General features: G+C 73.5%; 98 protein-coding genes and 1 pseudogene (2 of these 99 cut by a window edge). 48 read left to right on the forward strand and 51 right to left on the reverse strand.

Going from position 1 to position 113,979, the window contains the following annotated elements:
- From SCK26_RS08165 to SCK26_RS08190, 6 genes are all read right to left on the reverse strand, one after another.
- A protein-coding gene (locus tag SCK26_RS08165; protein ID WP_318200596.1) for a nucleobase:cation symporter-2 family protein crosses the window boundary here: on the reverse strand, positions 1-168 show its 5' end (the start). Its footprint begins 1,245 nt before the window's first position; only the first 168 of its 1,413 coding nucleotides appear in the window; the start codon lies at positions 166-168; its stop codon lies beyond the left edge, outside the window.
- Positions 169-232: 64 nt separating this feature from the next.
- Positions 233-1,156: a factor-independent urate hydroxylase gene (gene pucL / locus SCK26_RS08170; RefSeq protein ID WP_318200597.1), complete on the reverse strand. Its 924-nt coding sequence runs from the start codon at positions 1,154-1,156 to the stop codon at positions 233-235.
- A gap of 4 nt (positions 1,157-1,160) precedes the next feature.
- A complete protein-coding gene (uraH, locus tag SCK26_RS08175) occupies positions 1,161-1,562 on the reverse strand; it encodes a hydroxyisourate hydrolase (protein WP_318200598.1) in 402 nt (133 codons plus the stop codon).
- 4 nt (positions 1,563-1,566) lie between these two features.
- Positions 1,567-2,079 (reverse strand): 2-oxo-4-hydroxy-4-carboxy-5-ureidoimidazoline decarboxylase, encoded by a 513-nt coding sequence (uraD, locus tag SCK26_RS08180; RefSeq protein ID WP_318200599.1) that lies wholly within the window; start codon positions 2,077-2,079, stop codon positions 1,567-1,569.
- A 152-nt stretch (positions 2,080-2,231) separates the two neighbouring features.
- On the reverse strand, positions 2,232-2,543 hold the full coding sequence (locus SCK26_RS08185; protein WP_397951998.1) for a helix-turn-helix domain-containing protein: 312 nt from the start codon (positions 2,541-2,543) through the stop codon (positions 2,232-2,234).
- Between the two features lie 47 nt (positions 2,544-2,590).
- Complete coding sequence (locus tag SCK26_RS08190) at positions 2,591-2,854, reverse strand: hypothetical protein (protein WP_318200601.1); 264 nt, start codon at positions 2,852-2,854, stop codon at positions 2,591-2,593.
- A gap of 148 nt (positions 2,855-3,002) precedes the next feature.
- On the opposite strand from SCK26_RS08190, the gene SCK26_RS08195 reads away from it, so the two are divergent.
- The 5 genes from SCK26_RS08195 (at position 3,003) to SCK26_RS08215 (ending at position 8,011) form a co-directional block, all read left to right on the forward strand.
- Entirely contained in the window at positions 3,003-3,860 is an 858-nt protein-coding gene (locus tag SCK26_RS08195) for a TIM barrel protein (RefSeq protein ID WP_318200602.1), read from the forward strand.
- A gap of 68 nt (positions 3,861-3,928) precedes the next feature.
- Complete coding sequence (locus tag SCK26_RS08200; protein WP_318200603.1) at positions 3,929-4,843, forward strand: 2-hydroxy-3-oxopropionate reductase; 915 nt, start codon at positions 3,929-3,931, stop codon at positions 4,841-4,843.
- A 171-nt stretch (positions 4,844-5,014) separates the two neighbouring features.
- Positions 5,015-6,478: a catalase gene (locus SCK26_RS08205; RefSeq protein WP_318200604.1), complete on the forward strand. Its 1,464-nt coding sequence runs from the start codon at positions 5,015-5,017 to the stop codon at positions 6,476-6,478.
- A 420-nt stretch (positions 6,479-6,898) separates the two neighbouring features.
- On the forward strand, positions 6,899-7,132 hold the full coding sequence (locus SCK26_RS08210; protein ID WP_318200605.1) for a hypothetical protein: 234 nt from the start codon (positions 6,899-6,901) through the stop codon (positions 7,130-7,132).
- 159 nt (positions 7,133-7,291) lie between these two features.
- Complete coding sequence (locus tag SCK26_RS08215) at positions 7,292-8,011, forward strand: TIGR04222 domain-containing membrane protein (protein ID WP_318200606.1); 720 nt, start codon at positions 7,292-7,294, stop codon at positions 8,009-8,011.
- Between the two features lie 60 nt (positions 8,012-8,071).
- On the opposite strand, the gene gcl is transcribed toward SCK26_RS08215, so the two are convergent.
- The 3 genes from gcl to SCK26_RS08230 form a co-directional block, all read right to left on the reverse strand.
- The gene (gene gcl / locus SCK26_RS08220) at positions 8,072-9,859 is read right to left on the reverse strand and encodes a glyoxylate carboligase (protein WP_318200607.1); all 1,788 of its coding nucleotides are present in this window, start codon (positions 9,857-9,859) and stop codon (positions 8,072-8,074) included.
- A 232-nt stretch (positions 9,860-10,091) separates the two neighbouring features.
- On the reverse strand, positions 10,092-11,738 hold the full coding sequence (locus SCK26_RS08225) for an AMP-binding protein (protein ID WP_318200608.1): 1,647 nt from the start codon (positions 11,736-11,738) through the stop codon (positions 10,092-10,094).
- Positions 11,735-13,405, reverse strand: coding sequence for an AMP-binding protein (locus SCK26_RS08230; RefSeq protein WP_318200609.1), 1,671 nt, complete (start codon positions 13,403-13,405; stop codon positions 11,735-11,737). The genes SCK26_RS08225 and SCK26_RS08230 overlap by 4 nt, the downstream gene beginning before the upstream one ends.
- Positions 13,406-13,518: 113 nt before the next feature.
- Between SCK26_RS08230 and SCK26_RS08235 the strand changes: the two genes are divergently transcribed.
- From SCK26_RS08235 to SCK26_RS08245, 3 genes are all read left to right on the forward strand, one after another.
- A complete protein-coding gene (locus tag SCK26_RS08235; RefSeq protein ID WP_318200610.1) occupies positions 13,519-14,349 on the forward strand; it encodes a helix-turn-helix transcriptional regulator in 831 nt (276 codons plus the stop codon).
- 153 nt (positions 14,350-14,502) lie between these two features.
- Positions 14,503-17,322, forward strand: a complete 2,820-nt coding sequence (locus SCK26_RS08240; protein WP_318200611.1) for an ATP-binding protein — start codon at positions 14,503-14,505, stop codon at positions 17,320-17,322.
- Between the two features lie 212 nt (positions 17,323-17,534).
- Positions 17,535-18,326: a serine protease gene (locus SCK26_RS08245; protein ID WP_318200612.1), complete on the forward strand. Its 792-nt coding sequence runs from the start codon at positions 17,535-17,537 to the stop codon at positions 18,324-18,326.
- A 108-nt stretch (positions 18,327-18,434) separates the two neighbouring features.
- On the opposite strand, the gene SCK26_RS08250 is transcribed toward SCK26_RS08245, so the two are convergent.
- The 5 genes from SCK26_RS08250 to SCK26_RS08270 are packed head-to-tail and all read right to left on the reverse strand — an operon-like array spanning position 18,435 to position 26,755.
- Positions 18,435-19,751 carry an extracellular solute-binding protein gene (locus SCK26_RS08250; protein WP_318200613.1) on the reverse strand — a complete coding sequence of 439 codons (1,317 nt, stop codon included), beginning with the start codon at positions 19,749-19,751 and terminating at the stop codon, positions 18,435-18,437.
- Positions 19,748-20,977: a hypothetical protein gene (locus SCK26_RS08255; RefSeq protein WP_318200614.1), complete on the reverse strand. Its 1,230-nt coding sequence runs from the start codon at positions 20,975-20,977 to the stop codon at positions 19,748-19,750. The genes SCK26_RS08250 and SCK26_RS08255 overlap by 4 nt, the downstream gene beginning before the upstream one ends.
- Entirely contained in the window at positions 20,974-22,764 is a 1,791-nt protein-coding gene (locus tag SCK26_RS08260) for a vWA domain-containing protein (protein WP_318200615.1), read from the reverse strand. Before SCK26_RS08260 ends, SCK26_RS08255 begins: the two co-directional genes overlap by 4 nt.
- Before the next feature lie 29 nt (positions 22,765-22,793).
- Positions 22,794-25,070, reverse strand: a complete 2,277-nt coding sequence (locus SCK26_RS08265; protein WP_318200616.1) for a tetratricopeptide repeat protein — start codon at positions 25,068-25,070, stop codon at positions 22,794-22,796.
- Positions 25,067-26,755, reverse strand: coding sequence for a trypsin-like peptidase domain-containing protein (locus tag SCK26_RS08270; protein WP_318200617.1), 1,689 nt, complete (start codon positions 26,753-26,755; stop codon positions 25,067-25,069). Before SCK26_RS08270 ends, SCK26_RS08265 begins: the two co-directional genes overlap by 4 nt.
- A 176-nt stretch (positions 26,756-26,931) precedes the next feature.
- Between SCK26_RS08270 and SCK26_RS08275 the strand changes: the two genes are divergently transcribed.
- Positions 26,932-27,696 (forward strand): polysaccharide deacetylase family protein, encoded by a 765-nt coding sequence (locus tag SCK26_RS08275; RefSeq protein ID WP_412080843.1) that lies wholly within the window; start codon positions 26,932-26,934, stop codon positions 27,694-27,696.
- Between the two features lie 55 nt (positions 27,697-27,751).
- Positions 27,752-28,192 (forward strand): SRPBCC family protein, encoded by a 441-nt coding sequence (locus tag SCK26_RS08280; RefSeq protein WP_318200618.1) that lies wholly within the window; start codon positions 27,752-27,754, stop codon positions 28,190-28,192.
- Between the two features lie 102 nt (positions 28,193-28,294).
- Here SCK26_RS08280 and SCK26_RS08285 read toward each other — a convergent pair whose 3' ends face one another.
- The 5 genes from SCK26_RS08285 to SCK26_RS08305 all read right to left on the reverse strand — a co-directional run bounded on the left by SCK26_RS08285 (position 28,295) and on the right by SCK26_RS08305 (position 34,966).
- The gene (locus tag SCK26_RS08285) at positions 28,295-29,446 is read right to left on the reverse strand and encodes an XdhC/CoxI family protein (protein WP_318200619.1); all 1,152 of its coding nucleotides are present in this window, start codon (positions 29,444-29,446) and stop codon (positions 28,295-28,297) included.
- A gap of 48 nt (positions 29,447-29,494) precedes the next feature.
- Positions 29,495-30,952 (reverse strand): NCS2 family permease, encoded by a 1,458-nt coding sequence (locus SCK26_RS08290; RefSeq protein WP_318200620.1) that lies wholly within the window; start codon positions 30,950-30,952, stop codon positions 29,495-29,497.
- A gap of 149 nt (positions 30,953-31,101) precedes the next feature.
- Positions 31,102-33,486 carry a xanthine dehydrogenase subunit D gene (gene pucD, locus SCK26_RS08295; protein ID WP_318200621.1) on the reverse strand — a complete coding sequence of 795 codons (2,385 nt, stop codon included), beginning with the start codon at positions 33,484-33,486 and terminating at the stop codon, positions 31,102-31,104.
- 2 nt (positions 33,487-33,488) lie between these two features.
- Positions 33,489-34,073 carry a (2Fe-2S)-binding protein gene (locus SCK26_RS08300; RefSeq protein ID WP_318200622.1) on the reverse strand — a complete coding sequence of 195 codons (585 nt, stop codon included), beginning with the start codon at positions 34,071-34,073 and terminating at the stop codon, positions 33,489-33,491.
- Positions 34,073-34,966 (reverse strand): xanthine dehydrogenase family protein subunit M, encoded by an 894-nt coding sequence (locus SCK26_RS08305; protein WP_318200623.1) that lies wholly within the window; start codon positions 34,964-34,966, stop codon positions 34,073-34,075. Before SCK26_RS08305 ends, SCK26_RS08300 begins: the two co-directional genes overlap by 1 nt.
- Positions 34,967-35,319: 353 nt before the next feature.
- On the opposite strand from SCK26_RS08305, the gene SCK26_RS08310 reads away from it, so the two are divergent.
- Both SCK26_RS08310 and SCK26_RS08315 read left to right on the forward strand, forming a co-directional pair.
- On the forward strand, positions 35,320-36,993 hold the full coding sequence (locus tag SCK26_RS08310; protein ID WP_318200624.1) for a PucR family transcriptional regulator: 1,674 nt from the start codon (positions 35,320-35,322) through the stop codon (positions 36,991-36,993).
- Between the two features lie 167 nt (positions 36,994-37,160).
- Positions 37,161-37,925 (forward strand): hypothetical protein, encoded by a 765-nt coding sequence (locus SCK26_RS08315; protein ID WP_318200625.1) that lies wholly within the window; start codon positions 37,161-37,163, stop codon positions 37,923-37,925.
- A gap of 165 nt (positions 37,926-38,090) precedes the next feature.
- Here SCK26_RS08315 and SCK26_RS08320 read toward each other — a convergent pair whose 3' ends face one another.
- A complete protein-coding gene (locus tag SCK26_RS08320) occupies positions 38,091-38,795 on the reverse strand; it encodes a GntR family transcriptional regulator (RefSeq protein ID WP_318200626.1) in 705 nt (234 codons plus the stop codon).
- Between the two features lie 178 nt (positions 38,796-38,973).
- On the opposite strand from SCK26_RS08320, the gene SCK26_RS08325 reads away from it, so the two are divergent.
- Together SCK26_RS08325 and SCK26_RS08330 are read left to right on the forward strand one after the other, a co-directional pair.
- Positions 38,974-39,816: a (2Fe-2S)-binding protein gene (locus SCK26_RS08325; protein WP_318200627.1), complete on the forward strand. Its 843-nt coding sequence runs from the start codon at positions 38,974-38,976 to the stop codon at positions 39,814-39,816.
- A gap of 241 nt (positions 39,817-40,057) precedes the next feature.
- Positions 40,058-41,104: a DUF2637 domain-containing protein gene (locus SCK26_RS08330; RefSeq protein ID WP_318200628.1), complete on the forward strand. Its 1,047-nt coding sequence runs from the start codon at positions 40,058-40,060 to the stop codon at positions 41,102-41,104.
- A 67-nt stretch (positions 41,105-41,171) separates the two neighbouring features.
- Here SCK26_RS08330 and SCK26_RS08335 read toward each other — a convergent pair whose 3' ends face one another.
- The 3 genes from SCK26_RS08335 to SCK26_RS08345 form a co-directional block, all read right to left on the reverse strand.
- Positions 41,172-41,645, reverse strand: a complete 474-nt coding sequence (locus SCK26_RS08335) for an ATP-binding protein (RefSeq protein ID WP_318205958.1) — start codon at positions 41,643-41,645, stop codon at positions 41,172-41,174.
- A 300-nt stretch (positions 41,646-41,945) separates the two neighbouring features.
- Positions 41,946-43,688, reverse strand: a complete 1,743-nt coding sequence (locus SCK26_RS08340; RefSeq protein WP_318200629.1) for a pyruvate dehydrogenase — start codon at positions 43,686-43,688, stop codon at positions 41,946-41,948.
- 68 nt (positions 43,689-43,756) lie between these two features.
- Positions 43,757-44,932, reverse strand: a complete 1,176-nt coding sequence (locus SCK26_RS08345) for a protein phosphatase 2C domain-containing protein (protein WP_318200630.1) — start codon at positions 44,930-44,932, stop codon at positions 43,757-43,759.
- A 404-nt stretch (positions 44,933-45,336) separates the two neighbouring features.
- On the opposite strand from SCK26_RS08345, the gene SCK26_RS08350 reads away from it, so the two are divergent.
- Positions 45,337-46,329 (forward strand): helix-turn-helix domain-containing protein, encoded by a 993-nt coding sequence (locus tag SCK26_RS08350; RefSeq protein WP_318200631.1) that lies wholly within the window; start codon positions 45,337-45,339, stop codon positions 46,327-46,329.
- A 503-nt stretch (positions 46,330-46,832) separates the two neighbouring features.
- Here the strand turns inward: SCK26_RS08350 and SCK26_RS08355 are convergent.
- Complete coding sequence (locus SCK26_RS08355; RefSeq protein WP_318200632.1) at positions 46,833-48,095, reverse strand: GDSL-type esterase/lipase family protein; 1,263 nt, start codon at positions 48,093-48,095, stop codon at positions 46,833-46,835.
- A gap of 225 nt (positions 48,096-48,320) precedes the next feature.
- On the opposite strand from SCK26_RS08355, the gene SCK26_RS08360 reads away from it, so the two are divergent.
- Positions 48,321-48,593 carry a hypothetical protein gene (locus SCK26_RS08360; RefSeq protein ID WP_318200633.1) on the forward strand — a complete coding sequence of 91 codons (273 nt, stop codon included), beginning with the start codon at positions 48,321-48,323 and terminating at the stop codon, positions 48,591-48,593.
- 18 nt (positions 48,594-48,611) lie between these two features.
- On the opposite strand, the gene SCK26_RS08365 is transcribed toward SCK26_RS08360, so the two are convergent.
- From SCK26_RS08365 to SCK26_RS08390, 6 genes are all read right to left on the reverse strand, one after another.
- On the reverse strand, positions 48,612-49,100 hold the full coding sequence (locus SCK26_RS08365; protein ID WP_318200634.1) for a methylated-DNA--[protein]-cysteine S-methyltransferase: 489 nt from the start codon (positions 49,098-49,100) through the stop codon (positions 48,612-48,614).
- A 60-nt stretch (positions 49,101-49,160) separates the two neighbouring features.
- Positions 49,161-50,558, reverse strand: coding sequence for a bifunctional transcriptional activator/DNA repair enzyme AdaA (locus tag SCK26_RS08370; protein WP_318200635.1), 1,398 nt, complete (start codon positions 50,556-50,558; stop codon positions 49,161-49,163).
- A gap of 52 nt (positions 50,559-50,610) precedes the next feature.
- Positions 50,611-51,711 carry a ribosome small subunit-dependent GTPase A gene (rsgA, locus tag SCK26_RS08375; RefSeq protein ID WP_318200636.1) on the reverse strand — a complete coding sequence of 367 codons (1,101 nt, stop codon included), beginning with the start codon at positions 51,709-51,711 and terminating at the stop codon, positions 50,611-50,613.
- Between the two features lie 237 nt (positions 51,712-51,948).
- A complete protein-coding gene (locus tag SCK26_RS08380) occupies positions 51,949-52,239 on the reverse strand; it encodes a cellulose binding domain-containing protein (RefSeq protein WP_318205959.1) in 291 nt (96 codons plus the stop codon).
- A gap of 1,414 nt (positions 52,240-53,653) precedes the next feature.
- A complete protein-coding gene (locus tag SCK26_RS08385; RefSeq protein ID WP_318200637.1) occupies positions 53,654-55,012 on the reverse strand; it encodes a radical SAM protein in 1,359 nt (452 codons plus the stop codon).
- A gap of 171 nt (positions 55,013-55,183) precedes the next feature.
- A complete protein-coding gene (locus SCK26_RS08390) occupies positions 55,184-56,191 on the reverse strand; it encodes a hydroxyacid dehydrogenase (protein ID WP_318200638.1) in 1,008 nt (335 codons plus the stop codon).
- 102 nt (positions 56,192-56,293) lie between these two features.
- On the opposite strand from SCK26_RS08390, the gene SCK26_RS08395 reads away from it, so the two are divergent.
- From SCK26_RS08395 to SCK26_RS08435, 9 genes are all read left to right on the forward strand, one after another.
- On the forward strand, positions 56,294-57,547 hold the full coding sequence (locus SCK26_RS08395; RefSeq protein ID WP_318200639.1) for an FAD-binding protein: 1,254 nt from the start codon (positions 56,294-56,296) through the stop codon (positions 57,545-57,547).
- A 137-nt stretch (positions 57,548-57,684) separates the two neighbouring features.
- Entirely contained in the window at positions 57,685-58,926 is a 1,242-nt protein-coding gene (locus SCK26_RS08400) for an ROK family transcriptional regulator (protein ID WP_318200640.1), read from the forward strand.
- 272 nt (positions 58,927-59,198) lie between these two features.
- The gene (locus SCK26_RS08405; protein WP_318200641.1) at positions 59,199-60,461 is read left to right on the forward strand and encodes a sugar ABC transporter substrate-binding protein; all 1,263 of its coding nucleotides are present in this window, start codon (positions 59,199-59,201) and stop codon (positions 60,459-60,461) included.
- 20 nt (positions 60,462-60,481) lie between these two features.
- Complete coding sequence (locus SCK26_RS08410) at positions 60,482-61,435, forward strand: sugar ABC transporter permease (RefSeq protein ID WP_318200642.1); 954 nt, start codon at positions 60,482-60,484, stop codon at positions 61,433-61,435.
- Positions 61,432-62,298 carry a carbohydrate ABC transporter permease gene (locus SCK26_RS08415; protein ID WP_318200643.1) on the forward strand — a complete coding sequence of 289 codons (867 nt, stop codon included), beginning with the start codon at positions 61,432-61,434 and terminating at the stop codon, positions 62,296-62,298. The genes SCK26_RS08410 and SCK26_RS08415 overlap by 4 nt, the downstream gene beginning before the upstream one ends.
- Before the next feature lie 12 nt (positions 62,299-62,310).
- Entirely contained in the window at positions 62,311-65,187 is a 2,877-nt protein-coding gene (locus SCK26_RS08420; RefSeq protein WP_318200644.1) for a glycoside hydrolase family 2 TIM barrel-domain containing protein, read from the forward strand.
- Positions 65,188-65,227: 40 nt separating this feature from the next.
- Positions 65,228-66,544: a jacalin-like lectin gene (locus tag SCK26_RS08425; RefSeq protein WP_318205960.1), complete on the forward strand. Its 1,317-nt coding sequence runs from the start codon at positions 65,228-65,230 to the stop codon at positions 66,542-66,544.
- Between the two features lie 55 nt (positions 66,545-66,599).
- Complete coding sequence (locus SCK26_RS08430) at positions 66,600-67,184, forward strand: TetR/AcrR family transcriptional regulator (RefSeq protein ID WP_318200645.1); 585 nt, start codon at positions 66,600-66,602, stop codon at positions 67,182-67,184.
- A complete protein-coding gene (locus SCK26_RS08435; protein ID WP_318200646.1) occupies positions 67,177-67,890 on the forward strand; it encodes an alpha/beta hydrolase in 714 nt (237 codons plus the stop codon). The genes SCK26_RS08430 and SCK26_RS08435 overlap by 8 nt, the downstream gene beginning before the upstream one ends.
- On the opposite strand, the gene SCK26_RS08440 is transcribed toward SCK26_RS08435, so the two are convergent.
- From SCK26_RS08440 to SCK26_RS08450, 3 genes are all read right to left on the reverse strand, one after another.
- Positions 67,824-68,633 (reverse strand): isocitrate lyase/phosphoenolpyruvate mutase family protein, encoded by an 810-nt coding sequence (locus tag SCK26_RS08440; protein ID WP_318200647.1) that lies wholly within the window; start codon positions 68,631-68,633, stop codon positions 67,824-67,826. The two genes, SCK26_RS08435 and SCK26_RS08440, sit on opposite strands and share 67 nt — an antisense overlap.
- A gap of 55 nt (positions 68,634-68,688) precedes the next feature.
- Complete coding sequence (locus SCK26_RS08445) at positions 68,689-70,392, reverse strand: DUF2264 domain-containing protein (RefSeq protein WP_318205961.1); 1,704 nt, start codon at positions 70,390-70,392, stop codon at positions 68,689-68,691.
- Between the two features lie 70 nt (positions 70,393-70,462).
- Positions 70,463-71,512 (reverse strand): rhamnogalacturonan acetylesterase, encoded by a 1,050-nt coding sequence (locus SCK26_RS08450; RefSeq protein ID WP_318200648.1) that lies wholly within the window; start codon positions 71,510-71,512, stop codon positions 70,463-70,465.
- A 191-nt stretch (positions 71,513-71,703) separates the two neighbouring features.
- Between SCK26_RS08450 and SCK26_RS08455 the strand changes: the two genes are divergently transcribed.
- Positions 71,704-73,383 (forward strand): rhamnogalacturonan lyase B N-terminal domain-containing protein, encoded by a 1,680-nt coding sequence (locus SCK26_RS08455; RefSeq protein WP_318200649.1) that lies wholly within the window; start codon positions 71,704-71,706, stop codon positions 73,381-73,383.
- A gap of 7 nt (positions 73,384-73,390) precedes the next feature.
- Here the strand turns inward: SCK26_RS08455 and SCK26_RS08460 are convergent, their stop codons facing one another.
- Positions 73,391-74,800: an RICIN domain-containing protein gene (locus tag SCK26_RS08460; protein ID WP_318200650.1), complete on the reverse strand. Its 1,410-nt coding sequence runs from the start codon at positions 74,798-74,800 to the stop codon at positions 73,391-73,393.
- Between the two features lies 1 nt (position 74,801).
- Positions 74,802-75,896, reverse strand: coding sequence for a glycoside hydrolase family 43 protein (locus SCK26_RS08465; RefSeq protein WP_318200651.1), 1,095 nt, complete (start codon positions 75,894-75,896; stop codon positions 74,802-74,804).
- A 195-nt stretch (positions 75,897-76,091) separates the two neighbouring features.
- Here SCK26_RS08465 and mmuM point away from each other — a divergent pair, with 195 nt between their 5' ends.
- Positions 76,092-77,018 carry a homocysteine S-methyltransferase gene (gene mmuM / locus SCK26_RS08470; RefSeq protein WP_318200652.1) on the forward strand — a complete coding sequence of 309 codons (927 nt, stop codon included), beginning with the start codon at positions 76,092-76,094 and terminating at the stop codon, positions 77,016-77,018.
- 275 nt (positions 77,019-77,293) lie between these two features.
- Here the strand turns inward: mmuM and SCK26_RS08475 are convergent, their stop codons facing one another.
- Positions 77,294-78,862: a carboxylesterase/lipase family protein gene (locus tag SCK26_RS08475; RefSeq protein ID WP_318200653.1), complete on the reverse strand. Its 1,569-nt coding sequence runs from the start codon at positions 78,860-78,862 to the stop codon at positions 77,294-77,296.
- Between the two features lie 401 nt (positions 78,863-79,263).
- Here SCK26_RS08475 and SCK26_RS08480 point away from each other — a divergent pair, with 401 nt between their 5' ends.
- Positions 79,264-80,355 (forward strand): LacI family DNA-binding transcriptional regulator, encoded by a 1,092-nt coding sequence (locus SCK26_RS08480; protein WP_318200654.1) that lies wholly within the window; start codon positions 79,264-79,266, stop codon positions 80,353-80,355.
- A gap of 62 nt (positions 80,356-80,417) precedes the next feature.
- On the forward strand, positions 80,418-80,705 hold the full coding sequence (locus SCK26_RS08485) for a hypothetical protein (RefSeq protein WP_318200655.1): 288 nt from the start codon (positions 80,418-80,420) through the stop codon (positions 80,703-80,705).
- A 72-nt stretch (positions 80,706-80,777) separates the two neighbouring features.
- On the opposite strand, the gene SCK26_RS08490 is transcribed toward SCK26_RS08485, so the two are convergent.
- From SCK26_RS08490 to SCK26_RS08505, 4 genes are all read right to left on the reverse strand, one after another.
- On the reverse strand, positions 80,778-81,035 hold the full coding sequence (locus tag SCK26_RS08490) for a hypothetical protein (RefSeq protein WP_318200656.1): 258 nt from the start codon (positions 81,033-81,035) through the stop codon (positions 80,778-80,780).
- Positions 81,032-81,895: an isocitrate lyase/PEP mutase family protein gene (locus SCK26_RS08495; protein ID WP_318200657.1), complete on the reverse strand. Its 864-nt coding sequence runs from the start codon at positions 81,893-81,895 to the stop codon at positions 81,032-81,034. The genes SCK26_RS08490 and SCK26_RS08495 overlap by 4 nt, the downstream gene beginning before the upstream one ends.
- 156 nt (positions 81,896-82,051) lie before the next feature.
- On the reverse strand, positions 82,052-82,708 hold the full coding sequence (locus tag SCK26_RS08500) for a ThuA domain-containing protein (protein WP_318200658.1): 657 nt from the start codon (positions 82,706-82,708) through the stop codon (positions 82,052-82,054).
- A gap of 166 nt (positions 82,709-82,874) precedes the next feature.
- Complete coding sequence (locus tag SCK26_RS08505) at positions 82,875-83,465, reverse strand: membrane lipoprotein (RefSeq protein WP_318200659.1); 591 nt, start codon at positions 83,463-83,465, stop codon at positions 82,875-82,877.
- A gap of 62 nt (positions 83,466-83,527) precedes the next feature.
- Between SCK26_RS08505 and SCK26_RS08510 the strand changes: the two genes are divergently transcribed.
- Entirely contained in the window at positions 83,528-84,160 is a 633-nt protein-coding gene (locus SCK26_RS08510; protein ID WP_318200660.1) for a VOC family protein, read from the forward strand.
- Between the two features lie 191 nt (positions 84,161-84,351).
- On the opposite strand, the gene SCK26_RS08515 is transcribed toward SCK26_RS08510, so the two are convergent.
- Positions 84,352-85,809, reverse strand: a complete 1,458-nt coding sequence (locus SCK26_RS08515) for an amidase (RefSeq protein WP_318200661.1) — start codon at positions 85,807-85,809, stop codon at positions 84,352-84,354.
- 127 nt (positions 85,810-85,936) lie between these two features.
- Here SCK26_RS08515 and SCK26_RS08520 point away from each other — a divergent pair, with 127 nt between their 5' ends.
- Both SCK26_RS08520 and SCK26_RS08525 read left to right on the forward strand, forming a co-directional pair.
- The gene (locus SCK26_RS08520) at positions 85,937-86,572 is read left to right on the forward strand and encodes a TetR/AcrR family transcriptional regulator (RefSeq protein WP_318200662.1); all 636 of its coding nucleotides are present in this window, start codon (positions 85,937-85,939) and stop codon (positions 86,570-86,572) included.
- A 334-nt stretch (positions 86,573-86,906) separates the two neighbouring features.
- Entirely contained in the window at positions 86,907-87,311 is a 405-nt protein-coding gene (locus SCK26_RS08525) for a VOC family protein (RefSeq protein ID WP_318200663.1), read from the forward strand.
- On the opposite strand, the gene SCK26_RS08530 is transcribed toward SCK26_RS08525, so the two are convergent.
- The 3 genes and pseudogenes from SCK26_RS08530 to SCK26_RS08540 all read right to left on the reverse strand — a co-directional run.
- On the reverse strand, positions 87,291-87,980 hold the full coding sequence (locus tag SCK26_RS08530; protein ID WP_318200664.1) for a helix-turn-helix domain-containing protein: 690 nt from the start codon (positions 87,978-87,980) through the stop codon (positions 87,291-87,293). The genes SCK26_RS08525 and SCK26_RS08530 overlap by 21 nt on opposite strands.
- Before the next feature lie 10 nt (positions 87,981-87,990).
- On the reverse strand, positions 87,991-88,914 hold the full coding sequence (locus SCK26_RS08535) for a VC0807 family protein (protein WP_318200665.1): 924 nt from the start codon (positions 88,912-88,914) through the stop codon (positions 87,991-87,993).
- Between the two features lie 607 nt (positions 88,915-89,521).
- Positions 89,522-90,652, reverse strand: a pseudogene (locus SCK26_RS08540) (YihY/virulence factor BrkB family protein); the annotation flags it as partial.
- 318 nt (positions 90,653-90,970) lie between these two features.
- Here SCK26_RS08540 and SCK26_RS08545 point away from each other — a divergent pair.
- The 15 genes from SCK26_RS08545 (at position 90,971) to SCK26_RS08615 (ending at position 106,342) form a co-directional block, all read left to right on the forward strand.
- Positions 90,971-92,605, forward strand: a complete 1,635-nt coding sequence (locus SCK26_RS08545) for an acyl-CoA dehydrogenase family protein (RefSeq protein WP_318200666.1) — start codon at positions 90,971-90,973, stop codon at positions 92,603-92,605.
- Positions 92,606-92,942: 337 nt separating this feature from the next.
- Positions 92,943-94,232 (forward strand): GAF domain-containing protein, encoded by a 1,290-nt coding sequence (locus tag SCK26_RS08550; protein ID WP_318200667.1) that lies wholly within the window; start codon positions 92,943-92,945, stop codon positions 94,230-94,232.
- Positions 94,233-94,390: 158 nt separating this feature from the next.
- Entirely contained in the window at positions 94,391-95,722 is a 1,332-nt protein-coding gene (locus SCK26_RS08555; RefSeq protein WP_318200668.1) for a hypothetical protein, read from the forward strand.
- A 429-nt stretch (positions 95,723-96,151) separates the two neighbouring features.
- The gene (locus tag SCK26_RS08560; RefSeq protein ID WP_318200669.1) at positions 96,152-96,724 is read left to right on the forward strand and encodes a GNAT family N-acetyltransferase; all 573 of its coding nucleotides are present in this window, start codon (positions 96,152-96,154) and stop codon (positions 96,722-96,724) included.
- A gap of 127 nt (positions 96,725-96,851) precedes the next feature.
- Positions 96,852-96,935, forward strand: coding sequence for a putative leader peptide (locus SCK26_RS08565; RefSeq protein ID WP_309486338.1), 84 nt, complete (start codon positions 96,852-96,854; stop codon positions 96,933-96,935).
- 124 nt (positions 96,936-97,059) lie between these two features.
- Positions 97,060-98,757, forward strand: coding sequence for a nitrite/sulfite reductase (locus SCK26_RS08570; protein WP_318200670.1), 1,698 nt, complete (start codon positions 97,060-97,062; stop codon positions 98,755-98,757).
- A complete protein-coding gene (locus SCK26_RS08575; RefSeq protein WP_318200671.1) occupies positions 98,754-98,993 on the forward strand; it encodes a hypothetical protein in 240 nt (79 codons plus the stop codon). The genes SCK26_RS08570 and SCK26_RS08575 overlap by 4 nt, the downstream gene beginning before the upstream one ends.
- Complete coding sequence (locus SCK26_RS08580) at positions 98,990-99,700, forward strand: phosphoadenylyl-sulfate reductase (RefSeq protein WP_318200672.1); 711 nt, start codon at positions 98,990-98,992, stop codon at positions 99,698-99,700. The genes SCK26_RS08575 and SCK26_RS08580 overlap by 4 nt, the downstream gene beginning before the upstream one ends.
- Before the next feature lie 26 nt (positions 99,701-99,726).
- Positions 99,727-100,263: an adenylyl-sulfate kinase gene (gene cysC, locus SCK26_RS08585; protein WP_318200673.1), complete on the forward strand. Its 537-nt coding sequence runs from the start codon at positions 99,727-99,729 to the stop codon at positions 100,261-100,263.
- Positions 100,260-101,195, forward strand: a complete 936-nt coding sequence (cysD, locus tag SCK26_RS08590) for a sulfate adenylyltransferase subunit CysD (RefSeq protein ID WP_318200674.1) — start codon at positions 100,260-100,262, stop codon at positions 101,193-101,195. Before cysC ends, cysD begins: the two co-directional genes overlap by 4 nt.
- Positions 101,196-101,197: 2 nt before the next feature.
- Positions 101,198-102,532 carry a sulfate adenylyltransferase subunit 1 gene (locus SCK26_RS08595; protein ID WP_318200675.1) on the forward strand — a complete coding sequence of 445 codons (1,335 nt, stop codon included), beginning with the start codon at positions 101,198-101,200 and terminating at the stop codon, positions 102,530-102,532.
- A 272-nt stretch (positions 102,533-102,804) separates the two neighbouring features.
- Positions 102,805-103,914, forward strand: coding sequence for an aliphatic sulfonate ABC transporter substrate-binding protein (locus SCK26_RS08600; protein WP_318200676.1), 1,110 nt, complete (start codon positions 102,805-102,807; stop codon positions 103,912-103,914).
- Between the two features lie 36 nt (positions 103,915-103,950).
- On the forward strand, positions 103,951-104,730 hold the full coding sequence (locus SCK26_RS08605) for an ABC transporter ATP-binding protein (RefSeq protein WP_318200677.1): 780 nt from the start codon (positions 103,951-103,953) through the stop codon (positions 104,728-104,730).
- Positions 104,717-105,595, forward strand: a complete 879-nt coding sequence (locus SCK26_RS08610) for an ABC transporter permease (RefSeq protein WP_318200678.1) — start codon at positions 104,717-104,719, stop codon at positions 105,593-105,595. The genes SCK26_RS08605 and SCK26_RS08610 overlap by 14 nt, the downstream gene beginning before the upstream one ends.
- Positions 105,596-105,601: 6 nt before the next feature.
- Positions 105,602-106,342, forward strand: a complete 741-nt coding sequence (locus tag SCK26_RS08615) for a sirohydrochlorin chelatase (RefSeq protein WP_318200679.1) — start codon at positions 105,602-105,604, stop codon at positions 106,340-106,342.
- A gap of 93 nt (positions 106,343-106,435) precedes the next feature.
- Here SCK26_RS08615 and SCK26_RS08620 read toward each other — a convergent pair whose 3' ends face one another.
- The 5 genes from SCK26_RS08620 to SCK26_RS08640 form a co-directional block, all read right to left on the reverse strand.
- A complete protein-coding gene (locus SCK26_RS08620) occupies positions 106,436-106,738 on the reverse strand; it encodes a hypothetical protein (protein ID WP_318200680.1) in 303 nt (100 codons plus the stop codon).
- 898 nt (positions 106,739-107,636) lie between these two features.
- Positions 107,637-108,851 (reverse strand): macrolide-inactivating glycosyltransferase, encoded by a 1,215-nt coding sequence (mgt, locus tag SCK26_RS08625; RefSeq protein WP_412080720.1) that lies wholly within the window; start codon positions 108,849-108,851, stop codon positions 107,637-107,639.
- 87 nt (positions 108,852-108,938) lie between these two features.
- Positions 108,939-110,219, reverse strand: coding sequence for an ABC transporter substrate-binding protein (locus tag SCK26_RS08630; protein WP_318200681.1), 1,281 nt, complete (start codon positions 110,217-110,219; stop codon positions 108,939-108,941).
- Positions 110,219-111,070: a carbohydrate ABC transporter permease gene (locus SCK26_RS08635; RefSeq protein WP_318200682.1), complete on the reverse strand. Its 852-nt coding sequence runs from the start codon at positions 111,068-111,070 to the stop codon at positions 110,219-110,221. The genes SCK26_RS08630 and SCK26_RS08635 overlap by 1 nt, the downstream gene beginning before the upstream one ends.
- A complete protein-coding gene (locus SCK26_RS08640) occupies positions 111,067-111,978 on the reverse strand; it encodes a sugar ABC transporter permease (RefSeq protein ID WP_318200683.1) in 912 nt (303 codons plus the stop codon). Before SCK26_RS08640 ends, SCK26_RS08635 begins: the two co-directional genes overlap by 4 nt.
- Before the next feature lie 157 nt (positions 111,979-112,135).
- On the opposite strand from SCK26_RS08640, the gene SCK26_RS08645 reads away from it, so the two are divergent.
- Positions 112,136-112,999, forward strand: a complete 864-nt coding sequence (locus SCK26_RS08645; protein WP_318200684.1) for an aminoglycoside phosphotransferase family protein — start codon at positions 112,136-112,138, stop codon at positions 112,997-112,999.
- 58 nt (positions 113,000-113,057) lie between these two features.
- Here SCK26_RS08645 and SCK26_RS08650 read toward each other — a convergent pair whose 3' ends face one another.
- Together SCK26_RS08650 and SCK26_RS08655 are read right to left on the reverse strand one after the other, a co-directional pair.
- Complete coding sequence (locus SCK26_RS08650) at positions 113,058-113,783, reverse strand: 3'-5' exonuclease (protein ID WP_318200685.1); 726 nt, start codon at positions 113,781-113,783, stop codon at positions 113,058-113,060.
- 102 nt (positions 113,784-113,885) lie between these two features.
- A protein-coding gene (locus SCK26_RS08655; RefSeq protein WP_318200686.1) for an SAV2148 family HEPN domain-containing protein crosses the window boundary here: on the reverse strand, positions 113,886-113,979 show its 3' end. 1,145 nt of this gene lie beyond the right edge of the window; the window shows 94 of its 1,239 coding nt (coding positions 1,146-1,239); its start codon lies beyond the right edge, outside the window; it ends in the stop codon at positions 113,886-113,888.

Raw genomic sequence — 113,979 nt, forward strand, 5'->3', positions numbered from 1 at the left:
AGTGACAACGCCTGCGTACATCGCGGCGATGTGCTGGAGCGCGGCGGGGACGAGCCGCGAGGGGTGGAGCTTCTCGTCCACCGGGTGCACGGACGTGACGGCGTCCTCGATGTGCACCGGCGGGGTGGAACACGGGGCTTTCGCCGGCCCCTTTGCAGGCTGTGCCATTTCGTTCCCTCCGGTGTAGCGCGCCCCCGGCCCGTCAGGCCGGGCCGGGGGCGGGCGTCCCGCGTCAGAGGTTGGTCATGTCGACCGGGATACGGGCCTCACAGCCGTCCCGCAGGATGGTGGCCTCGATGAGGCCGTAGGGACGGTCGGCGGCGAAGTAGACCTCGTTGTCGTTCTTGAGACCGAACGGCTCCAGGTCCACGAGGAAGTGGTGCTTGTTGGGCAGGGAGAAGCGGACCTCGTCGATCTCGCTGCGGTTGTTGATGATGCGCGAGCCCATCTGGTACATCGTCTGCTGGAGCGAGAGGGAGTACGTCTCGGCGAAGGCGTGGAGCATGTGCTTCTTGACCTGCTCGTAGGACTTCTCCCAGTTGGGCATCTTCTGCGCGTCGTCGGTCCAGTTGAACCGCCAGCGGCCGGCGACCTGGGTGGCGAGGATGCGGTCGTACGCCTCCTGGAGGGTGGTGTACTTGTCCTTGACGTAGCCCCAGAACTCGGAGTTGGTCGAGTTCATCACGACCAGGTCCTTCAGGCCGGAGATGACCTCCCACTGCTCACCGTCGAAGGTGATCTGGGTGAGGCGGACCTCCTGGCCCTTGCGGACGAAGGAGTGCTTGACGTCGTCGGCGCCGATGAACCTGCTGTTGGCGTCGGAGGTCTCGATCCGCTCCCAGGCGTATTCCTCGATGCGGATGCGCGCCCGGTGGATCGGCTCCTGGCTGGTGACGAAGTGCCGGGCGAGGTGGATGCCGAACTGCTCGGCGGACTCGATGCCGTATTCCTTGGCGAACGCGTACACCGTGTTCTTGGTGGTGTCGGTCGGCAGGACGTTGGCGTTGGAGCCCGAGTAGTGGACCTCTTCCATGTCGCCGCTCAGTGCGATGGAGACGTTGAGGTCCTTGATGTGATGGGTGGCGCCGTCCCGCGTGATCTTGACGACTCGGTTCTCGGCCTTGCCGTACTGGTTCTGTCCCAGGATGGTCGGCATGTAGCTAGCTCCCTCGGTAAACGGAGTAGCCGAACGGGTTGAGCAGCAGCGGTACGTGGTAGTGCTCCCCGGGCACCACGGCGAAGGTGATCGCCACCTCGGGGAAGAACACGGCACCGCTGTCCCGGTTCGCGGGGGCGTCCTGCTGCGCATCGGCTTGCTTCTTCGCAGAAATTTCGAAGTACGGCTCGACCGCGAAGTCCAGCCGCACATGGGTGGTCCCCTCCGGCAGGGCCGGCAGGTCCTTGCACCGGCCGTCGGCGTCGGTCGCCGAGCCGCCGAGCGCCTGCCAGTCCGCGTCGCGTCCCGCGCGGGCGAAGAGGCGGACGGCGACGCCCTCGGCGGGGCGGCCGATCGAGGTGTCCAGGATGTGCGTGGACACGGAGGCGGTGGTGCTGGTGCTCATGGTGTCAGGCGTCCTCTTCGACGAGTCGGGCCAGTCGGATGCGGTTGATCTTGCCCAGCTCGGTGCGGACGATCTCCCGCTCCCGCTCGGGCGAGTTGCCGATCCGCTCCTTGACCGCGTCGCGCATCTGCTCGCCGGTCCGGCCGGTGGCGCAGATGAGGAAGACATGCCCGAACTTCTCCTGGTAGGCCAGGTTGAGGTCGAGCATCTCCGCCTTGAGCTCCTCGGAGGCACCGGCCATGCCGCGCTGCTCGCGGGCGGAGGCCGGGTCGCCGGGCCTGGGCCGCCCGATCGGCGGGTGCCCGGCCATCGCCTGCGCCAGGTCCGCCGCGCTCAGCTCGGCCATGGCGGCGTCGCTGGCGGTGTAGAGGTCCTCCGGAGTGGCGTAGGGGCGGGTGGCGAGCAGTCGCCGGGCCCACTCCGTGGAGGCGCACGCCTCGTGGAGGGCGGCGAGGGCCTCGCGCTCCTCCAGATCGTTGAACCGGGCCAGACCCGGGGGCGTGGAAGTCGTCGTCACGGGAGCCTCCGTGGCCGCTTCGGGCCGTTGTGCTGAACGGGCTGCGGATAGCTAACGCCCTCGGAAACATCACGTCAACACTTTGTTGAAAATTCCGCGTAACAAGCCGGGTTGGGGGCCGAACGGCCCTTGCGGCCCCCGGTTCGGCCCGGTCAGACGCCCTTCTCGCGGTTGAGGTAGTTGTAGACCGTGAAGCGACTGACGCCGAGCGCGCCCGCCACGGTCTCCACGCCGTGCCGCACGGCGAACGCGCCGCGCGCCTCCAGGATCCGTACGACCTCCTGTTTGGCCTTGCGGTCCAGGTCGGCCAGCGGCCGGCCCTCCTTGCGCTCCATGGCGGCCAGGATGTGGTCGAGGGAGTCGGCGAGCTGGGGCAGGCGTACGGCGACGACGTCGGCGCCCTCCCAGGCCAGCACGACGTCCTCCGGGCCGGCCTCGTCGGGCGGGAGCATCGTCCCGCCCATGGCGTCCACCAGCGGCTTCACCGCCGCGATGAAGGGCTCCTCCGCGGTCACCTATCACCCTCCCCGGTTCCGTCGCCGATCACGTTGACCTGGAGCGAGACCCGGGTGGCACCGGCCTGGAGGGTCTTGCGCAGCAGCGCGTCCACCGCGCCGAGCACCCGGTCGGCGCCGCCCTCGGCCGTATTGCCGAAGGGGCCGACGTCGACGGCGTCCAGCTCGGCCGTCTCGATGATCTCGCGCGCCACCAGGGCGTGCGCGGGTGCCTCGTCCAGGTCGAAGGGCTCGGTCGTGAACTCCACTCTCAATCGCACGCACTCAACCTAACGCGCGAGGCGGTCGCGGGGGCAGCCGTCGCGGACACCTCTTGACAAGCGGCGACACCCGACGGCAATCTTCCATTACGCAGAAACGAACTTCCGTAATACGGAATATCGACCCACGGAAGGGAGCGCGGCCCGAATGCCAGGTTTCGAGTGGAGCACCGCCGCAGACCAGCGCTTCAACGTCAACCTGTCGATCCTCTTCACGGAACTCCCGCTCCTGGAGCGCCCCGCGGCCGCCGCCGCGGCGGGCTTTACCGCGGTCGAGCTGTGGTGGCCCTGGATCGACTCCCCCACTCCGGCCCGGTCCGAGCTGGACGCCCTGAAGCAGGCGATCGAGGATGCGGGGGTCCGGCTCACGGGCCTGAACTTCTACGCCGGACGGCTGCCGGGCCCCGACCGCGGCGCCCTGTCGCTGCCGGGCGAGGAGTCGGAGAGGTTCCGCGCCAGCATCGACGTGGCCGCCGGCTTCGCGGCCTCCCTCGGCTGCACGGCGCTCAACGCGCTCTACGGCAACCGGGTCGAGGGCGTGGACCCGGCCGAGCAGGACGCGCTCGCCCTGGAGAACCTGGCCCTCGCGGCCCGGGCGGCCGACCGGATCGGCGCGATCCTGCTGATCGAGGCGCTGAACAAGCCCGAATCGCCGCTGTATCCGCTGGTGTCGGCGCCGGCCGCCATCGAGGTCGTCGACAAGGTCAACGCGGCGACGGGCCTCGGGAACGCCAAGTTCCTGATGGACCTCTACCACCTGTCCATGAACGGCGAGGACCTGCCCGCCGTCATCGACGCCTGCGCGGCGAAGACCGGGCACGTGCAGATCGCCGACAACCCCGGCCGCGGCGCCCCCGGCACCGGCTCGCTCCCGCTCCAGGAGCTGCTCGGCCGGCTGCGGAAGGCCGGTTACGACGGCTGGGTCGGCCTGGAGTACAAGCCGGGCGACCGCCCGAGCGCCGAGGCGTTCGACTGGCTCCCGCGCGAGGCCCGCGCGGCCCGCTGAGCCGCCGGCCCCGCACACCGGCCGCCCTTCACAGACGTACAGCCGCAGTAAGAGAGGCACCCCGAATCATGAGCAACCTCGCAGCTTCCTCCCACCCGACCCGCCCTGCGATCGCGTGGATCGGCCTCGGCATCATGGGCTCCCCCATGTCCGAGAACCTGATCAAGGCGGGCTACCAGGTCACCGGTTACACCCTGGAGAAGGAGAAGCTGGACCGCCTGGCCGCCGCCGGCGGCACCGCGGCCGGCTCGATCGCCGAGGCCGTGCGCGACGCCGACGTGGTCATCACGATGGTGCCCGCCTCCCCGCAGGTCGAGGCCATCGCCTACGGCCCGGACGGCATCCTGGAGAACGCCCGGTCCGGCGCCCTGCTGATCGACATGTCCTCGATCACCCCGCAGACCTCGGTGGACCTCGCCAAGGCCGCCGAGGACAAGGGCATCCGGGTGCTGGACGCCCCGGTGTCCGGCGGCGAGGCCGGCGCCGTGGAAGCGGTGCTGTCCATCATGGTCGGCGGCGAGCAGGCCGACTTCGACGAGGCCAAGCCGGTCTTCGAGGCCCTCGGCAAGACCATCGTGCTGTGCGGCCCGCACGGCTCGGGCCAGACCGTGAAGGCCGCCAACCAGCTGATCGTCGCCGTGAACATCCAGGCGTGCGCCGAGGCCGTGGTCTTCCTGGAGAAGTCGGGCGTGAACCTCCAGGCCGCCCTGGACGTCCTCAACGGCGGCCTGGCCGGCTCCACGGTGCTGACGCGGAAGAAGGACAACTTCCTCAACCGCGACTTCAAGCCCGGTTTCCGTATCGACCTGCACCACAAGGACATGGGCATCGTCACCGACGCCGCCCGCAACGTCGGCGCGGCCCTGCCGGTCGGCGCCGTGGTCGCCCAGCTGGTCGCCAGCCTGCGCGCCCAGGGCGACGGCGGCCTGGACCACTCGGCCCTGCTGCGGGCCGTCGAGCGCCTGTCCGGCGCCCGGGTCTGACGGCTCCTCGCACTTCCGGGCCGCGGTGCCGCCGACACCTGTCCTGTCGCGCCCAGGCGGCGCCGCGGTCCGGAATCGACTTCAACAAAGTGTTGACGCTCTGATCGCCCCACTTCTAGGCTCCACAAAGCGGAAACAGTTTTCCGCTGACACCCGCACGGAAGGTCCACGATGTCGAAGCGCGTGCTCACGACAGAGTCCGGCGCACCGGTCGCCGACAACCAGAATTCCGCCTCCGCCGGCGTCGGCGGCCCGCTCCTGATCCAGGACCAGCACCTCCTGGAGAAGCTCGCGCGCTTCAACCGCGAGCGGATCCCGGAGCGTGTCGTGCATGCCCGCGGCTCCGGCGCGTACGGCCACTTCGAGGTGACCGACGACGTCACCGGCTACACCCACGCCGACTTCCTCGCCTCGATCGGCAAGCGCACCGAGGTGTTCGTGCGCTTCTCCACGGTCGCCGACTCCCTCGGCGGCGCCGACGCGGTCCGCGACCCGCGCGGCTTCGCGGTGAAGTTCTACACCGAGGAGGGCAACTACGACCTCGTCGGCAACAACACCCCGGTGTTCTTCATCAAGGACCCGCTGAAGTTCCCCGACTTCATCCACTCGCAGAAGCGCGACCCGTTCACCGGCAAGCAGGAGCCGGACAACGTCTGGGACTTCTGGGCGCACGCCCCCGAGGCCACGCACCAGGTGACCTGGCTGATGGGCGACCGCGGCATCCCGGCGTCGTACCGCCACATGAACGGCTACGGCTCGCACACCTACCAGTGGACGAACGCCAAGGGCGAGGCATTCTTCGTCAAGTACCACTTCAAGACCAACCAGGGCATCCGCTGCCTGTCCGCCGAGCAGGCGCAGGAGCTGGCGGGCAAGGACCCCAACTCGCACCAGACCGACCTGCTCCAGGCGATCGAGCGGGGCGTGCACCCGTCCTGGACGCTGTACGTGCAGATCATGCCGGCGGCCGAGGCGGCGGACTACCGCTTCAACCCCTTCGACCTGACCAAGGTCTGGCCGCACAGGGACTACCCGCTCCGGCGCGTGGGCCGGCTGGTCCTCGACCGCAACCCGGACAACGTGTTCGCCGAGGTCGAGCAGGCCGCGTTCTCCCCGAACAACTTCGTGCCCGGCATCGGCCCGTCCCCGGACAAGATGCTCCAGGGCCGGCTGTTCGCCTACGCGGACGCCCACCGCTACCGCCTCGGCGTCAACCACACGCTGCTCGCCGTGAACGCCCCGAAGGCGGTCCCGGGCGGCGCCCGGAACTACGGCCGCGACGGCTTCATGGCGGTCAACGGCCAGGGCCGGCACGCCAAGAACTACGAGCCGAACTCCTACGACGGCCCGGTGGAGACCGGCCGCCCGCTGTCCGCCCCGCTTCCGGTGGCCGGTCACACGGGCAGCCACGTGGCTCCGCTGCACACCAAGGACGACGACTTCTTCCAGGCCGGCGAGCTGTACCGGCTGATGTCGGACGAGGAGAAGTCCCGCCTGGTCGCGAACATCGCCGGCGGCCTCTCGCAGGTCTCCCGCGACGACGTGATCGAGAAGAACCTGGCCCACTTCCACGCCGCCGACCCCGAGTACGGCAAGCGCGTGGAGGAGGCGGTCCGCGCCCTGCGCGAGGACTGAGTCCCAAGACTGCGTCCGGGACGTGACGGGGAGGTCGTGCCCCGGACGCGAAGACCCCGCCGCCCTCGGGTGATCCGGATGAGGGGTGATCACCCGGGTACGGCGGGCAGGGCGAGGACCGCGGTGGCGTGCGAGCCAGTGCGGTGGTGAAGGAGATACGGGCTCCCCTCTCGACCAGAGGGAGGGGACGTCCGCCTCCGTCGCCGCCACCGCGGTCCCGGCCCGATCCTCCGGCCCCGCCGCCGGAGGAACACCGGCCCCGTCCGGCGGCGCGATCGACCTGTCGCGCCCAGCCTCGCGCCGTCGGACGGCCACCACCTGGTGGACGAAGCGCTCCCTCCGGTCCGGAGGGAGCGCTTCGCGCCGTCCGGGGCCGGCTCCCGGCGTGCGCGTCCTCCGTGTCCGCAGCACGCTGAAGGCATGGGCAACCCGACACAGCACCCGCACATCGTGGTCCACTCCCCCGCCCTGGACGGCTCCCGGCGGGTCACCGAGGGGGACGTGACGCTGGGGATCGCCTCGCACCTGGACGACGTCGTGGAGATCCTGCGGCTGGCCGACCTGGACCGGATCGAGGTGGAGGTGAGCGACCTGATCGAATGGCAGGGCGGCGGACCGGACGACTGGCCCGGCCTGAGCGAGCACGACTTTTAGCGACGCGGCCTGCGACAGGCGTCGTAGACGGGCTACGCAACCCTCAAATCAAGCTCTGAACAGCGCCGACGAGGCTTCGACGGCCGCTCGCGGCGGGCACAGTACGTGCAGACGGGGCCCGCCTGCACGGGGGCGGCGGGCCCCGCACGGGGGTGTCTCATGGGCCGTACGACGCCGGTCGCCGTTCCTTGTCCGTACGCGGTCGCGCTGCTGCGCGGAGGTGACCGCGCCGCCGTGACCGTCGCCGTGCTCGCCCTGCACCTGCGCGGCGGAGTCGAGGCGGGCCGGCCCGGCACGCTGCGCAAGACCACGACGGGCGGCGCGGCGCCGCATCGGCACCCGCTGGAGAAGGCGGTCCGCACCGGCCTGTACCGGCCCGCCGGACCGTCGGAGCTGCCCGGCCGGGCCGTGGTGCGCCGGGCCCTCGTCCGGCTGCGGGCCGAGCTGACGGCCGAGGGGCTGCTGCGCCCGCTGCCGCCCCGCCGCACCCGCGCCGCCCGCCGGCTGCTGACGGCCCTGCGCGAGCGCCGGCCGCTGCCGCAGGGTCCCGGCGGTCTGCCCGAGGAGGAACTGCTGCTCGCCGTCGCGCTGTACGGCGAACGGGCCCTGACCGTCCTGGTACCGGACTTCGCCCGCCGGGCCGGGCTCACCGGCCGCGGCGCGCTCGCCGACGCGGGCCGCTTCCCGTTCGGCCGGGGCACCGACCACCGCCTGTTCCCCGACGACGAGCACGACACCTACGACGCCTACGACACCTACGACGGGACACCGGACGACCGGGACGGCGGCGACCGGGACCAGGGCGGCGGTGCGCACACCGGGTACGAGCACGGCGGCCACGACTACGGCGGCGGTTGCGGAGGCGGCGGATTCGACTGAGGGCATGCCGAAGGGGCGGCCCGTCCCCCCGGGCGGGCCGCCCCTGAGGCGCCGGTTGCGTCAGACCTTCAGCGTCCTGACCGAGGTCGGCGCGTGGCCCGGCTCGGTGGCCAGGTCCTCGAACTCGCTGATGTCGCTGATGTCCATGGTGCGGCTCATCGAGATGTTGGTGATCCGCTCCAGGATCGCCTCGACGACGACCGGCACCCGGTACTCGGCGGCCAGCTTCTTCGCCTCTTCGAAGGCGGCGCCCAGCCGGTCCGGCTCGGTGACCCGGATCGCCTTGCAGCCGAGCCCTTCGGCGACCTTGACGTGGTCCACGCCGTAGACGCCGATCTCCGGAGTGTTGATGTTCTCGAACTCCAGGTTGACCTGGAAGTTGATGTCCAGGCCGATCTGCGCCTGGCGGATCAGGCCCAGGTAGGCGTTGTTCACCAGGACGTGGACGTAGGGGATCTTGTGCTGCGCGGCGACCGCCAGCTCCTCGATCAGGAACTGGAAGTCGTAGTCGCCGGAGAGCGCGACGACCGGGGAGTCCGGGTCGGCCTTGGCGACGCCGATCGCGGCCGGGATGGTCCAGCCGAGCGGACCGGCCTGGCCGCAGTTGATCCAATGGCGCGGCCGGTACACGTGCAGCATCTGCGCGCCGGCGATCTGGGACAGGCCGATGGTGGTGACGTAGCGCGTCTCGGGACCGAAGGCCTTGTTCATCTCCTCGTACACGCGCTGCGGCTTCATCGGCACGTTGTCGAAGTGCGTACGGCGCAGCAGGGTGGCCTTGCGCTCCTGGGTGGAGGCCACCCAGTCGCCGCGGTCGGGCAGCCTGCCGGCCGCCTTCAGCTCCTTGGCGACCTCGACGAACAGCTCCAGGGCGGCCTTGGCGTCGGAGACGACGCCGTAGTCCGGCGGGAAGATCTTGCCGATCTGGGTGGGCTCGATGTCGACGTGGACGAACGTGCGGCCCTCGCGGTAGACGTCGAGCTTGTAGCCGGTGTGGCGGTTGGCCCAGCGGTTGCCGATGCCGAGGACGAAGTCGGACTCCAGGAAGTTGGCGTTGCCGTACCGGTGCGAGGTCTGCACGCCGACCATGCCGGCGTTCAGCTCGTGGTCGTCGGGCAGCGCGCCCCAGCCCATCAGGGTCGGGACGACCGGGGTCTGGGTCAGCTCGGCGAACTCCACCAGGAGGTCGCAGGCGTCGGCGCCGATGATGCCGCCGCCGGCCACGATGACCGGGCGCCGCGACTCCAGGAGGAAGGTGATGGCCTTCTCGATCTGGGCGCGGGTCGCGGTGGGCTTGTAGACCGGCAGCGGCTCGTAGGTCTCCGGGTCGAACTCGATCTCGGTGAGCTGGACGTCGATCGGCAGGTCGATCAGGACCGGGCCGGGACGGCCGGAGCGCATGAGGTGGAAGGCCTGCTGGAAGACGCCGGGGACCTGGGCGGCCTCCAGGACGGTCACCGCCATCTTGGTGACGGGCTTGGCGATCGAGGCGATGTCGACGGCCTGGAAGTCCTCTTTGTGGATCACGCTGGTCGGCGCCTGGCCCGTGATGCACAGGATCGGGATGGAGTCGCCGATGGCCGAGTACAGGCCGGTGATCATGTCGGTGCCGGCCGGGCCGGAGGTGCCGATGCACACGCCGATGTTGCCCGGCTTGGTACGGGTGTAGCCCTCGGCCATGTGCGAGGCGCCCTCGACGTGGCGGGCGAGGGTGTGGTGGATGCCGCCGCCCTCCTGGAGGGCCTTGTAGAACGGGTTGATCGCCGCGCCCGGCACACCGAAGGCGTCGGTGACGCCCTCGCGCTTGAGGATCTCAACTGCCGCACGGGCAGCGGTCATACGAGCCATCGAGTACTCCTGCTTCGGCCTCTCGGATGCGTACTCCCGTCGCGCCCCGCGGTGAGCACGGCCTCCCGAATGTCGATCTCCGCAATCTTTTCCGTATTGCGGAATATAACTTCTACTATCTGGAAGCAATGTAAGGGGGCCGGTGAAGGTCGTCAAGAGCGGTCCGGCCACCGGAAAGCACGAGAGGGCCGCCCGTGCGGCACGGGCGGCCCTCCGCGGGATGCGGGGCGTCTCAGGTTCCGTAGGTCTCCCGCAGCTCGACCTTGCGCACCTTGCCGGACACCGTCATCGGGAAGGAGTCGAGCAGCTCCAGCCGGCTGGGGATCTTGTAGTGGGCGAGGCGGCCCGCGCAGAACTCGCGCAGCTCCTCGAGGGTGAGCGGCCGCGCGGGGTCGCTCGGGACGACACAGGCGAGGACCTCCTCGCCGTACCGCTCGTGCGGCACCCCGACCACCTGGACGTCCCGGATGCCGGGGTGGGCGTGGAGGAACTCCTCGACCTCGCGCGGGTAGACGTTCTCGCCGCCGCGGATGATCAGGTCCTTGATCCGGCCGACGATCTCCACGTACCCGTCCTCGCGCATCACCGCGAGGTCCCCGGTGTGCATCCAGCGGCCGGCGTCGACCGCCTCGGCCGTCTTCTCCGGCTCGTTCCAGTAGCCGAGCATCACGCTGTAGCCGCGGGTGCACAGCTCTCCCGCGGTTCCCCGGGGCCGGGTCACTCCCGTGGCGGGATCGACGATCTTGACCTCCAGGTGGGGCAGCACCCGGCCGACGGTGGCGGTGCGGTGCTCCAGGTCGTCCTCGATCCGCGTCTGGAGGGACACCGGTGACGTCTCCGTCATGCCGTAGCAGATGGAGACCTGCTCCATGTGCATCTCGGTGACCACCCGTTTCATCACCTCCACCGGGCACGGCGAGCCCGCCATGATGCCGGTGCGCAGGGAGGACAGGTCGTGGTCCGCGAAGCCGGGCAGGTTCAGCTCGGCGATGAACATGGTCGGGACGCCGTACAGCGATGTGCACCGCTCCCGCTCGACCGCCTCCAGCGTGGCCCTCGCGTCGAAGGACGGGGCCGGGATCACCAAACAGGCGCCGTGCGAGGTGGCGGCCAGATTGCCCATGACCATGCCGAAGCAGTGGTAGAAGGGGACCGGGACGCAGATCCTGTCCTGCTCGGTGTACGCGATCATCTCGCCGACGAAATAACCGTTGTTGAGGATGTTGTGGTGGGAGAGGGTGGCCCCTTTGGGGAAGCCCGTGGTGCCCGAGGTGTACTGGATGTTGACGGGGTCGTCGCAGGACAGCTCCTCGAACGGCTTCGCCGCGGCCCCGGCAGTGGCGCGCGCGAGCAGTGCGTCCCAGCCCGGGTCGCCGAAGTAGACCGTCTCCCGCAGCCCGGGCAGCCCGGCCCGCACCTCCTCGACCATCGCGCGGTAGTCGCTCGTCTTGTGGCCGAGGGAGGCGAACAGGAAGGACACACCGGCCTGTTCGAGGACGTAGGCGACCTCGTGGGTGCGGTACGCGGGATTGATGTTCACCATGATCGCGCCGAGGCGCGCGGTGGCGTACTGGACCAGCACCCACTCCGGGCGGTTGACCGCCCAGATGCCCACCCGGTCGCCCTTGGCGACCCCGCTCGCGCGCAGCGCGTACGCCAGCCGGTCGACGTCGGCGCCGAACTCCGCGTAGGTCCAGCGCCGGCCCGACGGCACGTCGACGAGCGCCTCGCGGTCCGGCCAGGCCGCGACGGCCCGGTCCAGACTGGCGCCGATAGTGTCGCCGAGCAGCGGGGTGGCGCCCGTCCCGCGGGCGTACGAGAGCCGCGTCCCGGGGGTGTGCGGGGACCCGGTCGCGGGGGCCGGGGCGGGCGCGGTCAACGGAAGTCCTCCTCGCGGTACTCGCCGGACGAGCCCGCGGCCGTGGCCTCGCGCAGCTCGATCCGGCGGATCTTGCCGGAGACGGTCTTGGGCAGGGCGCCGAACTCCAGCCTGCGGATGCGCTTGTAGGGCGCGAGGACCTCGCGGGAGTGCTCGAAGAGGACCTTCGCGGTGCCCGGACCGGGCTCCCAGCCCTCGGCCAGCACGACGTACGCCTTGGGTACGGCGAGCCGCAGCTCGTCCGGGGCGGGCACCACGGCCGCCTCGGCCACCGCCTCGTGCTCCAGCAGCGCGCTCTCCAGCTCGAACGGACTCACCTTGTAGTCGGAGGACTTGAACACGTCGTCGCCGCGCCCGATGTAGGTGAGGTATCCCTCCGCGTCCCGGGTCGCGATGTCCCCCGTGCGGTAGTAGCCGCCCGCCATGGCCTCGGCCGTGCGGTCCGGGTCGCCGTGGTAGCCGGTCATCAGGCCGGCCGGGCGCTCGGCCAGGTCCAGGGCGATCTCGCCCTCGGCGGCACCGGGCGCGCCGGAGACCGGATCGAGGAGTTCCACCCGGAAGCCGGGGCTCGGGCGGCCCATGGAACCGGTCTTCAGCGGCTGGCCGGGGGTGTTGGCGACCTGCACGGCGGTCTCGGTCTGGCCGAAGCCGTCCCGGATGGTCACTCCCCAGGCCCGCCGGACTCGTTCGATGACCTCGGGGTTGAGCGGTTCACCGGCGGCGACGGCCTCGCGGGGCGGGTTCTTCAGCCGGGTCAGGTCGGCCTGGATGAGCATCCGCCACACGGTCGGCGGGGCGCAGAAGGTGGTGACGCCGGCGCGGTCCATCTCGGCCATCAGCCGGGTGGCGTCGAAGCGGGTGTAGTTGACGACGAGGACGGTCGCCTCGGCGTTCCACGGGGCGAACAGGCTGGACCAGGCGTGCTTGGCCCAGCCGGGCGAGGAGATGTTCAGGTGCACGTCGCCGGGCCGGAGCCCGATCCAGTACATGGTGGCCAGGTGGCCGATCGGGTACGAGGTGTGGGTGTGCTCGACCAGCTTGGGGCGGGCGGTGGTGCCCGAGGTGAAGTAGAGCATCAGCGGGTCGTCGGCCAGGGTCGGGCCGTCCGGGACGAAGTCGGCGGGGACCGCGCGGGCGTCCTCGTACGGCTCCCAGCCCTCCTCCGGCAGGCCGCCGACGCTGATCCGGGTGTAGGCGCCGGGCACGCCGTCGAACTTGGCGGTGTCCTGCGCGCGGGCGATCACGTGCCGCACCCGGCCCCGCTCCACCCGGTCGCGCAGATCGGCCGGGCCGAGCAGCGGGGTGGCCGGGATGACGACCGCGCGCAGCTTCATCGCGGCCAGCGCGGTCTCCCACAGCTCCGCCTGGTTGCCGAGCATGACGAGGATCCGGTCCTCGGCGGCGACCCCGCGCTCCCGCAGCCACCGGGCCACCCGGTTCGAGCGCGCGGACAGCTCGGCGAAGGAGAGGCGGGTCTCGGTGCCGTCCTCCTCGACGATGTGCAGCGCCGTGCGGTCGTTGTCCTGGGCGATGACGTCGAACCAGTCCAGCGCCCAGTTGAAGTGTCCGGGCCGGGGCCAGCGGAAACCCTCGTAGGCGGTGGCGTAGTCCTCCCGGTGTTCCAGCAGGAAGTCCCGGGCCCTGCGGAACGTCTCGGTCTCCGTCATCCACGTCCTCCTCGGTACCGGACCATTGCCGGGCGGCTCCCCGGCATCGTCTAATCCGTGATGCGGGTCTCACTACCCCCGAACGGGGTGGACCGCACCGAAGGAGCGACAAGGTGGCAGCAGAGGCCGTGGCGGCGGCGGAGATACACGGCGCGCTGGCCCGGCTGCGACACGCCACGGGGCTGCCCGTCGCCTTCGGCGGCCTGGTGGAGCCCGGCCGGCCGCACATCCGCATCAGCGAGCTGAGCGGCACGGCCACGCCGGCGCTGCGCTCGCTCGCGGTGACCCGCGGCGCCGGGCTGGGCGGCCGGGCGGTGGCGCTGGCCCGGCCGTGCGCGGTGCCGGACTACTCGCGGTCCCGGCAGATCAGCCACGAGTACGACGCCCCGGTGGCCGCCGAGGGCATCCGCGCGGTGCTCGCGGTGCCGGTGGTGGTGCGGCGCCGGGTGCGCGCGGTGCTCTACGGCGCGCTGCGCTCGGCCCGGCCGCTGGGCGACCGGACGCTGGACGCGGCGGTGACGGCGGCCCGGGACGTGGAACAGGCGCTGGTGGCGGGGGACGAGGCGCGCGAGCTGCTGGCCGCGGCCCGGACCGGGCCCGCTCCGGCCGGCCCGGGCGCCGCCCGGGAACAGGTGCGCGAGGCGCACGCGGCGCTGCGGGCGCTGGCGCCCCGGATTCCCGACCCGGCGCTGCGGGCCGAACTGCTCGCCGCGTGCGCGCTGCTGACCACACCGCCGCGAGCCGGGGGCGTGACCCTGGCGCCACGGGAGCTGGACGTGCTGTCCTGGGTGGCGGCGGGAGCCACCAACGCGACCGTGGCCGAGCGGCTGGGCATCGGCCCGGAGACGGTCAAGAGCTATCTGCGTTCGGCGATGCGGAAGCTGGGCGCGCACACACGAGGAGAGGCGGTGAGCGCGGCCCGCGGGGCGGGACTGCTGCCCTAGCCCCAAGCCGGCGGGGAAACCCGCCCATTCCTCCGGCGCCGCTTTGAATTTCCCTCTGCTTGACCGTTTGTTATTTCCCTCACCACGGCTTCCGTCCGAATTTCAGGGATCGTTGCCTAGAATTTGGCCCGGACACGACACAGGAGGGGAGCGGTGACCGTGCGACGGGACTTCCAGGAGTCTGCCAGGTGCCGTCCCGACCTGGTCATCGGCCGCGAAGAGCTGTTCGCCGACGCCCGTGGGCAACTCTCCTCGGGGGGCAGTGTGCTGCTCCACGGCCCCGCCGGAATAGGGAAATCCACCGCCCTGCGGGCATTGGCCGAGGAATACGGCGCCACCGCGCGCACGGTCTTGCGGTGCTCGGCGACGGAGTCCGAATCCCACCTTCCGTTCCTCGCCCTCGCCGATCTGCTCGGTCTGGTCCTCGACGAGGTCTCCCCCCGGCTGCCCGCCGCCCAGCGCACCGCCCTGGAGTCGGCGCTCACCGGCCGCGGCGAGTCCAGCCTCCAGCGCGACGGCCTCGCGCTGCGCCTGGCGGTGCTCTCCGCGCTGCGCGCGCTCGCCGCCGACGGCCCGGTCCTGGTCGTCGCCGACGATCTGCAGTGGCTGGACCCGGCCAGCGCCGAACTCCTCGGCTTCGCCGCCCGGCGCCTGGAAGGCACCCCGGTGCAACTGCTGTGCGCGGTACGCACGGAGGGCCAGGAGAGCCAGGAGTACGACCGTCAGCTGCGCGCCTGCCCGCCGGGCACCCTCTCCGTCCGGCTCGGCCCGCTCACCCGCGCCCAGGTCGCCCAGCTCCTCGACCACCGCGGTCACGGCGGGCTGCCCCGCTCCACGGTCCGCGAGATCCACCGCACCAGCGGCGGCAACCCGCTGTTCGCCCTGGAACTGGGCCGCGCCCTCGCCGACAGCCCCACCCCGCCCCGCCCCGGCGAGCCGCTGCCGGTGCCGACCTCGCTGCGCGCCCTGGTCCTCAGCCGCCTGGACATGCTGTCGGTGCAGGCCCGCCGCACCCTGCTGGTGGCCAGCGCCGGCGCCCGGCCCACCCCGGCGCTGCTGCACGCGGCTGGCCGGGAGAACGCCGAGGCCGAGTGCGCCCAGGCCGCCGAACTCGGGCTGCTGGCCACCGAGCCCGACGCCCCCGCCGTACGCTTCGCGCACCCGCTGATCTCCGCCGCGCTGTACGCCGAGGCACCCGCGCACGAGCGGCGGGCGGCGCACGCGGCGCTGTCCACCGCCGCCTCCGACCCGATAGAGCGGGCCCGGCACCTGGCCCTGGCCACCACCGGCACCGACCCGGAGGTCGCCGCCCGGCTCGCCGGGGCCGCGGCCCTCGCCCGGGACCGCGGCGCGCCCTCGGTCGCCGCCCAGCTCGGGCTGCTCGCCGCCCGGCACACTCCCGCCGACGGCAGTCCCGGCCCGGAGGAACGCCGGCTCGCCGCCGCCGAGGACGCGATCACCGCCGGCGAGGTCGACCTGGCCCGGGACATCGCCCGGGAGGTGCTCACCCGGGCGAGCGTGCCCGCCGACCGGGTCCGGGCCTGGATCATCGTCATCGACACCGCCGGCCACACCATGGCCGAGGTCGACGCCGTCTTCCCGCAGGCCCTCGCCGACGCCGGCGACGACCCCCGGCTGCTGGCCCTGGTCCACTACCAGCTGGCCTGGCGGGCGCTGATCGTGGAGGGCGACTTCACCGAGGCCCGGCAGGCCGCCGCGCACGCCGCCGAGCTGGCCGCGCGCGGCCAGGACCGGCGCACCGAGCTGCTCGCCCTCGCCTTCCAGGCACAGACCGAGACCCTGATGGGCCATCCGGAGGCACCCCGCACCATCAAGCGGGCCCTGCGCGAGCCCCAGGACCCCCGGGTGGCGTGGCATCACAACGGCGCGGGCAGCGCCCGGTTCCGCTGGCTGGTGATGGGCGACCAGCTGGCCGAGGCCCGGGCCACCGTGACCGCGCTGCTGCGCGAGGTCCGCCGGCACGGCTCGGTGGAGAGCGAGGTGCACTTCCTGCGCGGCCTCGCCGAGACCGAGCTGCGCGCCGGGCACTGCGGGCGCGCCCTGGAGCTGGCCCGCGACAGCCTGCGGCTGGCCCGGGACTCGGGCATCGGCGAGACCGCCTCGGCGATGCTCACCTCCCTCGCGGAGGCCTCCGGCGGCGATGTGGACCGGGCGCTGGCACTCGCCCGGGAGGCGGTGCTGCACGCCGAGGAGGACGGCGACCAGATGTACCTCTCCCGGGCGCTGGGCGCCCTCGGGTACGCGCAGCTGGTGGCCGGGGACCCGGCGGGCACCGTCCGTTCGCTGCGCCGGGTGCGCAGCCTGGAACTGGGCCTCGGCATCACCGACCCGGCCCGCGGCCGCTGGCACGGGGACCTGGCCGAGGCGCTGGTCCGCACCGGTGAGGCGGCCGAGGCGCAGGACGTCATCGACGCGAGCCGGGAGCACGCGCTCCGGCTCGGCCGGGAGAGCGTGCTCGCCGTGCTGGACCGGTCCGAGGCGCTGGTGCGCGCCGCCCGGGGCGACCGGGAGGCCGCCGTCGCGCAGCTGACGTCCGCTCAGGACCGGCTGGGCAAGCTCGGCTACGGCCTGGAGGAGGCGCGGGCCGCGTTCGCGCTGGCCCGGCTGCGCGGCCGGGGACCCGGCGCGGCGGCCTTCGACGAGGCCGGCCGGATGTTCCGGCGCTGCCGGGCGCTGCCCTGGCTGCGCCAGGTGGAGGACACGCTCGCCGCTCCCGAGCCGGACCGGCTGCCGGAGCGGCCGGAGGCACCGGCCGCGCTGGAGGTGCTGGCCGCGATGGAGCGTCAGGTCGCCGCGCTGGTGATGGAGGGGGCCACCAACCGGGAGATCGCGGCCCGGCTGTTCATCAGCGTGAAGACGGTGGAGGCGACCCTGACCCGGGTCTACCGGAAACTGGGGATCCGGTCGCGGGTCGACATCGTCCGATTGGCGGCGGCTCGACGGGCGCGCTGAGCGCGGCCCTAGTTAACTGAACCGGACCGAGGGTTTTCCCTCACCCAGCCCCTTAGGGGGTTCCCTCATTGGGAGCCGTGGGTTCCGGGTCCTAGCGTAAAGGGCGTGCCGCTCGCCCGGGCACACGGGGTCGGTCCTGCGGCCTCCCCGTGCACGCCGCCCACCGACACCCGCGCGACCCCCCACCGGTGCAACCCCCACTGAGGAGACTCATGTTCGGGCCCAGACGTGTGAGAAAGACCGCCGCGACCCTGGTGGCCACCGCCGCCGCCGCGGCGACCGCGCTGCTCGCCTCCCCCACGGCGAGCGCCGCGCCCCAGCCCGTCGTCGGCGGTACGACCACCACGACGACCGCGTACCCGTTCATGGTGCAGATCACGGACGCGTCCCAGAACCAGTTCTGCGGCGGCACCCTGGTGGCGCCCACGAAGGTCGTCACGGCCGCGCACTGCATGGTCGGCGAGACCACGAGCAGCGTCCGCGTGGTCGGGGGCCGGACCTATCTCAACGGCACCAACGGCACGGTGAGCCGGGTCGGCAGGATCTGGATCAACCCGGGCTACACGGACGCCACCAACGGCGACGACGTGGCCGTGCTGACCTTGTCGACCTCGATGCCGTACACCACGGCCAAGTACGTCACCTCCTCCCAGACGAGCGTCTACGCGGCCGGCACCACGGCCCGGATCCTCGGCTGGGGGACCACTTCGGAGAACGGCAGCTCCTCCAACCAGCTGCGGACCGCGACCGTGCCCGTCGTGTCCGATTCCGGCTGCCGTTCCTCCTACGGCTCGGACTTCGTCCAGTCCGACATGGTCTGCGCCGGATACACGTCCGGCGGCGTGGACACCTGCCAGGGCGACAGCGGCGGTCCCCTGCTCATCGGGGGCGTCCTGGCAGGGATCACTTCCTGGGGCGAGGGGTGCGCGGAGGCCGGTTACCCGGGTGTCTACACCCGGCTGACCACCTTCTCGGACCTGGTGACCGCGCAGGTCAACTCGTAACCCGAAGGCCTCCCGAGTACCCCTCGGGAATGTGCCGGGGGGCGTTGCGGGCCACCACGAGCGGCCCGCAACGCCCCCTTTCCACCGAACACCGCCCGGCCCGGCATCTCACGACGGGCGGTCGCACACCGTCGGCTGCCAGGTCGGGCCCGAGGTGTCGCCGAGCGCGTCCAGGGAGCGCAGCAGGCGGTCCAGGCGGCCCGGGTGGGCGAGGAACTCGATGGCCGCCTCGGCGAACGCGTCCCGCACCGCGGGCGGCATGACGTCGGAGGCGTCGAAGCAGTGCGCCGTCTCCTCGTCGCGCAGGGCCGCCGCGAGGGAGCGGTGCCAGGCGGAGCCGCCTTCGGAGGCGGGCCGCAGCCCGGCGTGCACGGAGAAGCCGGAGTCCTTCTCCGTCCAGGCGCGTTGGGCGTCGGTGGAGGCCAGATGGCGGATCAGCTCGCGCGCCTGCGGGGTGTCGTGCAGCAGGGCGACGAGGTCGCCGGAGACCTCCCAGGCGCCGGGGGCGGGCGCGTCGAGGAGCAGCTCCGCGGAGGAGGCGTACCGGCCGTCGGCGTGCCGCCAGGCGGGCTGGTTGCGGACGAACGACGCCTGGTGCTCCAGCGTGCAGCCGCGCGGGTCGTCGGCGACCGGCTCGGAGGCCGACCGGTACGGCGTGTTCAGCGCCCGCCGCACCAGGTCCGGCTCACCGCCGGCGCCGACCAGATCGCGCCAGGTCCTCCACGCCTCCTCCACCTGCGGGGACTGCCAGCGCAGGCCGCCGCGCGCCCACCGTTCGTACACGCCGGGGCCGTGGCGCTGGAGCAGGATGTCCTCGATCCAGTCGGTGCCGGGCCAGCCGCTGGTGGCACCGGAGCCCATGCCGACGCACCACGCGGCCGGCCGGTGCGCGGCCGCACGGCGTTCCCGCTCGCCGAGACCGCCCGGGTACCAGACGATGCTCTTCACGTCGGCCTTCAGCGGGAACCAGTACACGTGCCCGTCCGCCAGCGGGGTGCTCCAGGGCGCGCCGAAGTCGGCGGGGCGCACCAGGTTCTCGAGCGGGACGAGCTGCTTCTGCCGGGCGTACTCGGCGAGTTCGCCGGGTCCGGTGAGCACCACCACGTCGGGCGGGGTGCCGGCCTCGACGTCGGCGCCGAGCACCTGGCTCTCGGCGTTGCTGCCCTGGTAGTCGACGTGGACACGGTGCTCGCGCTCGAACGGTTCGATGACCGCCTCGCGGAAGTGGTCCTCGTCGCCGCCGGTCCAGTTGGCCAGCAGGGTCACGGTCGGTTCGTGCCCGGCCGCGCGTACGCCGACCACGACGGCCGCCGCCAGGAGGGCCAGGGCGCCGGCCACCCCGGTGACGGTGCGCGCCAGGCGGCGGGAGGGGCGGGTACGGGCCTCGGGGGCGGCCGTCGCCGGGTCGCCGGGGTGCGCGTTCACCGGGGCCTGAACCGGTAGTCGTTGATGTGCCGTCGCAGGCCGGTCTCGGCCAGTGCCATCAGCAGGACGCCTCCTATCAGGATCCACACCGACGCCGCCGCGCGGAAGCCGGTGCCGGCCAGGTACGAGGCGGTGTGCCGCCCCGCCTCGGGGATGTGCGGCCCGCTCAGCGGGCGGTCGAGCAGCGTGCGGGTGTCGGACATCCCCGCGTGGGTCCACACGGTGAACAGCACCGTGACGGCGAGACCGGCGAGCGTCAGCAGGCCGGCGGCGAGGAGTTGACGGTTGTAGCGGCGCCGGAAGCGGTGGCGCAGGAAACGCTGGGTCTCCAGCAGCGCCGCGGTCAGGACGAGGGCGAGCAGCAGCGTCGCGCCCCAGGCGAGCCACAGCAGCGGGCCGAAGGAGGTCTGGCGGTGCACCGTGGCGCGCTGCCGCCGTTGCAGGTCCTTCAGCCGGGCCCGTATGCCGGAGCCCTTCTCCGTCAGGACGCCGGTGGCGTAGCTGAGGTACGCCTTGCGCAACACATCGTCGTCGGCCCGGAGTTGGGACTGCTGGACCTTGACGGCGTAGACCGTGATCAGACCGGCCACGGTCTGCAGGGCCTGGCGGCCGGCCGGCCCGGCGAGGTCGTCGTCGGCCGCGGCGGCGGCGAGGCTCTGCACGGCGACCGAGATCTGCTTCTGGAAGTCGCTGGTCGGGACCGGCCGCGCGGCGTCCCGCTGGGCCTCGCCGAGCGCGTACAGCGCGGTGTCCAGGGACAGCACGGTCGGGGCGGTGGAGGTGCGCAACGGGTTCGCGTCGCCGTGCACGCCCTGGTACGACACGAACAGCGACAAGGTGAGCAGGGCCGACAGAGCGAGCAGGAGGCGGTGCCGGAGGGCGAGATCCCGAGCGGTGGTGCTGCCGTCCGGGGCGGGTGAACCGGTGCCGCCGGCCCACGCGAGCGGCCCGGAGACGATCCGGGCGAGGAGACGGGCCGGACGACCGGGTGCACGGCGGTGGGCGGGAGGTGCCGAGGGGGCCGCCGGGGCGCGCCGGGGCTGCGGGGAGGACGGGGGCTGCCGGGGGGACGGGGGCTGCGGAGCCGTATCCCGGCCGCCGCCGGAGCCGGCGGGCGTGCCCTGACCCGCACCGGAACCGGCCGGTGTGCCCCGGCCCGCGCCGGGCTCCGGCGGTATGCCCCGGCCGCCGCCCGCGCCGAGCGGCCCCGCGTGGCCCGGGTTCATGCCGTCGCTCCTCTCAGCAGCCGCCCGCAGTCGCCTCCGCAGTAGACGGAGCCGGCCGGACCGAGCCAGTGGCACTCCGGGCACTCGATCAGCCCGTCGGGCCGGACGGGCAGGGCGGGGCCGGCGGCGTGCGGCGCGGGCGCGGCATCGGCCTCGACGGCCTCCGGCCCCGGCGACCCGGGCGTTCCGGCCCCGACCGGGCGCGCGCCGCCCGGAGTCGGGTGGCCCGGCGGCACGCGGTCCGGGCCCGGGCCGCCCGGGTCCGCGCCATCCGGACCCGCGCCGTCCGCCTTGACGCCGGCCATGGCCGCACCGCCTCCGTCACGGCTCCCGTGACCACCGCCTCCCGCCGGCCTCCGCACCCCGGCCGCGCTCCCGGCCCCTGCGCCACCCGCCCCCGTACCGCCCGCGCCCGCCGGCGGTGGCGTCGGCTGTTCCGGAGGGGTCGTCAGGGCGCTGGAGAGGATGAGGTGCTGCCAGTCGACGTCCTTGAGTCCGGGGCGGATGCGGCCGGTGCCCGGCGCCGACTCGATCAGGCGGAGCGCGCCGAGCAGCGCGGCGTCGCCCAGTTCGGCGGCCAGCGCGAGGGCGCGGGCGAGTTCGCGGTCCGCCGTGTCCCGGCCGTCCGCGCCGCGCAGCCAGGCCCGGTACGCCTGGGCGACGGCGGCGCTCGCCCGCTGGTACAGCTCGTGCCGGCGGATCCCGGGATGCTGCCGGGAGGCGTCGAGCGGGTCGTCGGTCCAGCGCACCAGGATGGGCCGGGGCGGCGGCAGCCGCAGCGGGCGCCGGACGCCGGGTACGACGATCTCCGCGGCGGCCAGCTGGAGTTCCTCGCCGCTCTCCCGGCCGGTGGGGTCGGCGGTGAGGACGACCTGGAAGTGCCGTACCTCGTCGCCCCAGGCCCGGGTGACGTACTCCGCGGCGCGCCCGCCGGGGCCGGCCGGGACGGGTCGCAGCTCCTGTTCGTTCGGCACCACCTGCTTGACCTGGCGGATCACCGTGCCGGGGGTGGTGGGGGTGAGGCGGATGCGCAGTTCGGGCACCGCCGTGCCGAGCAGCCCGGCGATCAGTTCCTCGTACGCGGCGGTGAGTTCGGCCTCCCGGCGGACGGCCCGGGCCCGGCCGTGCAGCCGCCGGGTGATGTTCAGCAGCAGTTCGGCGTCCCAGTCGTCGCCGATGCCCCAGGCGTCGCAGACGAACTGGTCCGCGCAGGCGTCGAGCACGGTCTCCAGCGGCCGGCGGGAGCGGTGGTCGTGCTCGTTGCGGCCGTCGGTGAGCAGCAGGACGTGTTTGACGGGCGCGGGCTGGTCCTTGAGCAGCCGCCGGGCGAGGTCGAGCCAGGCGCCGATGGAGGTGCCGCCGTCCGCGTCCAGGATGCGCACCGCGCGTTCGGCGGCCTCGCGTTCGCCGGGCCGGGCGACGGCGAGCACCTGGCGGCCGGGGCCGGGGTGGACGACGGTGGCGTCGAAACGGCCGGACAGGACGGCGAAGGCGGTGCCGAAGGGCAGCATCCGGACGGCGGCGACGGTGGCGTCCTTGGCCGCGTGGAGCTTCGCCGGCGGGTGGAGCATCGAGCGGGAGGTGTCGATGATCAGCACCTCGGCGAGGGCGGGGCCGGTGCCGGGCGCGGGCGTGGCGCGCGGCGCGCCGGCCGGGCCGCGGACCCCGATCTCCAGGATGGCGTGCATCTCGCGTTCGGGGTGGTGCCCGGCCGGGTCGGGCACGGCGGGCAGTTCCGTCCGCTGGCCGACCTCCAGCGTCACCTCGGTCTCCTCGGCCACGGTCATCGCTGTCTCTCCCGGAGCTGGTGGGCGGGTCAGAAGGTGGTCAGGGGCCGGACGGCGTGGGCCAGGTCGAGCAGCCGGCCGTGTTCCCCGGCGGTGCGGGCCTGCGCGGCGAGCTGCCGGAAGGACTGCTCCAGCCGGGTGCGCAGCCCGTCCTCGTCCCCGGCGCCGAAGACGTCCCCGGCGGGGAAGTCCGGTCCCCAGCCCTGGGCGGGGCGGCTGTGCAGGGCGTTCTCCCGGACCTCGGCGACCAGCCGGGCCCGGGACTCGCCGTCGGCGGCGCCGCCGTCCAGGCGCAGTTCGGGCAGCCGCCGGGCCGCGTCCCGCAGGCCGGCCGCGGTGGGCGGGGTGCCGTGCAGGATGCCGACGCGGATGCGGACGGCCGCGATGCGGGCGGCGTCGTGGTGCCGGGAGGTGGCCGGGACCTCGTCGAGGACGTGCACGGCGGCGTCCCGGTCGCCGGCGGCGAGGTGGCCGCGGGCCAGGCCGAACGCGGCGGCGGTGTGCGTGAAGTCCCGCCTCCAGACGGCCTCGTAGTACCGCATGGCCCGGTCCCGGCGGGCGTCGGCGGTGTGTTCGGCGCAGTGGCCGAGGGCGAGCTTGGGCACGTACTCGCCGGGCAGTGCCTGGTAGACGGCGTCGAAGCGGGCGCCGGCCAGGTCCACCTCGCCCTTGCTGAGGTGCAGTACGCCGTGGTGCCAGGCGATGCGCCAGTCGTGGGCGGCGGCGCGTTCGCCGAGCTGGGTCTCGGCCTCGGCGAGCCAGCTGTCCGCGGCCCGCTGCTCGCCCTTTCTCAGATAGGCGCGGCACAGCCACAAGGCGGTCTCGGGGGTGCCGAGGCGGGATTCGCGGGGCCATTGCCGGGCGACCCGGTCGGGGGCGTCGGGCGGGAAGGAGTCGAGCAGCAGGGCGGCGCCGTCGTCGGGGTCGGGGAACGGCTCGGGCAGGGCGCCGGCCACCTCGGCGGGGTCGGGCGGGGAGACGTCCAGGGGGGCGGGCAGGTCGCCGGCGCGGCGGGTCCAGTGGCCGAGGGCGGGGATCGCGCCGAGTCCGGCGTCGAGGCCGGCGCCGGACGGACGGAACCGGGTGGAGCCCTCCGGCAGCTGCTCGCCGAAGCGCAGCGCGCGGAACTCGCGCAGCACCTCCCAGAGCTGGCGGGACATCTCGGCGGCGGAGCGGAACCGGGCGCGGGGCTTGTCGTGGGTGGCGCGGGCGACGATGCGCCGGAAGGAGTCGGCACTGAGGCCGCGGGCGGGTTCGGCGTCACGGGCCAGGGCCTGGAGTGTCATGCCGACGGTGTAGAGGTCGCTGTCGACGTGCCAGCCGCGGCGGTCGATCTCCTCCTTGGGCGGGGCGAAGCCGGGCGTGTAGACGTAGGCGGAGGCGCGGTCGCCGATGGCGCGGACGGCGCCGAGGTCGACGACCTTGACGGCGCGGCCGAAGTGGACGACGTTGGCGGGCTTCATGTCGCAGTAGAGCAGGCCGCGTTCGTGCATGTACTGGAGGGCGCCGAGGATCTTGCAGCCGTAGGTGAGGACGTGGTCGAGGCGGGGGCGGCCATGGAAGATCCGTTCGATGTCGTCGGCGTCCATGAGCTGTTGCAGGGAGCGTCCGGCGATGTAGTCCATGACGAGGTAGCCGGTGGACGGGTGGCCGGCGCTCTCGTACTCGAAGTAGTTGACGAAGCGGACGATGTCGGGGTGGTGCAGGGCGGTGAGGGAGCGGCGCTCCTCGACGGCGGTGTGCCGGGCGTGCACGTCGTGGACGTTGATCTGGCCCTTGAGGACGACCCGGTAGCCGTCGGCGCGGGTGTCCTCGGCGAGGTAGATCCAGCCGAGGCCGCCGTGGGCGAGGCAGCCGAGCACCTTGTAGTGGTCGTCGACGATGTCGCCGGGGTGCAGCTGCGGCAGCAGCGAGTAGGCGGTGCCGCAGCGGGGGCAGTGGCCGGTGGGGCGGGCGGGCTGGTCGCCGTAGCCGACGCCGATGGTCATGGTGCAGCCGCCGGCACCGCAGCGGCGGCCCCCGGAGGGCGGGCGGGGGTCCGCGACGAGGACGTCGCCGGGGGCGGGGACCTCGGGCAGGACGACCAGTCCGTGCTGGTCGAGTTCGCCGAGTCCGGCGACGGCGTGCACGGCCGCCGGTACGGGCGGTTCGTCGGCGGCGGTCGCGAGCCGGGTCGGTCCGGGCGGTCCGGCAGCCGGCCCGGGGTGCGGTTCGGTGCGGGGTTCGGCGTGGCGGTGGCCGCAGGTGTCGCAGTAGCCGGTGGCCATGATGCGGCCCGCGCAGCCGGGCCGGACGCACGAGGTCACGACGCACCCTCCTCCTCGGGTGTGGGAGTGGAGCAGAAACCGACGAACCGCTCGACGGCGGCCTCGGCCCGCTCGATGTCGCAGGGGGTCTGCCGCAGCAGCGACAGCGCCTCTTCGTAGAGCCGGTACGCCGCCATGACCCGGTCGCCGTGCGCGGCGGCCCGCTGCCGGCACAGCGGCCATTCGGCGCCGACGCGGCCGAGGAGTTCGGTGCGGCGGCGCAGCCGGGCGTCCAGCATGCCGACGGCGTTCTCCAGGCGCCGCCGGCGGCGGGCGACGGCGGCCTCGAAGGTGAACAGCAAGGTGGCGGTGGCGGGGTCGCGCTCGGGGTCGGAGGTGTGGGCGACCCAGGCGCGCAGCATCCGGGTGCGCCGTACGCCGGCGTCGGCGCGGTCGATCAGCGGGCGGGTGCCGGGGCCGGGCAGGACGCGGTCGCGGCGGATGTCGAGCGCCGGGCCCAGTTCCTCGGTGATCCGGTCGACTTCGGCGCGCAGCCGGGCCCAGCGGTCGCGCAGCGGACGGTGGACGAGCAGCTCGGCGGCGCGGGCGGCGCGTTCGCCCGGGGTGCGGAAGGTCAGCAGCAGCCGGGCGCCCTGCCGGGCGAGCCGGTCCAGCAGGGCGAGCAGGGCGTCGGGTTCGGCCGCCTCGTCCACGCCGGCCAGTACGGCGGCGAGCGGCAGGCGCAGGGTGCCGAGCCGTTCGGGGCGGGGGTCGTCGCGGATGCCGAGGCGTTCGGCGATCCGGTCCATGACCTGGGCGGCCGTCAGGTGCTCGACGTCCAGGGCGAGGTCGTGGGCGCCGGCCGGCGGCACGGTTTCGGGCGGGTCGTGGCTGACGGCGCTGGTGTTGCGGTGCGTGCGCAGTTCGCGGTCGGCGAGGGTGACGGCCCGCTGGAGGGTGAAGGCGCGGTCGCCGCGGTCGGGGACGACGGTGACGAGCACCGGCCAGCCCTCGCCGCGGAACCAGGAGGCGAGTTCGGTGGCGAAGGGCACGTCGAGCCGGCCGGCGGCCGGGCCGGTGCCGGTGCGCAGCCGGGGATCGACGGCCTCGGCGCCGTCGGTCCAGGCGGCGGCCTGCGGCAGATGGCTGAGGATGGTCTCGGTGGGGCTCATGTAGCTGAAGGCGGAGCCCGGTCCCTCGTCGACGCTGAGGACGATGCCGATGACCTGGTCGGTGGCGTGGTCGACGACTCCGCCGCCGCTGAAGCCGGGTGCGGCGAGTTCGCCGGGGAGCGGGCGCAGTTGGACCTGGCTGTCCCGGCCGCGGGCGGCGACCAGGGTGGCGCCGTGCCAGCGGCCGCCGTCGTCGCCGTCCGGGAAGCCGTACATGCTGACGGGTCCGTGCGGGGCGGCGAGCCGGTAGAGGCGGGTGGTGTGCTCGGCGGGCAGCGGCGGGGCCAGGCGGAGCAGGGCGAGGTCGCCGCTGCGGTCGCCGAAGGTGTCCTCGCGCTGGGGCACGTACTCGTCGGGGCGGACGGTGGCGGTCACGGGGGCCAGGCCGGGTACGCCGACCAGGCGGACGGTGTAGGGGCGGCCGGGGCGGACCACGTGGCCGGCGGTGAGGACCCGCTCGGGTGCGAGCAGCACCCCCGCGCCCAGGACCCGCCCGTCCGGCGTCTCGATGCGCGCGATCCAGGCGGGTGTCCGTAACCATGCCGTGCCGACTCGCTCCCCCGTGCGCGTCATGGTCCCGAGGTTACTCCGCGTACCCGGCCGGTACCACTGGTGTGCACGGGGTCGTTGCCCGGTTGACCCGGATGTGACCCGGGGGCTCGAACGGCTGCACTATACACGCAGTGTATAGTCCGGGCATGCCTCTCTTGACCGACACGAACGCCATGCCGCAGCACGCGCCCAGGAAGATGCACACAACGGGCCGGAGGTTGCGCCGGTGGGCGCTCGCCGCCGCGGCCGGCCTGTCGCTGACGCTGGCCGGCTGCGCCCAGGTCGACACGACCGCCCCGAGCACCGTCCGCGCCGAGGCGGCACCCGGCGCGCCGGCCAAGTTCGGGACGGTCGACTGCCGCAAGGCCAAGTGCATCGCGCTCACCTTCGACGCCGGGCCCAGCGAGAACTCCGCGCGGCTGCTCGACATCCTGAAGGAGAAGAAGGTGCCGGCCACCTTCTTCCTGCTCGGCAAGCGGCACATCGAGAAGTACCCGGAGCTGGTCAAGCGGATGGCGGCGGAGGGCCACGAGGTCGCCAGTCACACCTGGGACCACAAGATCCTCACGAAGATATCGGACAAGGAGATACGTGCGGAGCTGAACCGGCCCAACGAGGCGATCGAGCGGCTCACCGGGCACAAGCCGACCCTGATGCGTCCGCCCCAGGGCCGCACCGACGCGAACGTGCACGAGATCTGCAAGGAGCTGGGCCTGGCGGAGGTGCTGTGGAGCGTGACCGCCAAGGACTACACGACCAAGGACTCGGCGCTCATCACCCAGCGCGTCCTGGACCAGTCCTCCCGGGACGGGATCATCCTGCTGCACGACATCTACGACGGGACCGTGCCGGCCGTGCCCGGCATCATCGACGCGCTGAAGAAGCGCGGCTACGTCTTCGTGACCGTCCCCCAGCTGCTGGCACCCGGCAAGGCGGAGCCCGGCAAGGTGTACCGCCCGTAGCCGCCCGCGGCCCCGTCCCACGGCACGACGGGAGCGGCACGCCTACGATCGTGCCGTGCCCCTCTTCTCGCTCGCGCGCACGGTGCCCCTCCCGCCAAAGGAGGCGTGGCGCCGGCTCACCCGGTGGCCGCGGCACGCCGGCGCGGTCCCGCTGACCCGGATCAGGGTGCTCACGCCTGCGCCGAACCGCGAGGGCACGCGCTTCGTGGCCCGGTCCGGGATCGGCCCGCTCACCCTGGACGACGTCATGGAGGTGACGGTCTGGCACCCGCCGGCCGGCGGCGAGGACGGGATGTGCCGGCTGGAGAAGCGGGGCCGGACGATCCTCGGCTGGGCCGAGATCGAGGTCCGGCCCGCTCCCGGGGGCGGCAGCCGGGTGGTGTGGCGGGAGGAACTGCGGGTCCGCTTCCTGCCACGCGCCTTCGACGGCGCGCTGGAGCGGACGGCCCGCCGGATGTTCGGCCGCGCGGCCGACCGCCTGCTCGAGCAGCCCTGAGCCTGCCGCCACGCCCCCGCAGACACCAGCCGGACGACACGGCCACAGGAACCACCCGGCGCGCTGGAACCGCCGGCCGGCTGCCTGTCCGGCGCCTTCCGCTCAGGCCACCGACCCGATCCGGCCCGCCGGGCGGGCGGTGGTGTCGTGGTGGATCGGGGTGTGCGCGCCGGTCAGCGCCACGCCGCTGCCGCCGCGGCGGGCGGCGACGATCTCCGCCCCGATGGACAGCGCCGTTTCCTCGGGCGTACGGGCGCCGAGGTCCAGGCCGATCGGGGAGCGCAGCCGGGCCAGTTCCAGCTCGGTGACGCCGACGGCGCGCAGGCGCTCGTTGCGGTCCAGGTGGGTGCGGCGCGAGCCCATGGCGCCGACGTAGGCGACCGGCAGCCTGAGCGCCAGCTTCAGCAGCGGTACGTCGAACTTGGCGTCGTGGGTGAGGACGCACAGGACGGTACGGGCGTCGACCTCGGTGTGCTCCAGGTACCTGTGCGGCCACTCGACGGCGATCTCGTCGGCCTGGGGGAAGCGGGTCCGGGTCGCGAACACCGGGCGGGCGTCGCACACGGTGACGTGGTAGCCGAGGAACTTGCCGACGCGGACCAGCGCGGCCGCGAAGTCGATCGCGCCGAAGACGATCATCCGGGGCGGCGGGACCGAGGACTCGACCAGGACGGTGAGCGGGCTGCCGCAGCGCGAGCCCTGTTCGCCGATCTCCACGGTGCCGGTGCGGCCCGCGTCCAGGAAGGCCCGGGTCTCGGCGGCGACCGTGCGGTCCAGTTCGCGGTGGCCGCCGAAGCCGCCGTCGAAGGAGCCGTCGGGACGGACCAGCAGGGCCCGGCCGCGCAGCTCGGCCGGCCCCTCGGCGATCCGCGCGACCGCCGCCGCCTCCCCTCGGGCGGCGGCGGCCAGCGCGGCCGCGAACACCGGCCGTGCGGGACCGTCCGCGCGGACCGGCGTGACGAGGATGTCGATGACGCCGCCGCAGGTCAGGCCGACGGCGAAGGCGTCCTCGTCGCTGTAGCCGAAGCGCTCCAGGACGGTCTCGCCGTCCTCGAGCGCCTGCCGGCACAGCTCGTACACGGCGCCCTCCACGCACCCGCCGGAGACCGAGCCGATGGCCGTGCCGTCGGAGTCCACCGCGAGCGCGGCGCCGGGCCGGCGCGGGGCGCTGCCGCCGACGGCCACCACGGTGGCGACGGCGAAGCCGCGGCCCTGCTCGACCCACCGGTGCAGTTCCTCGGCGATGTCCAGCATCTTTCGGTCTCCTAACGGGTGTGGCGGGCGGGGGCGGTGCGGGCGGCGCTAGTGGACGCCCAGCCAGCCCTCGATGGGATGAAGGGCGAAGTAGACGAGGAACACCACCGTCAAACCCCACATGAAGGCGCCGATCTCACGTGCCTTGCCCTGGGCGGTCTTGATGGCGACGTAGGAGACGACGCCCGCGGCGACACCGGTGGTGATGGTGTACGTGAACGGCATCAGCACGACGGTCAGGAAGACCGGGACGGCGGTGGCGCGGTCGGCCCAGTCCACGTGCCGGGCGTTCATCATCATCATCGCGCCGATGACGACCAGGGCGGCGGAGGCGACCTCCTGCGGCACGATGGCGGTGACCGGCGTGAAGAACAGGCAGGCCGCGAAGAACAGGCCGGTGACGACCGAGGCCAGCCCGGTGCGGGCGCCCTCGCCGACGCCGGTGGCCGACTCGACGAACACGGTCTGGCCGGAGCCGCCCGCCACCCCGCCGATCGCGCCGCCGGCGCCGTCGATGAACAGCGCCTTGGACAGGCCCGGCATCCGGCCCTTGTCGTCGGCGAGGTCCGCCTCGGTGCCGACGCCGATGATGGTGGCCATCGCGTCGAAGAAGCCGGCCAGCACCAGCGTGAAGACGATCATTCCGACGGTCATCGCGCCGACCTCGCCCCAGCCGCCGAACTCGACGTCGCCGAAGAGCGAGAAGTCGGGCATGGAGACCGCGCTGCCGTGCAGCTCGGGCGTGCCGTTGGCCCACTGCCCGGCGCCGATGACACCGGTGGTGTTCAGGATCAGGGCGACGACGGTGCCGCTGACGATGCCGATCAGGATGGCACCGGGGAAGTTCCGGGCCTGGAGCATGAAGATCAGCAGCAGGGTGCCGGCGAAGAGCAGGACCGGCCAGCCGGTCAGCTCGCCGGCGGGCCCGAGGCTGACGGGTCCGCCTTTGCCCTGGTGGACGAAGCCGGCCTTGTAGAAACCGATGAACGCGATGAACAGGCCGATGCCCATCGTGATGCCGTGCTTGAGCGCGAGCGGGATCGCGTTCATGATCATTTCACGCAGGCCGGTGACGACGAGCAGCATGATGACCGCGCCGTACATCACGCACATGCCCATGGCCTGCGGCCAGGTCATCTCGGGCGCGACCTGGGTGGACAGGACACCGGAGACGGAGAGGCCGGCGGCGAGGGCGAGCGGCACCTTGCCGACGAAACCCATGAGCAGCGTGGTGAGGGCCGCCGCGAACGCGGTCGCGGTGATCAGCGCCTTCTGGCCGAGCGTGTCCCCCGCCGCGTCCTTGCCGGACAGGATGAGAGGGTTGAGCAGGAGGATGTACGCCATCGCCATGAAGGTGGTGATGCCGCCGCGCACTTCCCGTGCGACGGTGGATCCTCTTCTGGATATGTGGAAATACCGGTCGAGCCAGGACCTCCCGGCGGGGACGCGGCTGCCTTCGCCTGCGTCCTCGGCCGCGGTCCTGGGCTCCACTGACTGATGGGTCATGGGCCGACTCCCAAGGTTCAAAGGGGCACCCGCGCAGCGTCTGGGGAGCACGGGATTTGGGATTGGACGACCCGGGGGACGGCCCGAGACGAACAGTGGGGTCCGGGGGGCCGAGCCCCCCGGAAAGGCACCGGTCGCACCCCGAAGGGTTACGCGGTGCCCGTGAGGTGCTCGGGCCGTACCGGCGTACGGTTGAGTTCCAGGCCCGTCGCGTTCCGGATCGCCGCGAGGACGGCCGGAGTGGACGACAGGGTCGGGGCCTCGCCGATGCCGCGCAGCCCGTACGGGGCGTGCTCGTCGGCGAGTTCGAGCACGTCGACCGGGATGGTCGGCGTGTCGAGGATGGTGGGGATCAGGTAGTCCGTGAAGGAGGGGTTCCTGACCTTCGCGGTCTTGGGGTCGACGATGATCTCCTCCATCACCGCCACGCCCAGGCCCTGCGTCGTACCGCCCTGGATCTGGCCGATGACGGAGAGCGGGTTGAGCGCCTTGCCGACGTCCTGGGCGCAGGCCAGCTCGACCACCTTCACCAGGCCCAGCTCGGTGTCGACCTCGACCACGGCGCGGTGCGCGGCGAAGGAGTACTGCACATGTCCGTTGCCCTGGCCGGTGCGCAGGTCGAAGGGCTCGGTCGGCCGGTGCCGCCACTCCTCCTCGACCTCCACGACCTCATCCTCGAGGACGTCGGCCAGGTCGCCGAGGACCTCGCCGCCGTCGGTGACGACCTTGCCGCCCTCCAGCAGGAGTTCGGCCGTGGCCCAGGCCGGGTGGTAGGAACCGAACTTGCGCCGGCCGATCTCCAGGACCTGCTCGCGGACCAGCTCGCAGGCGTTCTTCACGGCGCCGCCGGTGACGTACGTCTGCCGGGAGGCGGAGGTCGAACCGGCGCTGCCCACCCGGGTGTCGGCCGGGTGGATGGTCACCTGGCTGACGCCGAGCTCGGTGCGGGCGATCTGCGCGTGGACGGTGACGCCGCCCTGGCCGACCTCCGCCATCGCGGTGTGCACGGTGGCGACGGGCTCGCCGCCCACGACCTCCATGCGCACCTTGGCGGTGGAGTAGTCGTCGAAGCCCTCGGAGAAGCCGACGTTCTTGATGCCGACCGCGTAACCGACACCCCGTACGACGCCCTCGCCGTGCGTGGTGTTGGACAGGCCGCCGGGCAGCTGGCGGACGTCGGCGCCCTCGCTGGACTCCCACTGGCGCTCCGGCGGCAGCGGCCTCGCCTTGACGCGGCGCAGGAGTTCGGCGACGGGGGCGGGCGAGTCGACGGGCTGGCCCGTCGGCATGACGGTGCCCTGCTCCATCGCGTTCCGCTGCCGCAGCTCCACCGGGTCCATGCCGAGCTTCGCGGCCAGCTTGTCCATCTGCGCCTCGTAGGCGAAGCACGCCTGGACCGCGCCGAAGCCGCGCATGGCGCCGCAGGGCGGGTTGTTGGTGTAGAGGGCGATGGCCTCGATGTCGACGTCGTCCACCACGTACGGGCCGACCGACAGCGAGGCGGCGTTGCCGACGACCGCCGGCGAGGCGGAGGCGTAGGCGCCGCCGTCCAGCACGATCCGGCACTTCACGTGGGTGAGCCTGCCGTCCTTGGTGGCACCGTGCTCGTAGTACAGCTTGGCCGGGTGGCGGTGGACGTGCCCGAAGAAGGACTCGAACCGGTTGTAGACGATCTTGACCGGCTTGCCGGTGCGCAGTGCGAGCAGGCAGGCGTGGATCTGCATCGACAGGTCCTCGCGGCCGCCGAACGCGCCGCCGACGCCGGCCAGCGTCATGCGCACCTTCTCCTCGGGCAGGCCGAGGACCGGTGCCATCTGGCGCAGATCGGAGTGCAGCCACTGGGTGGCGATGTAGAGGTGGACGCCGCCGTCCTCCTCGGGCACGGCGAGGCCGGACTCGGGGCCGAGGAAGGCCTGGTCCTGCATGCCGAAGGTGTACTCGCCGCGGACGACGACGTCGGCGCGCCCGGCGGCCGCGGCCGCGTCGCCGCGGACGATCGGCTGGCGGTGCACGACGTTGGGGTGCGGGACGTGCCCGCTGTGGTGGTCGTCGCGGTGGTCGTGGACGAGGATCGCGTCCGGCGCGAGGGCCGACTTCTCGTCGGTGATCACCGGCAGCTCGCGGTACTCGACCTTGATCTTGGCGGCGGCGCGGCGGGCCGTCTCCGGGTGGTCGGCGGCGACGATCGCGACCGGCTCGCCGTGGTGGCGCACCTTGCCGTGGGCGAGGACCGGGGTGTCCTGGATCTCCAGGCCGTAGTTGCGCACGTCGGTGGGCAGGTCGTCGTACGTCATGACGGCGTACACGCCCGGCAGGGCCAGCGCCTCGGAGGTGTCGATCGAGACGATCTCGGCGTGCGCGACGGTGGAGCGCAGGATCTGGCCCCACAACATGTCCTCGTGCCACATGTCGGACGAGTACGCGAACTCGCCGGTGACCTTCAGGGTGCCGTCCGGACGGAGCGTGGACTCGCCGATGCCGCCCTTGGTCCGCGATCCCTGGGTGATCTTGGTGGGTGCGCCGTTGGCAGGCATGTTCAGACCCCCTCGGACTGGCGGGCGGCCGCCAGGCGGACCGCGTCCATGATCTTCTCGTAGCCCGTGCAGCGGCACAGGTTGCCCGACAGCGCCTCGCGGATGTCGGCGTCGGTCGGGTTCGGGTTGCGCTCCAGCAGTTCGTCGGAGGCGACGAGCAGGCCCGGGGTGCAGAAGCCGCACTGGACGGCGCCGGCGTCGATGAACGCCTGCTGGACCGGGGCGAGTTTGGTGCCCTCGCCGGTCTGGGAGTCGGTGCCCTTGGCCTGCCAGTGCCGGGCCTCGTCCAGGCTGGTGCCACCGCGGGCGCCGGTCGCGCAGCCGCCCTCGGCGCGCTGCCGGGCGAAGTCCGCGAGGCCCTCGACGGTCACCACGTCACGGCCCTCGGCCTGGCCGGCCGCGACCAGGCAGGAGCACACCGGCACGCCGTCCAGGCGGACGGTACAGGAACCGCACTCGCCCTGCTCGCAGGCGTTCTTGGAGCCCGGCAGGCCGAGCCGTTCGCGCAGGACGTAGAGGAGCGACTCGCCCTCCCAGACGTCGTCGGCCTCCTGCGGACGCCCGTTGACGGTGAAGTTGACGCGCATTACGCAGCTCCCTCGGTGGCGCGGCGGGTGCCGCGGTACGACTCCCAGGTCCAGGTCAGCGTCCGGCGGGCCATCACGCCGACGGCGTGCCGGCGGTAGCTCGCGGTGCCCCGGACGTCGTCGATCGGGTTGCAGGCGGCCGAGCACAGGTCGGCGAACCGCTTGGCGACCGACGGGGTGATGATCTTTCCGTTGTCCCAGAAGCCGCCCTCCTCCAGAGCCGCGTTCAGGAACTCCTCGGCGGCCCGGGCGCGCACCGGGGTGGGGGCGGCGGAGCCGATGCCGGTGCGCACGGTCCGGGTCCCGGGGTGCAGGGCGAGTCCGAAGGCGCACACGGCGATGACCATGGCGTTGCGGGTGCCGACCTTCGAGTACTGCTGCGGGCCGTCGGCCTTCTTCACGTGCACGGCGCGGATCAGCTCGTCGGGCTGGAGCGCGTTGCGCTTGACGCCCGTGTAGAACGCGTCGATCGGGATCAGCCGGGTGCCCCGGGCCGCCGACGCCACCTCGACCTCCGCGCCGGCGGCGAGGAGGGCGGGATGGGCGTCGCCGGCCGGCGAGGCCGTGCCGAGGTTGCCGCCGACGCCGCCGCGGTTGCGGATCTGCGGGGAGGCGACCGTGTGCGAGGCGAGCGCGAGGCCCGGCAGCTCGGCACGGAGGTTCTCCATGATCGCGGTGTACGGGACGGAGGCGCCCAGCCGTACGCTCTCCTCGCCGACCTCCCATTCGTAGAGATCGCCGATGCGGTTCAGGTCGAGCAGGTACTCGGGCCGGCGGTGGTCGAAGTTGATCTCGACCATCACATCGGTGCCACCCGCAATCGGCACAGCGGTGGGGTGCTCGGCCTTCGCGGCGAGCGCCTCCTCCCAGCTGGCGGGGCGAAGGAAGTCCATGACCGGCTCTCTTCTTCGTCTCGTGAGTCGTTCGGATCGAGCCAATCCGTGTGCGGCGGGCGCGGCTCGTTCATGTGTTGTTGACGCGGAGTGGACTCAGTACACCGCTCCGTACTCCGGCGCGGTCAGTCACCGAAACCATGAAGGAGTTGGCTGGCCACGGCGGGCATCTTGTAGATTCGTATGAACGGAGGCCATCGGTAACCTCTCCGATTTCCCGGGGAAACGCGGGAAACAGCGCGGAGGACCGCACCACGCCTCCCCGGGCGTCCGCTTCCGGGTGCCCCGGGACGGCCCCGGCCCACCCTCCAAGATCCATCGTAGGTTTCGAGACAAAGAACGGCGGCGACGAGATGCGGCTGCGCGCACTGCTGGACACCGATGCGCTGGGCCTGCGGCTGCTCGGCGGCGAGGACGAGCTGGACCGCGCGGTACGCGGGGTCATGACCACCGACCTGCGCGACCCGAGCCGCTACCTCTCCGGCGGCGAGCTGGTGCTGACGGGCCTGGCCTGGCGCCGGGACGCCGCCGACTCCGAACCCTTCGTGCGCATCCTGGCGCAGTCCGGGGTGGCGGCCCTGGCGGCCGGCGAGGCGGAGCTGGGCGATGTGCCGGAGGACCTGGTGCTGGCCTGCGCCCGGCACCGGCTGCCGCTCTTCGCGGTGCACGAGTCGGTGGCGTTCGCCACGATCACCGAGCACGTCGTCCGGCAGGTCTCCGGTGAGCGGGCCGGGGACCTGGCCGCGGTGGTGGACCGGCACCGCCGGATGATGACCTCGGGCCCGGCGGGCGGCGGCCCGGACGTCGTCCTGGACCTGCTCGGCTCCGACCTGGACCTGCGCGCCTGGGTGCTCTCCCCCACCGGCCGGCTGATCGCCGGCTCCAAGGTGGCGGGCCCGGCGCTGCCCGCCGACACCTGCGCCCGGCTCGCCGCCGAGCATCTGGCGGCCACCCGCACCGGCCGCCGCGGCCCGCACCGGATCCAGCTGCACGGCACCACCTACTCCCTCTTCCCGGTCCGCTCCTCCGGCCGCTCCCCGCAGGCCGCCCGCGACGTGCGCGAAACGGTGCTGTCGGACTGGCTGCTGGCCGTGGAGGCGGACGCGGGCGACTGGCCCGGCGAGCGGCTGGACCTGCTCCAGGGCGTCACCCAGCTGATCGCCGTCGAACGCGACCGCCGGGACGCGGCCCGCACGGTCCGGCGCCGGCTCGCCCAGGAGGTGCTGGAGCTGGTGCAGAGCGGCGCCCCGCCCGCCGAGACAGCCGCGCGCCTGCGGGTGGCGGCGCCGGTGCTGCTGCCCGGGCTCGGCGCGGCCCCGCACTGGCAGGTCGTGGTGGCCCGCGTGGAGTGGGAGGGCGGGGAGATCGACGGCGGCCCGGTCGCCCAGTCCCTGCTGGAGGAGGTGCTCGTCGACCCGCTGGCGACCGGCCCGGAGCCCTCCGACCGGATCGCCGTCGCGCACACCGGCGGCGAGGCCATCGCCCTGGTCCCGCTGCCCGCGGTCGCCTCCGAGCACGACGGCTCGGAGACCGGCCTGCTCGCCGACTCCCTGCTCCAGGCGGTGCGCGAGCCGCTGTCGGCGGGCCTGGACGACGACGGCCGGCTCACCCTCGGCGTCAGCGCCGCCGTGCACTCCGCGGAGGGCCTGCGCGGCGCGCTGGAGGAGGCCCGGCACGCCCGCCGCGTCGCCGCCGCCCGCACCGGCCGGGTCTGCGCGGCCGGCCACCAGGAACTGGCCAGTCATGTGCTGCTGCTGCCGTTCGTCCCGGACGACGTCCGCCGTGCCTTCACCGCCCGGCTGCTGGACCCGCTGAAGGACTACGACCGCCGGCACCGGGCCGAGCTGATCCCGACCCTGGAGGCGTTCCTCGACTGCGACGGCTCCTGGACCCGCTGCGCCACCCGCCTCCACCTGCACGTCAACACGCTGCGCTACCGGGTCGGGCGGATCGAGCAGTTGACGGGACGGGACCTGTCCCGCCTGGAGGACAAACTGGACTTCTTCCTCGCCCTGCGCATGAGCTGAGCCCGGCGCGGGCGCGCGACGGCCGGACCCGGCCACGTCCGCGTCCCCCTACTTTGTGAAATTTTTCACCCATCCTCTTGGCCGGGCCCGGCCAAGGGTGCTGGAATGCGGCCACCACTCAACAGCTCGATGGCGTGCATGGGGAGGGCAACGTGGCGCATACCGCCATGTCTGGTAACGGAACGACCGATGACGATCCTCTCCAGACCGCGGTATGGCGGCTGCGCAGCCGGGCCTGCTGGGCCGACGCGGCGGCCCTGCTGCCGGCCGACCGGGCAGCACCGGCGTTGCAGCGGGCCGCGCTGCTGGTCGAACGGTGCCTGTACACCGAGCGGGGCTGGGCGGAGGCGGAGGACGCGCTGCGCACGGCGGAGGCGGTGGCGCACAGCGACGAGGAGCGCGGGGCCGCCGCGTGCGAGCGGGGCCAGCTCGCCTACACGGCCACGCTGCACGGCGTCCGGGACCGCGCGGACGAGGCGCGGGCCGCGCTGGGCCGGGCGGCGGCGCTGATCCCTCCGGGGTCGCCGGGGCGGGGCCTGCTGGACTTCCGCCGGGGGCTGGTCGCGGAGAACCTGACCCGCTCACCGCAGGCGGCGCGCGCCGCGTACCGCCGGGCGCACGCGGCGGCGGGGGCGCGCGCGGACTCTCTGCTGCTGTCCTTCACCTGGCGGCACCTGGCCGGACTCGCCCTGCGGGACGGCGAGTTGGCCGACGCGCGGCACGGCTTCGCCGAGTCCCTGCGGATCCGGGAGGAGCTGGGCTATCTGGTGGGCACGGCGCCGGCACTGGTGTCCCTGGCCGACACCGAGGAGGAACCGGAGGCATCCCGCCTGCGCGAGGAGGCCCGGCGCCTGTTCCGGCTCCTGGGCGGCGTCCCGACATGGCTGGCGAGCCAACTGGCGCCGCCGGCTCCGGGGGTGGCGACGGCGTAGGGGCGGAGTCGGCGTTGGGGCGGAGTCGGCGTAGGAGTGGAGTGGTTCGGGTGCGTGGCCGGGTGCGGTGCGGTGCGTGGCCGGGTGCGGTGCGGTGCGTGGCCGGTCGCGCCGGTGCGCGCGCTCCTGACGGGGCGCGGTCCGACGGCGCCGTTCCGCCAGGGCTCAGCTCGCGCCCGCGAAATGCCGGTGCACCAGCCCCCGCACCACGTCCACGTCCCCGAGGCACAACGCGTCCAGGAGAGCCACGTGTTGCGCCGCGTCGGCGACCAGGTCGGCCCGTCCCCGCCGCACCGGCGGCCACTGCGCCCGCCGGTGCAGATCCTCGGCGATCCGGACCAGCTGCTCGTTGCCCGCCGGCGCGAGCAGCGCCCGGTGGAAGGCGCGGTCGGCCTCGGCGTACGCCGCCGGGCAGCCCGTGGCCGCCACGCGTACCGTCTCCTCCGCCAGCGGCCGCAGCTCGGCCCACCGCTCGGCCGGCACCGTGCGCGCGAGCCGCATCATCACGGGCACCTCCAGCAGCGCCCGCACCTCCGCCAGCTCGGCCAGCTCGCGGGCCCCGCGCTCGACGACCCGGAAGCCGCGGTTGGGCACGACCTCGACGGCGCCCTCCAGCGCGAGCTGCTGCATGGCCTCCCGCACGGGCGTGGCCGAGACGCCGAACCGCTCCCCGAGCGCCGGCGCCGAGTAGACCTCGCCGGGCCGCAGGTCGCCGGTGACCAGCGCGGTGCGCAGCGCGTCCAGGATCTGCCCGCGCACCGAGGAGCGCCGTACCGCGCCCCGCGGCAGCGGAACCGGCCGCTCGGCGCACGGGTGCTCGCCCCGGGCCGCGACCGGCTTGCCCGGGGAGCCCTGCACGCCCTGCTTCACGGGTCCTCCTGGCGGCTTGTCGGTCTTGGGGTCATTGACGACGGGTTGTCGGTTGTCCGTCAAGCACCTTAGGCGCACCGGGCGGCAGGTCAAACTCCACTCCAACTGAGTAAGGTTAGGCTTGCCTTTACAGCTCGGTCCATGACCACGGACGCTTCCAAGGATCGGTGGTTCCGCCATGCCCGCCGCGACCTCGCCGCTCACCGCCGCCTACGACCGCCTCGCCGCCGCCTTTCCGGGGCTGAGGGTGACCGAGCTGGGCCCGCGGGACCCGGCGCCCGGCGGCCCGGGCTGGGTCGAGGCCGCCGCCCTCGCGGCGGGCGGCGCGGCACTGGACACCTTCCTGGCCTGGGACGCGGCGCAGGTGGAGCGGGACTACGGCCGGCCGGCCCGCCCGGACGTCGTCGCGAGCTTCGGCCTGCACCGCTACGCCTGGGCGGCCGCTCTGCTGATCACCGTCCCGTGGTTCCTGCACCGCCGGGTGCCCCGGCTGCCCGTGACGCACGTCGGCTACGACCGTACGGCGGGCCGGATGGCCGTGCGCCGCCCCGTCTCCGTCGCCTGTCTGCCGGACGACCCCACCGCCGCGCTGCCCGGCACCATCGTCGTACCGGACGAGGAGGCGCTGCGGACCGAGGTGCGCTCGGCCCTGGCCGAGCACCTGGAGCCGGTGCTCGCGGCCTTCGGGCCCCGGATGCGGCGGCGCGGGCGCGCGCTGTGGGGCATGGCGACCGACGAGGCCGTGGAGGGCCTGTGGTACGTCGCCGGGCTGCTCGGCGAGGAGGAGGCGGCCCGGGCCGTCGCGGAGCTGGAGCTGCTGCTGCCGGGGTCGACCCCGCCGTACGCCGGCTCGGCCGGGTTCCGGGTGCTGGCCGCCGCGGACGGCGCCCCGCTGCACACCCGGGACCGGGCGAGCTGCTGCATGTTCTACACCGTTCGCCCGCAGGACACCTGCGTGACGTGCCCGCGCACCCGGGACGGCGAGAGGATCGCCAGGCTCACCGGGGCCGCGGCCGGCTGAGGAACCGGTCCGGCCGGGCACAACCGTCCCGCCCACCACGGCAACTTTTCCCCGAACCACCCGTACGGGTAGTCTGTTCGAACTCAACTCCCGCCCGTCACGCGGCAGTTCGAGCAGAAAGCCGTCCAGGACATCCCTCGCGCACTCCCTTGGCGGCCTCTTGCCCCGAAACCCCCTGAGGGACGCCGGGAATGGGCCACTATGGCGGGCGTTACGCCCTATCCCCATGCAAGGGACCCTGATGAGACTGACCGACATATCGCTGAACTGGCTGCTTCCGGGCGCCGTACTGCTCCTGGGCGTGCTGGTGGCAGTGGCGGTGCTCGCCCGCGGCAAGCGCTCCGCCGGGGAGAACGCGGGCGCGGACGACTCCTGGGAGCGCAGCGAGGAGCGCCGCCGGCGCAAGGAGGCCCTCTACGGTACGGCCTCCTACGCGCTGCTGTTCTGCTGCGCGGCGGTGGCGGCGGCGCTGTCCTTCCACGGCCTGGTCGGCTTCGGCGAACAGAACCTCGGGCTGAGCGACGGCTGGCAGTACCTGGTGCCGTTCGGCCTGGACGGCGCGGCGATGTTCTGCTCCGTCCTCGCCGTGCGCGAGGCCAGCCACGGCGACGCCGCCCTCGGTTCCCGGATACTCGTGTGGCTGTTCGCCGCGGCGGCGGCCTGGTTCAACTGGGTGCACGCGCCTCGCGGGGCGGGCCACGCCGGTGCTCCGCAGTTCTTCTCCGGCATGTCGCTGTCGGCCGCCGTGCTCTTCGACCGGGCGCTGAAGCAGACCCGCCGGGCCGCGCTGCGCGAGCAGGGCCTGGTGCCGCGCCCGCTGCCGCAGATCCGGATCGTGCGCTGGGTGCGGGCGCCGCGCGAGACCTTCCGGGCCTGGTCGCTGATGCTCCTGGAGGGCGTGCGCAGCCTGGACGAGGCGGTCGAGGAGGTCCGCGAGGACAAGCGGCAGAAGGAGCAGGCCCGGCAGCACCGGCGCGACCAGCAGCGCGTGGAGCGGGCCCGGTTGAAGGCGATCAGCCGGGGCCACCGCGGCTTCGCGGGCCGGGGCGCCGGCCGGCGGGTCGAGGTGCAGCCGGTGGAGCGCACGGCCGCTCCGGCGCCGACCGCGGAGCCCGCCATATCCACCCCGGAGCCGCTGCCCGTACCCGCCCGGCCCTCTCTCCAGCCGGTCCGCGGCGCGGCTGAGCCGCTGACCGTCGACCTCACGGCCGAGGACGACACCATGGCCCTGCCGCGCCTGGACTCCCTGGAGCGCAAGCTCCAGGACCTGGAGCGGCAGCTCGGCTGACCGCGCTACGGCCGCGGGTCGCGGCGCGGGCCGTGACCGGTGCGGACACGCCCGCGCCGCGGCCCGCTCACGCCGCCTCGGCGCCCAGTTCGAACCACACCGACTTGCCCACGCCGTGCGGCCGTACTCCCCAGGCGTCGGCCAGGGACTCGACCAGCACCAGGCCCCGGCCGTGGGTGTCGTCGTCGGTGTCCGGGACGTGCACCTCGGGCTTGCGGGCCACGAAGTCCCGTACCTCCACGCGCAGTCCGTCCGGTTCCAGCACGGCCGTCAGGACGGCGTCGTGATCGGTGTGGACGAGCGCGTTGGTGACGAGTTCGCTGGTGAGCAGTTCGGCGATCTCCGAGCGGCCCGGTTTGCCCCAGTGCCGCAGCAGTTCGCGCAGCGCCCGGCGGGCCTCCGGCACCGCCCTGAGGTCCGCCCGGCCCAGTCTGCGCCTCAGCCGTCGCGCGTCGTCGGTGATGGTGTCGGTCCTGTCCCCCGCTGTCGCCGAGAAGGCCCCGACGGTCACGGGACCGCCCCCTCGTGCCTGCCTCTTCATGGCCCCCGCCCGCACGCCGCCGAGTCCCTGCCCCTCCTGGTCGAACACGTTCACGGGGGATGCTTGCCCAGCGGACACCGGGGCAGTCCTGACGTATGCCCGATGACCGGCGGTTCGGCCATATCCGCACAGCGTCCCCGCCGCCCGGGGCACCGCTCCGCCGCCACGCACCGGGCGCCACGGACGCCGCAGGACGCCACGGACGTCCCGCGACGGCGGCCCGGTCCCGTCCGGCACCGGCGGTCGGCACTCCGTCACGCCCCGTGAAACTGGCCGAAATACGCTCCCACCTCGGGGCGCTTACGGGCGTGGCACGTTTCGCAGGTTGGAGCGGGCCATCTGGAGCATCCGGCCGACGCCGCCGTCCAGCACGATCTTGGAGGCGGACAGCGCGAACCCGGTGACCATCTCGGCACTGATCTTCGGCGGGATGGAGAGGGCGTTGGGGTCGGTGACGATGTCCACCAGTGCGGGTCCCTTGTGCCGGAACGCCTCCTTGAGCGCGCCGGCCAGCTGCTTGGGCTTCTCCACCCGGATGCCGTGGGCGCCGCAGGCCCGGGCCACGGCGGCGAAGTCCGGGTTGGTGTTGGCGGTGCCGTACGACGGCAGGCCCGCGACCAGCATCTCCAACTCGACCATGCCGAGCGAGGAGTTGTTGAACAGCACCACCTTCACCGGCAGGTCGTACTGGGCGAGCGTCAGGAAGTCGCCCATCAGCATGGAGAAGCCGCCGTCCCCGGACATGGCGACCACCTGCCGGCGCCGGTCGGTGAACTGGGCGCCGATCGCCATCGGCAGCGCGTTCGCCATGGACCCGTGGGAGAACGAACCGATGATCCGGCGGCGGCCGTTGGGCGTGATGTAGCGGGCGGCCCAGACGTTGCACATCCCGGTGTCGACGGTGAACACCGCGTCGTCGTCGGCGACTTCGTCCAGCACGGCGGCCACGTACTCGGGATGGATCGGGACGTGCTTGTCGACCTTGCGGGTGTAGGCCTTGACCACGCCCTCCAGCGCGTCGGCGTGCTTCTTCAGCATGCGGTCGAGGAAGCGCCGGTCGGTCTTCTCCCGCACCCGCGGGATCAGGCACCGCAGCGTCTCGCGCACGTCGCCCCAGACGGCGAGGTCGAGCCGGGAGCGGCGGCCGAGCACCTCGGGCCGCACGTCGACCTGGGCGATGCGTACGTCGTCGGGCAGGAAGGCGTTGTACGGGAAGTCGGTGCCGAGCAGGATCAGCAGATCGCACTCGTGGGTGGCCTCGTAGGCGGCGCCGTAGCCGAGCAGCCCGCTCATCCCTACATCGAAGGGATTGTCGTACTGGATGTACTCCTTTCCCCTGAGCGCGTGGCCCACGGGAGACTTGATCTTCCCGGCGAACTCCATCACCTCGGCGTGCGCGCCGGCCGTGCCGCTGCCGCAGAACAGGGTGACCCTGCCGGCCGCGTCGATCATCTCCGCCAGCCGGTCGATCTCGGCGTCCCCGGGGCGCACGGTGGGCCGGGAGGTGACGAGCGCGCTCTGCGCGGCCTTCTCCGGGGCGGGCTCGGCGGCGATGTCCCCGGGCAGCGAGACCACGCTCACGCCCCGCTGCCCGACCGCGTGCTGGATGGCGGTCTGCAGCAGCCGGGGCATCTGCTTGGGGCTGGAGATCAGCTCGCTGTAGTGGCTGCACTCCTGGAACAGCCGGTCCGGGTGGGTCTCCTGGAAGTAGCCGAGCCCGATCTCGCTGGAGGGGATGTGCGAGGCGAGCGCGAGCACCGGGGCCATGGAGCGGTGGGCGTCGTACAGGCCGTTGATCAGGTGCAGGTTGCCGGGGCCGCAGGAGCCCGCGCAGGCGCCCAGCTTCCCGGTGATCTGGGCCTCGGCACCGGCGGCGAACGCGGCGGTCTCCTCGTGGCGCACGTGGATCCAGTCGATGGCGGCGTTGCGGCGGACGGCGTCCACGACCGGGTTGAGGCTGTCGCCGACGACGCCGTAGAGGCGGCGCACTCCCGCGCGGACGAGGATGTCGACGAACTGCTCGGCTACGTTCTGTTTGGCCATGGCTCGCGTCTGCCCCTTCGCTCCCGGAATACGGCCCTGCCGTTTCCATCAATCCACAGGGGCCGCGGTTACGCCTCCCACACGGCCGCCGCCGTACGGTCGTCGGCGTACCCCTTCACCCGTACCCGGGCGTCGGCGAGGAAGGCGGCGAGACCGGGCGGGGTGCCGCCGGACCAGCGGCGGGCCAGGCGGGCGCGCAGCGCGTCCTCCTCGCGCAGCGGGTCGGCCAGGCCGGCCGTGCACAGCACCAGCACATCACCCGGGCGGGCTACCGAGGCGCGGAACCGGAACGGCTCGGATGGCGGGCCGGCGACGGAGCGGCCCGGCCGCGCGGCACCGGGGTTCGAGGCGAGCCGGTCGCCGTCGGGCGTCCGCGCCGGCGGTACGCCGAAGGCGGCGCCGTCGGCCGTCGGGCGCGGCTCGATGTCCTGCCAGGCGCCGTCCCGCAGCCGGAACAGCCCGCCGTCGCCGACCCCGAAGAACACCCGGACACGGCACTCCGGGTCGGCGGGCAGCAGCAGGCAGCGCAGGCTCACCGGGGCCGCGCCGGCCGCGGCGTCCTGCCCGGCGGCACCCGCCCGGAGCCTGCCGAGACCGCGGTCGGCGAGCCGGCGCAGACCGGACTTCAGGTCGCCGTGCCGGGCCGCCCGGATGTCCTGCGCGAGCCGCTCATGGCTGCGGCCCACCGCCCGCGCGATCTCCCGGCACGCCTCGGCCGCCGCCAGGTGCGCGCCGGGCACGGCCCGGGCACCGGCCGCCATCACCACGAGGACCAGCGCCTGTTCCCCGGTCCCGAAGCGCGCGACGAGCAGCGCGTCGCGGCGCGGCTCGCCCCGGTAGCGCGCCGAGTCCCCGCGCAGCGACACGGCACGCAGCGTGCACGCTCCGTACCGGGCGCCGTCCAGCACAGTGTCCGGGACCAGTTCGTGCGGTGCGTCGGGGTCGGCGGGCGGGAGGGCGGTGGGCTCGGGGTCGTAGGTGGGCGGGCCGGAGCCGACGTAGTCCGGGGTGTCGGCGGGGGCGACGGGGTGGTCCGGGAGCGGGGGCCGGGGTCGCGGCGGTTCCGGGGGAGGCGACGGCTGCTGGGGGCGCGGCCGTTCCGTCACGGCGTTCCGTGCCGAGGCGAACCGGTCGTCCAGGGAGTCGGGCGCCTGCGTGGGACCCGTGTCCGGTGCCGCGCCGTCGTACAACTCCCCCCACCAGTCGTCGTCCTGACGAGCGGGACTCGCACCCTGCTGGCTCATGCTCCCGATTGTCCACCGCGCGGGCCGCGGGGAAACGGCGCACCGGAAAAATACGGCGCACCGGCCGCCGTGCGGACACGAACAGCCGTACGGCGCGGGGATGGTGGCCGCCGGACGGCCCCACCCCCCACGGGAGGACCGCCCGGCGACGTTCGAGGTGGCCCGGCCCCGGGTCCCCTGCCGCACGCTCACACACGTCCGGGCCCGGGCCACGACACCGGCCGGGTTCCCGGGATCGCGCCCGTGAACCAGGTGAACGGCCGTGTGTTCCGCGGCTGCTGCCACCTTGGCAGACGCGCCGCCGCTACGGCGATGATGTGGGGCGGCGGGTTTGCGCCGTGGCCGTTTTCCGCCACGCCGCTCCGTTTCCGCCTGCTCGACGCGACAGGGAGGGACGCAGGGCGATGCTGGCAGCGATAGGCCTGGACGAGACGCACGAGGCGGCCTACCGGGCACTGGTGTCCGTGGGCGCGGCCGATGTGGCCGATCTGGCGCGGCGCCTGACGCTGGCCGAGCAGGACGCCGAGCGGGCGCTGCGCCGGCTGGAGCGGCAGGGCCTGGCGGCGCAGTCCCCGGCCCGGCCGGGCCGCTGGGTCGCGGCGCCGCCCGGAGTGGCGCTGGCCGCGCTGCTCACCCAGCGGCGGCACGAACTGGAGCAGGCGGAACTGACGGCCGCGCTGCTCGCGGAGGAGTTCCGGGCGACGGCGGCCGAACCGGCGGTGCACGACCTGGTGGAGGTGGTGACCGGTGCTTCGGCGGTCGCGCAGCGCTTTCTCCAGCTCCAGCTGGGCGCCACCGAGGAGGTGTGCGCGCTGGTGACCGGCGACCCGATGGTGGTGTCCGGGATGGAGAACGAGGCGGAGGAGCAGGCGGCCGGGCGCGGGGTGCGCTACCGGGTGGTGGTGGAGCGCACGGTGCTGGACCGGCCGCACGGGCTGACCGAGCTGCGGGCGGCGCTCGGCCGGGACGAGCGGGTCCGGGTGGTGGACCGGGTGCCGACGAAGCTGGTGGTGGCCGACCGCGCGCTCGCGCTGGTGCCGCTGACCTCCAGGGCCGCCGAGCCGGCGGCGCTGGTGGTGCACGCCAGCGGATTGCTGGAGCTGCTCGCCGGGCTGTTCGAGTCGGTGTGGCGGGAGGCGCTGCCGCTGCGGATGGGCGCCGCCGGGGTGGCCGAGGAACGGCCGGACGCCCCGGACGCCACCGATCTGGAGGTGCTGTCGCTGCTGCTGGCGGGGCTGACCGACGCGAGCGTGGCCAAACAGCTCGATGTGGGCCTGCGGACCGTACAGCGCCGGGTACGGCGGCTGATGGAGCTGGCGGGGGTGACGACCCGGATGCAACTGGGCTGGCACGCCTGGGAACGGGGCTGGGTGACCCGCGAGGACCACCACCACTGACCCGCACCCGGCCACAGCCCGGGCCGGAACGGCGAGCGCGGGCACGGAACCTCACCGACTCGTGCCCGCACCCCGGGGCGGCGGGCGCAGGCGCGGAACTCCGCCGACCCGTGCATACCCCCGGGGCCGGACACCGACCAGGACCGTGGTCGCGGGCGCGGAACTCCGCCGACCCGTGCCTGCTACCCGAAGCCGGGCCTCCGGCCCGGGCGGCGGACGCGGCCGCGGGACGCTGCCGGCCGGCGCCCACGCCCCGGGCCGGGCACAGGCCGGAACGGCGGGCACGGCGCGGAACTCCGCCGACCCGTGCATACCCCTGGGCCGGACACCGACCAGGACCATGGTCGCGGGCGTGCGACTTCACCGACCCGTGGCTACGTCCGGGGCGGCCCTTCGGCCGGGGCGGCGGGCGCGGCGCGGAACTCCGCCCGCCCCTTCCCACACCCGGGACCGCACACCGGCCAGGACCGTGGGCGCGGGCGCGGAACTCCGCCGGCCCGTGGCTACGCCCGGGGCCGGATGCCGGGCGGGGCGGTGGGGGGTGTCGGCACGGTGTCACCGGTGGGTCGGAGGAGGCCGATGGGGCGGTGGGTCAGGGCGACGCGGATGGTGTCGGCCACGGCGGCCATGCCCACGTCGTTGAAGTGCAGGTGGTCGCCCGGGTCGTAGGCGGGCAGGATGCGGGCGGGGTCGGCCGGGTCGCGTACGGCGGCGTCCGCGTCGGCCACGGCGTCGAAGGCGCCGCCGGTACGGACGAAGGCGTTCACCCGCAGCCGGGCCGCCTCGCCGGCCGGGGTCCAGGCGGGGTAGCCGCCGTACGGGGTGAGGGTGACGCCGACGACCGGGATGCCCCGGGCGTGGGCGCGGGCCGTCAGGAGGCGGTAGGCGTCCGCGTAGGCGGCGGGGTCGTACGCCTGCGGGATGCCCTTGATGTCGTTGATGCCCTCGAAGACCACCAGTGCCCGGACCCCGGCCCGGTCCAGCGCGTCGGCGTCCAGGCGGGCGAGGGCACTCGGTCCGGTGCCGTCGCGCAGCAGGCGGTTGCCGGCGATGCCGGCGTTGAGGACGCCGATCCGGTGGCCGCGCAGCCGCCGGGCGAGCTGGTCGGGCCAGCGGCGGTTGGCGTCGGGAGTGGAGCCGTTGCCGTCGGTGAGCGAGTCCCCGAACGCGACGACGCTGCCGGCGGCGAACCCGCGGACGTCGACGCCGGTGACGTAGTACCAGCGGCCGGTGGTACGGGTGTACGCGGTGCCGTCCTCGTCGGCGGCCCGGCCGGCGCCGGCCGGGGCCAGGTAGCTGGTCTGGAGGGCGGTGCGGTGGTACGTGGCGGGGCCGGAGTCGTCCGGGGTGTACACGGTGACGAGCAGGTCGGCGGCGGGCGGCACGGGCAGCGGCACCGCGTCGGTGACGGCGTCCGCGCCCGGCGGGACGGTCACCTCCCGCGCGCCGTGGAAGGTGGCGGTGCGCAAGGTGCCGGGCAGGGCGTCGGGTCCGGCCGCCCGGCGCAGCGCGACGGTGACCGCGCCGAGGCGGAGCGGCCGGGTGCCGAGCCGGTTGCTGAGCCGGACCCGCACGGCCGCGCCGCCGACGCTGAGGTGGACGACGTTGCGGACGGCGGCGCCGGGCAGCGCGGCGGCGGTGCCGGAAGGCGCGGTCTCCCAGCTGCCGGTCCAGGACGCCGGAGCCGGCCGGGCGGCGGCCGGTGCCATGAGGACCGCCGGCAGCAGCGGAAGGAGGACCCCGAGGACCCGTACGACCTTGGCCATGTGTGCCCGCCCTTCCAGGAGGCCGTTCGCAGCCGAAGGTGCCACATCCCGGCCCGACACGCCGTCCCGCGCCCTCACATCCACCCGTTCGGCGCAACACCGCCCCGGTCGCCCGCCACGGGATCACGTGCGCTGCCCGTCCAGGAGCCGTTCAGGCTCGGGGAAGCGGCCGGGCCGCGTGGACCACGCGGGCCGGGGGTTGTCGCGGGAGGGGAGAACGAAGCGGTGACGGTGTGCGAGAGGTGCGGTGAGCGGAGACGCCGTCGGCCCCGGTCCTGCCCGCGGTGCCGCTCCGGGGCGGACCGGGCGGACCGGGCGGACCGGGCGGACCGGGCGGACCGGGCGGACCGGGCGGACCGGGCGGACCGGGCGGACCGGGCGGACCGGGCGGAGACGACCGCGGACGTCGCCGAAGTCGTCGTGGAGACGGGACTGCTCCGCTGGGTCGGTCGAGGCGTCGCGGGCGTGGCGCGGCTGGTGGTGCGGGTGCTCGACTGACCGGACGCACACCGGTTCTCAGCGCAGGACGCCCTCCAGGCCGAGCAGCCGCACCTTGCGTTCGAGTCCCCCGGCGTACCCGGTCATCGATCCGTTCGCGCCGATGACCCGGTGGCAGGGGCGCAGGATCAGCAGCGGGTTGGCGCCGATCGCGCCGCCGACCGCGCGCACGGCGGCGCGGGGCGCGCCGATGCGGGCGGCGATCTCTCCGTAGGTGACGGTGGTGCCGTAGGGCACGTCGTCCAGGGCGGCCCACACCCGCTCGCGGAACTCGGTGCCGACGGCCCGCAGCGGCAGCCGGAACTCCGTGCGCTCGCCCGCGAAGTACGCGGCGAGCTGGTCGGCGGCGGCCCGGAACGGCCCGGCGTCCGCCCGCCAGTCGTCCCGCACGGTCCGCCCGCCCTTCTGCCCGGGCACGGACAGCGAGGTGAGCGCGCCGTCCGCGTCCGCGGTGAGCAGCAGCGGCCCGACGGGGGCGTCCAGGTGGGTGTAGTACACGGTGGTCATCGGGCCGGTGTTCCTCACTTCTCGGGTGCTGGAGAGTCTGGCATTCGACGGGGCCGGTGTTCAGGCGATCCGCTCCCCCGCCACCCGCAGGTGCCGGACGGCGTAGGAGCGCCAGGGCCGCCAGGCGTCGGGGAGGCAGGTGCCGGGCGGGGCCGCGTCGGGGTCGCCGAGGACGCGGGCGCGGAGCGTGGCGACGGTGTCCGGGTCCATGCCGGGCACGGCGAGCAGGGCCTCCTCGGCGGTGTGCCGGTCGGCGCCGGGGTCCAGCCGCAGCGTGCCGTCGGCGAGCGCGGCGGCGAGCGCGCCCAGCGGGCCGTCGGGCTCGGCCTCGGCGAGGGCGGCGGGTTCGGGGAAGAGGTGGGTGAGGCCGCGGTGCGGCGCGTCGAGCGGCTTGCCGTACCGGCGCGCCAGTTCGCCGGCGCCTTCGGGACCGGCCAGGGCGCGGGCGGCGGCCTCCAGCGGGTCCACGGCGCCGGGCGAGCGCAGCCCGGGGCGGGCGGCGACCAGCGGGGCGAGCCGGGGATCGGTGCGGAGCCGTTCGTCGACGGCGTACGGGTCGGCGTCCAGGTCGAACAGCCGGCGCAGCCGCTGCACGGCGGTGGTGAGGTCTCTCGGGTCGGTGAGGTGGAGCCGGGCGTCGAGCCAGCCGCCCGGGTGGGCGCCGCCGCCGGTCCGTGCCGCGTGGCCGCGTTCCCGGACGGCGGCGACCCCGGTGCCGTAGGGCAGTCGCAGGGTGCGCCGGTAGGTGCGGACGCCCGGGGCGCCGGTCACCTCCTCGACGCCGGGTACGGCCTCCCGGGCGAGCTGGTCGAAGACGGCGGCCGACTGGTAGGGGCCGCGGTGGGCGAGCCGGAGCGGGATGGCCGCGCCGGGCGCGGCCCGGCGGGCGGCCAGGTCGCCGAGGGCGGCGGCCCGCAGCTCGGTCGGCGTCGTGGCGTACACCTCGCGGATGGTGTCGTTGAACTGCCGCACGCTGGCGAACCCGGACGCGAACGCGATCTCGGTCACCGGCAGGCCGGTGGTCTGGAGCAGCACGCGCGCGGTGTGCGCGCGCTGCGTCCGGGCGAGCGCCACCGGCCCGGCGCCCAGCTCTGCGGTGAGCTGCCGCTGGACCTGCCGGGCGCTGTAGCCGAGCCGCGCGGCGAGCCCGGCCACGCCCTCGCGGTCCACGACGCCGTCGGCGATCAGGCGCATGGCCCGGCCGGTGACGTCCGCGCGGACGTTCCACTCCGCCGAGCCCGGCACGGCGTCCGGCCGGCACCGCCGGCAGGCCCGGAAACCGGAGCCCTGCGCGGCGGCGGCCGTCGCGAAGAACCGCACGTTGTGCCGTTTCGGTGTGACGGCCGGGCAGCTGGGGCGGCAGTAGATGCCGGTGGTCTCGACGGCGAAGAAGAACACCCCGTCGAACCGCGCGTCCCGGCTCCGTACCGCCTCGTACCTGCTGTCCTCGTCCTTCACACCTCCCAGTGTGGTCCGGGCCGCGGGGCGCGGGCCAGCGGAAATCGGACGCCTAGCTCCAGCGGCCGCGCTTGGCCTCCAGGGCGGCCCGGCCCTCGGCCCCCTTCCGCTTCCAGTCGCGGCGCAGTTCCGCGCGGACCCGGGCGTCGGACTTGGCCGCGATCCACTGGTTCTCCCGCATCAGCTTGCGGTAGCTCTCCAGCCGCCGCTCGGGAAGCGCGCCGTCCGCGACGGCGGAGCGCACCGCGCACCCCGGCTCGCTCTCGTGCGCGCAGTCGTGGAACCGGCACTGCCGGGCCAGCTCCTCGATCTCGGCGAACACCTGCCCGACGCCTCCCTCGGCGTCGTAGAGCCCGACGCCGCGCAGCCCGGGCGTGTCGATGAGCACCCCGCCGGTGGGCAGGGCGAGCAGGTTGCGGGTGGTCGTGGTGTGCCGGCCCTTGCCGTCGACGTCCCGGGCGGCCCGTACGTCCATGACGTCCGCGCCGACGAGCGCGTTGGCGAGGGTGGACTTGCCGGCGCCGGACTGGCCGAGCAGCACGCTCGTACCGGAGCCGACGAGCGCCACGAGCACGTCGAGCCCGTCGCCGTGCAGGGCGCTGACGGTGAGCACGGGCACGCCGGGCGCGCTGGTCTCCACGTCCTGCACGAGGTGGCCGAGGGTGGCCGGGTCGGGCACGAGGTCGGCCTTGGTGAGGACGACGACGGGCTGGGCGCCGGACTCCCAGGCCAGGGCGAGGAAGCGTTCGACGCGGCCGAGGTCGAGTTCCAGGGCGAGGGAGACGGCGACGACGGCGTGGTCGACGTTGGCCGCGAGGATCTGTCCCTCGGACCGCTTGGAGGAGGTGGAGCGGACGAAGGCGGTGCGGCGGGGCATATAGGCGCGCACATAGCGCGGGTCGCCCTCGGCGTCGACGGCGACCCAGTCACCGGTGCACACGACCTTCATCGGGTCGCGGGGCACGACGTACTCGGTGTCGGCGCGGACGGTCCCGGCCGCGGTGACGATGTCGCACTGGCCCCGGTCGACCCGCACGACCCGGCCGGGCAGCAGCCCGTCGGCCGCGAACGGGGCGAACGCGTCGGCCCAGTCCTCGTCCCAGCCGTAGGGAGCGAGGGCGGAGAACACAGCAGAGGTGGAAGACGAAGACAAGGGGAGAGACCCTTCACAAGGGTGGCCCCGGGCGCACGCGCACGCTGCGCGGTGGGTTCAGCCGGCGGCCACGGAGGTGGACTTGAGGAGTTCCTGGATGAGGGCAGCGCCCGGCACAGTGACAGCCATCGGTCGACACCTCCTCGTTCTCTCTCGCGCAATTCGCACGCCACCTCGGCGTGTGGGGCAACTGTAGCCCGGGGACGCGGTGTTGCGTCAAAGCATTTTCGCCGGACCTCAGCCCGCGGCGCAGACGGTCTGGTCGAGCCGGAAGTCGTACGGGGCGCGGTTCTGTGTCTGCCCGGTGCCGAGGAAGCCGAAGGAGAGGGTGGTGCGGGCGGGGGCCGTTGCGGCGCGGCCGGCGGCGGTGACGGTGACCCGGGTGCCGTTCTGGTGGGCGGTGGCGTTCCAGATGCGGCCGATGCGCCGGCCGTCGGGGAAGGTCCAGGAGACCTGGCGGCCGGCGACGGCGCGTTCGGTGGTGACGGTGACCGTGGCCTGGAAGCCGTCGGGCCACCGGCCGTCCAGGTGGTAGGCGACCCGGCAGCCGGCGGGCGGGGCGGAGACGGCGGCCCGGCGGGAGGCGGAGGAGGGGTCCTGGAGTCCGGGGCCCGGCGTGCCGCCGGCGGACGGCGCCCGGTCGGCGGACGGCTGCCCGACGGCGGTCGGTTCCGTGCCGGCGGACCGTTCGGTGCCGGCTGTCGGTTCCGTGCCGGCGGTCGGTCTCGTGCCGGCGGTCGGTTTCCCGGTCGGGGCGGGCCGGGCCGTGGGGCTGCTGCCGCCGGTGCGGCGGGGGGCGGTGCGGGCGGTGGCCGGGGTGGTGGCCGGGGGCGGGCGTCACGGGCCGCGGTGTCGTCGCGCACGGCGGTGGTGTCCTCGGCGGGCGCCGTGCCGTCGCCGGAGCCGCCGAACCGCGTCAGCGACGCTCCGAGCGCCAGCGCCGACAGCACGACGGCGGTCAGCAGCAGTCCGCCGCGCGGCACCCGGCGGCGGCCCGGGGCCGCGTCGGCGGTGTCCGGGTCGGGGCCGGCCGTGCCGAGGCGGACCTCGGTGGCACGGCGGCGGCGTTCCAGATAGGCGAGGCCGCCCCAGCCGACGACCCCGCCGGCCAGCGCGGCGGGCAGTCCGCCGCCGTGCGGGCGCAGACAGGCGGCGGCCTCGGCGCACCGCGCGCAGGTGGCGAGGTGCCGGGAGAGGCCGGCGGGGATCTCGGCGGCCGGGGAGCGGGTGACCGCGGCCAGCAGGCGGGCGTGGTCGCGGCAGGGCGTGGCCGGCGAGGCGTCGAGGTGGGCGCGGTGGCAGCGGTCCCGGAACAGGCCGCGGACCCGGTCGAGCGCACCGGCGGCGCCGGCCGGGTCCAGGCCGAGCCGGCGGGCCGCGATGGGCAGCGGGAGCGCTTCGACCTCGGCCAGCCACAGCAGCTCCGCGTCCGCCTTTTGGAGGTCCCTGAGGCCACGCAGGGCGATCGGGCGGTCCAGCGGCGGCCCGGCGAACCGGGTGGCGCTCTCGGAGCGGAGCCACACCCTCAGGCCGGGATCGAGCCGGTCTCCCCGGCCGTCGGCCTCCCAGGCGGCGGCGGTGTCGCGTACGGCGGTGAGCAGCGCCGGGATCGGCGGCAGTCCCGGGGTGCGGCGGCCCGCGCCGCGCACGGGGCCGCCGGCGGCGGCGCGGATCTCGCGCAGACCGGCCGCGAACGCCTCGGTGGCCAGCCGATGGGCCGTGGGCGAGCCGGCGGTGCACAGGTCCGCGTAGGAGAGCACCGCGTCCCAGTACTCCGAGAACGACGCGACCTCGGTGTCGCTCCGGGGGGTCGGCAGGTCGGACATGGGACTCCCGCATCCACGAACGAGGTCAACTCTCGGGAGAGGAAGGGAGAGTTGCGGAAAACCTCGCGGTGGGCACAGAGCCTTTCACGTCTTCGACACACTGACAAACGGGCTGCTCACATACGGTCACTTACGGTGGCGGCCGTCGCGTCCCGCGCCGGCTCCACCGGCTCGGCGGCGGGCAGGCTGTCCATGAAGGAGCTGACGGAGAACACGGCGCGGCCGGGTCCGGGCGGGCCGTAGCCGGGCGGGGAGGACAGACCGAAGTCGTCCATGGTCCGCCGGTAGGCCTCCAGCAGCCGGATGTGGTACTCCAGCGGCGCGCCCTGCGGGTTGGCCTTGCCGAGCGGGGTGGTGGGCTCCGGGCACCAGGTGGTGAAGCGGGGCGTGATGCCGTGCGACATGAAGAAGCGCAGGCCCTCGGTGGTGGAGGCGATGGCCTCGTCGACGGTGGTGAAGCCGAACGGCTCGGCCATCTCCACGCCCGCCACGAAGTTCGGGATCACATTGCGCGCGCCGAACACCTCGGCGGAGTCCAGGATGCGGCGGTGCCACTCGTCCCGGCCGACGTAGCGCTCCTTGCCGGGGCAGTACAGCTCGAACAGCCGGCGGTCCCACACCTCGAAATTGGGGTGGTAGATCTGCACGCCGTAGTCCTTGAAGCGCTGTACGTCCGCCTTGGGCAGCGCCTGGGCGACGACCTTGCCGATCCAGCGGCCCGGGAAGCGCTCCTCGATGGCCTTGGCGTAGTGGCCGTAGAAGTCGGCCTCGTCGCGGCCCGCCACCTTGGAGGTGATCGCGCCGCCGGTGAGGGTGTAGGCGGTGGACGCCTTCTGGGTGTCGTACCGGTCGATGATCTCCAGGGCTTCGAGGACCTCCTCGACGTCCTTCACCCCGGTGTACGGCCGTCCGGCCGCCTTGTGCTGGCGCCAGTTGTGATTGATGTCGCAGTACTGGCACTCCTCCTTGGCGCCGAAGTACTGGCAGACCCGGAAGACGGTCAGATAGATGAGGTAGCCCCACTGGATGGTCGGGGCGACCTCCATCACGGACTTCCCGTTGGAGAGCGTGTGCCGGTAGTACTCGGGCATCGGCGGCACGCCGACGTCGGCGATGCGCCGGCCGTCGAGGTACAGGCCGAGCAGTCCCTCCCCGTCGGCGGCGACCCGGTACGGCGAGGCGGGGTTCACCCGTACGGAGACGACCGTGCGCCGCAGGTCGTACGGTCCGCCGGTGAGGATGATCTCCTCCGGGGGCCGGCGCAGCGCGGCCTCGCCCAGCTCGGGCAGGGTGCCGTGGTCGAAGGAGAAGATGAAGTAGGACTTCGGCTTGACGTCCCCGTCCTCGTTGTCGCTCAGGGCGGACTTGTCGAAGGCGACACCGCCCCGGAGCAGGTCCTCCTTGAAGACGGCCTCCCGGGGAACGTGCGGGAACCGCTCCATCAGATCCTCGACCAGCGCGGTACGACTGCCCATTCGTCTTTCTCCTCCCGGTTCAGGCGTACGGCTCACACCGTATGCCCCCGTCCCGGGCCCGGCCGTGCCGGGTCCCCGCCCGGCGCGCGACGCGGTCCGGTACGGCGGTGCCGGACGGCGGGCGCGGGAGGCGCCGTCCGGGCGTGGCGTGCTCGGTGGGCCGGCCGGGTGTCAGGCCGTCCGCTCCAGCACCGCGTGGTCGACGGCGTGCCGCAGTGGCTCGCCGGAGGAGAGCCGTTCGGCCTCCTCCACCACCGTCCGGCCGAGGCGGGCCACCTCGTTGCCCAGCGAGCCCGCCAGGTGCGGGGTGACGAAGGCGTTCGGCAGGTCGTACAGCGCGGAGCCGGCGGGCGGCGGCTCGGGGTCGGTCACGTCCAGTACGGCGCTCAGGCGTCCGGAGCGCAGGTGCGCCACCAGTGCCTCGTGGTCGACCAGGGCGCCGCGCGCGGTGTTGATCAGCACGGCCCCGTCGCGCATCAGGCCGAGTTCGCGGGCGCCGATCAGATGGCGGGTCTCGGCGGTCTGCGGGGCGTGCAGGCTGACGATGTCGCTGGTGCGCAGCAGGTCCTCCAGCGGCCGCAGCGGTACGCCGAGCCGGGCGGCCTCGGCCGTGTCCACGTACGGGTCGGCGAGCGTGACGTCGAGGTCGTGCGGGCGGAGCAGCTCGATCAGGCGGCGGCCGACCCGGGAGGCGCCGACGATGCCGACGCGCCGGCCGTGGTTGCCGACGCCGGGCAGGATGCCGTCGTACGGGAGCGCGCGCCGGGCGCGCATCGCGTCGCGGAGGGCGAAGACGTCCTTGCCGGCGAGCAGGATCATGGCGAGGGTGTACTCGGCGACGGGGACGGCGTTGGCCTCGGCGGCCGAGGAGACGGCGATGCCCCGCCGCCACACCTCGGCGGTGGTGAAGCCCTTCACCGAGCCGGCCGCGTGCAGCACCGCCCGCAGGCGCGGTGCCGCGTCCAGGACGGCCGCGTCCAGGCGGGGGCAGCCCCAGCCGGTGACGAGGATCTCGGTCCGGGCGAGGGCCTGCCGTACCCGGGGGGCGGCGAAGTCCTCCGCCACCAGGCCGGGATCGATGTCCACGCAGGCCCGCAGCCGCCGCAGCAGGTCCGGCGGGAACACCATCGGCACGTTCCCGGCCGTCATGGCGAACAGGGCGTACGGCCGCTCGGTCAAGGAAGGGACCTCCCGGCTCGGTGACGCGCGGACAGCAACCGTTCTCTACGGTAGGTCCCGGCCGATGAGAGGGTCAATGGATCACCACGTGAGGGAGACAGGATGTCGGACGTGACGGAGACGGTCAGCAATTGGGCGCGCAGCGTCTCCTACACGGTCAAGGAGTTCCACCGCCCGGACACGCTCGAGGCGCTGCGGGCGGTGGTGGCCGGCGCCGCGAAGGTGCGGGTCCTGGGCAGCGGGCACTCCTTCAACCGGATCGCCGACCCCGGCGAGGAGGGGGTGCTGGTGTCGATCGCCGGGCTGGAGCCGGTGATCGACGTGGACACCACGGCCCGTACGGTCCGGGTCTCCGGTGGCGTCCGGTACGCGGAACTCGCCCGGGCGGTCCACGCGCGGGGGCTGGCCCTGCCCAACCTGGCCTCGCTGCCGCACATCTCGGTGGCGGGCTCGGTGGCGACCGGCACCCATGGCTCGGGGATGGGCAACGGTCCGCTCGCGGCGGCCGTACGGGAGGTGGAGCTGCTCACCGCCGACGGCTCGACGGTGTCGATAGGCCGCGGGGACCCGCGGTTCGACGGTGCCGTGACCTCGCTCGGTGCCCTCGGCGTGGTCACCGCGCTCACCCTGGACCTGGAGCCGGCCTTCGAGGTCGAGCAGTACGTGTTCACCGAACTCCCGCTGGAGGGCCTCGACTTCGAGGCGGTGGCGGGGTCGGCGTACAGCGTGAGCCTGTTCACCGACTGGCGGCGGCCGGGCTTCCGGCAGGTGTGGGTCAAGCGCCGGACCGATCAGCCGGCGGTGGACTTCCCGTGGGCCGAGCCGGCGCGGGAGGCGCTGCATCCGGTGCCGGGGATGCCCGCCGCCAACTGCACGCTCCAGTCCGGGGTGCCGGGGCCCTGGCACGAGCGGCTGCCGCACTTCCGGGCCGAGCTCACACCGAGCAGCGGCGAGGAGATCCAGTCGGAGTACCTGCTGCCGCGCGCGACGGCGGTGGACGCGCTGCACGCGGTCGACGCCGTCCGGGAGACGGTCGCCGGGGTGCTCCAGATCTGCGAGGTGCGCACCATCGCCGCCGACGCGCAGTGGCTCAGCCCGGCCCACGCCCGGGACTCGGTCGCGCTGCACTTCACCTGGGTGCGCGACGAGGCGGCGGTGCTGCCGGCGGTGCGCCGGCTGGAGGAGGCGCTGGCCCCGTTCGACCCGCGCCCGCACTGGGGCAAGGTGTTCGGTGTCCCGGCGGCGGACCTGCGCGGCCGGTACGCGCGGCTCGCCGACTTCCGCGCGCTGGCCCGCGCGCTGGACCCGGCGGGCACCTTCACCAACGCGTTCGTGCGCGAGCTGCTCGGAGAGTGAGCCGTCCCGCCGGAGCCCACTTTCTCCACCCCCTTTCCTAACCCCTTGTCGAACGTCCCTCGCAGCCCATAGCCTGACGCCCGCGCCGGTGCCGTGCCGCCCCGGCCGGGCCGGACGCCGATGGGAGGGGCAGCCGCGTGAAGCGCACATCGCGCGACATCCGCACCGCGAACCGCTACGAGGTGCTGCGCGAGATCATCGCCGAGTCGCCCACCTCCCGGCAGGAGCTGGCCGCGGTCACCGGGCTGAGCCTCGCCACGGTGGCCACGCTCGTCGGCGAGCTGCTGGACCTCCGCATGATCACCGAGGTGGGGTTCGAGGACTCGGCCGGGGGCCGCCCCCGGGGGCTGGTCGCCGTCAACGCGTCGGGCGGCGCGCTGATCGGCGTGGACATCGCGGAGACCTACGTCCACGTCGAGCTGTTCGACTTGGCGCTGAACGTGCTGGCCCGGGCCGACGAGGACATGCGGCCCGGGGAGAGCCGGCCGGAGCAGGTGGTCGGGCAGGTCGCCGCCGCCGTCGGCTCGGTGCTCGCCCAGGCCGGTGTCGAGCCGGCCCGGGTGCTCGGCGTCGGGGTGAGCGTGCCGGGGCAGGTGGACCGGGACACGGGGGTCGCCGAGTACGCCCCCAACTGGGACTGGCACGACGTGCCGTTGCTCGATCTGCTCGCCGAGCACATCGCCTACCCGCTCCACCTGGACAATCCGCTGCGGGCCTGCGCGGTGGCCGAGCTGTGGTTCGGGGCGGCGCGGGGCCGCGGGGACGCCGTGGTGGTCAACCTCGGCACCGGTGTCGGCGCCGGGCTCGCGCTCGGCGGCGGGCTGCACCGGGGGGTGAGCAACAGCGCCGGGGAGTGGGGGCACACCACGCTCGTGCTGGACGGCCGGCTGTGCCACTGCGGCAACCGCGGCTGCGTGGAGACGTACGTCGGTGCGCCCGGCATCATGCGGAACCTGCGCGAACTGAGCCCGGATTCCGACTTGTTGCATCCCGAGGACCAGACGGCGACCATCGGCGCGCTGGCCCGCGCGGTGGCCGGGCGGGACCCGGTGGCGCTCCAGGTGGTCCGGGACACCGCCCGTTACCTCGGTGCGGGCATCGCCGACCTGATCAACCTGCTCAACCCCGAAGTGGTGGTGCTCAGCAGCTGGGTGGCCGCCCGGCTGGGCGAACCGCTGCTCGACGAGGTCCGGCAGGCGGTCGCCCGGCACGCGCTGCGCCGGCCGCTGGCCGCCACCGAGATCGTCCTCTCCCCGATCCCCACCGACCCGGTGTCCCTCGGCGCGGCCACGTTCGCGCTGGAGGGGGCGCTGCGGCCGGTCGGGCAGCGGGCGGCGCGGCGCACCCGCGCGGGCAGCCGTACGGCACCGTCGGCGTGACGCACCGGAGAGCGCGGACCGGCGCCCTCGCGTCGTAGCGCCCTCGCGTCCTGGCCGGACACCGTCCGCCGCCGCCCCGGCCCGGCACGCCGACTCCCGTACCGTACAGGGCGCGTTCGCGATGCCGAACGTCGTGCAACAACTCGCACCGACTTCGTCCAACCCCTTGCCGAAGGATTGGGCGAAGGTTAGCGTCCCGCACCACGCCCCCTTCGGCCCCCGGCCACCGGGCGTGCGAGCCGCAGCCGCACTCGACCAGACAAGGACGTCACATGTCGGCACAGAGCAGCACCTGGGACCGCCGATCGATATTCCGGGCCGCCGCGGGCCTGGCCGCCGCCGGTGCGCTCGGCGCGTGCGGCGGCAACAACGGCCGTGGCGGCGGCTCGGGTTCGGGCAAGCACCTGGTCCAGTACTTCCACGCCTACGGCGAGCCGGGCACCGAGCAGGCGGTCAAGCGCTACGCCAAGGCGTACACCAAGGCGGACGTGACCACGCAGTGGATCACCGGCTCCAACTTCGAGAGCAAGCTCTTCGCGTCCCTGCTCACCGACCAGGCGCCGGACCTGTTCGAGTTCCACCCGCAGATCCAGCTCGTCCGGAGCGGCCAGGTGGCGGACCTGACCGACCTCGTCGCACCGGTGAAGGACGACTTCAACCAGGCCGACATCCGGTCGCACACCGTGGACGGCAAGATCTACGGCGTGCGGATGATCGACGACCCGCAGTTCTTCTTCTACCGCAAATCCCTGCTCCAGAAGGCCGGCATCGAGCCGCCGCGGACGCTCGACGAACTGGTGGAGGCCGCCGCCAAGCTCACCACGAGCAAGGTCAAGGGCCTGTTCCTCGGCAACGACCTGCACGCGGTGATCAACCCGCTGATCTGGTCGGCCGGCGCGGACACGCTGAACGAGAAGAACGAGATCGCCTACCACACGGACGCCGTGATCGCCGGCCTGAGGACGATGCGGAAGCTGTTCGCCGGCGGCCATCTGCTGCTGGACGCCCCGGCCGACTTCTGGGACCCCTCGGCGCTGAACCAGGGCCTGTGCGCCATCCAGTTCTGCGGCATGTGGGCCATGCCGCAGTTCCAGCAGGCGCTCGGCGACGACCTCGGCATCATGCCGTTCCCGAAGGTCGGCGACGCGGGCCGGCCGTCGGTGTACAACGGCGGCTGGTCGATGTTCGTCAACGCCAAGGGCAAAGACGTGGACGCGGCCAAGGAGTACGTGAAGTGGCTGTGGATCGACCAGAAGAAGTACCAGGAGGACTGGGCCACGTCGTACGGCTTCCACATCCCGCCGCGCGCCTCCCTCGCGCGGTCCTCCGGGAAACTCGATTCGGGCCTGCCGGCGGAGGGCGTGCGGCTCTTCAACGAGTACGGGCACTTCGACAACATCGGCTGGACCCAGGCGATGATCACCGCCACGGAGAACCTGTTCGCCGACTGCGTCCGCAAGGACGGTGACCCCGAGGCCGCGCTCGACAGGTGCGACAAGAGGGTGAACGCCGAGCTGAAGAAGCTGTTCGGATAGGCCGGCGGACGGATCCCGAGATGTCGACCACCACCACGGGCGGTGTCGCGGCCGGCGCCGCGAAGACCCGGCCCCGGCGCCGGCTGCGCGGCAGCCGCACCCTCAACTTCTGGCTCTTCACCGGCCCGTTCCTGCTCGGGCTGGCCGTCTTCGTCTACGTCCCGATCGGCTGGAGCCTCTACCTCAGCTTCTTCGAGGCCCGCTTCACGGTGACGCCCAGCGAGTTCGTGGGGCTGGGCAACTACCGGGAGATCCTGTCCGACAGCGGGTTCATGGGCTCGCTCGGCACCTTCACCGTGTTCGCCGCCTTCATCGTGCCGACCACCTGGGCGCTCTCGCTGGGTCTCGCGCTGCTGGTCAACCGGCTGCGGTTCATGCGCGCCTTCTACCGCTCGGTGTTCTTCCTGCCGACCGCGTGCAGCTATGTCGCCGCGTCGCTGATCTGGAAGATGTCGATCTTCAACGGGGTGCGCTTCGGGCTGGCCAACACCGTCCTCGGCCTGTTCGGCGTGGACAACACCGCCTGGCTCGCCAACCCGGACCCGCCCTGGTACTGGCTGGTCATCATCAGCGCCCGGCTGTGGCTCCAGTCCGGCTTCTACATGATCCTGTTCCTGGCCGCGCTGCAGAACATCCCCCAGGAGCTGTACGAGGCCGCCGCGATCGACGGCGCCAGGCCCGGCTGGCAGACCTTCCGGCACATCACGCTGCCGCAGCTGCGGGCCACCTCCACGGCCGTGATCCTGCTGCTGCTCGTGGCCGCGTACCAGGCCTTCGACGAGTTCTTCAACCTGCTGTCCAAGACCACCTGGGGCCGCCCGCCGCTGGTCGAGCTGTACTACACCGCGCTCGGCCAGGACCAGAACTACGGCAAGGGCAGCGCGGGAGCGGTGGTACTGACCGTGCTGATCTGTGTCGTCACCCTGTTCCAGGGCCGGATCATGGGCTTCGGCAGGGGGGAGGAGTCCAGGTGACCACCACCGCACCCGAGACCCGCGCGCGCACCCGGCGCGGCGGCGTGATGAGTTCCACCGGCCTGTACATCGCGACCAGCCTCGCCGCGCTGCTCTTCCTCGTCCCCTTCTACCTGCTGGTCCGCAACGCCCTGTCCACCGACCCGGAGATCACCGGCGAGAACTGGAAGTTCTTCCCCGCGCACGTCCAGTGGGGCAACATCACCGAGCCGTTCGACGACCCGACGGTGGACTTCGGCCGCGCGATGTGGAACTCGCTGGTCGTCGGCGTCCTGCACACGGCCGGCACGCTGGTGGTGTGCTCGCTGGCCGGCTACGCCCTCGCCCGCATCCCCTACCGGCACGCCGACAAGGTCTTCTACGCCGTCCTGGTGACCCTGATGGTCCCGGCCGCGGTCACCTTCGTGCCGAGTTTCGTCCTGGTGTCGTCACTCGGCTGGGTGGACAGCTACCGGGGCCTCATCATCCCGGGGCTGTTCAGCGGTTTCACCTGCTTCCTGTTCCGGCAGTACTTCCTCGGGTTCCCCAAGGAGCTGGAGGAGGCGGCGCGCGTGGACGGGCTCGGCTACTGGGGCGCGTACTGGCGTGTCGTGGTGCCGAACTCGCTGAACTTCTTCGCGGCGATCGCCACGATCACCTTCATCGGCGGCTGGAACGCCTTCCTGTGGCCGCTGGTCATCGGCCAGGACCCGAGTGCCTGGACGGTCCAGGTCGCGCTGTCGTCATACATGACCAACCAGACCGTCAACTACCACCTGATCTTCATGGCGACCGCCATATCGATCCTGCCCCTGCTGTTCGTGTTCCTCTTCCTCCAGCGCTGGCTGGTGCAGGGGATCGCGCAGACCGGCATCAAGGGCTGAGCGAGGAGACCCATGTCCGTGACCACGACCACCGAGTACGTCGAGGACGTCTCGCCGGGTTCCGGTGCGCTGCCGCCCCGCGCCTGGTACGCGTCCTCCAACGCCCCGTCCCTCTCCCTCGACGGCACCTGGCGCTTCCGGCTGTCGGACACGGCCGGCGCCGAGGACGACTCCTTCGCCGAGGACGGCTACGACGCCCGCGAGTGGGCGGAGATCTCGGTGCCCGGCCACTGGGTGCTCCAGGGCCACGGCTCCCCGGTCTACACCAACCACCTCTACCCGTTCCCGGTCGACCCGCCCCGGGTGCCGACCGAGAACCCGACCGGCGACCATCTGCGCGTCTTCGACCTGCCCGGCGACTGGCCGGCGGACGGCGGCGCCGTGCTCCGCTTCGACGGCGTGGAGTCCTGTGCCCGGATCTGGCTGAACGGCACGGACCTCGGCGAGTTCAAGGGTTCCCGGCTGCCGCACGAGTTCGCGGTCGGGCACCTGCTCCGGCCCGCCGGGAACGTGCTGGCCGTGCGGGTGCACCAGTGGTCGGCGGGCTCGTACCTGGAGGACCAGGACCAGTGGTGGCTGCCGGGCATCTTCCGCGGCGTGACCCTGCTGCACCGCCCGGCGGGCTGCGTCCTCGACTTCTTCGTGCACGCCTCCTACGACCACACCGCCGGCGCGGGCACGCTGCGGGTCGACTCCGACGTGGACGGCCGGGTGACCGTGCCGGAGCTGGGCATCGACGTGCCCACCGGGGAGCCGGTGACGGTGCCGGTCGAGCCGTGGTCGGCGGAGACACCGCGGCTGTACGCGGGGGTGCTGGCCACCGAAGGCGAGCGGGTGCCGCTGCGCATCGGCTTCCGCACGGTGCGGGTGGCCGGCGGCCTGCTCGAGGTCAACGGGAAGGCGGTGCTGTTCAAGGGCGTCAACCGGCACGAGTGGCATCCGGAGAAGGGGCGGGCGCTGGACCTCGCGACCATGCGCGAGGACGTGCTGCTGATGAAGCGGCACAACGTCAACGCCGTCCGCACCGCCCACTATCCCCCGCACCCGGCCTTCCTCGACCTGTGCGACGAACTCGGGCTGTGGGTGATCGACGAGTGCGACCTGGAGACCCACGGCTTCACCGAGCAGGGCTGGCGGGACAACCCCGTGGACGACGACCGCTGGACGCCGGCCCTGCTGGACCGGGCGGCCCGCATGGTGGAGCGGGACAAGAACCACCCGTCGGTCGTCGTCTGGTCGCTGGGCAACGAGGCGGGCACCGGGCGGGGCCTGACCGCGATGGCCGAGTGGATCCGCCACCGCGACGCCTCCCGGCCGCTGCACTACGAGGGCGACGTCAACTGCCGTGACACGGACGTGTACTCGCGGATGTACGCGGACCATGCCGAGGTGGAGCGGATCGGCCGGGGCCTGGACGGCGGGCCGCTGCGGCGCCGCGAACTGCCGTTCATCCTCTGCGAGTACGCCCACGCCATGGGCAACGGTCCCGGCGGACTCGCCGACTACCAGCGGCTGTTCGAGGCCCACGACCGGCTCCAGGGCGGCTTCGTCTGGGAGTGGATCGACCACGGCATCGCCCACCCCGCGCTCGGGTACGCCTACGGCGGCGACTTCGGCGAGGAGCTGCACGACGGCAACTTCGTCTGCGACGGCCTGCTCTTCCCCGACCGCCGGCCCTCTCCCGGCCTGATCGAGTACAAGAAGGTGATCGAGCCCGTCGCCGTCACCGGCGGCGGCACGGACGGCACGGTCCGGATCACCAACAAGTACGACTTCGCGGACCTGTCGGCGCTGTCCTTCTCCTGGTCGTACGAGGTCGAGGGCGAGCCGGTGGACTCCGGGACGCTGTCGGTGCCCGCGCTGGCCCCGGGCGGGTCGGCCGAGGTCCAGCTGCCCTCCGTACCGGCCGGGGCGCCGTCCGGCGAGGCGGTGTGGACCGTCCGGGCGCGGCTCGCCGACGGCACCGCGTGGGCGCCGGCGGGCCATGTGGTCGCCTGGGGCCAGGTCCCGGCGGCACGGCGCCGGGTGCCGTCCGTCGCGGCGAGCGCCCGGCCGGTGCCCGGTGACGGGGAGATCACGCTGGGTCCGGCCGTCTTCGACGCCCGGACCGGGGCGTTGCGGGCGATCGGCGAGGTGCCGGTGACGGGGCTGCGGCTGGACGTGTGGCGGGCCACGACCGACAACGACGACGGCGCCGCCTGGCAGAGCGATCCGCGCTACGGACCGCTGTGGCGGAAGCTGGGCCTGCACCGGATGCGGCACCGCCTGGACGCGGTGGAGGCGGGCGAGGACGCCCTGACGGTCCGGACCCGGGTCGCGCCGGCCGGCCGGGACCTGGGGCTGGCGACGGTGTACCGGTGGACGTCGGACGGCGACCGGCTCCGGCTGACGGTGTCCGCCGTCCCGGAGGGCGACTGGACCGTCCCGCTGCCCCGCCTCGGCATCCGCTTCGGGCTGCGCGCCGCCGACCGGGTGCGGTGGTACGGCGGCGGCCCGGGCGAGGCGTACCCGGACACCCGGGCGGCGGCGCTGACCGGCCGCTGGGAGGCGGCCGTGGACGACCTCCAGACGCCGTACGTCCGCCCGCAGGAGAACGGCGCCCGCATCGACGTGCGCTGGGCGGAACTGGGCGGCCTGCGGATCGACGGCGACCCGGTGTTCCAGCTCACCGCCCGCCGCTGGACCACCGAACAGCTGGACGCCGCCGCGCACCGCACCGACCTGGTGCCCGGCGACACGGTCTGGGTGAACCTCGACCATGGCCAGCACGGCATCGGCTCCCAGTCCTGCGGCCCGGCCCCGCTGCCCCGATACCACCTGCGGGCCGCACCGGCGAAGTTCTCCTTCGTCTTCTCCCCGACCGGCACCGTTTCTCCAACCTCCCTTTAAAACGCGGGGCGTTGACGTGACCATGGGTCGCATGCGACCCATGGGACGACTCCTCGGCGCCCTCGCCGCCGGCCTGCTGACCGCCTCCGCGCTGTCCGCCTCCGCCGGTACGGCACAGGCGGCCGACTCGGGGACCTTCAGTGTCCTGACGTACAACGTGGCCGGGTTGCCGGAGGGCCTCAGCTCCGGCCATCCGGCCGTCAACACCCCGCTGATCTCACCACGGCTGGCGGACTACGACATCGTCAACGTCCAGGAGGACTTCAACTACCACGCGGCGCTCTACGCCGGCGACCACCACCCATACCGCACGGCGACCAGCGGCGGCGCGGGCATCGGCGACGGCCTCAACACCCTGTCCGCCTACCCGCTCGAGGACTTCGAGCGGGTGCGGTGGAACGACTGCACCGGCACCAACTGCCTCACCCCCAAGGGCTTCACCCTGGCCCGGGTGCGGCTCGCCGAGGGGGTCTACGTCGACCTGTACAACGTGCACACCAACGCCGACGACAGCGCCGACGCCCTGGCCGCCCGGCGGGCCAACATCGCGCAGCTGTCGGCCTTCGTCCGGGCCAACTCGGCGGGCAACGCGGTGATCGTGATGGGCGACACCAACACCCGCTACACCCGCGCCGGCGACAACATCCGCACCCTCGTCGAGGACAACGGCCTGACCGATGCCTGGGTCCGGCTGGTCAAGGGCGGTACGGCCCCCGCGCAGGGCGCCGATCCGCTGCTGTGCCCGGCGTCCGCGCCGCCCGACGACTGCGAGGTGGTCGACAAGGTGCTCTACCGCGGCGGCCCCCTGCTCTCCCTGACCGCCACGCGCTATCACGACGAGTGGGCGAAGTTCCTGGACGCGTCCGGCGGCAACCTCTCCGACCACTTCCCGCACACCGTCGGCTTCTCGTACACGGTCGATCCGCGGCTCCGGGCGAGCGACTTCGTCGGCGGACCGCACGGCACGGCCTTCAACGACGCCGACGACCTGCCGGCCGCGCCCGCACCGCGCACCCTCACCCTGCGCGGCTCCGCCCGCCTGGACGCCGTGTCCCTCACCCACGACGGCGGCACGGTCCTCGGCCACGGCGGCACGGGCGGCACGGCCGCCTCGCTCACCCTCGCCGCCGGCGAACACCTCACCTCCGTCCGGCTCACCGAGGGCCAGAAGGACGGCCGTACAAGGATCTTCTCGGCCGCCTTCACCACCGACCGGGGCCGGTCGCTCTCGGCGGGCACGGCGACCGCCGACGGCACCACCCTCACCGCGCCGGCCGGCTGGCAGATCGCCGGCTTCATCGGCCGCGCGGGCGACGAGATCGACAAGCTGGGGGTGCTGTACGCGCCGATCACCTGATGCGCCACGTCCCTAGATGCCCTAGGCTGCACCCTAGGAACTCAAGGGAGGTGCCATGGTCCGGGCGGGACTGACCGTCGAGCGGCTGGTGGCGGGGGCGGCGGAGCTGGCGGACGAGGCCGGGTTCGACCGCCTCAGCGTCTCGGCGCTGGCCCGCCGCTTCGGTGTCAAGGACGCGAGCCTGTACTCGCACGTGCGCAATCTCCAGGACCTGCGCACCCGGCTCGCGCTGTACGCGGGCGGCGAGCTGATCGACCGGATCGCGGCGGCCGTGGCCGGCCGGGCGGGCAAGGAGGCGCTGAAGGCGTTCGCCGACGCCTACCGCGACTACGCCCTGGAGCACCCCGGCCGGTACGCGGCCACCCAGATCCGGATCGACCAGGCCCTCATCGCGGACTCCCCCGCGCTGCACCGCACCGCCGAGATCACCTACGGCATGCTGCGCGGCTACGGCCTCGCGGAACCGGACCTGACGGACGCGGTGCGCCTGCTGCGCAGCACGTTCCACGGCTACTGCGTCCTGGAGGGCGCGGGCGGCTTCGGCGCGGACCGGGACGTACGGGCCTCGTGGGACAAGGCGGTCGACGCGCTGCACCTGGCCCTCACCCACTGGCCCCGGGAGGCCAAGAGCGATGACTGACACGCCGTACCACGACATCACGGGCCGCGGTCCGGTGCTGCTGCTCCTGCCGGGCGGCGCCGGGCATCCGATGGGCCTCGGGCCGCTCGTCGAGCGCCTGGCCACCCGGTTCACCGTGGTCACGTACGACCCGCTGGGCCTCGCGCACGGCCGGCTCGGGCAGCCGGTCGCCGAACAGCGGGTCGCCGACTGGAGCGCGGGCGCGCGACGGGTGCTGGACGCGGTGGCACCGGCGGGCGAACCGGCGCACGTCTTCGGCACCAGCTCGGGAGGCATCGCGGCCCTGGACCTGCTGGCCCGCCACCCCGGACGGGTGGCGCACGTGGTCGCGCACGAACCGCCGTGTGTGACGGTCCTGCCGGACGGGGACGCGCGCCGGACGGAGCTGATCGAGCAGCTGGACGGGCCCGGGCGGCTGCCCGCCGAGGGCCCGTCGGCGACCCCGATGGGCGTCTTCCTGGCCCGTGTCCTGCGCCCGTTCACGTCATACGTGCCCGCCGCCCCGCCCCCGGGCCGGCTCACCCTCGCCGCCGGCGCCGACTCGCGCGGTCAGCTCCTGTACCGCACGGCCGAGGCCCTCGCCGAGCGGCTGCGCTGTACTCTCGCCGAGTTCCCGGGCGGACACCTCGGCACGCTCGATCACCCGGTGGAGTTCGCGGACCGGCTCGCCGGAACGCTGCGGTCCAACGCCCGGACGTCCGCGTAGGAAGGCGTCGTCCCGCCCGGCGCGCGCCCGGCCGCGATGTCGGCCACCGCGTCCACGGCCGCGCCGAGCGCCCTGCGGTACAGCAGCGAGCCGAGGCTGACCCGGCGCACACCGAGGCCGGCGAGGCGGGCGAGCGGAGGCCCGGCGGGCGAGTAGAGGACGTTGAGCGGGGCCTCGGTGTGCCGGACGAGGGCGGCGATGCGCTCCGGGTCGGTCACGCCGGGCACGAACACTCCGTCGGCGCCCGCCGCCTGGTAGGCGTCGAGCCGGCGCAGGGTCTCCCGCTCGTCGCCGTCGCCCGCCCAGTACGTGTCGGTGCGGGCGTTGACGAACAGTCCGGGCACGGCCGCCTTCACCGCCGCGATCTTCGCCGCGTGCCGGGCGGCCGGGCCCAGACCGTCCTCCAGGTTGATGCCGACGGCTCCGGCGGCCCACAACTCGGCGGCGAGCCCGGCGACTTCACCGGGGTCGTCGCTGAAGCCCGCCTCGGCGTCCACGGAGAGCAGGTACGGCGCGGAGCCGAGCGTCAGGGCGAGCCGGACGGTCCGTTCCCGGGTGACGCCCGCTCCGTCGGGCAGGCCGGCGCCCGCCGCCACCGCCAGGCTCGTGGTACCGATCGCCGGGAAGCCCCGGGCGGCGAGAGCGGCGGCCGAGGCGTGGTCCCAGGCGTTGGGCAGCAGCAGCGGCCGCCCGGGACGGTGGTGGAGGCCGGCGAAGGACACGGGGGCGGGCTCTGCGGTCATACGGCCATGCTGGACCCCGGACGGTTCGGCCCCCGCCGAACCGTCCCCGCTCGGCTCACCGGGGCGCCACCGACCATCCCGTGTCTCCGTCCGCGAACCGGAAGACGGCGGTCTGCCCGCCGGGCCGGCTCACCCGCACCTCCCGGCCGTCCCGCTCCACCGCCACGGACACCAGCCCGGTGAGCGGCCGGGGCTCCGGTTCCCCGGTGAGCCGGGCGAGCGCCACGAAGAGCGTGGGGCCGCCGTCCGCCCGCACGGCTCCGGTCAGCTCCGCCGACAGGCCGTGCACCGGCACCAGTTCGGCGCGCACCCCGTCCCCGTCCGGCCACCCCGTCACCCGGACCGGGGTCCCGGGGGCCGCGCCCGCCACCAGATGGGCCCGCACCTCCACGGCACCGCGCACCACCACCAGGCTGGTCACGGTGGTCCCGGCGCGCACGGTGTGCCGGGAGGCGATCCAGCCCTCGCCGGTGCCGAGCGGCTCGATGCCCGTACGGCCCGGATCACCGCCGACGATCACGCTGTTGTCGTACGACGCCTCGGGCGCGGTGGCGGTGGAGTAGGCGAGCCGGGTGTAGTACGGGTCGTACCGGACGTCCTCGCTGCCGTGGTTGTGCAGCCGGACCAGGCCGTCCGCGGCGGTGGACTGGAGCAGCCAGTTCGGGGCGGGCACCGGGTGGGCGGCGTCGGCGCGCTCGGCGGGGGCCGCCTCCTCGGGCGCCGTCCACACCTCGTGGCCGGGCGGCAGCAGCAGGCCGAGGAAGCCCTTGCTCGCCCAGTACGGCGAGGCGGGGCCGGAGTAGCTCTGCACGAGCGAGGTGTCGGGGGCGAGCCAGCCGAGCGGGAGCAGGCCGCGCGCGTCGACCGCGCCGCCGTCGACGAAGTACCGCAGGGCTCCGGAGGCCAGGCGGCGGGTCTGTCCCGGGGGCAGCGGGGTGTGTCCGGTCAGCGCGCCCAGCCAGAGCGGGGCGGTGGCGGCGAACCGGTAGGTCAGGGAGCGGCCCTGGCGCAGCGGGGCGCCGTCGCCGCCGAACAGGCGGGCGTAGTCGGCGAGATGGCGGGAGAGCCGGCGGCCGTAGCGGGCGAGCAGGCCGGTGTCGCCCGCGAGCCAGGCGTGCAGGACCGGGTACAGGTGCATGGCCCAGCCGTTGTAGTAGTCGAACTTCCGCCCGTCGCCGTCGGTGTACCAGCCGTCGCCGACGTACCAGGTCTCGATCCGCTCCAGGCCCCGGTCGATCGCGGCGCGCGCCGCCTCCTGCCGGTGGCCGATCTCCGCGAGGAAGCCGCCGACGGTGACCGGGAACAGCTCCCAGTTGCACGGCCAGGGCACGGCGGTGAGCGCGTCCGCCAGCCAGTCGGCGGTGCGCTGGCGCACGGGGTCGGCCAGGCGGTCCCACAGCAGCGGCCGGGTCAGCCGCAGGGCGAGCGCGATCGAGGCGGCCTCCACCAGCGGCTGGCTCCGGTCGGTGATCCGGGGCCAGACTCCGCCCGGCCCGGCGGCGAGGCCGTCGGCGTACCGGCCGAGGGCGGTCTCGTCGCGGCGGAACGCGGCCAGCAGCAGGGTGCGGGCGTAGCCTTCGAGGCCGTCGGAGAGGCGGCCGGAGTGGCTCACATGGTCGCCGGGGAGATGGTAGAGGGCGCGGTCGGGGCCGGCGTACGGCTCGACGGCGGCGAGGAGGCCGTCGGCGGCGGCCTCCCAGTGGGCGCGGGTGTAGCCGGTGTACGGGCTCGACTCGCGGTCGTCGGCGGGAAGTTCGATCACGGCGGTGGCTGTCCTTCCTCGGCGGGAACCCGGGACGCCCCGGTTCCGGTCGGGGCGCCCCGGGGGCTCATCCCGCCCGTACCCTGCCCTCGGGGACCAGGTGCCGGGCGAGCAGTTCGTCGCGGACCAGGCCCGCGAAGACGGTGGCGCCGTGCACGGAGGTGTGCGTGTTGTCGCGCTTCTCGTTGTACAGGTACAGCGCCTTGGAGCCCTCCGGGCCGAGGGACTCCACCAGAGCCTTGGTCTTCGCCGTGAGGTCGATCAGCGCGACGCCCTCGGCGGCGGCGACCGAGCGGATGACGGCCGGGTGGTCGACGCCCAGGCCGTTGACGAGCAGGGCGGTGTCGTTGTCCAGGGTGCCGTCGGCGTTGAACCAGCGGCGCACGACGGGCGTGACGAGCACCGGTTCGCCGCCCCGGTCCCGGACGCCGGCCACCAGGGTCTCCAGGTTGGCGCGGTAGGTGGCCTCGTCGGTGGTCTTGTCGTTGTGGGCGAGCTGGACGAGGACGAGGTCGCCGGGGCGGATCAGCGGTTGGACGGCGGCCCACAGCCGCGGGTCCCGGAGGTAGGTGACCGTGCTCTCGCCGGAGTCGGCGTGGTTGGCGACGGACAGGCCCTTGCGCAGGTACTGCGGGAGCTGCTGGCCCCAGCCGGAGTAGGGGTCGGCGGGCTGGTCGCAGACCGTGGAGTCGCCGACGAGGAGAAGGCGGCGGGGATGCCGGGCCGGGGTGACCCGGATGGCGTCCAGGGCGGGCGCGGAGCCGCCGAGCGCCAGGTCCAGGCCGGGGTGTCCGTCGGGACCGGCCGGCTCGCCCTCGGGGGTGCGGACGTCGACGGTGAAGCTCTCGGTGCGGGTCTCGCCGGCCGGGACGGCGGTCTCCGGCAGCAGCGAGCGCCGGGTCTCGCCGGTGATACGGGTGCCGGAGGCCGTGGCGGCGCCGAGCCGGACGGTCACGTCGTAGGTGCCCGGCGGGACGTCGAAGTGGCAGGCGGTGGCGGTGCAGTGGCCGGTGCCGGGCGGCCGGCCGGTGTGGGCCCGGGCGGGGGCCGCCGTGAGGGCCCCGCTCAGGACGAGGGCGGTCAGGGCGGCGCCGCGCAGGGCGGTGAAACGTCTCACTGGCTGACTCCTCGGCGGTCGGCAAGGTCCGGCGGCTGGACGGTACCGCTCATGACAAGCGCTTTCTAGACCCAGGCGCGAAATCCTGCGATCACCTGCGCGATCCGAGCGAAAGCTCTTTCGCGAAAACGATTCAACTGTCACCCTGCCAGTCACCCGCACACCCCGGACCTCCCCAAGGAGGCACCCCCATGTCCGGATCCACCGACCGCACGGTCACGCGCCGCGCCTTCGTCGCCGCCGGTGCCGCAGCCGCCGGCTCGGCCGCCCTCGCCGGTCCGCTCGCCGGCACCGCCGTCGCCGCCGGCTTCGGCTGGCGTGACGACGGCACCGACTACGTCGTCGACACCGGCGCGAACCTCGTCTTCAAGGTCTCCAAGTCCACCGGCGACCTGACCTCGCTGGTCTACAAGGGCACCGAGTACCAGGGCTACGGCGGCAAGAACTCGCACATCGAGTCCGGTCTCGGCAGCTCCGCCGTGACCCTGGCCCAGTCCGGCTCCACCGTCCTGATCTCCGTCACCCACGGCACGCTGCGCCACTACTACGCGGCCCGCGCCGGCGAGAACAACATCTACCTGTGGACCCACAAGGCCGACTCCTCGGTCGCCGCGACCCGCTACATCCTGCGTGTCGCACCGGGCCTGTTCCGCAACGACGAGCCCGACTCCTACACCTACACGACCCGCACCATCGAGGCGTCGGACGTGTTCGCGAAGTCCGACGGGCAGACCCGCTCCAAGCACTACTCCAAGGTGCGGGTCATCGACTACGACTACACCGGCTGGTCCGCCGGCGGCGTCGGCCTGTGGATCGTGCGCGGCAACCACGAGAAGGCCTCCGGCGGCCCCTTCTACCGCTCGCTGCTGCGTCACCAGAGCACCGACGGCGGCGGGCTGTACGAGATCCTGTACTACGGGGAGAACCAGACGGAGCCCGAGCGCTACGGCCTCCAGGGCCCGTACGTCATCGCGTTCACCGACGGCGGCGCGCCCTCTCCCGCCCTCTACCACGACACGCTGACCACGCCGTGGGCCGACGCGCTGGGCATCGCCGGGTACGTGCCGGACAGCGGCCGGGGCCGCGTCGCCGGGGTCGGCATCGCCGGGCGCGACACCGCGTACCCGTACACCGTGGGGCTGGCCGGCTCCTCGGCGCAGTACTGGGGTCAGGCCCGCGCGTCGGACGGGTACTTCTCGATCTCCCGCGTCCTGCCGGGCACGTACACGCTGACCGTCTACAAGGGCGAACTGGCCGTCCTGGAGGGCCGGGTGACCGTCACCGCGGGCGCGACGACCACGCTCAACACGCTCACCGTCCCCTCGTCCAACGACCCGTCCCGCGCGAGCGCGATCTGGCGGATCGGCGACTGGAACGGCACCCCGGCCGGGTTCAAGAACGCGGACCTGATGACGTACGCCCATCCCTCCGACGTCCGGGCCGCGCCCTGGACCGGGAACGTGGTGATCGGCAGCGGCACGGAGACGTCCGGCTTCCCCTGCTACCTGTGGAAGGACGTCAACAGCGGCCTGCTCGTGTACTTCAGGCTCACCGCCGCGCAGGCCGCCGCCGCGCACACCCTGAGGATCGGCGTGACGACGGCCTACGCGAACGGCCGGCCGCGGATCACGGTCAACGACACCTGGACCTCGGCGATCCCCTCCCCGCCCGCCCAGCCGGGCACCCGGTCCCTGACCGTGGGCTCGTACCGGGGCAACAACCACACCTTCGCCTACAGCGTCCCGGCCGGTGCCTGGCGCACGGACACCGGCCAGTACAACGTGCTGAGGATCGAGGTGGTGAGCGGTTCGGGGACGACGGGCTACCTCAGCGCCGGTACGGCCGTCGACGCCATCGACCTACTCGCCTGACCGGCACTCAGCTCCCGCGGGTCCATTGCTGGTTGGCCGCACCGTTGCACGCGTAGGTGATGATCGCGGCCGAGTCGGCGGTGGACCCGCCGGAGACGTCCAGGCACTTCCCGCTCGCACGGGACGTGAGGGTGACGTACGAGCCGGAGGCGGTGACCGACCACTGCTGGCCGGTGGCGGCGGTGCAGTCCTCCTGGGTGACCCCGCTCGCGTTCTCCTCAAGGCACAGGGAGCTGCCCCGGCCCACCAGGGCCCGGTAGCCGTTGCCGAGGTCCTTGAACCACCACTTCTGGTTGGTGCCGCCGTTGCAGGTGTACTGGCTGATCGCGGCCCCCTGCCACACCGACCGGCTCGGCACGTCGGCGCACTTGGAACTGTGCCGGGCGATCAGCGTGTTGTAGGTCGCGGAGGTGCCCGTGACGGTCCCGGCCGTGGTGTCGACGGTGATCTCCGGATACCAGGACATGGTCATCGTGGTGGCGGTCGGGAAGGACAGCGGCAGCCACACGTACCGGGAGTCGTTCACCTTCCCGCCGAAGGAGTCGCCCCAGCGGTCGCCCAGGTACAGATACGAGGTGCCCGAAGTGCCCTGCACGGGAAGGACGTAGGCGGTCTGGGAGCCGTAGGCGGTGGAGTCGCCGACGTTCTTCCAGGACGTCCACGGGCCGGCGAGGGAGGTGGCGGTGGCGTACTGCTGCTGGTTGGGGTTCCAGCCGGTGGCGCCCGAGGTGAGCATGAAGTAGACCCCGCCGCGCTTGAACAGGGCCGGTGCCTCGCGGTGGCCGCCGGGCCAGGGGTTGGCGACCAGGCCGGCGATGCCGGTGTAGTCGGCGGTGAGCCGGTAGATGTGCAGGTCGTAGTTCTCGTTGGCGGCCGAGATCATGTACGCCGTGCCGTCGGTGTCGACGTAGGTGGTCAGGTCGCGGGACATGTACTGGCCGAGCGGGCGGAAACTGCCCTTGTAGGCGTAACTGCCGTCGACCGTGTCGGAGACGGCGACGGCGGCGCGGGCCTCGCCGTAGTCGGTGCCGTTCTCCTTGTGCATCCAGAGGACGAACTTGCCGGTGGCCGCGTTGTAGAGGACCTTGGGACGCTCTATGTAGGCGGTGGCCAGTTCGGCGGCGGAGGACTGGGTGAGGACGCGCGCGCGGAACTCCCAGTTCCGCAGGTCGGAGGAGCGGTAGGCGTCCACGGACCGGAAGGTGTTGTCGCTGTTGCGGTCCTCGCCGAACCAGTAGTAGTAGCCGCCGACCTTGATCACTCCGCCGCCGTGAGCGTGCACCGGGTTGCCCGAGGTGTCGGTGAACCGGGTGCCGTTGGCGATGGACTGCGGTGCCGCCTGGGCGGGTCCGGCGAGAGCCGGCGCGGCGGCGAGGGCGCAGCACAGGGCGAGCAGAAGGGCGTACAGGCGTCTCATCTCACACTCCTTCGGTCACGGTGTCGGCCACGGGGACGCCGAAGTCCGGGGTGCCGTCCGGCTTCCAGCCGAGCCGCTGGATCCGGGTGTGCCGATTGGGGTCGTGCAGCGGGTCGCCGGTGATCTCCTTGTACTGGCGGGCGTGGTAGACGAGGACGTCGGTACGGCCGTCCTCGGCGACGGTGAAGCAGCTGTGCCCGGGGCCGTACTGTCCCGTGGTGTCGTTGCTGGTGAACACCGGTACCGGCGACTTGGTCCAGGCGCGCGCGTCCAGCAGGTCGCCGTGGGCGTCGGCGGTCAGCAGGCCCATGCAGTAGTGCCAGTCGGTGGCGCTTGCGGAGTAGGTGAGGAAGATCCGGCCGTTGCGCTTGAGGACGTACGGGCCCTCGTTGACCTTGTAGCCGACGCACTCCCAGTCGTACTCGGGTGTGGACAGGCGCACTTGCGGACCGGTCAGGGTCCAGGGGCCGGCCATCTCCGAGATCCACAGGGCCGTGTTGTTGTCCATGCCGGGTTCGTGCTGGGCCCAGACCAGGTAGCGGGTGCCGCGGTGCTGGAAGGTGGTGGCGTCCAGGGAGAAGGTCTCCCAGGCCGTCTTGATCTGCCCTCGCTCCACCCACGTCCCCTTGAAGGGGTCGGCATGGGCGTTCTCCAGCACCCAGATGCGGATCGCCCACACGTCCTCGGCGGGGGCCGAGGCGAAGTAGATGTACCACTTGCCGCCGATCCGGTGCAGCTCGGGCGCCCAGATGTGGGCGGCCATCGGGCCGTCGGCGTGGGCCCGCCAGATCACCGACTCGGCGGCCGCGGACAGGCCGTTCAGGGTGCGGGAGCGGCGCAGGACGATGCGGTCGTACTCGGGGACGGTCGCCGTGAAGTAGTAGGTGCCGTCGGTGTGGCGGGTGATGTGCGGGTCGGCGCGTTGACGGACGAGGGGGTTCACATAGGGGGCCGCCTTCGGGTGCTCCAAGTGCGGCCGCGGGGCGGCTGCCTGGGCGAGGCCGGGGGTGACGGCCAGGGCGCCGGCGGCGAGCGCGGCGCCCTTGAGCACCGTCCTGCGGCCAAAAGCGTCGGGCAGGTCGTGGTCGCGGCTCATGCGGACTGCCTCTCGGTGGGGTGCGGTGGCCTTCGGCGGAACGTCGTGGTGCCTCTGAATGGGATCTGTTCGAGATTCCGTACGTCATCTGTGATTCCGAACGCCGAAAAGGTAAGGGCGCGCTCCGGAAGGGTCAATGGGTCGGGCGCGAGGACCCCCGGTCCGCGGCCGTTCCGCTTCGACTAGCGTCGTGACATGACCAGCGACACCTGCCCCAGCCTCGCCGACGCCCTCGCCGCCGGGACGGTCGTGCTCGACGGCGGCATGTCCAACCAACTGGAGTCGGCCGGGCACGACCTGAGTGACGAACTGTGGTCGGCGCGACTGCTCGCCGAGCGGCCCGAGGCGGTCACCGAGGCCCACCTCGGCTACTTCCGCGCGGGCGCGAGCGTGGCGATCACGGCCAGCTACCAGGCCACCTTCGAGGGCTTCGGCAAGCGCGGCATCGACCGCGCGGAGGCGGCACGGCTGCTCGCGCTCAGCGTGGACCTGGCCCGCACGGCGGCCCGGCGGGCGGCGGACACCGGCGTCCGGCGCCCGCTGTGGGTGGCGGCCTCGGTCGGGCCGTACGGGGCGATGCTCGCGGACGGCTCCGAGTACCGGGGCCGGTACGGGCTCAGCGTGGCCGAGCTGGAGCGGTTCCACCGGCCGCGGATCGAGACGCTGGCCGCCGCCGGGCCGGACGTGCTGGCGCTGGAGACCGTGCCGGACGCCGACGAGGCCGCCGCGCTGCTGCGAGCGGTGCGGGGCCTCGGGGTGCCGGCCTGGCTGTCGTACACGGTCGACGGACCGCGCACCCGGGCCGGCCAGCCCCTGGAGGAGGCGTTCGCCCTCGCCGCCGACTCCGAGGAGGTGATCGCGGTCGGCGTGAACTGCTGCGCACCGAAGGACGTGGAGCCGGCCGTGGAGATCGCGGCGCGCGTCACCGGCAAGCCGGTCGTGGTCTACCCCAACAGCGGCGAGGACTGGGACGCCGGGGCGCGCGCCTGGCGGGGCGGTACGACGTTCGGCGCGGCACGGGTCACGGCGTGGCGGGAGGCGGGGGCGCGGCTGATCGGCGGGTGCTGCCGGGTGGGTCCGCGGAGCATCGGGGAGATCGCGCGGACGCTGGACGCGGCCTGAGCGCAGTCCCTCACCGGAGGGACGCGGAGGCACCGGGACGCCGCGGGAGGCGCACGTCGGCGTGCGGGGCGTGGACGAGCGCCCTCGGCGGCGCCCCCTGGTCGAACAACGACACCGGGCGCCGATGACGGTACGCGCCCGTTTCCGTACGGTGAGTATCCGCTCGGCCTCTTCGAAAGCTCCGGCCGCCCGGACCCTCCCACCGGGCGGCCGGCTCGTTCCGTGCGCCGCGCCGGGGCCGGCCCGTCGCCTGCCGGGCCCGTGTGTGACGGCGGTCAGCGGCGCAGGGCGCCCGCCGAGCGGCGGAGCCGGCGCAGGGCGGAGGCGAGTTCGGCGCCGGGGGCGCGCGGGACGGCGTGCCGTGCGGGCTCGGCGACGGCGGACGCGGTGGTCCACAGGGCGATGTCCGCGTCCCGTGGGCCGTGGACGACCCGCGGCGCGCCGTCGTCGAAGATCCGCACCGGGTGCGTGGCGTCCCAGGCCGCCCAGCCCGGGTCCCCGGTCGTCGCGAACCGCACCCAGGCGGTGTGCATCGCGTCGCACAGTTCCCGCGGCGCGCCCTCACCGGCCAGCTTCTTCGACTCGGGCACGTCCCCGGTGTCGAAGACGAACCCGAGTTCCAGCGCATGGCAGGCGCCGAGGCCGGGCAGCCGGGACGGCCACGCGAACTCGTACAGGTGGCAGGCGCCGGGCCGGGCGTCGGCGAGCCGGTGCAGCGGCACCCGCAGCAGATGGTCGGTGACCATCTGGCCGACGATCTCGGCGGTGCCGGCGCCCGGGTGCAGCAGCCGGTAGCCGCGCGGGATGTCGTGACCGGCGTGGCAGCGGGCCATGGCTCCGGCCAGGGCGACCGCGCCGAGCCGGTCGACGCGCTCCAGCAGTCCGCCGGGCGCCAGCCACAGCCGGTATTCGTCCCGCGTCCAGCCCATGAGCAGCTCGGCGTCCGGGGCGGCGCCGCCGTCGGTCAGCGCCTTCAGCGGGTCCCGGGGCACGAGGTCGCCGTCCACGACGATGCCGAACGCGGGACCGCCGAGCACCGGGCCGCCGAGCCGGCCGGCCTCGGCCTGGGCGCGCAGCAGCAGGCCGCGGTCGACGGCGGCGAACGCCTCGGCGGTGGCGGGGACCCTCAGCCGGGCGGCCATCCGGCGCACCATCCGCCGCACCTTGTCGCGGTCCGAGACCTCGGGCGGTCCGCTCTGCAGCACCGCGCGCCGGATCAGGCCCCGTGTCCGCGGCGCGGCGAGCAGGACGCCGGTGCTGATGGCGCCGGCCGACTGTCCGCACAGGGTGATCCGGTCCGGGTCGCCGCCGAAGGCCGCGATGGTCTGGTGCACCCAGCACAGGGCGGCGAACTGGTCGCGCAGGCCGGGGTTCGGCGGCGCGTCCGGGAACAGGCCGTAGCCCTCCACGCCGAGCCGGTAGTTGACCGAGACGAAGACGACGCCGTCGCGCGCGAAGGCGCTCCCGTCGTAGACCGGCACGGCCGAGGAGCCTCTGGTCAGCGCGCCGCCGTGCAGCCAGACCAGCACCGGGAGCCGGGCGCCGGGGCCCGGATCGGGAGTCCATACGTTGAGGTTGAGGCAGTCGTCGCCGGGGATGGCGGGGTCGGACAGGTACGGGGCGAACGCCTCGGAGTACGGCGGTTTCGGCGCGGTCGGCCCGAAGGCGCCGGCGTCCCGGATGCCGTCCCAGGGCTCGGGAGGCCGGGGCGGGCGGAACCGCAGGGAACCGAAGGGCGGGGCGGCGTAGGGGATGCCCCGGAAGACCGCGATGCCCCGCTCGTACCGGCCGCGCACGGCCCCGTAAGGGGTCGGGACCACGGGTCCCGACTGGTCCGCCGCCATAGCCACCAGCCCTTCACCGCGCGCCCGCGCCGCTCACCGGTGCGGACACCGTTCACATCAGAGCACCACACGACGCGGACGTATTCCCGGCACGGAACCGCTGCCGGGCCGTCCGGAGAACTGCGCCTCACGCTCCGGCTCCGGGCACCGAAGGGCCGACACGGCCCGCCGGCCGCGCGACCGGCACCGGCCCGGCCCGGCGACCGGCCGGTCCGCACGCTGGAGATGCGCCCGTCGGCGGTCGGCCGCATCCCGTGGATCGTCCGTCTTCCCGCCGTGTTCAGGCGCAACTATCGTAGGAAGCGCTTTCTGTCGGCGGCCGGTGATCGGTTTTCGGGCCACGACAGCGCGTCGGCAGCAGGTTGCGATGGCCCACGGGCGGGCCGGGAAGGGGGTTCGCCATGGTCCGTGCGCGGGGTGCGAACGTGGTGGCCGGGCCGACGCTGGCGGTGGTGGCCCGGGAGGCGGGCGTGTCGGTGCCCACCGCGTCCAAGGTGGTCAACGGCCGTGAGGACGTCGCGCCCGAGACCCGCCGCCGGGTGACCGAGGCGCTGGACCGGCTCGGCTATGTGCGCCGCTCCCGCTTCGACGCGGCCAGGGCGCCGGGCCTGGTGGACCTGGTGCTGCACTCGCTGGAGAGTTCCCGGTCGGGCGCGGTGCTGCGTGGGGTGGAGGCGGCGGCGTACGAGGCGGGGCTGGACGTGGTGGTGTCGGCCGCGCCCGCCCGGGGCCGGGACGCCCGACCGGAACAGGGATGGCTGGACAAGCTGACCGCGCGCGGCTCTTCGGGAGTGCTGTTCCACCTGGCGGAGCTGTCCGCCGCGCAGTACGCCTGGCTGGACCACCACCGCATCCCCTATGTGCTCGTCGATCCGGCCCACGAGCCGCCGGCCGGAGTGGTGTCGGTCGGGGCGGCCAACTGGCAGGGCGGGGTGTGCGCGACCGAGCATCTGCTGGAGCTGGGCCACGAGCGGATCGGGGTGGTCGCCGGCCACCCGCGCACGATGGCCGGCGAGGCACGGCTGGCCGGCTACCGCTCGGCGCTCGCCTCGGCGGGCGTGCGGTATCGCGCCGAGTATGTGCGGCACGCGGACTCCGACGAGGCCACCGCCCGGCTGCGCACCCACGAACTGCTGGACCTGCCCGAGCCGCCGACGGCCGTCTTCGTGTGCTCGGACCGGATGGCGCTCGGCGTGTACGCGGCGCTCGCGGAGCGGGACGTGCGGGTGCCCGACGCCATGAGCGTGGTGGGCTTCGACGACCTGCCCGAGGCCCGCTGGGCCGTACCGGCGCTGACCACCGTCCGCCAGCCGCTGGCGGAGATGGCGGCGACGGCGTTGCGGCTGCTGGTCCGCATGACGCGTGGCGAGCGCCCCGAGGGCACCCGGACGGAGCTGTCGACCCGGCTGGTACGGCGGGCGAGCACGGCCCCGCCGGCGGCGCACCGCCCCACGGCGTACGCGCCCGCCGGCGCGGAGCGGCCATCCGCGTGACGTTCCCGGCGCGTCGGCCCGTCGTACGGTGACCCCGCCTCCGCGCGGGTCGTTGGCCGGGCATGAAGCGCAGCACGCGTACCGCCGCGGTCCTCGCCGTGGCCGCAGTCGCCCTGGCCGCCGCCTACGGCACGGCCCATGCCGCCCGGCACACCCTCGCCCCCGGACAGCAGCGCGTCGCCATGACCCCGCCCGTCGCACCGACCGCCGCACCGCCCGCGGTCTCGCCGGCCGACGAGCACGACCCGGAGGAGGACGTCGGGTTGGACGAGAACGGCCGTCCCGACACCGGGGAGGACCGGGCCCGGGCGGACCTCCGTCACACGCGGACGGCCGGACACCTCCCGTAAGGGAAGCGCCCGGCCGTCGTCCGTGTTCGATCGCCGTGTTCCGTCGTCCTGCCGCGTCCTCGTCTGTCCTGCTCAGTCCTCTTCGTCCTGGTCGGGACCGGCGAGGAGGGCCTCCACCACGTCCACGGCGCTGCCGTCGTGGTCGCTGCCGGCGGTGCCGCTGCCGGCCTGGAGGTTGGCCGTGCGGTCGACCTCCAGCCAGGAGTCGGCTTCGGAGTTGTCGATCACGGTGATCAGGCTGTCGGACGCCACGGCCGGCGCGGCACCGGCCCCGAGGAGCGCGGCGGCGACCGCCGCGGCCGTCCCGAGCCCGGAGACGGCACGGATCACACGCCCACGCCCTCGGAAACGAGCCGCTCGCGGGCGATGTTGCGCTCCAGCAGACTGGTGGAGGCCTTCACCCCGACACCGCTCGCGGGGTCGACCTCCGGCAGCCGGCCGTCGGCCGCCTTGAGGCCGGCGAGCGCGGAGTCCATCGCCTCGTGCGCGGCGAACAGGCACGGCGTGCTGTAGATGGCGACGTTCACGCCGAGGTCGGACAGTTCGCCGAGGGACAGGCGAGGCGACTTGCCGCCGGCGATCTGGTTGAACAGCAGCGGCTTGTCCCCCGTGACCTTGCGGATCCGCTTGATCCACTCCACGCTGCGCACACCGTCGACCAGCACCACGTCGGCGTCGGTGGCGGCCAGCCGCTCGGCCCGGTGCAGGATGTCGTGCTCGTCGGTGGCATCCGTACGGGCGACGACGACCAGGTCCCTGCGGGTCTCCAGGACCTTCTCCAGCTTCTCCAGGTATTCCTCCAGGGGCAGCACCTGCTTGCCGTCGGCGTGGCCGCAGCGGCGGGGCCGCTTCTGGTCCTCCAGGATCACGCCGGAGGCGCCGATGCGCTCGAGTCCCTCCACGACGTGACAGGCGACCTCGGGGTCGACGTACCCGTCGTCGATGTCCACCAGCAGGTGGTGGTGCGGGAACGCGCCGCGCAGCCGCTGGACGAAGGCCACCATGTCGGGCCACGCGATGAATCCGATGTCCGGCAGCCCGTAGTACGAGGCGGCGAAGCCGAAGCCCGAGACGAACATTCCTTCGTAGTGCTTGGCGGCGATCGACGCCGAGTACATGTCGTACACGCCGATCAGCGGTGTAGTCCCGGGCCCGGCGATGCTCTCGCGCAGTTTCTTACCGTAAGTCAAGGTCCGGCTCCTTCTGTGGGTGGGTGACGCGGGCAGGATGGGTCACGCGTCTCGACGCCCTTTGCCAAGACAAGAGCATCTCTAGGTAGACACATGACCATCCCTCTACGCGAGCTTTAGTCACCCCAATGGGGCAACCGGTTCACCGCAGAAACGTCACTGAGCCGGTTCTGCCACCCATTCGAGTCCGCCGTTCAGGTGAGCGAGGAACTCCGGGTCGCGGTACGCGTCACAGGCATGGCCAAGGGCTGTGTAAAAAACGCGGCCGGCCGCCGGGCCCCGCTCGCGGCACCAGGCCAGCGGATGGTCCGCGCCCATCCCGCCGCCTTCGTACGACGTCTCGTCCGCGCGCAGCAGCACCCGCTCGCGGTCTCCCGGAACGCGGTCGAAGTCGTACCACTCGTCGGTGAATTCCCACACCGGCGGCAGGTGCCGGGTGGCGGGATGGGCGGGGTCGGCGACGAGGGCGCGGCCCGGCTGGCAGGCGGGGTGCCGGGTGAAGCGGGCGCCGAGGAGTCCGCCGTAGTACGGCCACCCGTACTCGGTACAGGCCGCCGCGTGCACCCCGGCGAAGCCGCCGCCCGCCCTCGTGTACCGCTCCAGCCGCGCCCGCCCGGCCGGGGTCAGCACCCTGCCGCTGGTGGACAGGAAGACCACGGCCGCGAACCCTTCCAACGGGCGTTCGAAGTCCGCGGGATCCTCGGTGTGCTCGACGGCGAACCCGCCGAGCGCCCTAATCGCGTCGACCGCGTCCGGGATGGACTCGTGGCGGTAGTCGGCGGTGCGGGTGTAGAGGAGGAGACGAGGAGGCATGGCGGGGCTCCGGGAGGGGTCGGGGTGGGCCGGCCGGCGTCCGGTGCGCGCCGGCCGGTGGCGGGTGACCGCGCGGTGGCGGTCGGCACGGACCGGTGGCGGCGCAGTGGGTGAGCGTGACCGGGCCGGCGACGGGCGGGAGCCGGTTCGCCGTGGACGGGGCCGGTCAGCTGCTCCCGGGGACGCTGTTGTCGGGGGCTCCGTCGCCGTAGGACGGGAGGTCGCCGCGCTCCACGGGGGCCGTTGCCGTGCGGGGTGACGGCAGGAGGGGGACGAGTTCCTCGGGGGCGGGGCGGTGGATGGCGTCGGCGGCCCGGCGGAGCACGTCGGCCGCCACCTTCTCTCCGTAGACCCGGACCACTTGGCCCTTCTCCGGTGCCCGGCAGACATGGCCCTCGGGACAGTCGGCGGCGCTGCCCCGCTCCGCGTAGAGGTGCAGGACGGCACCGTCCTTCGCCCAGTACGCGACGGAGAAGCCGTCGTCGCCGTTCACCCCGATGGACTGCTGCGCGAGCGTGAAGCCGGGCACCTCGGTGACGTAGACCAGCTCCGGCGCGATGCCCAACGCCCGCAGGCGCTCGTCCATGTCGGCCTGCCCCGGGGCGGCGGACGCCGGCTCCCGGGTGCTCCCGGCAGCCGCCCGCCCGGAACCCGAGGCGGCCGGCCCGGGGCCGGAACGCTCCTTCTCGGTGCCGCACGCGGTGAGCAGTGCGGGCAGGAGCAGGAGCAGCGGCAGGGCGCGTGCGGCACGGATCATGCCGCCCATGGTGCCGCACAGGCGTACCGTGCGGTGCTTCCGGTTCCGTAACCTCTCGCCGGATGAACGCCATTCCGCCGTTTCTGGACCATCTCGTGCTCGCCACACCGGACTTGGGCGCGACGGTCGCCGACTTCGCGCGACGGTGCGGGGTCACGCCGGTGCCCGGCGGCGCACACACCGGTCTGGGCACCCGCAACCATCCGGTCGGGCTCGGCGGCCGGAGCCATCTGGAGATCATCGGCCCCGATCCGGAGCAGCCCGGGTCCGCCGGGCCGCGGCCGTTCGGCGTCGACCGGCTGACCGGTCCCACCGTGCTGACGTGGGCGATCAGCCGGCCCGACCTGGACGAGGCGATCGCCGTGGCCCGGGCGCGGGGCCGGGACCCCGGCCCGGCACGGCGGATGAGCCGCCGCACCCCGGACGGAACCCTGCTGCGCCGGCGGCTGACCGACACGGACGCCACAGGTGTCCCGGAACCGGTGCCGTTCCTCATCGACTGGGGTGACTCCCGGCATCCGTCCGCCTCGGGCCTGCCGGTCACCCCGCTGCTGGCGGTCTCGGCCGCGGTGCCCGACCCGGAGGCGGTACGCGACCGGCCGACGGCACTGGGCACCTCGCTGCCCCTCACCGAAGGACCCACCGCGTTGACCTTCACCGTGGACACCCCGAACGGACCGGTCCGCTACGGCTGACCCCCGCGGCGCCTCCCGGCACGCGGCCGGCCCGAGCGGCACACCCGGCGCACACGGAACCGGACCGGACGGACGACGCGGTGTCCCCGGTCACGGCGCACCCGGACGCGACGGACCACCACCGGCGACGCGCACGCGGGCATCCTCCCGGAGCGCTCCTCACCCGGGCGGACATCCTTCCGGCGGCCTCCTCAGCGGCTCCGGCCCGTGGGCCGTCCCGCCCACACGGCAGGGGTCCGGCCCGACCACGGACTGGCCTGTTCGAGTTGTCCGGCGAGGCGGAAGAGGCGGCCCTCGAGTCCGTAACCGGCGGCGAACTGCATGCCGATGGGCAGTCCGGTCCCGGGGTCGGCCGTGACCGGCACGGACATGGCGGGTGTGCCCGTCACGTTGAACACCGCGGTGAAGGGCGAGAGGTCGAACAGCCGGCGCAGCCAGCCCGCACCGTCCAGCGTCTCCGCGCCCTCGGCATGGGTGCCCAGCGGCACGGGCAGGTCGGGCAGCGTCGGGGTGAGCAGCATGTCGTACGCGTCGAAGTACCGTCCCAGGCTTCGGGCGATCCGGTTCCGCAGCGCGAGAGCGGCGACGAACTGAGCGCCGGTGACCTGCTGCCCGTAGCGATAGCCGGCGAGGACGGGTGGCTCGAGGGTCGAGGAGTCGACGGGCCGGCCGAGCGCGGCGGCCACCTCGTCGACCGAGGCCGTGAGGTTCGCGCTCCACTGGCGGGCGCCGGCCAGCACGAATTCCTCCCAGTCCGCTCCCAGTCCGACTTCGGCCTCCTCCACGCGATGACCGAGGGATTCGAGCAGGCGCACGGTGCGGGAGAGGGCGTCGGCCACGGGCGCGGTGGTGCGCTGTCCGCCCCACGCGTGGGCGAGGACACCGATCCGCAACGAGCCCGGAGAGCGGGTGACTTCCTCCGCGTACGGCCGGGGCGGTTCCTGGGCGAAGTAGGGGTCGCCGGGCTCCGGGCCGCGGATCTGGTCGAGCAGCACCGCGCTGTCCCGTACCGTGCGGCTGACGGCGCCCTGCACGCCGAGGCCGTTGAAGACCTCGTCGGCGTCGGGCCCCATGGAGACCCGGCCGCGGGTGGGCTTCAGCCCGAACAGGCCGTTGCAGGCGGCGGGTATGCGGAGGGACCCGGCGGCATCGGTGGCGTGTGCGACCGGCACCACTCCGGCGGCGACAGCCGCGCCCGCGCCCCCGCTGGACCCGCCCGCGCTGCGCCCCAGGTCCCAGGGATTGCGGGTCGCGCCGTACAGCACCGGTTCCGTCGTGGTGCTGTAGGCCATCTCCGGGGTCGCGGTACGCCCGAACGTCACGAGGCCCGCGCGACGGAAGCGCCGCATCAGGAAGGAGTCGGCGGAGGCGACATGCCCGGCCGCGAGACGGCTGCCCAGCTCCGTCCGCCGTCCGGCCATGGTGACTCCGAGGTCCTTGATCAGGAAGGGGACACCGGCCAGCGGCGCGCTTCCGGGGGCGGGGTCGTCGTCGGGCGGCCAGGTCTCCACGATGGCGTTGATCCGCGGGTCGACCGCCTGCGCCGCCTCGCGTGCCGCCGCCACCAGCTCGGCGGACGTCACCTCGCCCTTGGCCACCAGCTCCGCCAGCCCGACGGCGTCGAAGGTCACGTACTCGTCAACTCTCACCTGTTCACTCCAGCGGAAAAAGGATACCGACGAGTCCCTGACGATACCGAGCGGTATCAAGAGGAACGGGCTGGTACCGTAGCAGCGGGTGGAGGTCGCCACAACGGACCCAGGTCACGGAGCAGTCATGGCATCGACGGTCAGAAGGCCGACCAGGGTGGCGAAGCTGCCGCCCCGTGAGCGCATCCTCGACGCGGCGGAAGAGCTGTTCCAGAGCGAGGGGATCAGGCGGGTGGGTGTGCAGGCCATCGCCGAGAAGGCCGAGACCACCAAAATGGCGATCTACCGGCACTTCGAGACCAAGGACGCGCTGGTCGCGGAGTGGCTGCGGATCGTCGCCGCCGACTACCAGGCCGTCTTCGACCGGGTCGAGGCCGAACATCCCGGCCGGCCCAGGGAGCAGATCCTGGGCATCGCCCGCTTCATCGCCGAGGGACTGCCGGAGATCTCGCACCGGGGCTGCCCGTTCATCAACTCCATCGCCGAACTGCCCGACCGCTCCCATCCCGCCCGGCAGGTCGTCGAGCAGCACAAGGCCCTCCAGATGCGCAGACTGGTCGGCATGTGTGCCGAGGCGGGGCTGCCCGACCCCGGACAGGCCGCGGCCGAGATCACCTTCGTCCTCGAAGGCGCGCAGGTCTGCGCACAGAACGGCAGCGTCGATCAGGCAGGGGACCGGCTGATGAACATGGTGCGGCGGATCCTCGATCAGCACCGTTCCTCCGTTTCCTCGCTCGACAGTTCGCGAACGACCACCGGCTGACCCGTCCCTCGCCGGCCCCGGGCCGCCCGTTCACCGGACTCCGCCGTCCGGGTCCCCGAGGCCACCGCGATGGGACGGCGCGGCGCCGGGTAACACCCGGTGGCAGCCGGTGGCATCGGCCAAGGGGTCGGCCAAGGGCGCGTCGGGGCCGCCACCGCGATCGGCGGTGCGGGCGCGGCTCCGGGTGAGCGAACCGGCGACCGGCGGCTCACCGGGACGAACGCCCGTCGCGGGGCGGGGCCGGCGGGGCGCCGGTCCCTGTACGGTCGGGCGGCCGCGGCTGGTGTCCGATTCCTTCAAGACCTCTCTGCCGGCCGCTGCCTACGGTGACCCCATGACCGTACGCATCGCCGTGATCGGCCTGGTCAGCTCGGACCTGGCCGCCTCCCTCGCCTTCTACCGCCGCCTGGGGCTGGTGTTTCCCGAGGGGGCCGAGGAACAGCCGCATGTCGAGGCCGAGTTGCCCGGCGGACTGGTGCTCGCCCTGGACACCGAGGAGACCATCCGCTCCTTCCATCCCGGATGGCAGCCGCCCACGGGTACCGGACGGGCCTCGCTCGCCTTCCGGTGCGGCTCCCCCGCCGAGGTCGACGCCCGGTACGAGGAGTTGGTGGCCGCCGGCCACCACGGGGAGCTGAAGCCGTGGGACGCCTTCTGGGGCCAGCGGTACGCCACCGTGCACGACCCGGACGGCACCCAGGTCGAGCTGTTCGCCCCGCTACCCGTCCCCGGCGAGTAGCTCCCCGAGCGGCATCCCCGCCAGCCGGCGCACCTCCCGCGCCAGGTGCGGCTGGTCGGCATAACCCGCGCGGATCGCCGTCTCCGCGTACGGCGTCCCGGCGCGGGCCAGGGCCAGCGCCCGGCGCAGACGCAGGATCCGGGCCAGGGTCTTCGGGCCGTAACCGAACGCGGTCAGGCAACGGCGGTGCAACCGGCGCTCGCCGATGCCGAGTCCGGCGGCCGTGGCCGACACCGGGCGGCCCTCGCCCAGGCACTCCACCAGCCGGCGCAGCAGCGGGTCCGGGGCCTCCGCCTCCGCCGCCCGGTCCAGGGCGATGTCCTCCAGCGCACCCGCCGGGTCGGGAGCCGCGGCGACCCGGTCGCACAGCCGCCGGACCCTCGCCGCGGGCCACAGGTCCGCCAACTCGACGCGCATGTCCCTCAGTTCGTGCGCCTGTACGCCGAGCAGCGCGGGCGCGGTACCGGGGAAGAAGCGGACGCCCGCCCAGGATCGCGCCGGGCCCTCGGGGGCATAGGGGCGGGTGTCGGGGCCCGCGACGAGCAGCCGGCCCTCGCTCGACAGCAGGTCCATGCAGCCGTCCGGGAGCACGGGCCGGACACTTGCGCCGGTCGGGGACTTGGTCCACACCACCGCGCCGGTCAGCCGCGACGCCCGCTCCGCGTACACGTGAGCCAGCCTACGGGGTTCCCGGCTCCCGCGGTGCCGGCGCCGGCGCGGGGGCGCCGAACAGCGGGAGGGCGTGGCGTATGCGGAAGCGGCGGGCGTAGGCGGCGGTGATCCCTGCGGCCAGGGCCAGCAGGACGAGGGAGACGGCGCGGTCGAGCAGCGGCACCGTGTCGGTCGGCAGCGTCGCGGCGGCCAAGGCGCCCAGAGCGCCGTCGAGGAGTTGTTCGACTCCCCAGAGCAGGGTGAGGGTACGCAGCGCGCGGCGGAAGGGCGCACTGTGCTGCCAGAGTCCGGCTCGGGCGTGGACCGCGTGGCCCCGGTGCAGCCGCTGGCCCAGCTGGAACGCCAGGGGTCTGCGGGTGAACGCGGTGCCGAGTGCCCAGCAGCCGACCGCCAGGGGCAGCGCCGCGTTCTTGAACAGCAGGACGCGGGGGCCGCCGCCGGTCAGGGACACCAGCGCGGCGGCGACCAGCAGCGCCGTGAGGAAGAGGTCCACCCCGTCGATGCGGCGGTGCCGCACCGCACCGGCCAGCAGGCGCAGGGCCGGCGGTGCGCCGCTGAGCAGCAGGGCCGGGCCCTGCTCGGTGCCGACGGCGCGGGCCGCGTAGTACACGAGGAGCGGGAGGAGGATGTCCACGGCGAGGGACAGCAGAGGGCCGCCGTGGAAGGTGCCGGGTGGTCTCGGGTGCCGCGGTGGCCTCGCGGGCTTTGGCGGCTGGGGTGACGGGGGCCGCTGGGGCAGGCCGGCCGGGTCGCTCGGCTCGGCTGCCCTGAGCGACCCGGTGGACGTGGCCGGCGTCCGCTCGGCCGCCTCGGTCTTCCCGATCGGCCCGGCGACGGTGCTGATCACCCCCGTGGCCCCGGCCGCCCCGGCCGCCCCGGCCGGCCGTCCCGTCGTGCCGCGCTGTACCCCGTGTCCCATCCGCTGCGTCATGTCCGCTGCCTCCTTGCCCGGTGCCGGAGCCGTGCCGGGCGATGCTGCGACGGCGACGCCCGGCTGGCCTGCTGCGGCCGGACGGCTCCGGCCTGCGCAATCACGCTAGGCCCGGGGCGGTGCCCGGCGGATCGGAGCACGGGTGGAGCAGCGGGTGGAGATCCGGAGGACAGGCACCGGCGCGTTCTCCACCGCCGGATCCAGCCCGCAGGGTGGAGACGGTCAGCCGTCGGACGGATGGCCCTTCAGGGTGCGGTCGGCGGGCGGGCGCCCAGGCTCACCACTCGCCACTCGGATGCGCCGGATTCCTGCCGTCCGCACCGCCGTCCACGCCGCCGCTGCCGCCGGCATTGCCGATACCGGTGCCGCCGCCGTTGTTCCAGTAGCCCCCCTCGCCGGCGCCACCGCCACCCTCGGCCCAGTACCCCCCGGCCCCGCCGAAGCCACCGCTCCCGGCACCCCCGCCGCCGCCCCCGAAGCCACCGCCCCCACCGTATCCACCGGCACCACCGGCACCGCCGACGTCCCCAGGGCCTCCGGCACCCCCGCCGCCCCCGGGCCCCCCGGTGCTCCCGTTCTCCCCGTTCCCCGTCGCGTTCCCGTTCCCGTCGTTCCGGTGCGCGTGATGCGGATTCCGCGCATGGCCGCGCAGGCGGGCCGTCACGTCTTCCGGAGGCAGGAAGCGGGACCAGCGCTCGGGGAACTCGGAGGGCATGTCGGGGTCGTCGGGGTCGGCCTCGCGCGCCACCGCCGCGGCGCGGGCCACGTACTCGGCGACCTGCGCCTCGCGCATCCGCTCGTTGGCCTCGCGCGCCGCGGCCGTGGCCGCGGCCGGCCACACCCGGTCGATGGCCGCGTTCACGGCCGCGCCGACGAGCACGGCGAAGGCGCCCACCCCGATCCACAGCAGGACCGCGACGGCGGCGGCGAGGGAGCCGTAGATCGTGGCGCCCTCGATGGTGTACGTGAGATAGATGCGCAGCAGGAAGCTGCCCAGGACCCACATCGCGAGCGCGACCAGCGCGCCGGGCACGTCCTCGATCCAGGGGGAGCGGACCGGCACCGAGACGTGGTACAGCGTCGTCAGGAAGGCGATGGACAGGACGATCACGACCGGCCAGTACAGAACCTGGACCACCGTCTCCGACCACGGCACGATCCGGACCACCGCGTCCGGCCCGGCCACCATCAGCGGCAGCGCCACCGAGCCGATCAGCAGCGCCACGATGAACAGCAGGAACGCCATGATCCGGGTCTTGACGATGCCCCGGACGCCGTCGAGCCCGTACATGACGGTGATGGTGTCGATGAAGACGTTCACCGCGCGCGAGCCCGACCACAGGGCGAACAGGAAGCCTATGGAGATGACGTCCGGCCGGCCGCCCCGCATCACGTCGTGCAGGATCGGCTCGGCGATCTCCTTGACGCCCTTGTCGGACAGCACCGTGCGGGAGGCGTCCAGGAGGTTGGTCTCCAGGCTGTGGATGGTGTCCGCGCCGGTCCAGTCGTCGACGTAGCCGAGCAGGCCGATCAGGCTCAGCAGCAGCGGCGGTACGGACAGCAGCGTGAAGAACGCCGCCTCCGCCGCCAGCCCGAGGATGCGGTACTCCATGCAGGAGTTGACGGTGTCCTTGAGCAACAGCCAGGCGGTCCTGCGCTTGGAGACGTTCCGGTAGAGAGCTCTGGCCCGGTGGAAGCGGCCGGCCGGGCGCTCGGGGGTTTCACTTGCTGGCTGCACGAGCCAAAGGTATCCGCAGCACGGGACCGCCCTCACCTTCCGGGGCCCACGACCGGTTCCCCGGGGTCCGGTAACCCGTTTCCGGCCCGCCGCACGGCTCCTTTGTGCCACTCTGGGCGCGTCACCGCGGCCTTCCCGGGCAGGTTCCCGCCCGCCTTCCCGGCAGCTCCCCCATGGCCTTCTCCGACAGGTCCCCTACGGCCTTCCCGGAGAAGTCCCCCACCACTTCCCGCAGGAGCCCCCACCGTCTCCCCGGAGAAATCCCCCATCGGCCTTCCGGATAGGTTCCCCGCCGCCTTCCCGGGTAGGTTCCCCACCATGGCAGGCACTCCCACCCACACCGTGACGAACCAGCCGCCCCCGCTGGTCGGCTACGACGTCTTCACCGCCGACCGCGCCCTCGCCGAGGCCGTCGACCGGTACACCGGCGCGGACGTGCTGGACGAGGTGCGCGCGGAGCTGTCCGTGCTCGGCCGGGCCGTGGGTTCGGCGCAGGTGCAGGAGTGGGCGGTGCGGGCGAACGAACGTCCGCCCCGGCTCCGCGGCCACGACCGGTACGGCCACCGGATCGACGAGGTGGAGTTCGACCCGGCCTGGCACCGGCTGCTCGGCAAGGGAGTCTCGGCCGGGCTGACCGGCGCCTGGAGGCGGCCTTCCGGGCAGGTGCGCCGGGCGGCCGGGTTCCTGCTGTGGACGCAGGCCGAGGCGGGCACCTGCTGTCCGCTGTCGATGACGCACGCGGCCGTGCCCGCGCTGCGCGCCGACGCGGAGCTGGCCGCCGAGTGGGAGCCCCGGCTGACGTCCACGGTCTACGACCCGCAGCTGCGGCCCGCCGGGCAGAAGCCCGGGGCGCTGTTCGGGATGGGCATGACGGAGAAGCAGGGCGGCAGCGACGTCCGCGCCAACACGACCGTCGCCCGGCCGCTCGCGGAGGCGGGCACCTACCTGCTGACCGGGCACAAGTGGTTCTGCTCGGCGCCCATGTCCGACGCGTTCCTGGTGCTCGCGCAGGCCCCGGGCGGCCTCACCTGCTTCCTGGTCCCGCGGGTCCTGCCGGACGGCGGTCGCAACGTCTTCCTGATCCAGCGGCTGAAGGACAAGCTGGGCAACCGCTCGAACGCCTCCGCCGAGGTCGAGTTCGACGGCACCTGGGCGCGCCGGGTCGGCGAGGAGGGCGACGGGGTGCGGACGATCATCGGGATGGTCGCCGCGACCCGGCTGGACTGCGCGCTCGGCTCGGCGGGGCTGATGCGGCAGGCGGTGGCCCAGGCGGTGCACCACTGCGCACACCGGAAGGCGTTCGGCGGGAAGCTGATCGACAAGCCGCTGATGCGCAACGTGCTCGCCGATCTCGCGCTCGAGTCGGAGGCGGCGACGGCGCTCGCGCTGCGGCTCGCCGCGGCCTGTGACGACGGCGGCGAGCAGGAGCGGGCGTTCCTGCGGCTGGCGGTGCCGGCCGCCAAGTACTGGATCACCAAGCGGTGTGCGCCGGTGGCCGTGGAGGCGGCCGAGTGCCTGGGCGGCAACGGGTACGTCGAGGAGTCCGGCCTGCCGCGGCTGGTGCGGGAGTCGCCGCTGAACTCCGTCTGGGAGGGCGCGGGGAACGTGCAGGCACTGGACGTGCTGCGGGCGCTGCGCCGGGAGCCGGGCGCGCTGGACGCCTGCCTCACCGAGATCGGCCGGGCGCACGGCGCGGACCACCGGCTGGACCGCGCGGTGAAGGACCTGTTCACCGAACTCGCGGATCTGGAGGGCGTCGAGGGGCGGGCCCGGCGCCTGGTGGAACGGCTCGCGCTGGTCCTCCAGGGATCGCTCCTCGTGCGGCACGCGCCGCCGGAGGTCGCCGACGCCTTCTGCGCCTCCCGCCTGGGCGGTGACCACGGCGCGTCCTTCGGCACCCTGCCCGGGGGCCTGGACCTGGAGGCGGTGGTCGAGCGGGCGCGGCCGTCCTGACCCGCCCCGGAGTCGCCGGAGTCCGTCGCGTCCCGGCCGCCGGCCGGGCCGTCACCGGCAAGGGGTGGTGCTGCGCCGACACGGCACCACCCCCACCGCACGGGCCCATTGAGCCCCCGCGGACGCGCATCGCGTCGTGGTCAAGTCTCGGCCGCCGTCCTGTGGTCCACCAGGGTTGCAGGGGGTTGCAACGTAGGGGGGCACATGCGCGGAGTCTGTGCCTCCGCCATGAGCGGAGCGGCACTATGTGAGGACAGTCGGACCGGAAACCGCCGCCCGGACGGCTTGACAGGAGTGTTCGATGCCTTCCGGGAGGACCGCAGTGGGGAATCGCCCGATGAATCTGGTGCGCCTGGCCGCGCGGGACGCGGCGCAGGCGGCGCGGGTGCTGAGCGAGGTGCGCGAGGCGGCGCTCTCCGGGCGACGTGCGCGGATCGCGCCCCGGCCGGTGATCGAGCAGTCGTGGCACCGGGTGCTGCGCAGCGGTGTCGATCCCGAACGCGATGTCCGCTCCGGACTGCTGCCCTCCGACGAGGTGCGGCGACGGCGGGAGGAGTCCCCGCTGCGGCAGGTGCTGCCGGTGCTCCGGGAGGGGCTTCTTTCGGTCGCGGACGTGGCGCAGCACATCATGGTCGTCGCGGACGCCGACGGGCGGGTGCTGTGGCGGGAGGGCGCGCCCCCGGTACTGCGCAAGGCCGACGGGCTGGGGTTCGAGGTCGGCGCGGACTGGCGGGAGGACGTCGTCGGCACCAACGGGGTGGGCACTCCCGCGGTGGTGCGGCGGCCCGTCCAGGTGTTCGCCGCCGAGCACTTCGTACGGTCGCACACGTCCTGGACGTGTACGGGCGCGCCGATCACCGATCCGCGGGACGGCCGGCTGCTCGGTGTGGTGGATGTCAGCGGCCCGTTGGAGACCATGCATCCGGCCACCCTCGCCTGGGTGGACTCGGTGGCCAAGCTGGCCGAGGCCCGGTTGCGGGAGGTGCACCTGGCCTCGCTGGAACGGCTGCGGGCGGTGGCGGCGCCGGTGCTGGCCCGGCTGGCCGGGCGGGCCGTGGTGGTCGACCGGGACGGCTGGGCGGCGGCGGTGACCGGGATGCCGTACGTGCGGCGGGTGCCGCTGCCCAAGTCGCTGGTGCCGGGCCACCGGTGGCTGCCCTCGCTGGGCGCGTGCGCGGTGGAGCCGCTGGCCGGGGGCTGGCTGCTGCGGGCGGAGGACCGGCCGCCCGCTCCGGCCCGGATCGTGCTGGATCTCGCCGGGCGGGACCGCCGTACGGTCACGGTCACCGGCTCGGCGGGTTCCTGGTCGCGGGAGTTGAGCCCGCGCCACGCGGAACTGCTGTTCCTGCTCGCCGAGCACCCCGCCGGGCGAGGTGCGGCGGGGCTGGCCGAGGATCTGTTCGACGACCCCTCCCGGACGGTGACCGTGCGGGCGGAGATGTCCAGAATCCGGCGGTATCTCGGAGAGCTTCTACGTCATCGGCCGTATCGTTTCTGCGAGGATGCGGAAGTGGAAGTCGTCCTCCCGGACAATCCTGTTGACCTGCTCCCGCAGTCCTCGGCACCGGCAGTGGTCCGGAAACGGAACGCCGGACGCGCCGGCCGGAGCGAGCGGCCTCCGGCGTAGCCGCCCGCCCGACGCGGCGCTCCCCGGCTCCGGGCGGCCCGGCGGTCCGGGCCCTGTCCGGCCCGTTCCTGCCGTAGCATCCCGTACGGCCGCCTCAACTGCTCCTCGCGTCAAGGTACGGACCATCAGGCGCAGTTGGACCGGTCTCTGGAGGAGAGATGAAGCATCGCGGCAGACACCGGCGGCGCAGGCGGGGCGCGGCCCTGCGCGCCGTCCTGGCCGGGACCGCGCTGGCGCTCACCGCCGCCGCCACCGTGATCAGCACCTCCCAGGCCGGGGTCGCCGAGAATCCCGGCGCGCTCACGCCGCTGACCTCTCCGGCGGACACCGGACGGCTCCGGCTCCAGGAGCACCTGGTGCCCGCCCGTTCGCTGGACCGGCTCGCCGCCGCGATGGGCCGCCCGGTCGGCGTGGACGCCGTCCTGCGCGGCGCCGACCGCCGGCTGCGCGAGGGTGACGACTGCTCCTCCGACGACCGCGCGTCACTGCCGGTCGCCCCGGCCGCCGCCCGTGCCTACTGCTGGGACCCGGCCGACACCGGCGGCGACTGGCGGCCGGCCTCGGTGACCACCTCCGGGGACGCCTCCGACGACGGCACCTGGGGCACCCACCGGGTGGTCCTGGCCGGCTGGACCCACAGCACCACCGCCGGCCGCCCCGGTGAGCGGGGCCTCGCCAAGGTCGCCTTCGTGAACGCGGACGACCCCGCGCGCCTCGCCTACCGCTGGGCGCTGCTGGTGGTGCCGGTGGACGGCGGCCGGGACTACCGGGGTCTGGCCTCCGGCGTCTCGGGCATGGTCTGGCACGGGAACAAGCTGCTGGTCACCACCACGGCCGGCGGCGCCGACGCGCTCTACGTCTACGACCTCGACCGCATCCAGCGCACCACGGTCGACGGCCCCGGGATCGGCCGGGTGCCGGGCGGCTGGTCCGCCGACGGCCACGGCTATGTCCTGCCCGCCGTCGCCTCGTACCGCTTCGCCGCCGGGCGCTGCTCCCCTGCCGCGACGCCCTGCCCCGGAGCGCTCGCCCTGGACCGCGGCACGGCACCGGACAGCCTGGTGGCCGCGGAGTGGACCGAGCCGGACGGCGACCGGCCCGCGCGGCTGTGGCGGTACGCGTTCGGCACCGACCCGGCGCGGCCCGGGCCGCTCGCCACGGACGGCGCGGGGCGGGTGAACGCGGTGGAGGCGTACCGCACCCGGGCGGCCGGGATCCGGGGCGTGCTGTCGTACCGGAAGGCCGGAGCGGACCGGCCGTCCTGGTATGTGGGACGGCTGCCCGGTACGCGGGACGGGCACGGCGGGCTGTGGCGGCAGGACACCGGGCGGACCCGGGCGGTCCACTGCGGCGCCGACGCCTCGGACCGCTGCTGGGCGCGGGACGCGGGCTCGCTGTCCTACTGGCGGCAGACCGGCGAGGTGTGGTCGCTGTCGGACCGCATGCTGTTCACACTGCCCCTGGCCGACCTGGACGGTTCACTGGACTGACCCGGCCCGCCGGACGTCTCCGCCGTCGGCACGCGAGGGTCGGGCACCGGGCCGGCCGCCGGATTCACGCTCGCCGCAGCCTGGCGAGCGGCGGCCCGGCCGGACCCGTCACCGCCGGACGAGACCGACGGCACGCCCGGCGGCGGGCCGCACCGGCCCCGATCCCGCCTCTCGGACCCCGAACCCGGCAGACCGCCGACCGGTCCGGACCCGCCACCGGAACCCCCGGCCCGACACACAAAGCCAACCCGAACCCGCACCACCCGCACCCTCGGCCCGACCAGGGACCGGTCCGGACCCCCACCACCGAAGCCCCCGGCCCGACCCGGACCCCCGCCGCCGCGCCCCCGCCCGGTGGGCCGTCAAGCGGTTCCGGTTCGTGTCGGCGGGCGTCGACAGACCGGGTGGCGGGATGATTCCCTGGCCCGCATGAGCAGCGTCCCTGTCACCACGTGGTCCCTGGAGCAGACCTCCCCGGCCGACCTCCTGCCCGCCGCCGCCCCCGACGGCGATGTCCGGATCGTCCGCGCCGAGGTGCCCTCCCCCGAGTTCAGCCGGTTCCTGTACGCCTCGGTGGGCGGTGACATCCGATGGACCGACCGGCTGGGCTGGACGTACGCGCGCTGGCGGGAGTACCTGGAGCGGCCCGGCGTGGAGACCTGGGTGGCGTACGACCGCGGCACCCCGGCGGGCTATGTGGAGTTGGAGCCGCAGGACGAGGGCGCGGTGGAGATCGTCTACTTCGGGCTGATCCCCGCCTTCCGCGGTCGGCGCATCGGCGGCCACCTGCTGGCGTACGGCACGGCCCGCGCCTGGGACCTGGCCGAGCGGTGGCCGGGGCGGGCGCCGACCAAGCGGGTGTGGCTGCACACGTGCAGCAAGGACGGCGAGCACGCGATGGACAACTATCTGCGCCGGGGCTTCAAGTTGTTCGACACCAAGGTGGAGTTGGAACCGGACGCGGCCACTCCGGGGCCGTGGCCCGGGGCATACCCCGTCTGACCTGCTGGGACAAGCCTTCCGGCAGCGCATGTGAGCGACACCACTCCTGTTTCACATGTCGGGACATACATGTCCGGATGATGGACGAAGCTGGACTGTGTCCAGATCGCCGTGACACGCTTCCGTCATGTCCGGAACTGGAATTGCCTTGGTGAGTCGGCGGCACGTCGACCTCGGCCGCATGTCCAGCGCCATCTGTCCGGCGAGCTGACTCCTCCAGCACCGCCGCGAAACCCGTCCCCCTGTTTCCCGCGCAGAGCCGCGCACGCATGCCCGCGTGCGCGCGTCCGCGCAGGTCAGAGCTGATTCCCACCGGTCCCGAAGGACGTAGAACCATGGCCGCCACCCCACCGAACCCCGCCGCCTCCGCGCCCCGCCGCAAGGTGAGCCGTCACCGCGGCGAGGGCCAGTGGGCCGCTGGCCATTTCACGCCGCTCAACGGCAACGAGCAGTTCAAGAAGGATGACGACGGTCTCAATGTGCGGACACGCATTGAGACGATCTATTCCAAGCGCGGCTTCGACTCCATCGACCCGAACGACCTGCGCGGCCGGATGCGCTGGTGGGGGCTGTACACCCAGCGCAAGCCCGGGATCGACGGCGGCAAGACCGCGATCCTGGAGCCGGAGGAACTGGACGACAGCTACTTCATGCTGCGCGTCCGTATCGACGGCGGGGCCCTGACCACGCGGCAGTTGCGGGTGATCGGCGAGATCTCGCAGGAGTTCGCGCGCGGCACCGCGGACATCACCGACCGGCAGAACGTCCAGTACCACTGGATCCGGATCGAGGACGTGCCCGAGATCTGGGACCGGCTGGAGGGCGTGGGCCTGTCCACGGTGACCGCCTGCGGTGACACCCCGCGCGTGATGATCGGCTCTCCGGTGGCGGGCATCGCCGAGGACGAGATCATCGACGCCACGCCGGCGCTGGAGGAGATGAAGCGCCGCGTCCTGAACAACAAGGCGTACTCCAACCTCCCCCGCAAGTTCAAGACGGCCATCTCGGGTTCGCCGCTGCTGGACGTGGTGCACGAGATCAACGACGTCGCGTTCGTCGGCGTACGCCACCCCGAGCACGGGCCCGGCTTCGACGTGTGGGTCGGCGGCGGCCTGTCCACCAACCCCAAGCTCGGTGTGCGGCTGGGGGCGTGGGTGCCGATCGACGAGGTGCCGGACGTCTACGAGGGTGTCATCTCGATCTTCCGCGACTACGGCTACCGCCGGCTGCGCAACCGGGCCCGCCTGAAGTTCCTCGTCGCCGACTGGGGCGCGGAGAAGTTCCGGCAGGTGCTGGAGGACGAGTACCTGGGGCGCAAGCTGACCGACGGGCCCGCGCCCGGGCAGCCGGTGCGGCAGTGGCGCGACCACATCGGGGTGCACCGGCAGAAGGACGGCCGGTTCTACGTCGGTTTCGCGCCGCGGGTCGGCCGGGTCGACGGGGCCACGCTGACGAAGGTCGCCGACCTCGCCGAGGCGCACGGCTCGGGACGCGTCCGCACCACCGTCGAACAGAAGATGATCATCCTCGACGTCGAGCAGGACAAGGTCGACTCGCTGGTGGACGGCCTGGAGGCGCTGGACCTCACCGCCCGGCCCTCCTCCTTCCGGCGCGGCACCATGGCCTGCACCGGTATCGAGTTCTGCAAGCTCGCCATCGTGGAGACCAAGCAGCGCGGCTCCCAGCTGATCGACGAACTGGAGCGCCGCCTGCCGGACTTCGACGAGCCGCTGACCATCAACCTCAACGGCTGCCCGAACGCCTGCGCCCGCATCCAGGTCGCGGACATCGGTCTCAAGGGCCAGCTGGTCCTGAACGACCGGGGCGAGCAGGTCGAGGGCTACCAGGTGCACCTGGGCGGCGCGCTCGGCCTGGAGGCGGGCTTCGGCCGCAAGGTGCGCGGCCTGAAGGTGACGTCGGAGGAACTGCCCGACTACATCGAGCGGGTGCTCAGGCGTTTCCAGGCCGAGCGCGCGGACGGCGAGCGGTTCGCCTCCTGGGCCGCGCGCGCGTCCGAGGAGGCGCTCTCGTGAGCGAGCGCGCCGCACCGTTCCACTGCCCCTACTGCGGCGACGAGGACCTGCGTCCGCACGAGGAGGGCCACGGGGCCTGGGAATGCGGGGCGTGCAACCGCGCATTCCAGCTGAAGTTCCTCGGGCTGCTCGCCCGGGGCGTGCGCCGTGGCACGGACTTCGGCGCCCGGCAGGCGAACGCCCCGGAGAACGGCAGCCCGCGGCGGGCCGACAACGGAGGGGATGACCGGATATGACGACGGCTCAGGACGACCGGACGGCCGAGGAGCTGAAGGCGCTCGCCGAGCGGGCGGGCCGCGAGCTGGAGGACGCCTCCGCGCTGGAGATCCTCCAGTGGGCGGTGGACACCTTCGGCGAGGGGTTCTGCGTCACCTCCTCCATGGAGGACGCCGTGGTCGCCCATCTCGCCTCGCGCGTACGGAAGGGCGTGGACGTCGTCTTCCTGGACACTGGCTACCACTTCCCGGAGACCATCGGCACCCGGGACGCGGTGGAGGCCGTGATGGACGTCAACGTCATCACCCTCACCCCGCGGCAGACGGTCGCCGAGCAGGACGCCGAGTACGGCCCGAGACTGCACGACCGCGACCCCGACCTGTGCTGCAAGCTGCGCAAGGTCAAGCCCCTCGAAGAGGGCCTGGCGAACTACCGGGCGTGGGCGACGGGCCTGCGCCGCGACGAGTCCCCGACCCGGGCGAACACCCCCGTCGTCGGCTGGGACGAGAAGCGGCAGAAGGTCAAGGTCTCCCCCATCGCCCGCTGGACCCAGGACGAGGTGGACGCCTACATCGCCGAACACGGCGTGCTGGCCAACCCGTTGCTGATGGACGGCTACGCCTCCATCGGCTGCGCCCCGTGCACCCGCAGGGTCCTGGAGGGCGAGGACGCGCGCGCCGGCCGCTGGGCGGGACGCGCCAAGACCGAGTGCGGACTGCACGGATGACGAACGACTCGATTCAGGAGAACGACGTGACGACCGGAGCCACCGTCTGGCTCACGGGTCTGCCGAGCGCCGGCAAGACCACCATCGCGCACGAGCTGGCGGGCCGGCTGCGCGCCGAGGGCCACCGCGTCGAGGTGCTCGACGGCGACGAGATCCGCGAGTTCATCTCGGCCGGCCTCGGTTTCTCCCGGGAGGACCGGCACACCAACGTCCAGCGCATCGGCTTCGTCGCCGAACTCCTCGCCCGCAACGGCGTCAAGGCGCTGGTGCCGGTGATCGCGCCGTACGCGGACAGCCGGGAGGCGGTGCGCAAGCGGCACGAGGAGAACGGGACGCCGTATCTGGAGATCCATGTGGCGACCCCCGTCGACGTGTGCAGCGTGCGCGATGTGAAGGGGCTGTACGCCAAGCAGGCCGCGGGCGAGCTGACCGGGCTCACCGGGGTCGACGACCCGTACGAGGAGCCCGAGACGCCTGATCTGCGGATCGAGTCGCAGCACCAGACGGTCGGGGAGTCCGCGGCGTCGGTGTACGCGCTGCTGAGCGAGAGGGGACTGGCATGACCACGGTCGCCAAGACGGAGGACGGCACGGAGAGCCCGTACGCCCTGTCGCACCTGGACGCGCTGGAGTCCGAGGCGGTGCACATCTTCCGCGAGGTGGCGGGCGAGTTCGAGAACCCGGTGATCCTTTTCTCCGGCGGCAAGGACTCCATCGTCATGCTGCACCTCGCGCTGAAGGCGTTCGCCCCCGCCGCCGTCCCCTTCGCGCTGCTGCACGTGGACACGGGACACAACTTCCCGGAGGTCCTCGAGTACCGGGACCGTGTGGCGGCCGCACACGGGCTGCGCCTCCACGTGGCCTCCGTCCAGGAGTACATCGACCGCGGTGTGCTCAAGGAACGTCCCGACGGCACCCGCAACCCGCTGCAGACCCTGCCGCTGACGGAGAAGATCCAGAGCGAGAGGTTCGACGCCGTGTTCGGCGGCGGGCGCCGGGACGAGGAGAAGGCCCGCGCCAAGGAGCGCGTCTTCTCCCTGCGCGACGAGTTCTCCCAGTGGGACCCGCGCCGCCAACGACCCGAGCTGTGGAACCTGTACAACGGCCGGCACGCCCCCGGCGAGCACGTCCGGGTCTTCCCGCTGTCCAACTGGACCGAGCTGGACGTGTGGCAGTACATCGCCCGCGAGGGCATCGAACTGCCGCAGATCTACTACGCGCACGAGCGCGAGGTGTTCCTGCGTTCCGGCATGTGGCTGACCGCCGGCGAGTGGGGCGGCCCGAAGGACGGCGAGACGGTGGAGAAGCGGCGGGTGCGCTACCGCACCGTCGGCGACATGTCCTGCACCGGTGCGGTCGACTCCGACGCCGACACGATCGAGAAGGTCATCGCCGAGATCGCCGCGTCCCGGCTGACCGAGCGGGGCGCGACCCGCGCCGACGACAAGATGTCCGAGGCCGCGATGGAAGACCGCAAGCGCGAGGGGTACTTCTAAGCATGAGCACGACCACGACCGAGGCGCTCTCGGCCACCACCCTGCTGCGGTTCGCCACCGCCGGCTCCGTCGACGACGGCAAGTCCACCCTCGTCGGGCGGCTGCTGCACGACTCCAAGTCGGTCCTCTCCGACCAGCTGGAGGCCGTGCAGCGGGTCTCCGCGAGCCGCGGCCAGGACGGCCCGGACCTCGCCCTCCTCACCGACGGCCTGCGCGCCGAACGGGAGCAGGGCATCACCATCGACGTCGCCTACCGCTACTTCGCCACGCCCCGGCGCCGGTTCATCCTCGCCGACACCCCGGGCCATGTGCAGTACACCAGGAACATGGTCACCGGCGCCTCCACCGCCGAGCTGACCGTCATCCTGGTCGACGCCCGCAACGGCGTGGTCGAGCAAACCCGCCGGCACGCGGCCATCGCCGCCCTGCTGCGCGTCCCGCACGTCGTGCTGGCCGTGAACAAGATGGACCTCGTCGGCTACGAGGAGCGCGTCTTCGCGCGGATAGCCGAGGAGTTCACGGCGTACGCGACCGAGCTGGGCGTGCCCGAGGTCACCGCGATCCCGATCTCGGCGCTGGCCGGTGACAACGTGGTGGAGCCGAGCGCCAACATGGACTGGTACGGCGGCCCGACCGTGCTGGAGCACCTGGAGACGGTGCCGGTCAGCCACGACCTGGCGCACTGCCACGCGCGGCTGCCGGTGCAGTACGTGATCCGGCCGCAGTCCGCCGACCACCCGGACTACCGGGGCTACGCGGGCCAGATCGCGGCCGGCACCTTCCGGGTCGGCGAGGAGGTCACGGTCCTGCCATCCGGGCGGACCACCCGCGTCGCCGGCATCGACCTGCTGGGCCGGCCGGTCGACGCGGCCTGGACGACGCAGTCGGTGACGATCCTGCTGGCGGACGACATCGACGTCTCGCGCGGCGATCTGATCGTGCCGACGAAGGACGCCCCGCCCACCACCCAGGACGTGGAGGCGACCGTCTGCCATGTCGCCGACGCCCCGCTCACCGTGGGCCACCGGGTGCTGCTCAAGCACGGCACCCGCACGGTCAAGGCGATCGTGAAGGACATCCCGTCCCGGCTCACGCTCGACGACCTGTCCCTGCACCCGCACCCGGGACAGCTCGTCGCCAACGACATCGGCCGGGTGAAGATCCGTACCGCCGAGCCGCTGCCGCTCGACTCCTACGCCGACTCCCGGCGCACCGGCTCGTTCATCCTGATCGACCCCGCCGACGGCACCACGCTCACCGCGGGCATGGTCGGCGAGTCGTTCGCCGCCCCCGAGCCGGTCAAGAACGAGGCCGACGACGACGGCTGGGACTTCTGACATGAGGACGCCCGACGTCTACTCGACGTTCGCGAAGGAGGGCGGCCGTGTCGGCAGCGGCGCCCTCGGCAGCGGGCAGGGCGGAGTGGCTCGATGTGTGCGCTGACGTACGCGCACCGCTCGCGCGCCCGCTCCCCCCACCCTGCCCCACATGCTCGACTTCGCTCGCCCGCGACGGGATACCCGTCCCGGAAGCGACGAAGACCTTTGCCGAACTCCCGGCCACGACCTGAGAGACCGTGACCGCCGGGCCAACGAGAGGAAACCCTCCCGTGCCTGCCATCCGCTCATCGTTCCTGCGCCGCGGCATAGCGGCGTTCGCCGCTCTCCCGCTGCTCACCCTGGCCGCCTGCGGCTACGGCTCCGAGTCCAAGGACACCGGCTCCGCCAAGATCGCCGACGGCGCCGAGAAGACCGACGGACTCGACTCCGTCAAGATCGGGTACTTCGGCAACCTGACCCACGCCACCGCGCTGGTCGGCGTGCAGAAGGGCATCTTCCAGAAGGAGCTGGGCGCCACCGCGGTCAAGCCCGCCATCTTCAACGCCGGGCCGTCCGAGATCGAGGCCCTCAACTCCGGTTCCATCGACATCGGCTGGATCGGCCCGTCACCGGCGATCAACGGCTACACCAAGTCCAACGGCAAGAGCCTGAAGATCATCGCGGGTTCGGCCTCCGGCGGGGTGAAGCTGGTCGTCAACCCGGCGAAGATCAAGTCCCTGAAGGACGTCGAGGGCAAGAAGATCGCCACGCCCCAGCTCGGCAACACCCAGGACGTGGCGTTCCTCAACTGGGCCGCCGAACAGGGCTGGAAGGTCGACGCGCAGAGCGGCAAGGGTGACGTCACCGTCGTCCGCACGGACAACAAGATCACTCCGGGCGCCTACAAGGCCGGCTCGATCGACGGCGCCTGGGTGCCGGAGCCGACCGCGTCCAAGCTGGTCGCCGAGGGCGCCAAGGTGCTCCTGGACGAGTCGACGCTCTGGCCGGACAAGAAGTTCGTGATCACGAACGTCATCGTGCGGCAGGACTTCCTGAAGGACCACCCTAAGGCGGTCGAGGCCGTCCTGAAGGCGGCGGTCGAGACCAACAAGTGGATCAACGACCACCCGGACGAGGCGAAGGCCGCCGCGAACAAGCAGCTGGAGACGGACTCCGGCAAGGCGCTCCCGGCCAAGATCCTCGACCCGGCCTGGAAGTCCGTCCAGTTCACCGACGATCCGCTGGCCGCCACCCTCGACACCGAGGCCGAGCACGCGGTCAAGGCCGGCCTGCTGCAGAAGCCGGACCTGAAGGGGATCTACGACCTCACGATCCTCAACAAGGTCCTCAAGGCCGAGGGCCGCCCCGCGGTCGACGCCGCCGGCCTCGGCACCAGCTGACGCCCCTCCCCGACGCGTCCCCAGGAGGTGACGACCATGGCCACGACCCTCGCCAAGGCCGACGAGAGCGTCGAGTTCGCGGCACGCATTGAGCACGTCTCGAAGTCCTTCGCGTCCCCGGGCGGGCAGCAGCTGGTCCTGGACGACATCAGCATCGATGTCGCGCCGGGCGAGTTCGTCACCCTTCTGGGCGCCTCGGGCTGCGGCAAGTCCACGCTGCTGAACCTGGTGGCCGGCCTGGACCGGCCGAGCGCCGGCTCCATCACCACGGACGGCCGCCCCGCCCTGATGTTCCAGGAACACGCCCTGTTCCCGTGGCTGACGGCGGGCAAGAACATCGAACTCGCCCTCAAACTGCGGGGCGTGCCCAAGCCCGAGCGGCGGGAGAAGGCCGAGGAACTGCTCGAACTGGTCCGGCTGAAGGGCGCCCACGGCAAGCGGGTGCACGAGCTGTCCGGAGGTATGCGCCAGCGGGTGGCGATGGCCCGCGCGCTGGCCCAGGAGAGCAACATGCTGCTGATGGACGAGCCGTTCGCCGCGCTCGACGCCATCACGCGGGACGTGCTGCACGACGAGCTGACCCGCATCTGGTCCGAGACCGGGCTCTCCGTCCTGTTCGTCACCCACAATGTGCGCGAGGCGGTACGGCTCGCGCAGCGAGTGGTCCTGCTGTCCTCCCGCCCGGGCCGGATCGCCCGCGAGTGGCGCGTCGACCTCCCGCAGCCGCGCCGCATCGAGGACGCGCCCGTGGCCGAACTGTCCCTTGAGATAACCGACGTACTGCGTGGGGAGATCCGCCGCCATGGCCAGCACTGAGACGACACCGGTCCAGGACGCCGGGAGCGTCGAGGCCGGCCTGGACGCGCTGGAGACCACGGCCACCGGCCGTCCGCCGCTGCGCGAGACCCTCGTCGACAAGATCCTGCCGCCGGTCGTCGCCGTCGCGGTGGTCCTGGTGGTCTGGTACATCCTGTACCCGGTCGTCGACGACCCGACGAAGCTGCCCTCGCCGGGCGCGGTGGGCGGCGCGTTCCGGGACGCCTGGCTCCGGGGCGATCTGCTCGGCTACATCTGGACCAGTGTCTCGCGCGGTCTGCTGGGCTTCGCGTTCGCGCTGGTCATCGGCACTCCGCTGGGCCTGCTGGTGGCCCGGGTGAAGTTCGTGCGCGCGGCCATCGGCCCGATCCTGTCCGGGCTGCAGTCGCTGCCGTCGGTGGCGTGGGTGCCGCCGGCGGTGATCTGGCTCGGCCTGAACAACTCGATGATGTACGCGGTCATCCTGCTCGGCGCCGTGCCCTCCATCGCCAACGGCCTGGTGTCCGGCGTCGACCAGGTGCCGCCGCTGTTCCTGCGCGCCGGGCGCACGCTGGGCGCGACGGGCGCGAAGGGCGTCTGGTACGTCACCCTGCCGGCCGCGCTGCCCGGCTATGTGGCGGGCCTGAAGCAGGGCTGGGCGTTCTCCTGGCGTTCGCTGATGGCCGCGGAGATCATCGCCCAGTTCCCCGATCTCGGCGTGGGCCTCGGCCAGTTGCTGGAGAACGGCCGCACCGCCAGCGACATGGCGATGGTGTTCGAGGCGATCCTGCTCATCCTGTTCGTCGGCATCGCCATCGACCTGCTGCTCTTCAGTCCGCTGGAGCGGTGGGTGCTGCGCAGCCGCGGTCTGCTGGTGAAGAGCTGACGTCCCGTGCGTACCAGGCCCGTTCTCCTCGTCATCGCCCACGGCAGCCGTGACCCGCGGCACGCGGCGACCGTGCACGCCCTCGTGGAGCGGGTACGGTCGCTGCGGCCCGGGCTGCGCGTGGAGACCGGCTTCCTGGACTTCAACGTTCCGTCGGTGCACGGGGTGCTCCGGTCGCTGGCGGCGGAGGACGTCCGGGACGTCGTCGCGCTGCCGCTGCTGCTGACCCGCGCGTTCCACGCCAAGGCCGACATCCCGGCCGTGCTGCGCGACGCCCCGTCACGGCTGCGGATCCGGCAGGCTGAGGTACTCGGCCCGTCGCCGCTGCTGCTGTCCGCGCTGGAACGGCGGCTGTACGAGGCGGGGCTGACGCCCGCCGACAAGTCCTCGACCGGGGTCGTGCTGGCCTCGGCGGGGTCGTCCGACCCGGAGGCGATCGCAGTGATCGCAGGAATCGCGCGGGAGTGGCGGCACACCGGTTGGTGCGCCGTGCGGCCTGCGTTCGCCTCCGCGTCCCTGCCCCGCACCGAGGACGCGGTGCGGGAACTGCGGCGCCTGGGCTGCGAGCGGGTCGCCGTGGCGCCGTACGTGCTGGCGCCCGGCTTCCTGCCGGACCGCATCGCGCGCGGCGCGGCGGCGGCCGACGTACGCGCCGAGGTGCTGGGCGCGGCCCCGGAGGTCGCCCGGCTTTTGCTGGAGCGCTACGACCGGGCCCGGCGGCCGGCCCTGACGGCACTCGGCGCGTGACCGCCTCTCGCGCACGGCCCTCGGACCCGCCGGTGCGACGGCGCCCGCCCTTCTGACACCGGCCGGCGGCGCCCGTCCGCCGGCCGTGGACGGTCAGAGGTCGAGGGCGTGCAGCAGGTGCCGGGTGTAGTCGAGGCTGGCGGTGCCGGCCGAGGCCGCGATGGCGATCGTCTCCAGCGCGGAGCGGATCCGGCCGCGGTTGGGCGGCAGGCCGTCCTCGGCGGACTGCGCCAGCTGCTCCTGGATGGTCTCGCCGCTGCTGACGAGCCCGGGGTATTCGGCGCGCAGGGCCTCGGTGAGCCGGTCGGCGGCCTCCATCAGGGTCTCGAGGTCCACAGTGGTGCGGTCGCCGTAGCGGGCCGGGCCGTTGACGTTTCCGAAGTTGTTGGTGCTCATGTCCTGTCCTCGCTCGCGGGCCGGAGGAGCCGTCGAGTGGCCGGGGCCGCAGACGTCGCCGATGGCGTCGGTGTGCGTGCCGCCGGCCCGTACGGCCGTGTCGAAGGATCGGTGCCGAGCCCGGCGAATGGTCGGTAAGTTGGCGTGTTTTCGCCGGTCCGGGACGGCCTCGGCGGACGGCTCCGGCGGCGGACACGGTCCGTTCGGACGGTGCCGCGGGGCCGGGAGGGCGGAAAATCGCCACCCGTCCGGGTGACCGGGGTTCGTTGACCGTCCCGCTCGGGACCGGTGCGGAAGGGGACGTACGGCCGCTCGTCCGCGGGCGTACGGCCGTCGTACGCGGCCGGGCCGCCGTCGAGCTGCGCGTGGATGCCCGGGCGCCCGGGCGCGCCGTCCTCGCGGTGGCGCGGCGCCGCCGGTAATGGTCTGCCCCTCACCCTCATCCGCCCCTTCCGGCCTTCCGTGGGCTTCACCCTAGGAACAGCCTGACGGGTTTGTCGCGCGCTTCGGTGAGCCGGACCCACGACGGGCGGGTGTGTGGTATCGGCGGCCGCGGTCCGGCATTCCCCTGTGACGTCGGACCGCGGCGGCGTCTGGTTCTGCGTCGGCCGCGGCCCCGGTGTCACTGGCGGACGCGCCGAGGAGCGATTATCGGCCAACTGTCGTGCGCACGACGGGTGATGCGGACGGCGGATGCGCGCATACAGCCGCCGTGCCCCGTGGGGGTGGGCACGACGGCCGTGCCCGCGCGGGGGCGGGCTGCGCGAAACTCCGGCCGATGGGCGGGGGGCCGGATCACCCTCTGCACGCGGCTGTGACGTGTTCGGCAAGGCCGCGTATCACGAAGTGGATCCACGCCGGCCGGAACGGACACGGCCCGTCGGCCGCGCCGCGGGGCCTACCGCGCGCGACGTCCGGGCAGTGCGGCCTCGATGAGGTCGGCCGCCCGCCGGGTGCCGCCCTCCCGGGCCATCTCCGCCTGGATCTCCTTGAGCCGGCGCGCGACCTCCGGGTCGTCCACCAGGGCGAGGGCCGTCTCGCGGAGCCGGTCGGCGGTGGCCTCCTCGGTCGCCAGTTTCCGGGCCACACCGAGTCCCTGGAGCATGTCGGCGTTGCCGAACTGGTCGACGGCCTGCGGTACGGCGATCATGGGCGTCGCCGTGGCCAGCCCCTCCTGGCTGCCGCCGGCGCCCGCGTGGGTGACGAACAGGTCGGCCTGGCGCAGGATCGCGAGCTGCGGCACCCAGTCGCGCACCTCCACGGTGTCCGGCACCTCTCCCAGTTCGGCGCGGTCCACATGGCGGCCGACCTGGAGGACGACGTGCCAGCCGGGCAGGTCTGCGAAGGCGCGGACGCACTCCCGGTAGAAGGCGGGCTGCTTGGTGAAGGCCGAGCCGAGCGACACCAGCACGACCTTCTCCGCGCCGGCGGGCCGCTGCCAGTCGCCCTGGTCGGCGCGGTCGCCCTGGCAGGCGCCGACGAAGGTGTGGACGCGTTCGTCGACCCGGTCGGCGTGCGGCTGGAGCGCCTTCGGTATGAGGACCAGGGAGCGGGCCGGGCGGCCGGTGAACGGGTCCGGGTGCTCGGTGATCCCGTTCTCCGCGAGCCATGCCTCGAACCGGGCGTAGTACGCCTGTCCGCGCTCGGTCTGCCGGGGCTCGCGCCACATCGGCTCGGCGACCTCCTCCTCGTAACCCTCCCAGGCGACGAGGTTCGGGGAGAGGGAGATGGCCGGGACTCCCCAGCGGTGGGCGAGGACGCGGGCCGGATAGGAGGCGATGTCGTGCAGGACTAGGTCGGGTGTGTCGTCCGCGTAGGCCTCGGCGAGCTGCGGGAGCGCCTGGATCGCGTCGTTCAGGAACGGCTCGACGTTGTCCAGCAGGGTGCTCCCCCATGCCTCCGGGTCGGCGTCGGGGCCGGGCAGGGTGGAGTGGTACGGGACGGGACGGGCGCCGGTGGCGGCGACCTTGTCGGCGAAGACCGGCGGAATGGCGTACGTGACCCGGTGGCCGCGGGCGACGAGTTCACGGATCACCTCCAGGCTGGGGTTCACATGGCCGTGGGCGGCGATGGAGAACATGGCGATGTGGGCGGGGGCGGTTTCTGGGGTCATGTCGTCGACCTTAAACGAGACGATACGTCTCGTCTAATTCATTTTCCGCGCACCGCCGCGCACCGCCGCGCGGCGACGGCCGAGCGCTCAGCGCTGGTAGCGGGCCAGCACCAGGTTCCCGTCCCGTTCCAGGCGGTGGCGCAGTCCGGCGAGGGTGAGGGCGCCGCTGTAGTACTCCTGGTAGGCGGGGGTGGCCACCTTGTCCTTCCACTCCGGGTAGCCGCGCACGGACTGCGCGGGTGCCGGGCGGAGCCGGGCCGCGAGGGCGGTGCCGGTGGCCCAGCCGTGCCGCGCGGTGCGCAGGGCCGGGTCCTTCAGGGCCTCGGTGCCGGTGGGCAGCATCCAGTCGCCGAGGGCGAGGCGGACCATGTTCTCCGGCCGCAGCAGGAAGTCGAGGAAGGCGACGGCCTCCTTCTTGTGCGGGCAGTCGGCGGACACGGACAGCGTCTGCGGGCTGACGCCCTGGGTGAGGCCGTCGGCGCCCGCCGGGGCGGGCAGCACCTGCCAGTGGAAGCCCTCCGGGGCCTGCCGCGCGATCTGCTGACGGTAGGAGAAGCCCAGCGGGACCATCGCGTACCGGCCGCCGAAGAGGCCGGGCAGGGTGTCGGAGCCGCCGCTGCCGAGCGTCGAGGCGGGGGCGCTGCGGTCGACGGCGACCTGGTCGTGGATGGTGCGGGCCACCACCGCGTCCCCGGCCGTGAACCGCACGTCGACCTTGCCGTCCGCGCCGCGGTGGAAGAGCCGGCCGCCCGTCGACAGGGACAGGTTGAGCGTGGCGGAGACGGGGTCCTTCAGCGGCCAGGCCACGCCGTACCGCCCGGGCCCGCTGAGCTTCTTCGCGACCTGCCGGAACTCCGCCCAGCTCCAGGGATGTGCGGGTGTCGGTATGCGCACCTCGGCGGCGCGCAGCCGGTCGGCGTCGGCGATCAGCACCCGGGGTTCCTGGAGGAAGGGCACGCCGTAGACACCGCGGCCGAAGGTGACCGTCCGCCAGCTGTCGCGCGGGATGCCGGCGGTGAGCCGGGCGGGGAGCAGGCCGGTCAGGTCGGCGAGATAACCGCCGTAGGCGAAGTCGGCGAGGTCGTCGGAGGCGTCGTGGACGACGTCCGGTGCCTCGCCGCCCTCGAAGGAGGTGAGCAGCTGGTCGTGCACGCCGTCCCAGCTTCCCTGGACGTACTCGACCTCGATGTCCGGATGGGCGGCGTTCCACTCCCGCACCAGCTTCCTGGTGGCGGCGACGGACTCCGGCTGCCAGGCCAGGGACTGGAAGCGCAGGGTGACCCGGCCGCCGTCCGCGGAACGGCCCGGGGAGCAGCCCGTGAGGAGGAGCAGGAGCACGGCGAGCGCCAGGGTGAACGGGGTCCGCATCAGCTCTTCACCGCCCCGGCGAGCAGGCCGCCGGCGATCCGCCGCTGGACCAGCGCGAAGAAGGCGAGGGAGGGCAGGGTGGCGAGGAACGCGGCGGCGGCCAGCGGGCCGAGGTCGGCCACGCCCTCCGCGCCGATGAAGTGGGTGAGGACGACCGGGAGGGTCTGCCGCTGCGGGCTCTTGAGCAGCACCAGCGCGAAGAAGAACTCGTTCCACGCGGTGACGAAGGCGAACAGGGCCGTCGCCGCGATGCCCGGCGCGAGCAACGGCGCCGTCACCGAGATGAGCGTCCTCAGCCGTCCGGCCCCGTCGACGGCCGCCGCCTCCTCCAGCTCGGCGGGGACCGCGCGGACATGACCGGCGAGCATCCACAGCGCGAACGGCAGCGACCACACCACGTACACCAGCACCAGTCCGATCGGGGAGTCGATCAGCCGCAGCCGCTTCAGCACCAGGAACAGCGGGATGATCAGCAGGACGAAGGGGAACGCCTGGCTGACCACCACCCAGCCCGTGGCGGCCCGGGCGGCCCGGGTGCGGTGGCGGGCCATGACGTAGGCCGTCGGAGTGGCGATCAGTACGGCGACGGCGGCGGTGGCGAGCGCCACCAGCAGGGAGTTGAGAGCGGCGTGCGCCAGCGGCTGTTCGGCGAAGGCCTGTCGGACGTTGGCCAGGGTGGGGTGGCGCGGGATCCACGCGGGGTGCAGGCCGCCCAGCTCGCGCGGGGACTTCAGCGCGGTGGACAGCAGCCACAGCAGCGGGAAGGCGAGGAACAGCAGGTAGGCGAGCAGGGCGGTGTACTGGCCGGCGCGGGCGGCGCGGCGGGTCCTTGAGGTGCGTGCGGTCCTCATGCGTCCTCACCGCCGCGCAGCCGGCCGGCCAGGAACACCGCGAGCAGGAGGGAGACCACGGCGACGAGCACACAGCCCATGGCCGCCGCGTAGCCGAACTGGCCGTAGCGGAAGGCCTCTTCGTAGGCGAAGAGCATGGGCAGCCGGGTCTTGCCGCCGGGTCCGCCGCCGGTGAGGACGTAGACCAGGGCGAAGGAGTTGAGGTTCCAGATCAGGTTGAGCGCGGTGACGGCGAGGGCCACGGGTCTGAGCGCGGGCCAGGTGACCGTGCGGAAGCGGCGCCAGGCGCCCGCGCCGTCGACCGCCGCCGCCTCGTGGAGGTCGCGGGGGACGTTCTGGAGTCCGGCGAGCAGGGCGACCGCGGTCTGCGGCAGGCCCGCCCAGACGCCGACGACGATCACCGCGGGCAGCGCGGTGGCCAGGCCGCTCAGCCAGTCCCGGCCCTCCCCGAGGCCGAGGTCGCGCAGCGTCTCGTTGAGGACGCCCGCGTCCGGGTTGTAGACGAGCCGCCACATGATGCCGACGACGACCTCGGGCATCGCCCAGGGCACGATCGCGAGGGCGCGGGCCAGGCCGCGCAGCCGTAAGTCCTGGTTCAGCAGCAGGGCCAGGCCGAGCGCCAGCAGGAACTGCGGGACGGTCACGCCCGCCGCCCAGACCAGGCCGATGCGGAACGACTCCCAGAACAGGGTGTCGTGCAGCAGGTCCCGGAAGTTGAGGGCGCCGATCCACCGGGTGGCGGTGGTCCGGCCGGACTGGGCGTCGGTGAAGGCCAGCAGGATGCCGTAGAGCAGCGGGCCGACGCTGAGCAGCAGGATCGGGAGGAGGGCGGGCAGGACCAGGAACCAGGCACCGCGGTCGGCGGTCCGCAGTCCGGCGCGGCCATGCGCTTCGGCCACCTCTGTCATGGAATCAGCCCCTTTGCCTGCTCCCATTGGCGTGTTCATGCTCGTCAAGGCCCGGTACCCCGTCAAGGGCCCGTGCACCGTCGCCGACCTGTGCGGATGCGAGACTGGCCGGGAACCGGACGGACCCGGCACGGGAAGACGGCACGGAGGCGGGACGATGGACGAGGCACGCGCGCGGGACGTACTGGCCGCGGCGGGGGTGCTGCCGGGACCGGCCGGGAGCGCGCGGCTGATGGCCCTCGGCGAGAACGCGGTGTTCGCCGCCGGCGACCTGGTGGTGAAGGTCGGCCGGGACGCCGAGCTGCTGGCGCGGGCCGAGCGCGAGCTGGCCGTCGCCGGCTGGCTGGCCGAGGCGGGCGTGCCGGCGGTGCGGGCGGCCGAGCCGAAGCCGCTGCTGGTGGACGGCCACCCGGTGACCGTGTGGCACCGGCTGCCGGATGCCGTGCGGCCCGCCGAGCCCCGGGACCTGGCCGCGCTGCTGCGCGTCGTGCACACCCTTCCCTCCCCGTCGTTCACGCTGCCGCCCCGCGATCTGCTGAGTGGTGTGGAGCGCTGGCTGCGGCTCGCGGGCGACGCGATCGACCCGGAGGACACGGCCTATCTGCGCGCGCGCCGCGACGGCTTCGCGGCCCGGGCGGCGGCCCTGACGCCCCATCTGCCGCCGGGGCCGGTCCACGGCGACGCGCTGCCCCGCAATGTGCACGTCGGACCGGACGGGCCGGTCCTGGTGGACCTGGAGACCTTCTCCGCCGATCTGCGCGAGCACGACCTGGTGGTCATGGCCCTCTCCCGCGACCGGTACGGACTGCCCGCCGAGGCGTACGACTCCTTCACCGCCGCCTACGGCTGGGACGTGCGCGAGTGGGACGGCTGCGCGGTGCTGCGCGGCGCCCGCGAGACGGCGAGCTGCGCGTGGGTGGCCCAGCACGCGCCGGCCAACCCCAAGGCCCTGGCCGAGTTCCGGCGCCGCGTGGCGTCCCTGCGGGACGGGGACGAGGCCGTGCGGTGGTATCCGTTCTGACGGAGTGCCGCGCCCCGGAGGGGTGCGGGGGCCGGCGCGGCCGGCCGCGGCGTACCCGCTACGCGGGCTGGCCCTCGGTCGGCTCCCGCAGCGGCCACGTCCCGTCCACCACCGCGTCCGTCTCGCCCTTGCGCCGCAGGAACGCCTGGAAGTCCGCCGCCCATCGCGCGTACCACTGGATCTGGCACCGGTGCAGTTCGGCCGGGCCGAGGGCCGCGATCTTCGGATGGCGCTCGGCTATCGCGGTCGCGAGCCGCGCTGCGGCGAGGGCGTCGGCGGTGGCGTCGTGGGCCGCGCCCAGGACTATGCCGTACTCGCCGCAGACCGCCTCCAGGTTCCGCTTGCCCCGGCGGTACCGGTCGACCCAGCGGTCGATGGTGTACGGGTCGACGACCGGGGCGGGGGCGGCGCCGCCCAGCCGGTCGGTCAGCGACGGCAGGCCGTGGCGGCGCAGTTCGGCGGAGAGCAGGGTGAGGTCGAAGGCCGCGTTGTAGGCGACGACCGGGACGCCCGTCTTCCAGTAACCGACCAGGACGTCGGCGATGGCGTCGGCCACCCGGTCGGCCGGCCGGCCCTCGGCCGCCGCGCGTGCGGTGCTGATGCCGTGGACCGCGACCGCGTCGGCCGGGATCTCCACGCCCGGATCGGCCAGCCACTCCCGGCGGCCCACGGGCTCACCGGCCCTGACCTCGATCACGGCACCCGTGACGATGCGCGCCTCACGCGGATCGGTCCCGGTCGTCTCCAGGTCGAAGCCGATCAGCAGCTCCCGGTGCCAGCCCATGGGCGGCCCCCCTTCTCGGTGGTGCTTTCCCCCAGTTGCCTCCACCATCGCACGGGGCACTGACAATCCGCCGACGGCCGTCCGCCCGCGGGCGCCGACGGGTCAGGACACCGGGCGCGAATCCGCCCAAGCCAGCTCGAATTCCTCGCGGTATGTCGGGAAAAGACCGGATTCGCCGACGTTGTCCGACGTGACC

This window comes from Streptomyces sp. SCL15-4, from assembly GCF_033366695.1.
Taxonomy (GTDB): Bacteria; Actinomycetota; Actinomycetes; order Streptomycetales; family Streptomycetaceae; genus Streptomyces.

What these genes read in the sequence shown, in the direction of transcription:
- pucL (WP_318200597.1), bottom strand. Translation starts at nt 1,156, where the DNA reads ATGCCGACCATCCTGGGACAGAACCAGTACGGCAAGGCCGAGAACCGA.
- uraH (WP_318200598.1), bottom strand. Translation starts at nt 1,562, where the DNA reads ATGAGCACCAGCACCACCGCCTCCGTGTCCACGCACATCCTGGACACC.
- SCK26_RS08185 (WP_397951998.1), bottom strand. Translation starts at nt 2,543, where the DNA reads ATGGGCGGGACGATGCTCCCGCCCGACGAGGCCGGCCCGGAGGACGTC.
- SCK26_RS08195 (WP_318200602.1), top strand. Translation starts at nt 3,003, where the DNA reads ATGCCAGGTTTCGAGTGGAGCACCGCCGCAGACCAGCGCTTCAACGTC.
- SCK26_RS08200 (WP_318200603.1), top strand. Translation starts at nt 3,929, where the DNA reads ATGAGCAACCTCGCAGCTTCCTCCCACCCGACCCGCCCTGCGATCGCG.
- SCK26_RS08205 (WP_318200604.1), top strand. Translation starts at nt 5,015, where the DNA reads ATGTCGAAGCGCGTGCTCACGACAGAGTCCGGCGCACCGGTCGCCGAC.
- SCK26_RS08210 (WP_318200605.1), top strand. Translation starts at nt 6,899, where the DNA reads ATGGGCAACCCGACACAGCACCCGCACATCGTGGTCCACTCCCCCGCC.
- SCK26_RS08215 (WP_318200606.1), top strand. Translation starts at nt 7,292, where the DNA reads ATGGGCCGTACGACGCCGGTCGCCGTTCCTTGTCCGTACGCGGTCGCG.
- gcl (WP_318200607.1), bottom strand. Translation starts at nt 9,859, where the DNA reads ATGGCTCGTATGACCGCTGCCCGTGCGGCAGTTGAGATCCTCAAGCGC.
- SCK26_RS08230 (WP_318200609.1), bottom strand. Translation starts at nt 13,405, where the DNA reads ATGACGGAGACCGAGACGTTCCGCAGGGCCCGGGACTTCCTGCTGGAA.
- SCK26_RS08245 (WP_318200612.1), top strand. Translation starts at nt 17,535, where the DNA reads ATGTTCGGGCCCAGACGTGTGAGAAAGACCGCCGCGACCCTGGTGGCC.
- SCK26_RS08255 (WP_318200614.1), bottom strand. Translation starts at nt 20,977, where the DNA reads ATGAACCCGGGCCACGCGGGGCCGCTCGGCGCGGGCGGCGGCCGGGGC.
- SCK26_RS08260 (WP_318200615.1), bottom strand. Translation starts at nt 22,764, where the DNA reads ATGACCGTGGCCGAGGAGACCGAGGTGACGCTGGAGGTCGGCCAGCGG.
- SCK26_RS08270 (WP_318200617.1), bottom strand. Translation starts at nt 26,755, where the DNA reads ATGACGCGCACGGGGGAGCGAGTCGGCACGGCATGGTTACGGACACCC.
- SCK26_RS08275 (WP_412080843.1), top strand. Translation starts at nt 26,932, where the DNA reads ATGCACACAACGGGCCGGAGGTTGCGCCGGTGGGCGCTCGCCGCCGCG.
- SCK26_RS08285 (WP_318200619.1), bottom strand. Translation starts at nt 29,446, where the DNA reads ATGCTGGACATCGCCGAGGAACTGCACCGGTGGGTCGAGCAGGGCCGC.
- SCK26_RS08290 (WP_318200620.1), bottom strand. Translation starts at nt 30,952, where the DNA reads ATGACCCATCAGTCAGTGGAGCCCAGGACCGCGGCCGAGGACGCAGGC.
- pucD (WP_318200621.1), bottom strand. Translation starts at nt 33,486, where the DNA reads ATGCCTGCCAACGGCGCACCCACCAAGATCACCCAGGGATCGCGGACC.
- SCK26_RS08300 (WP_318200622.1), bottom strand. Translation starts at nt 34,073, where the DNA reads ATGCGCGTCAACTTCACCGTCAACGGGCGTCCGCAGGAGGCCGACGAC.
- SCK26_RS08305 (WP_318200623.1), bottom strand. Translation starts at nt 34,966, where the DNA reads ATGGACTTCCTTCGCCCCGCCAGCTGGGAGGAGGCGCTCGCCGCGAAG.
- SCK26_RS08310 (WP_318200624.1), top strand. Translation starts at nt 35,320, where the DNA reads ATGCGGCTGCGCGCACTGCTGGACACCGATGCGCTGGGCCTGCGGCTG.
- SCK26_RS08315 (WP_318200625.1), top strand. Translation starts at nt 37,161, where the DNA reads ATGTCTGGTAACGGAACGACCGATGACGATCCTCTCCAGACCGCGGTA.
- SCK26_RS08325 (WP_318200627.1), top strand. Translation starts at nt 38,974, where the DNA reads ATGCCCGCCGCGACCTCGCCGCTCACCGCCGCCTACGACCGCCTCGCC.
- SCK26_RS08330 (WP_318200628.1), top strand. Translation starts at nt 40,058, where the DNA reads ATGAGACTGACCGACATATCGCTGAACTGGCTGCTTCCGGGCGCCGTA.
- SCK26_RS08335 (WP_318205958.1), bottom strand. Translation starts at nt 41,645, where the DNA reads ATGAAGAGGCAGGCACGAGGGGGCGGTCCCGTGACCGTCGGGGCCTTC.
- SCK26_RS08340 (WP_318200629.1), bottom strand. Translation starts at nt 43,688, where the DNA reads ATGGCCAAACAGAACGTAGCCGAGCAGTTCGTCGACATCCTCGTCCGC.
- SCK26_RS08345 (WP_318200630.1), bottom strand. Translation starts at nt 44,932, where the DNA reads ATGAGCCAGCAGGGTGCGAGTCCCGCTCGTCAGGACGACGACTGGTGG.
- SCK26_RS08350 (WP_318200631.1), top strand. Translation starts at nt 45,337, where the DNA reads ATGCTGGCAGCGATAGGCCTGGACGAGACGCACGAGGCGGCCTACCGG.
- SCK26_RS08355 (WP_318200632.1), bottom strand. Translation starts at nt 48,095, where the DNA reads ATGGCCAAGGTCGTACGGGTCCTCGGGGTCCTCCTTCCGCTGCTGCCG.
- SCK26_RS08365 (WP_318200634.1), bottom strand. Translation starts at nt 49,100, where the DNA reads ATGACCACCGTGTACTACACCCACCTGGACGCCCCCGTCGGGCCGCTG.
- SCK26_RS08385 (WP_318200637.1), bottom strand. Translation starts at nt 55,012, where the DNA reads ATGGGCAGTCGTACCGCGCTGGTCGAGGATCTGATGGAGCGGTTCCCG.
- SCK26_RS08395 (WP_318200639.1), top strand. Translation starts at nt 56,294, where the DNA reads ATGTCGGACGTGACGGAGACGGTCAGCAATTGGGCGCGCAGCGTCTCC.
- SCK26_RS08405 (WP_318200641.1), top strand. Translation starts at nt 59,199, where the DNA reads ATGTCGGCACAGAGCAGCACCTGGGACCGCCGATCGATATTCCGGGCC.
- SCK26_RS08410 (WP_318200642.1), top strand. Translation starts at nt 60,482, where the DNA reads ATGTCGACCACCACCACGGGCGGTGTCGCGGCCGGCGCCGCGAAGACC.
- SCK26_RS08420 (WP_318200644.1), top strand. Translation starts at nt 62,311, where the DNA reads ATGTCCGTGACCACGACCACCGAGTACGTCGAGGACGTCTCGCCGGGT.
- SCK26_RS08425 (WP_318205960.1), top strand. Translation starts at nt 65,228, where the DNA reads ATGGGACGACTCCTCGGCGCCCTCGCCGCCGGCCTGCTGACCGCCTCC.
- SCK26_RS08430 (WP_318200645.1), top strand. Translation starts at nt 66,600, where the DNA reads ATGGTCCGGGCGGGACTGACCGTCGAGCGGCTGGTGGCGGGGGCGGCG.
- SCK26_RS08435 (WP_318200646.1), top strand. Translation starts at nt 67,177, where the DNA reads ATGACTGACACGCCGTACCACGACATCACGGGCCGCGGTCCGGTGCTG.
- SCK26_RS08440 (WP_318200647.1), bottom strand. Translation starts at nt 68,633, where the DNA reads ATGACCGCAGAGCCCGCCCCCGTGTCCTTCGCCGGCCTCCACCACCGT.
- SCK26_RS08455 (WP_318200649.1), top strand. Translation starts at nt 71,704, where the DNA reads ATGTCCGGATCCACCGACCGCACGGTCACGCGCCGCGCCTTCGTCGCC.
- SCK26_RS08460 (WP_318200650.1), bottom strand. Translation starts at nt 74,800, where the DNA reads ATGAGACGCCTGTACGCCCTTCTGCTCGCCCTGTGCTGCGCCCTCGCC.
- SCK26_RS08465 (WP_318200651.1), bottom strand. Translation starts at nt 75,896, where the DNA reads ATGAGCCGCGACCACGACCTGCCCGACGCTTTTGGCCGCAGGACGGTG.
- mmuM (WP_318200652.1), top strand. Translation starts at nt 76,092, where the DNA reads ATGACCAGCGACACCTGCCCCAGCCTCGCCGACGCCCTCGCCGCCGGG.
- SCK26_RS08475 (WP_318200653.1), bottom strand. Translation starts at nt 78,862, where the DNA reads ATGGCGGCGGACCAGTCGGGACCCGTGGTCCCGACCCCTTACGGGGCC.
- SCK26_RS08480 (WP_318200654.1), top strand. Translation starts at nt 79,264, where the DNA reads ATGGTCCGTGCGCGGGGTGCGAACGTGGTGGCCGGGCCGACGCTGGCG.
- SCK26_RS08485 (WP_318200655.1), top strand. Translation starts at nt 80,418, where the DNA reads ATGAAGCGCAGCACGCGTACCGCCGCGGTCCTCGCCGTGGCCGCAGTC.
- SCK26_RS08500 (WP_318200658.1), bottom strand. Translation starts at nt 82,708, where the DNA reads ATGCCTCCTCGTCTCCTCCTCTACACCCGCACCGCCGACTACCGCCAC.
- SCK26_RS08505 (WP_318200659.1), bottom strand. Translation starts at nt 83,465, where the DNA reads ATGATCCGTGCCGCACGCGCCCTGCCGCTGCTCCTGCTCCTGCCCGCA.
- SCK26_RS08510 (WP_318200660.1), top strand. Translation starts at nt 83,528, where the DNA reads ATGAACGCCATTCCGCCGTTTCTGGACCATCTCGTGCTCGCCACACCG.
- SCK26_RS08520 (WP_318200662.1), top strand. Translation starts at nt 85,937, where the DNA reads ATGGCATCGACGGTCAGAAGGCCGACCAGGGTGGCGAAGCTGCCGCCC.
- SCK26_RS08525 (WP_318200663.1), top strand. Translation starts at nt 86,907, where the DNA reads ATGACCGTACGCATCGCCGTGATCGGCCTGGTCAGCTCGGACCTGGCC.
- SCK26_RS08535 (WP_318200665.1), bottom strand. Translation starts at nt 88,914, where the DNA reads ATGACGCAGCGGATGGGACACGGGGTACAGCGCGGCACGACGGGACGG.
- SCK26_RS08545 (WP_318200666.1), top strand. Translation starts at nt 90,971, where the DNA reads ATGGCAGGCACTCCCACCCACACCGTGACGAACCAGCCGCCCCCGCTG.
- SCK26_RS08550 (WP_318200667.1), top strand. Translation starts at nt 92,943, where the DNA reads ATGAATCTGGTGCGCCTGGCCGCGCGGGACGCGGCGCAGGCGGCGCGG.
- SCK26_RS08555 (WP_318200668.1), top strand. Translation starts at nt 94,391, where the DNA reads ATGAAGCATCGCGGCAGACACCGGCGGCGCAGGCGGGGCGCGGCCCTG.
- SCK26_RS08560 (WP_318200669.1), top strand. Translation starts at nt 96,152, where the DNA reads ATGAGCAGCGTCCCTGTCACCACGTGGTCCCTGGAGCAGACCTCCCCG.
- SCK26_RS08565 (WP_309486338.1), top strand. Translation starts at nt 96,852, where the DNA reads ATGTCCGGAACTGGAATTGCCTTGGTGAGTCGGCGGCACGTCGACCTC.
- SCK26_RS08570 (WP_318200670.1), top strand. Translation starts at nt 97,060, where the DNA reads ATGGCCGCCACCCCACCGAACCCCGCCGCCTCCGCGCCCCGCCGCAAG.
- SCK26_RS08580 (WP_318200672.1), top strand. Translation starts at nt 98,990, where the DNA reads ATGACGACGGCTCAGGACGACCGGACGGCCGAGGAGCTGAAGGCGCTC.
- cysD (WP_318200674.1), top strand. Translation starts at nt 100,260, where the DNA reads ATGACCACGGTCGCCAAGACGGAGGACGGCACGGAGAGCCCGTACGCC.
- SCK26_RS08595 (WP_318200675.1), top strand. Translation starts at nt 101,198, where the DNA reads ATGAGCACGACCACGACCGAGGCGCTCTCGGCCACCACCCTGCTGCGG.
- SCK26_RS08605 (WP_318200677.1), top strand. Translation starts at nt 103,951, where the DNA reads ATGGCCACGACCCTCGCCAAGGCCGACGAGAGCGTCGAGTTCGCGGCA.
- SCK26_RS08610 (WP_318200678.1), top strand. Translation starts at nt 104,717, where the DNA reads ATGGCCAGCACTGAGACGACACCGGTCCAGGACGCCGGGAGCGTCGAG.
- SCK26_RS08620 (WP_318200680.1), bottom strand. Translation starts at nt 106,738, where the DNA reads ATGAGCACCAACAACTTCGGAAACGTCAACGGCCCGGCCCGCTACGGC.
- mgt (WP_412080720.1), bottom strand. Translation starts at nt 108,851, where the DNA reads ATGACCCCAGAAACCGCCCCCGCCCACATCGCCATGTTCTCCATCGCC.
- SCK26_RS08630 (WP_318200681.1), bottom strand. Translation starts at nt 110,219, where the DNA reads ATGCGGACCCCGTTCACCCTGGCGCTCGCCGTGCTCCTGCTCCTCCTC.
- SCK26_RS08635 (WP_318200682.1), bottom strand. Translation starts at nt 111,070, where the DNA reads ATGAGGACCGCACGCACCTCAAGGACCCGCCGCGCCGCCCGCGCCGGC.
- SCK26_RS08640 (WP_318200683.1), bottom strand. Translation starts at nt 111,978, where the DNA reads ATGACAGAGGTGGCCGAAGCGCATGGCCGCGCCGGACTGCGGACCGCC.
- SCK26_RS08645 (WP_318200684.1), top strand. Translation starts at nt 112,136, where the DNA reads ATGGACGAGGCACGCGCGCGGGACGTACTGGCCGCGGCGGGGGTGCTG.
- SCK26_RS08650 (WP_318200685.1), bottom strand. Translation starts at nt 113,783, where the DNA reads ATGGGCTGGCACCGGGAGCTGCTGATCGGCTTCGACCTGGAGACGACC.